A 115,343-nucleotide genomic window follows, 5' to 3' on the forward strand; every position below is an offset into this window, starting at 1 on the left:
TATTGTCCTTGAATGATAGATATGGCACGACGCCATCGCTGTGGGAACGCGATTGTGATCCCGGCGGCTTCGAATGGATTGATGTACACAATGCTGCACAGAGCATCATCGTCTTTATGCGCCGCGGCCATGCGGAGGATGAATTCTCGATAATCATTTGCAATTTCTCGTATCACCACTATCCCGAATACCATATAGGTGTTCCGGAACCGGGTCACTACCGGACTGCAATACATAGTGAGGCGGCAGCTTTCGGAGGCAGTGTTTCTACCGATGCTTCTACGAAAGTTCATCATAGCACCAAGACAGCTTGGCATGGAAGACCTTGCAGAATCACGCTTGATCTTCCGCCGCTATCGTTTCAAATGCTTGTTTTTGCAAATGGAGAACCTCGCCGCAACCAAGAGAAAACCATATTGCACTAAATGATGGAACATATCATTACACGAACTGCAGCAGGTCGTTGCAGTTAAGAAGGAGAGATTGTACATGGGCAGAAAACGGATGGTGGCTATGCTTCTAGCCGGCGGGGAAGGGAAGCGACTCGGTGTGCTGACGAAAGACGTGGCAAAGCCGGCGGTCCATTTTGGCGGGAAGTACCGAATTATCGATTTTACTCTCAGCAACTGTACTCATTCGGGGATTGACACAATCGGTGTACTGACGCAGTATCAGCCTCTCGTCCTCAATACTTACCTTGGGATCGGCAGTCCATGGGGACTGGACAGACGTGACGGTGGCATGGCTATTCTTCCGCCGTATGTGAAGCAGAAGGGCGGAATGTGGTACAAAGGCACAGCGAACGCGATCTATCAGAACATGGGCTTTATCGACCGATACGACCCGGATTACGTTCTTGTTATTTCAGGCGATCATATTTACACAATGGATTACGAGCTTATGCTCCAGGAGCATGAGGAACGCGGAGCAGACGTGACGATCGCGTGCATCGAGGTCAGCTTGAAGGAAGCGAGCCGCTTCGGCATTATGCATGTCGACGATGACGGAAGTATTACCAAGTTCGAAGAGAAACCGAAGGTGCCGACGAGCAACCTGGCTTCAATGGGCATCTATATTTTCTCATGGCCAGTACTGCAGCAGTACCTCATTAGAGATGAAGCGAACCGCGGTTCCAGCAATGACTTCGGCAAGGATATTATTCCTGCCATGCTGCAGGATGGCGTCAGGCTGAACTCTTATACGTTCAAGGGATATTGGAAGGATGTCGGCACCCTCGAGAGCCTCTGGGAAGCGAATATGGATCTATTATCCGAGAAGCCAGTGCTGAATTTAAATGATAAAGATTGGCGCATCTATTCTGTCAATCCGAATCGTCCTGCGCATTATACGGCAGCGACGGCAGAAATTCACGATTCACTCATTAACGAAGGCTGTTATGTGGAAGGTCTGGTGCACCGCTCGGTGTTGTTCTACGGCGTGCAGGCGGGAGCAGACTGTGAAGTGTATGAATCGGTCATCATGCCGAACGTGAAGATCGGGAAGGGAGCGCGAATCTATAAAGCTATCATCGGTGAGAATGCCATCATTGCAGATGGTGTCGTCATTGGTGATCCTAGCAAGGAGAGCGTTACGGTAATCGGTAGTGATGAATTTGTTGCGGCTAACCATTCGTTGCAGGAGGTAGAGAAGATATGAACTCCAACATACTAGGTGTCATCAATCTCATACATGAAGCGGACGAAATGGAGACATTGACTGCAAGCCGTTGCCTAGCTACTGTGCCGTTCGGAGCACGCTACCGATTAATTGATTTCATGCTATCGAGCATGGTGAACTCTGGCATTTCGAAAGTGGCTGTTTTCGCGCAGACGAAGTACCGTTCCTTAATCGACCATTTGGGCTCCGGCAAGCATTGGGATTTGCATCACCGCCAGAGTGGCCTGTTTATTCTACCTCCGGTGACGGACGATGTGAATGAAGTGCGCCGCGGCGACCTGTACCATTTCTATCAGCACCGCGATTATTTTACGCGCAGCTCACAAGAGTATGTGCTCATTACACGCAGCCATATGATTTGTAATATCGACTTCGAAGAGCTGCTAGTGTCTCATAAGGCAAGCGGCGCGAACATTACAGTCATCTGCAAGAGACAAAATGATCTGCTTGGCGGCAAGGCGCGCAAAGTGCAAATCGACGACAAGGGCCGAATCACCTCGATGCAGGACCATTATGGCCGTCTGAATACGGATCTCATCTCGATGGAGATGTACTTAATGAAGAAGGACCTGCTGCTAGAGATCGTGGATAGCTCGCTCGCACAAGGACAGGATCATCTCGTGCGAAATGCCATTATGTCACGTCTCGACCGGCTTCATATTCAAAGTTATATCTATGAAGGCTATCTCGGCGTCGTGAACACGTTGACCAGTTACTACCAGAACAGTATGCAGCTATTGCGTCCTGAAGTATGGAAGAGCTTGTTCTTCGAGCCGGGTCCGATCTATACAAAAGTCAAGGATGAGCCGCCTGCGCGTTACGCAGAAGGTGCGAAGACGAGCAACTCGCTCGTTGCGAACGGCTGCATCATTGAGGGGACGGTGATTAACAGTATTTTGTTTAGAGGCGTACATGTCCGCAAAGGCGCGGTCGTTCGCAACAGCATTATTATGCAGAACGGAATTGTCGGCGAGAACAGCATCGTTGATCACGTCATTCTTGATAAAGATGTAACCGTGGAGCGCAGCCGTGAACTGCGCGGCGCTGAGGTGTCACCTTTCCTTGCGACGAAGAGAAAGGTTATCTAGGTCTTACATGCTTTACCGTTCCGCTGCAATGCTAGAGAGATAGAAGCGTTAAAAGCGATAGAAGAAGAGGTGAATCCATACAATGAAAGTTTTATTTGCAGCATCTGAGGCGGTACCGCTCGTGAAAACGGGCGGTCTCGCCGATGTCGCTGGCGCGCTACCGAAGGCGTTAAACGCCAAAGGGGCTGACGTCCGCGTCATTCTGCCTAAGTATGATGCCATTCCTGCCGCGTTACTCGAGCAATTCGAGATAATCGCGACGTTCTCGGTGCGAATCGGATTGAGGGACCAGTACTGTGGATTAATGAAGGCAGAGCTGGACGGTGTCGTCTATTATTTGATCGACAATGAGCATTATTTTAAACGCGGTGTACTCTATGGTTATGGTGACGATGCAGAGCGCTTCATCTTCTTCTGCTATGCCGTCATGGAGTCGCTGTACCATCTTGATTTCCATCCCGAGATCATTCACTGTCATGACTGGCAGACAGGACTTATTCCATTCCTGCATAAGACAAGGTACCGGTTTGATCCGGCATGTACGGATATCGCAACCGTGTATACGATTCACAACTTGAAGTATCAAGGAGTCTTTGGGAAAGAGTTGTTCAAGGAGCTGATGAATGCCGGCGAAGAACTGTTCTTTTCTGAAGGGATTGAGTTCTACGGAGCTGGCAACTGTATGCTCGCCGGTCTTCGTTATGCGGACAAGCTCACCACCGTTAGCCCAACCTATGCGCAGGAGATTCAAACGGAGTATTATGGTGAACGGCTGGACGGGCTGCTGCGTCATCGCAGCGCCGATCTCGTCGGCATCGTCAACGGTATTGATACCGACTTGTTTGATCCGATGAATGACGAGGCTATTCCGTTCCCATACCGAGGCTCGCTTGCGCGCAAACGGAAGAACAAGGTGGCGCTGCAGCGTGAGCTCGGTCTGCGGGAATCAGAGGAGACGCCGCTCATCGGTGTCGTCTCGAGGCTCGTCGATCAAAAGGGTTTTGACCTGATCGCGTCTGTGTTCGAGGAGATCTTGCAGGAGGATGTGCAGATCGTCGTGCTTGGCTCCGGTGATTCGCAGTTCGAGGATCTGTTTCGCAGAGCAGGGGCTCAGCGTCCGGGACAAGTTGCTACCTGGTTCGGCTTTAACGACGGACTTGCCCGCCGCATCTATGCCGGCAGCGATATGTACTTGATGCCGTCGCAATTCGAACCATGCGGACTGAGCCAATTGCTTGCGCTTCGTTACCGCAGCGTTCCAATCGTGAGAGAAACCGGTGGATTAAAAGACACTGTACTTGCCTATGACGAATATACTGGGGAAGGCAACGGCTTCAGCTTCGCGAATTATAACGCGCACGATATGCTTTACACGATTAGAAGAGCAATTGGCTTCTATAAGGATGAAGCGGCATGGCAGCAAATTGTCACGAACAGCGCCAAGGAAGACTACAGCTGGACCCGCTCGGCGAAAGCCTACATGTCGCTTTACACCACGATTTCGCCACTTAGAAAGGAGCGCCAGCCATGGCCCGTCATCTCGTAATCGGCAACGGTAAAATTCTGATCAACCTAGATCGCAACTGTTATATTCGGGATATTTACTATCCATTCGTTGGACAGCTGAATCATGTCGGCGGACAATATTGCAGGCTCGGGATTTGGGTAGCTGGCCAATTCTCTTGGCTCGAAGACCCGGATTGGAAGATCGAGCTTGGCTACATCGAAGATTCGCTTGTCACGAATGTCATCGCACGCAATGAAAGGCTTGCGATTGAGCTGCATATGAATGACGGCATTCACCAGCGTGAGTGCATCTACATTAAGCGTGTCGTCGTCCGCAATTTAGCGGGTGATTCACGGGAAGTGCGGCTATTCTTTCATCAGGATTTGATGATTGACGGCTCAGAGGTCGGCGATACAGCTGCCTATTATCCGGATAATCATACGCTTTACCATTACAAACGGTCTTCTTACTTCATGTTTAACGGCTTCTCGGATGAGGGTGGAATGACGCAGTATACGACTGGCATCAAGCGGTTCCACTCCGCAGAAGGCACTTGGCGTGACGCCGAGGACGGCAACCTGATGGGCAACTCGATTGCCCAGGGCTCTGTCGACAGCACGATCAGCTTCCGGACGGTCGTACCACCACATGGAGAACAGACGATCTATTACTGGATGTCCATTGGCAGCGATCTTGAAGCGGTGAAGAAGTTGAACCAATATGTGCAGGACAGCCATCCGGAGAAGCTGCTCAGCCGGATCGTTATCTACTGGAATCATTGGTTGCAGCGCGCTGAACATAATCTCGGTGATCTGTCGCCGGAGGTTGCTCGTTTGTTCCGGCTCAGCCTGCTGCTCGTTCGGACGCAGACGGACGAACGCGGTGCCATTATCGCAGCGAACGACACGGATATCCTGCAATACAACCGCGACCATTACAGCTACATGTGGCCGCGTGACGGCGCTCTAATCGCTGATGCGATGTCAGCGGCGGGCTTCCAGAGTGTCATTGCGCCATTCTTCCAGTTCTGCGCGCAAGCTTTGTCGCCGGATGGCTACTTGTATCACAAGTACAATCCAGACGGCACGGTCGGCTCCAGCTGGCATCCTTACATTGTGCAAGGAAGCCGGAGGCTGCCGATCCAGGAGGACGAGACGGCACTTGTACTGTTCGCCTTATGGAAGGACTATACACGCCATCAAGTGATCGAGCTGCCGCAATCGCTTTACAACAATCTGATCCGCAAGAGTGCTGCATTCCTTAGCCAATATATGGATTACAGCTTGTCGCTTCCGAAGCCGAGCTATGATCTGTGGGAAGAGCGATACGGCATCTGGACGTACACCGTGGCGTCGGTCTATGGTGGCTTAATCGCGGCATCATTCTTCACGGAGCTGTTCGGCGACTATGAACGAAGCGATCATTTCCGTTCGACCGCTCATTCGATCAAGCAGGCGATGCTCACGCATCTGTGGGATGAGGAGTCTGGCCGGTTCGCGCGTGGTCTTATCCAGAAAGATAATCAATGGGTGAAGGATATGACCCTGGAGAGCAGTCTGTTCGGTATTTGGGAGTTCGGCGTTCTGCCGGTTGATGACGAGCGGGTCATTAAGACGATGAATGCGATCAAAGGCGGTCTGTCCGTTCGCACGCATGTCGGCGGCGCGGCGCGTTACACGAACGATTACTACTTCCAACAGTCAGGCGACATTGAGAATATACCGGGCAATCCGTGGATTATTTGTACACTCTGGGTTGCTAATTTCGAGATTGAATCGGCGAAGAATCTTGCCGATCTGGAGAAGCCGCGCGAGACATTGCAGTGGGTCGTTGATCATGCCCTCGGAAGCGGCGTTCTACCGGAGCAGCTGCATCCGCTAGACGGTAGTCCGATGTCGGTTGCGCCGCTTACATGGTCGCATGCGACTTATGTGCAGTCGGTGACGCGATATGCAGAGAAGTATAAGGAGCTCATTGCGGCTGCGTCAGTATCAGCTGCTGCAGAGCAGCAATATGAACAAGCATAATTGAAGAAGAACAGCAGCCAGGGCATTCATGCTCTAGCTGCTGTTCTTCTTTGTGCTTCTCAGATTTATGCTGATCGGGAACTTGAATTTCAAACATCACTTCGTTGCTGCTTGCGAAAGAGCGGCAGCGGACGGCTCGGAAATTATTTTCAGAAAATTAGGTGAATGGCTCTTGAACTTTCCGAAGGACCCGCCTATAATATGGAGCACAGCAGTATATCAGGCGATAACCAAAGACATGATTCCCTTCCGTCAGGCTGCACAGAGAGAGGAGCGATTGCTGCAAGCTCCTTCTGTCCTGAGATCGGAGTTACCCCTTTGCAGCTGTGCCGTTGAACCTTGGCGACTATGTGTCCCAGTTGTAAATGGTGCCGTCTTATCCACGTTACAGGATGCTAAGAAGGACCTCTCGCACAATGGAGCTTATGCTTCGCGAGGGTCGAATTAGGGTGGAACCACGAGCTGAACGCACTCGTCCCTTATGGACATGTGCGTTTTTTTGCGTTCAAAATAATGGAATCGAACGGAGGAAATCTCGTGGGTAACATCGTAAATGTAAAGCTGCCAAGTGGAATGGTAAGAAGCTACGAAGCAGGCGTATCGGCTGAGGATGTGGCGAAATCAATTAGCGCATCCTTGGCGAAGCAAGCCGTAGCGGGCAAAGTGAACGGGAGGCTGGTTGATCTCAGCAGTCTCGTGGAAGAAGATTGTGAGCTTGCGATTATCGAGCAAGGCAGCGTGGATGGGCAACACATCCTCCGTCACAGCACTGCGCATCTGATGGCGCAGGCGATTAAGCGCATCTATGGTGAAGCGTCGGTTCAGCTTGGCGTCGGTCCAGTCATAGAGGATGGCTTCTATTATGACGTTGCGATTGCACAGCCGCTCTCCCCTGCAGATTTGTTGGCAATTGAGAAAGAGATGGAGCGGATTGTACAGCAAAATGTACCGATTGTGCGCCGCATCGTCAGTCGGGAGGAAGCACTTGTGTTCTTCGGGAGCCGAGGTGAGCATCTGAAGCAGGAGCTCATCCGTGACTTGCCGGAATCGGAAGTCATCTCGATCTACGAGCAGGGAGAGTTCGCTGATCTGTGCAGAGGGCCGCATCTTCCGTCTACAGGGCGGATTAAGGCATTCAAGCTGCAGTCGGTAGCTGGCGCATACTGGCGGGGCAATCCCGACAATGCCGTGCTGCAGCGCATCTATGGTACAGCGTTCACTAAGAAGGCGCAGCTGGATGAGCATCTGCAGCTGCTTGAGGAGGCGAAGAAGCGGGATCATCGGAAGCTCGGCAAGGAGCTTGAGCTGTTCATGTTCTCGGAGGAAGCGCCGGGCATGCCGTTCTATCTGCCGAAAGGGATGAAGCTGCGTACAGAGCTTGAGCAGTTCTCCCGTGAGATGCAGAACAGACGCGGATATGACGAGGTTCGTACGCCACTCATGATGAATCAGCGGTTGTGGCAAGAGTCCGGCCACTGGGATCATTACAAGGACAATATGTATTTCACTGAAGTAGATGAGACAGATTATGCGCTCAAGCCGATGAACTGCCCCGGCCATATGTTGATCTATAAGAATAGCCTGCATTCGTATCGTGAGCTGCCACTACGAATTGCAGAGTTCGGACAGGTGCACCGACATGAGTATTCCGGAGCACTGAGTGGCATGATGCGAGTGCGGACATTTTGCCAGGATGATGCGCATTTGTTCGTACGGCCTGACCAGATCGAGGAGGAGATCGGCAAAATCATTGCGCTCATTGACGATATCTATTCGGTGTTCGGGTTCTCCTACCGAATTGAGCTGTCGACTCGTCCTGAAGATTCGATGGGCTCACAGGAGCTTTGGGATCAAGCCGAATCTTCGCTTCAGCAGGTGCTCGATCACCGAGGCATCTCTTACCGATTGAACGAAGGCGACGGAGCATTCTATGGACCAAAGATTGATTTCCACATCCTTGATGCGCTGAAGCGCAGCTGGCAATGTGCAACGATTCAGTTGGATTTCCAAATGCCGGAGAAGTTCGACTTGTCCTATATCGGCGAGGATGGCGCTAAACACCGTCCAGTCGTCATTCACCGCGCCGTCTATGGCTCGATTGACCGGTTCGTCGGTATTCTGACTGAGCATTACGCTGGGGCATTCCCGCTCTGGCTTTCACCGGTACAGATCAAAGTGATTCCTGTGTCCGAGAAAGATGTTGACCATGCGTTCTCCGTGAAGCAGCAACTGGAGGAGGCAGGGCTGCGCATCGAGATTGATCATCGGAACGAGAAGCTTGGCTATAAGATCCGCGAGGCACAGCTTGAGAAGGTGCCGTATATGCTCGTACTGGGTGAAGCGGAGCGCCAATCGAACGACGTTGCTGTTAGGCAGAGGGGAAAAGGCGACATCGGTACAATGTCGATCGCTATTTTCATCCAGCAGCTTAAAGACGAAGTTGCCTCGAAAAAGTAAAAACAAACACAAGCAAAAACCGGCCCTGCACCCATGGCAGGACCGGTTCTTGTTATGAGCAATAGGATGTTAGATAAAACCGCCACGAAGAACGATTACTAACAAAATATAGAGTACAAGAATAATGCCTGCACTAGTCCAAAGAAGGCCTGGTCCGCATCCCATTCCTGCGCCACCTACACCGCCGTATCCCACTGTACATACCTCCCGAGTGGTTATTTTGTGATGTTTCTGATCACATTTGTAATATATGCCTTTGCTAGTAATTCGATTGGACGTTTGTACCGGGTGCATTTGCATTTGTACATTCGCCCAGATGAGGTTGCTGTAGCGACGCGGGTCGATATGCCTGGCATGTCAAGCGCCTACTTATTTATTCAGAATCGTATATCGTCGGAACAGGTGTCGAGACAGAGAATTGCCGTACATGCTTGACTCTTGCCTCGCCTTTCATCTTCAGTCCGTTGCCGATAAGCAGCAGAGCCGCGCTGCTGACCGCAATAATCTCGATGCAGCCGACGCTAATCGTAGGCAAGCAATTGGTTGTCCGAATATAATCCGGCTCGGGATCCATCTCATTTATGAGGGGCTTCATCGTTGGAGTCTCGCGGTCGAAGATGTCGTAGGACTCGAAATAAACATTGCCGGATGTGAGATGATCCGAAGCTCGCTGAACGGCAAGCGCGCGCAGCGAAGCATTCACCTCAGCGCGGTCGCCAATCTGCACGACTGAGGCGGTACCCACTGTGTTCACGTAGATGCCGCCAACCTCGGACGTGCGGACCGGGAAATCCTCTTGCTGCGTCTCACGCGTCTCAGGATTCATGCTTCAACAGCTCCTCCAGTCCTTCCAGTGTTTCCTTCTTGAATACATCAGCTTCGCCTTCGGCACGTTCAAACCCTTCCGGTTCTTCAAGCGGCGCAAGCGGTCCAACGATGACGGATTCCGGCGGCGTATCAAACATGGAGACGAGCGATATTTGCTCCGTATCCCCGATTTGAAGCATGGAGGCACTCGCGACACCGGTTAATTGAATGCTCCCGACGGCGAGCACATGATTGACGACGTTTAGTTGCATTCGTGCTCAGGGCCCCTTTCTAACTGCCGTTGTTCTGCAGCTTACTCATATAGTTGCGCAGAGCCATCTCGATATCGCGCGTTGTCTTGGAGATGACGGTTTGCGGAATGCTTGGTTTGTCGATCTCACCAGTGCCTGGGCCGCTTTGTCCATCAGCTTGCGTTTGCGCGCCGTTATGCGACTTGGACACTTGCTCGATGTAGAACTGAATGCGCGTGCTCATTTGCTTGCGGATATCTTCAATGACAAGTCTGCGGTGATACGGATCAAGCGGGATGGCCATCTCTGTCTCGATCGCCTTGAGTCGTTCGGGGGCTGTATGATCGAGGAATAGATCGACCTGCCGCCGAACTTCCGGGAACGGGGCGGAAGGCATGACATCTTGCGGTCCGCCGACCATGCCGCCTTGAGCCGGGAAGTGATTGACTTTGCTGTTCTGAGCGCTATTGGCGGGAGTCAGCTTCGGCGTCTTGCCCAGCAAGCTCGGATCGTTTACGACGACTTCGCTCACGTTGCTGCTGCTCGGCAGAACGAGCTGGCCGACTTCCTTGACGAATTCTTCGCTTGGCGGCGTCATCCCAATATTGAGCGTGCCGTCCAGCTTCTCGACCTTCAATTGGTCAAAATGATACTGTATCGTATCGACATGATACATCGGTTTGTTCTCAGCCATCTCGATGCGGACATTCAGCATTTCAATCTGCTTATTCAGCTTATTAATGACGGCCTGCTGCTCATTCAGCTGGCAATGCAGCTTATGCATATTATGGCTGAGCAGATTCCACATCTGCCACGGCGTGAGCGGCTGTTGATCGCTTGGCTGCATGGGCAATAGGCACCTCCGAACGTTAACGTGGATTCGGCAACGGCACGAAATTCAGCGGGTTCTCCTCGACCTGTGGTGCTGCTTCGGCGAAGCCTCCTGAATTGTACAACTGCGACAGGGAAGAGATGGACCCCGCCGTCCCGACCTGCAGGACGGAGGAGTTCGCCACACTGTCAACCCTTAGCTGATGAATCGTAATGGTCTGATGAACGGTGATATTCATTAGACGTTCACTCCAGAAGCCACTTCATTGGTCGTATTGTCTTGGAAGTCAGGATCGTTCGTATTCGTTGCACTGACGGCGTTGTTGGAGTTGGTGAGACCGCCTGTTAAGAACGAACCTGCTCCAGCATACGTTTTGGATGAACTTGACGGAGAAATTTGGACGGAATCGCCAAACTGAACGACGGCACTTGAGCCGACGCTTATCACTTTAACGAAGCCAACGATTGCGGGCATTGCACAGTCACTCCTAACCTGATCTCTCAGCGCGGGATATGACATCTTATGCGGCAAACGCCCAGTTGTTCCATCACGGAACGGTTTGTGCCCATCTAAACCGAAAATGCATATGATGTAGGCGACAAGGTTTATGGTGCTGGGGGTGCGAGAGGAATGGCAGGGGATTGGGAGGAGCTGGAGCAATGGATGGAGACGCAGCAGCTGCCTAAGGGCTTCGATATATTCAAGCAATCGGATTGGATCGAGAATTATGTTCGCAAAATGATGAACAAAGCGCTGCCTGCTGCATCATCTGCGCTGAAGCCGACAAATGCGAATATATTGGAGACGAAACGACATGTGATTGTTACCTATCCGCTTGGTGAATCGGCTGATCTGGGGGCATTGAAGCTGCTCGTGAAGGAGGATCGCGTCAAGCTTAGCGGGATAGGTGGAAGTGAGAGCGAGGTAGTCCGGCTGCCGAAGCTCGTGTTACCGCGTTCGTGCATCGCTGAGTATGACGGCGCAGTACTGAAGATTAAGCTGAAGAAACGGCCGCCGAGCAAAAGATCGCATGTGGCTTCGATTCATGGGCTGTGACCCGAGGCTGCATATTATAGAAGAAAATTCACGAATTTGTCTGATCTTACCGCTCTCAGGCGCTAGCGATCCCCGTCGATATTGGCGTATAATGCGAGTATAGACTTGCATAGGGAGTGTTTCATTTGACACTGGTTGACGTTAGCCAAATTTCTGCGGCGCTGTTCGTTTTAGGTGCTGTGTTTATCTTACTTTTCTTCTCACTGCTTAGTCTCGGCATTCTCAAGATGTTCCAGCAGCGTTTCCGTGCAGGTGTATACAGCTTCATTGGTGCCGTAGTCAGCGGCGTTACATTCGGTATTATTCTTGCGAATTGGTCTTTCTGAAGCGATGAAGACTGTTAGCAATATTGCTTCCAAATAAGCTGTCCCGACGACTGTGATCAAGCAGTCCTGGGGCAGCTTTTTTCATTTAATAATTTGTTGTCCAATTGGGCTCGAAATGGCTAAAAATAGTCAATAATCCAAGTTGCCAGAACATAAGATGAAGTATAAGATAATCATATGAGAGAATATTCAGAACATTTCGTCAAATGAATCCAAACGAAGGGAGGGCTTGCCGATGAACAAAAGTTACGAAGTGGAGTACTGCAATTTGGAGCTGCGATTCGACCGCCGGCAAATCCAAAATCTTATTCGGGATTTGATCCAGGAGGGATATTCGCTTTATTGGAGCGAAACGGATGTCTATTTTCTCATATCGGTCCGGAGCGGCCGCAAGCTGGTGAAACTGCGGTTTCAGCGGGTTCGGGGTCGTTACAAAATTATCGGGGATTATCTGATTAAAGATGAGAAGCTGTCGGATTTGCTCGAGAAGTTAATCAATGATTCACGCGGTCATGCAGTCGTCAAGCGGTTTAAAGACAGGCAAATTGTTATTGAAAGCATTATGTTTGGCGAGATTATTCGTCTAGTGGAGGTGTCCGGCATGGAACATCGTATCATTTATCAGAAGAAACCTTTTGTTACGGTGGAGGAAGTGATTCAAGCATTTCAGTCGAAGAGGGCTGAGGAGCGGGCTTCAGTGCTGCGGTTTGAGCTTGATTATGAGCTATCCGTCCTCCACGAAGCAATAACGGATGGGCGCGAAGACGTTATGGCGCAGTCCAAGGAGCGACTACAATCCCTTAGAACTGAGATGATCCAGCTTGAGCTTTGATATAACCAGAATAAAGGCAATCGAATAAACCTCCGGAACGTTCGCGTTTCCGGGGGTTTATTTTGTGCTATTCGCAATCTTTCACACTGTCATCGACAATTTTTATGGGGCACATGGTTTTCATTCCCGGCTAAAAAGAGTAAAATGGGAATATTGTATGTGAAAACTTGCCTCTACAGGCAATGTAGTTGTTACTACTATTAAAGAGAAAAGGTGTGGAGTAACCATATGTCTAAACAGCAAATCGGGGTTATCGGCCTTGCGGTCATGGGCAAGAACCTAGCATTAAACATTGAAAGCAGAGGATTTACAGTCTCGGTATTTAACCGTTCCCGTGAGAAGACTGACGATCTGCTCAAAGAATCGGCTGGAAAAAACCTGGTAGGTACATACACAATCGAAGAGTTTGTAGCTTCCCTTGAAGTACCTCGCAAAATTCTGATCATGGTACAAGCTGGCGCTGGAACAGATGCAACAATTGACGCACTCGTTCCTCACCTGACAGAAGGTGACATTATCATCGACGGCGGTAACGCGTACTTCCCTGATACAGTTCGCCGCAGCAAAGCGCTTGAGGAGCAAGGCTTCCGCTTCATCGGCACCGGCGTATCTGGCGGCGAAGAAGGCGCGCTGAAAGGACCGTCCATCATGCCTGGCGGTCAAGAGTCTGCTTATAAATTGGTTGAGCCAATTCTAACTGCAATCTCCGCGAAAGTTGGCGGCGACGCTTGCTGCACATACATCGGTCCAGACGGTGCTGGTCACTACGTGAAGATGGTTCATAACGGCATCGAATACGGCGACATGCAGCTGATCTGCGAAGCGTACGATCTGTTAAACCGCGTTCTTGGCGTTAGCACAGAAGAGCTTCACTCGATCTTCACAGAGTGGAACAAAGGCGAGCTCGACAGCTACCTGATCGAGATTACAGCTGACATCTTCTCCAAATACGATCCAGAAACAAACAAGCCAATGGTTGACGTTATCCTCGATTCCGCTGGCCAGAAGGGTACGGGCAAATGGACAAGCCAAAGCTCGCTTGATCTTGGTGTACCTCTGTCCATCATTACAGAATCGGTATTCTCCCGTTTCTTGTCCGCACTGAAGGACGAGCGCGTAGCGGCAAGCAAGCTGCTGAAAGGACCGCAAACTGCACCTTACCAAGGCGACAAAGCGGCATTCATCGAAGCGGTTCGCAAAGCACTGTTCGCAAGTAAAATTTGCTCGTACGCACAAGGCTTCGCTCAAATGCGCGCAGCAAGCGACGAGTATGAATGGAACCTGCGTTACGGTGACATCGCGATGATCTTCCGCGGCGGCTGCATCATCCGTGCGGGCTTCCTGCAGAACATCAAGGACGCGTACGACCGCGATCCTGGCCTTACAAACCTGCTGCTCGACAGCTATTTCCAAGAAATCGTGGAATCTTACCAAGGTGCATGGCGCGAAGTAATCGCAACGGCAGTTACGCAAGGTATTCCGGTACCGGCATTTGCAAGCGCGCTGTCCTACTATGACAGCTACCGCACGGAGCGTCTACCTGCGAACCTGCTTCAAGCGCAGCGCGACTACTTCGGCGCTCACACGTTCAAACGTGTGGACAAAGAAGGTTCATTCCACTTCAATTGGATTCAATCTTAAGACCTGTAATGACATCTTGCAGACAGCGGCGCATTCGGTCGGCTTCAACGCCGCCCCAGCCGCTGCGCTGCTTCAGTAGAATCAATGACGCTTCGGCGAAGCTTTGAAATTTCTTTAATAGGAGTGGCTGGGGGAGACTGAGTAATTCAGGCGCTTCATCAGCCACTTTCTTTTTCATAAACTCAAGTGTCCATATAACATCTTCGGATGAGATCGGGTAATCCGGATTAAAGATGCGGTTTACACGGTACTGGACGGAGAACGGTTCGGGGATCGCTGCCATTGCACATGTCACTCCTCATCTATTTAGTATGCTTCTTAGTACTATCAACTCTACGGTTGATTGAACTTTTTTATACCGGATATTCTTGAATAATGGTATAATCGTGGGAAATGTTTTTGAATGCAGGTTTACGCTTTCAAATGGCAGGGGAAGGTGTTTCGAGTGATCATGGAAAGGCCGCGTCAACATGTAGCCCTCATCGGGTTTATGGGCACAGGCAAATCAACGGTCAGTAAGGAGCTTGCGGCACGTCTGATCTGCGATGTCATCGATATTGATGCGGAGATCGTCCGGCGCGAAGGCGCTTCGATTGCTGACATCTTCGAGACACGCGGCGAGGCTGAGTTCCGAGCAGCGGAAACAGCTGCACTCGCTGACGTCATAGACCGAGCTGAACCGCTCGTTATCGCAACTGGCGGAGGCGCAGTACTGGCAGAGCATAATCGGAAGCTCATGCTTGAAGGCAGTTTCGTGGTGTCGCTCAGTGCAGACCCTTCGCAAATTATTGCGCGTGTCAGCCAGGACCCGGACCGTCCACTGCTGCAAGGCGATGTTGCAGGCCGGGTGTATAAGCTGCTTGAGGATCGGAAGCATGCGTATGATTTTGCCCATTTGGCTATAGACACCACTCATCTTACAGTGCAAGAAGTAGTCGATCAAATCGAGCGAGGCTTGAAGCAGCGCTTCTAAATCTATACCTACATAAAGGAGACGACTTTAACGATGGATGTACGCGTAACCCCAACACCAAGACTGCAAGGCGAGCTGCAAGCACTTTCTTCAAAGAACTATACGACACGCTACCTGCTTGTCGCTGCACTGGCAGAAGGAACAAGCACGATCTACTACCCGGCTCACAGCGAAGACAGTGACGCGATGCGTCGTTGTATCCGCGATCTTGGTGCTGTTATCGAAGAAGACGAAGAGAAAATTACAATTACCGGCTTCGGTCGTAATCCGAAGGATGTTAAAGAGCTTGATGTTGGCAACGCCGGCGCTGTGCTTCGTTTCTTGATGGCAATTGCGGCACTTGCTCCAGACGTTACGTTCATTAACCGTTATCCAGACTCGCTAGGCAAACGTCCGCATGATGACCTGATCGTAGCACTTGGTCAAATCGGCGTAGACGTGGAGCATAACAGCGGTAAGCTGCCGATCACAATTCGCGGCGGACAAGCTAAAGGTGGTAAAATTCAAGTAAGCGGTAATGTCAGCTCGCAGTTCCTCAGTGCACTGCTGTTCTTGACACCGCTGCTTGAAGAGGACAGCGAGATTGAAGTGCTCCATGACCTTAAATCCAAAGTTGTCGTCGGCCAAACGCTGGAAGTATTGGCGCAAGCCGGCATCGTTATCGAAGCAACAGAAGATCTCATGCATTACAAGGTAAAAGGCGGCCAGAAGTACGAGGCGAAGAAGTACGTCGTACAAGGCGACTACCCAGGCTCTGCGGCAATTCTTGCTGCTGCTGCAGTAACGGAGTCCGATGTCATCCTGCACCGTCTGGAAGAGAACAGTAAGCAAGGCGAGCGTGCAATTGTCGATGTGCTGCGCATGATGGAAGTGCCGCTTACGCATAAAGACGGCATTGTGCACGTGAAGGGCAATGGTAAGCTGAAAGCTGTCGAGTTCGACGGCGACAAGGCGACAGATGCCGTTCTAGCTATGGTTGCGGCTGCTGTGTTCGCGGAAGGCACCTCCCGTTTCTACGATGTGGAGAACCTTCGCTACAAGGAGTGCGACCGGATCACCGACTATTTGAACGAGCTTCGTAAAGCCGGTGCGAACGTGGAAGAGCGACAAGCAGAAATTATCGTCCACGGCCGTCCGGAAGGTGTTGAAGGCGGCGTTGAGATCAACGCGCATTATGACCACCGTGTTATTATGGCGTTGACGGTTGTTGGCCTTCGTGCGAAGCAGCCGCTTCGTATCCGCGATGCGCATCATGTGGCGAAGTCATATCCGATCTTCTTCGATCACTTGAAGGCGCTCGGCGCGAACGTCGAATGGATTGAATAGGAAATAGGCTGTGTAAGCAGGCTAAGCGGGTAATCAATAGAAGAAGGGATGGTATTCACATGGCTTTTACTAATCCTTCACGCGATGAAATCAAACGCATTCTTGAAGAAACAACGACGATTGCTGTCGTCGGATTATCCGATAAGCCCGATCGCACCTCCTATATGGTGTCTGAGGCGATGAAGGCGAAGGGTTACCGAATCATTCCGGTTAATCCGAACGCTTCGGAGATTCTAGGAGAGACGAGTTACGCATCGCTCAAAGATATTCCGTTTCCGATTGATGCGGTCAACGTCTTCCGCCGCAGCGAGCATACGCCACCTGTTGCGGAAGAAGCTGCCGAGATCGGCGCAAAGACGCTATGGCTGCAGCTTGGCATTTACAATGACGAAGTCGCAGCAATAGCTGAACGCGCAGGCATGCAGCTCATTATGGATCGCTGCATTAAAGTAGAGGATTCCATACTGCTGCCGCACGGGAAAACCAATTCCTAGCAGGTGGTTGTCCATGTCAATAGGATTTAGACGGACCATAACGGTCCGTCTTTTCTTTTGACAAAGGCGGAGTGAACGCTTACGATCAAGAGTAGCAATCGCGTCACAACAAATTTTAAGGAGGCAGCTTATGAACATAATGGGTCATCTGCAGCAGCTTGGCCGATCATTGATGCTGCCGACGATTGTATTGCCAGGTGCCGCTATTTTCCTCAGCCTTAGCGCTCTGCCATGGGCTTCGATTGGATTGCCCGACATGCAAACTCACTTGCAAGTTGCAGGTCATGCATTATTTGCGTACTTGCCATATTTGTTTGCGTTTGGCGTCGCGATGGGCATGACGAGCAATGCATTAACCGCAGGCCTGGCTGCTATTGCAGGGATGTTTATTTATACGAGCGTTATTAATGCGAGCCATTATGAGCTAGAACCAACGGTACTGACCGGAGTGCTCATCGGGCTTGTCACCAGTATCTTTAATGAACGTTTTAAGTCTATAAAGTTTCCGGAGTATATTCAATTCTTCGGTGGACCGAGGTTTATCCCGCTTGCTGTAAGTGTATTCTCCACGCTGCTTGCAATTGTGATGGTCCAGATCGCACCTTACATACATAACGGACTAATGGAGCTTGGCGATGTCATCGAATCTGGCGGAGGTTTCGGCGTCTTCCTGTTCGGATTCGTCCTGCGAATCCTTGTCGTCTTCGGTCTGCATCACCTCGTCAGCCATATGTTCTGGTTCCAAGTTGGCGGCTATACGTCAGGGGACGGCTCGGTCGTGTTTGGTGATCTGCCTCGCTTCTTCGCAGGCGATCCGACAGCTGGCGGCTATATGGCAGGCTTGTACCCGACAATGATGTTTGCACTGCCAGCGATTGCTTTTGCCATTATTCATGAGGCACGTGAAGACTTGAAACCGAAGATCAAGAAGACGTTCATGATCGCTGCGCTATCTTCTTTTTTAACAGGTGTGACAGAACCGATCGAATTTGCGTTTCTATTTGTAGCGCCATATTTGTTTGTCATCCATGCGCTGCTATCTGGTGCGATGATGTGGTTCACGTACGAGCTTGGCATTCGGCACGGCTTCTCGTTCTCAGCAGGAGCCATTGACTTCTTGATTAATGAGCATCTCGCAACAAGAGGCTGGCTGCTCATTCCGATCGGTCTTATATTCGGATTGCTCTACTATGTCATGTTTAGGTGGGCGATTCACCGGTTTCAAATTCCGACGCCAGGCCGTGAGGAAGGCTCGCAACTCGATGAATGGGCAGGCGATATTCCATATCGGGCACCGCTTATTCTGCAAGCCATTGGCGGCAAAGAGAACATCGTTCAGATGGAAGCCTGCATCACTCGACTTCGCCTGAAGGTCGGAAGCGACAAGCTCATTGACATTAACGCGCTCCGCCATCTAGGCGCAGCAGGTGTTATCCGGCTAGGCGGCGGCAACGTGCAGATCGTCTTTGGCACCTATTCCGAACTGATACGGGAGGAAATGGACAAAGCGATACGAAGAGATATATCTAGAGTGCTGTTCAGCGCACCGATGCAGGGCAGAATGATGCCGCTCTCCGAAGTGCCTGACCCGATCTTCTCCGGCAAGCTTGTCGGTGACGGTGTCGCATTCATGCCTGACAAGGGAGAGCTAGTCTCACCGGTAACTGGAAAAGTCATACATATTTACCCGACCAAGCATGCAATCGGCATTCGGACTGTGGAGGGGCTTGAAGTGCTGCTGCACATTGGCATAGATACATCGCAGCTGAAAGGGCAAGGCTTCGAAGCAATCGTGGAAGAAGGCGATCAGGTGAAGCCGGGCCAGCTGCTCATCACGTTTGATATGCAGAAAGTACGCAAAGGAAGCAAGTCGCTTGCGACACCAATGGTTATTACCAATTCGGATCTTGTAAGCTCCTGGAGCTTCGCCCCGTTCAAAGGGGTTAAGAAGGGTCAAGCTTCCGTCATGTCAGTCGTTCTAAAAGAGAGAAGCGGTGGAGGGGAAACAGCGTGATTCAAGGAATTGGGGCATCACCAGGTATCGCAATCGGGAAGGCGTTCGTGCTTCCAAACTGGGAATGGGATTTACCGGAGCAAAAGATCGACGTAGGAGATTTGGCTCGCGAATTTGAGCGGTTGTATGAAGGCATTCGCACCTCCAAGGTCGAGATCGAGCAGATGAAGGATGAGCTGCGCGAGGTAGTCGGCCCAGAGGAAACTAGCATTTTTGACGCGCATATTGCAATTCTGGATGATCCGGTCTTTATGAATGAGATTCAGGGCATTATCCAGCGGCAATACAAAGCGGCAGAAGTTGCGGTGAAAGAAGCGATTGACCATTTCGTGACCATGTTCGACCTGCTCGATGATGAATATATGAAGGAACGTGCGCTCGATATCAAGGATGTCGGCAATCGACTGCTCAAGCATCTGCTTGGTGCGCCGGAGATTACGCTGCCTTCGGATACGCAGCCATTTATTCTTATTGCGAAGGAGCTGTCTCCTTCACAGCTCGCTCATTTGAACCCGAACCATGTCCTTGGCATCGCGACACTGGCAGGCAGCACGACTTCGCATTCGTCTATTATGGCGAGAGCGCTTGGCGTACCGCTCGTTGTCGGCATTGAATCGAAGCTGGAAGAGGCGATTCAGACAGGCGATATGCTCATTATTGACGGCGAGCTTGGCATCGTTATTTTGGAGCCGGAGCAACAGGCCGTGGAGCAGTATACAGAGAGGCAGCAGCTCCATCAGGAGAAGAAGCAGCAGCTGAAAGGTATCGTTGGCGTGCAGCCGGTGACCAAGGACGGTAAGGAGCTGGAGCTGAGCGCGAATATTAGTTCGCTCAAGGAGCTGGAGGTCGCTCTGGCGAGCGGCACGAGCGGTGTTGGCCTGTTCCGTACCGAGTTTCTCTACATGGACCGCAGCAGGCTTCCGCGGGAAGAGGAGCAGTTCGAGGTATACCGCGGCGCTGCTGAGAAGCTCGATAATAAACCGCTCATTATCCGTACGCTCGATATTGGTGGCGACAAGCAGTTGGATTACTTCGAGCTGCCGGAGGAGGAGAATCCGTTCCTCGGTTACCGGGCAATCCGAATCTGCCTCGATAAGCCATCCTTGTTCAAGACACAGCTTCGTGCGATTCTACGAGCGAGCTATTATGGCAATGTGAAAATCATGTACCCGCTGATCTCATCTGTAGAGGAGGTTCGAGCGGCGAACAACTTGCTCGAGCAATGTAAGCAGGAGCTACGAAATGAAGGGATCGGGTTCTCGGAGGAAATCGATGTCGGCATTATGATTGAGCTTCCGGCCGCCGTCGTCCTTGCGGATATGCTGGCAGAGGAGGTCGACTTCTTCAGCATCGGCACGAATGATCTCATTCAGTTCACGCTCGCCGTCGACCGGATGAATGAACAAATCTCCTATCTGTATGAGCCTTTTCATCCTGCCGTTCTGCGTATGCTGAAGATGACGATAGAAGCGGCGAAGCGCGCAGGCATTCATGTTGGCGTCTGCGGCGAAATGGCAGGCGATCTGAAGGCGCTGCCGATCTGGCTGGCGCTCGACGTCGATGAGCTTAGCATGTCAGCTCAAGCGATACTGCCAGTCAAGGAGAAGTTGCTGACGCTTACGCAGCAAGCGAGCCGCGAAGTATTTGACCGGATTCTTGCGTGCAGAACAAGCGAGCAAATTCATGATATTCTTTCACCGCTGGCGATGAAAGCCGAAGGTGAGAACAAACAGGCAGCTGAGCGTCAGCCAGCAGCCAAGCTGACCAAATAAAGAAAGGCGGCTTCCCCGATCATCGCGATCAGGGGAGCCGCCTTTTGTCATTTATTGGTTCTTCAAAGCATCGACGAATGCTTTCGCATACGGAGGCAGATCCGGCGGACGCCTTGAAGAGATGATATGTCCGTCCACGACAACCGGTGCATCAATCCAAGTCGCGCCTGCATTCTCCATATCGTCGCGAATGCCAGGCGTAGAAGTGACGTTGCGGCCTTGAAGGATTTTTGCCGAGATCAGCACCCAGCCAGCATGGCAGATTTGGCCGATCGGTTTACCTGCCGCGTCCATTTCCTTCACTAGCTGCAGCACCTGCGGATAACGGCGGAGCTTGTCCGGCGCCCAGCCGCCTGGAACGAGCAAACCGTCGATCTGACTGCCGTCAACCTCATCGAAGCTAAGATCCGCAGTTGCGGGAACGCCGTATTTGCCAATATGAGTCCGGTTCTTCTCCGGTCCTGCGAATAACACTTTAGCGCCTTCTTCACGTACGCGATAGACGGGATACCACAGCTCCAAATCCTCGAATTCGTCATCTAGCAAGCAGATAATCATTTTTCCTTGTAGGGACACGTTCTTTCCTCCTCTAGCATGTGTAAAAAGCTCCTACTTATTGTACCCTCAGGCGGTTCTTTGAAGCAAACCGCACTGGTTGTAACATCCGAATGATGCAAAAATTACAATCTGCCTTAAAGCAGGACTTTTTTTGCAATAGGTCGAATATCATATTCGTCGAGTAACGCCTTTCAAACGATAGCTTTTGCCTCCGAAGGTCGGATGGCAACTGCCGTTTTCACTTGAAATCCAAGAAAGTATAAGTTTTGAATATACTTTGCTTAGATTTCTCCGCGAACCGTAAGCTTTTGCCGGAAAGACGGCGACAGCCGGTTGCGCTTGGGTGTTCTACTTGTTTAGGAGAAGGAGTGGACGATCTTGCTAAAACGCTGTTCTTGCGGCGACGATATGCCAATGAAGCTGCGTACTGTTGTATATTCGAATAAAGTTGAAATTGATAATGTACCGATATTCTCTTGCCGTTCCTGCAACCGCAGTGAGGTGTTCCCGGAAGTGAAGCCAGACCTTACGGGCCTGATTGGCAAGCTAGGTGCCCACCCTGTAAAGCAGACGTTTCTGTTTAATGAGTGGAATGAATGGGCAAATTTGTTAGTAGAGGCTTACCATGATAAGAAAGTGTCTGATCCGGTCATTATGCGGCGAATGACGGAAGAGCGCATCGATATGCTGCTTGATTTGTTCCAGGTTGCGCAGGCTGCAGGGGATGCCGAGTGGACAGCAGATATACATAAGCGGCTAGCACAGCTTAGCCGGAGTCTGCTTCAATATGGAAGGCGATAGAGGAAGGGAGCGGGGCCCTAGCTTATGAAGCTGCCCTCACCAATCACAACGATCGAGCAGTGGGAAGCAACTTATGCGGCTGCTGCCACAGAACCGCTGCTCATTTTCAAGCACAGCACGACGTGTTCCATCAGCAGCGGTGCTTATGATGAACTGTCGAACTGGCTGGAGGATGCAACGACGGTATCCTTCCACATTATTATGGTGCTCGTACCAGAGAGCCGCCAAGTTTCGAATGCGATTTCAGAGAAACTCGGCGTGAAGCACGAGTCGCCTCAGCTTCTCTTTGTCCAGGATGGAAGTGTCTCCTGGCATGCTTCTCACTGGCGGATTACCTACTCAACATTAGATGAGCATCTCGGGACACATTGCGAAAAGTAATATTTTGTCGTATCATTACGGTAAAGTAGTGCGGTGCGAGAACAAATTTGAATTAATGGAGAGAAGGACCGTGACAGTAACCATTTATGATGTAGCAAGAGAAGCCGGCGTATCGATGGCGACTGTTTCCCGGGTTGTGAATAACAATCCGAACGTGAAGCCACAGACGCGTAAGAAAGTATTTGAAGCTATTGAACGTCTTGGCTATCGTCCAAACGCAGTAGCGCGCGGACTTGCAAGCAAGAAGACAACGACAGTTGGTGTCGTTATTCCTGATATTTCGAATGCGATCTTCGCCGAAGTTGCACGCGGCATCGAAGACATCGCGAATATGTATCATTACAATATCATTCTTTGTAACGCTGATAAGAAGAAAGATAAAGAGATTCGCGTTATCAACACGTTGCTTGAGAAGCAAGTGGACGGGCTGTTGTTCATGGGCGGCGCTGTAACGGAAGACCATCTGCAAGCATTTAAGACAGCGAATGTGCCGATCGTTCTCTGTGCGACAACTGATGAGCAAGGCGTAATTCCTTCGGTTGATATCGACCACGAGAGCGCTGCTTTTGATGCGGTACAAGCTCTTATTCGGGCTGGACACACACGCATTGCGATGATCTGCGGCACGCTTCAGGATCCGGCGAACGGATATGCGCGTTTCCAAGGGTACAAGCGTGCGCTTGAAGTTGCTGGCTTGCCATATGATGAGTCGCTCGTTCGTATCGGCAACTACCGCTATGAATCCGGCGTAGAGGCGATGAAATATTTCTTGGAGCTTGGCGAACGTCCAACAGCTGTATTCTCCGCAACGGATGAGATGGCAATTGGCGCGATTCACTGCATCCAGGATGCAGCACTTAAAGTGCCTGACAATATCTCCGTCATCAGCGTGGATAACAGCCGCATGGCGTCGATGGTGCGTCCGCAGCTGACTGCTGTTGCGCAGCCAATGTATGACATCGGTGCAGTATCGATGCGTCTATTGACGAAGCTAATGAAGAAGGAAGCGGTCGACAACGCGCGCGTTATTCTGCCGCATGAAATTGTGAACCGTCAGTCGGTAGGGAGCATATAAGCAATTATGACAACGAAGTATCACAAGATAGGCATTATCGGTGCCATGGTGGAAGAGATTGAACTGCTGCACAAGCATGTCGATAAGACAGGCTCATTCGTGAAAGCAGGTATTGAATATGTAGAAGGCACGCTGCACGGTCGTCAAGTTGTATTCTGCAAATCAGGCGTTGGTAAAGTCAATGCAGCTGTTTGCACGCAGCTTCTCATTGATGCTGGTGTGGAATGCGTATTGTTCACTGGTGTTGCAGGCGCGGTTGATCCGAGCTTGAACATTGGAGACATCGTTGTGTCGACGTCTTGCTTGCAGCATGATATGGACGTGACAGCGCTTGGCTTCGCTCGCGGTCAGATTCCGTTCCAGGACGTTTGGGAGTTTGAGGCGGCGCCGAATCTGGTCGAACTGGCAACGAGTGCGGCGGAGAAGCTGTTCCCAGGCCGCAGCGCAAAGGGTAAAGTGCTCTCCGGAGATCAATTCGTATCCTCGAGAGAAACGGTAAAAGTGCTGCATGATGAGTTAAGCGGTGCATGTACGGAGATGGAAGGCGCGGCACTTGCGCAAGTTTGTGTCATGAATCAAGTTCCGTTCGTCGTCATTCGTTCGATGTCGGATAAGGCAGACGGCTCTGCACATGTGAACTTTGCGGAATTCACGGTTCAAGCTTCAGTGAATTCACATTCTATTATTGATGAAATGATTCAACAGATGTAGGGAGCGGCTTACGAATAATAATCCGCTTGATTAATGATAAAGGCAGCTACGCATCTTGTTCCTAACCGGAACGGATGTGAGCTGCCTTTTGTTTTACTTCAAAGCCCCTGAATCGCGAGTTCTGCGACTTCACGATTACGCGCTTCAATTTCGCTTCTGCGGGGGATCGGCTGCCAGAGGCGTGAATCATCCAGCCAATGGGTCGGAAGCTCTTCAGGGCTGTTTGCAGACCAGCTATCGATCCAAGCTTGCGGTAGTGGCTCATTACCTGTCTGCTCGCGAAGCTGCGCGGCGATGGGATGGTCAGTCATCTCGAGCCATACGAGCGCCCAAGCGCGCGGAACGACTCGCCAGATGTCATAGCCGCCGCCGCCGACTGCGATCCAGCGTCCGTCAGTATAACGATGAGCAAGCTGATGGATGAGTGCAGGCATTGCTTGATAGATTCGCATACTGCAGTGAATATGCGATAACGGATCATAAGCATGAGCGTCACAGCCATGCTGGCTGACGATGACATCCGGCTTGAACACTTGAGTGACCTTCTCAATGGTTGTGGCGAAGCTCGCAAGCCAGGACTCATCCTCGGTGTAAGGCTCAACCGGGACATTAATGGTTGTCCCGTAGCCAGCGTCGATGCCGCGCTCGGCAACGAAGCCCGTGCCAGGGAATAAATATTTGCCTGTCTCGTGAATGGAATAGGTACAGACGTCAGGGTCGGCATAGAACGTCCACTGAACGCCATCGCCATGATGGACGTCGGTGTCGATATACAGGACGCGCGCGCCGTACTGCTTACGAATGTGAGCGATTGCTATGGCCGCATCATTATAGACGCAGAAGCCAGCCCCACGGTCTGGAAAAGCATGATGCAGCCCGCCAGCCATATGGTACGCGTGCTTGGCTTGTCCGCTCATCACGAGATCTGCCGCCATCACCGAACCGCCGACGATAGATGCTGTTGCTTCGTGCATACCGGGGAAGTATGGCGTATCATCTGTATTCAGCCCATATAATTCAGCTCGTTTGATGGCTTCCGCATCAGGCTTGTCAGCGCTTAACATGCGTACAGCGTCAATATAATCAGGGCGATGGACCAGCTTCAGCAGCTCGTCATCCGCTGCGGCAGGGTGTCTGTATTGGGAATCGTTTAGCGCATTCGCCGACTGGAGAAGGCTATGTGTGAGCGTTAATCGCATCGGATCGAACGGATGGTCCTTGTTAAATTTGTACCGACTTGCATCTTGATGATGGATATAAACGGCATTGTCCGTCATAATGCGTCTTTCGCATCCTTTCTACTGTCTGCTGCCTCAAAGGTGCTAGTACATAAAGCGCTGTCTGAAGCGGACACGGTCGAATTGTTCAATGGAGCTGAGAGGTACCTCACGTCCGATTCGCACCATCAGGCAGTTAGCCGGGTGGGCACAGATCTCAGGATCATCAGTCGCCACCCATTCCATGTTTACGGACTTCATCAGCCGCTCCATCATGGCGCGGTATTCCCATACGCTAAGGCCTGTTCCTTCCAGATCCCAGTGCCAATAATACTCTGTTGTATAAACAATGACATTTTCCAGCTGATCATAGGCAAAAGCGTTCTGAATCATTTTCTTGCCGAGGCCAAGCGAGCGGTAGTCGTCAGCAACTTCTACGGCGCCGAGCTCGACTAAATCCGTCATGCCGCCTTCAGACCACCGCTCCAGTTCGTCTGGATAGTGGAAGGTGACATAGCCGACGATGACTTCACCGTCTCTTGCCGCGATTATGCGACCTTCTGGGAGCTCTGCAATCTCGATGAGCGCTTTATGCTGCTCAGCTGGTCTGCGGAATGCATCGAGCTGTGGATGAAGGGTGAGACCGGTCACCGCCTCGGCAGGGAGCGGCCCTTCTATGACAATATCGCGTTCGATGTTTGGGACAATCTGCGCATGAATCCTTTTGCGATGTTCCAACAAGTGATGGCTCCTTTCCCGTTCTACACTACTTATAGCAAAAAAAACAAGACATGAAAAGAATGGTTCAAGCGCAGCAAGCGTGATATAATATGTAAGCGTATTCCTAGTAAGAGCGTCATTACGGGGGCTGCTCCCGCTAGAAACGGTTGTTGTATATTGGGTAGGAGGATGATGGAAATGTCAAACATGCATCAAGAACGGATTCCGGCAACGGCATCTGGCTCCAACATGACAAGCTATGAAGAAACCTATAATGCGTTTAGTTTTGATCAGCTTGAACAGCAGTTCTCCTGGCATGAAACGGGTAAGGTCAATATGGCTTATGAAGCGATCGACCGTCACATTGCAGAAGGCCGAGGCGATAAAGTCGCCCTCTACTATAGCGATAACAGCAGAGACGAGTCTTATACGTACCAGGAACTATCCAAACAATCGAACCGTTTCGCGAATGTGCTTCGCGGACTCGGAATCGAGAAGGGTGAGCGCGTCTTCATCTTTATGCCGCGTACGCCAGAGCTTTATTTCAGCTTAATCGGTTCACTCAAAGTCGGTGCCATCGTGGGACCGCTATTCGAAGCGTTCATGGAGACAGCGGTTAGAGACCGTTTGCTCGACAGCAGCGCTACGGCGATCATTACGACGCCTGCTCTTCTCTCGCGTATTCCGCGCAGCGAGCTGCCTAATCTAAAGCATGTCATCGTTTTCGGCGATAATGTGGAAGCGGGCGAAGGTATCGTTGATTTCAAAGCCGAGATGAATACAGCTTCGGATGAAGCGGAGATTGAATGGCTAGGACGCGAGGACGGTTTGCTGATCCACTACACATCCGGATCGACGGGTAAGCCGAAGGGCATTTTGCATGTGCAAAATGCGATGGTTCAGCACTATTTTACAGGGCGGGTCGTGCTCGATCTGCAGCCTGATGATATTTATTGGTGTACGGCCGATCCAGGCTGGGTAACAGGAACGTCATACGGTATCTTCGCACCTTGGCTTAACGGTGCGACGAATGTAATCCGCGGCGGTCGCTTCAGCCCGCAGGATTGGTACTCGACAATTGCACGCTATGGTGTAACGGTATGGTACAGCGCGCCAACCGCATTCCGCATGCTGATGGGGGCAGGCGACGATGTCGTGAAGCAATTCGATCTGTCGAGCCTTCGCCACGTGCTCAGCGTCGGCGAGCCACTCAATCCAGAGGTAGTACGTTGGGGTCTTAAAGTATACAACCAGCGCATTCACGATACATGGTGGATGACGGAGACTGGCGCTCAGCTGATCTGCAACTACCCGAGCATGGACATTAAACCAGGCTCGATGGGCAAGCCGATTCCAGGTGTGAACGCAGCTATTATAGACGATAGCGGCAACGAGCTTCCTCCATACCGGATGGGCAACCTTGCCATCCAAACACCATGGCCTTCCATGATGCGCAAGGTGTGGAACAATCCGGCGAAGTACGAGGAATACTTCCGCATTCCAGGCTGGTATATCTCTGGCGACTCCGCATACCGCGATGAGGAGGGCTACTTCTGGTTCCAAGGACGTATCGACGACGTTATTAATACGGCCGGCGAGCGTGTAGGTCCATTCGAGGTCGAGAGCAAGCTGGTCGAGCATCCAGCCGTTGCTGAGGCTGGCGTAATCGGCAAGCCTGACCCCATGCGCGGTGAAATCATTAAAGCGTTTGTCTCGCTTCGTGAGGGCTTCACGCCATCCGAGGAGTTGAAGGCGGATATTGCCAAGTTCGTGAAAGAAGGACTGTCCGCGCATGCTGCACCGCGTGAGATCGAGTTCAAGGATAAGCTGCCGAAGACACGCAGCGGCAAGATTATGCGCCGTGTATTGAAGGCTTGGGAATTGAACCTCCCGACAGGTGATCTGTCGACTATTGAGGACTAATCCAATTGAATTGTATGGTGTAAATAGAACAGGCTGTCCCACAAAGTTCACTACTGAGACAGCCCCCTTATTATCGAAGTTGGTTACTTTAAAGTAAATCGTGGTGCAGAGGTTTAACTCTGTACTACGATTTTTTTTTTGTTGCATTGCTGCTTGCTTAAGCAATTAAAGATAGAGGGGCTTCCCAAAGTTATCAATTGATGACTTTTGGGAAGCCCCTCTATTGTTAGATAACCAATCTATTGCACACTTGCCGTCGCAGAGGCAGCGGATTCGCCGACCTCATTGACTGCAGTGACGCGGAAGAATCCGCTAGTCATTGGCGATACATACTCAAACCTGGCTTCATTCGTTGAGCCGATCTTTTTGTATCTGCCTTTCTCGCTAGTACTGAAATACACATCATACTGTGTAACCTGCTCCGAGGTCGCATTATCGAGCCAAGTCAGCTTAATGCCGATATCGGTTCGTTCAATCTGAACCTTCATTGGCGCAGCTGGTGGCGTGAGTCCTGTCGTCTGACCGTTCGACGGGCCTTGGTTTCCGTTCGAGTTGCTGTTCGAACTACCGTCATTACCCGGCAAGATGATGCCTGTGTTGTCGCCAGTATCTAACGCGCCTGAATCGCCAGGTAGATCTGTGACGTTCTCCACTGGCGGCGTTGTGCCACCACCGTTTGAGACAACTAAGCTAGGTGCGGATTCCTTACCCGCAACGTCAACCGCTGTCACGTAGTAGCTAAATATACCAGAACCAACATAGTTAACGAATCTTGTTTCTTCGCCTGTAAGAACGGGCTTATTCGTATTGACGAATTGGCCGTCGTTCACCTTCCGGTACAATCGATATCCGACAACATCCTTCTGAGGGGACGCTGTGTATGTAATTCGGTATGCACTTGACCCTTCAACAGGTACAAGGCGTACATTGGAAGGCGGTGAAGGGGCCGCTCCATCGTCTACACGAGGGTCAACGATTGAAGGGGCATCCTGCGCAGCATCCGGCGGCAAGTATACGGACATTGGTCTACGGCTGTCTGCAGGTAGTTTCGCCTGTGCGGCCTCGATTTCTTGCATGAGTGCATCAAGCGGCTTCTCGCGTTTCACAAGCGTCAGCTCTTTGATCATGTCAGCAGGAGTCGTCGGTTGCGGAATATAATTGACGCCATTGAAGGAGATGATCGCCATCTTCACAAGCGCGTCGTCCGATTCCTTCGGAATGAACTTGCTGTTGAACCAGTCCGTTACAAGCTTGCCGCTTGCTCTTGTCAGCTCTGTCGGCAGCTTGCCGCTTACTCTGGACACGGTCGACTTCACGATACCGGCAGGCATAGTGAATTGCTTCGTCGGGAACAATTCAGGACGTTCGTCGGTCACTTCATTCATCATTTTAGACCAAATTTGTTTCGCGTGATTTCGGCCATCTTTGGACAATGCATTGATCTGCTTCTCGTAACCGACCCATACACCCAGTGTGATGTCAGGAGTATAGCCCATGAACCAGACGTCACCGTAGCTTTGTGTTGAACCTGTCTTACCGACAACCGGGATTTTTCCATATTTCTTGAACAACGTTGTAATCATATGACCGGAGCCGTTCTTCTCTGAAATAACCGTTCTGAGCATATCCGTCATCAGGAATGCCGTCTGTTCGGAGAAGACACGAAGCGGTTTCTTCTCATGCTCATAAACGACGTTGCCGTTCGCATCGGTAATCCGACCGATCATATAAGCGTCATTGAAAACGCCATTGTCTGCGATTGCGCCATATGCGTTAGTTAGCTCTTCAACGGATACCCCGACGCTAAGTCCGCCGATAACGCCTGTCTTCGCACCGTCATCTATTGGTTTAAGCGTCGTAATGCCGAGTTTCTTCGCAAACTTCCACGCTTCAGGGATTGTCACCATATTGTTGAAGATCTTGAGCGCCGGCAAGTTCAAAGAGCGGTTCAGCGCGTCGCGCGCAGTAATCAAGCCGTAGAATTTCTTCGTAACATTCATCGGGATGTGATAGCCCTTCTGGCCATCTTTAAGGACCATCGGCGTATCGTCTACGATGCTCGCTGGTTGGATAAGTCCCGAATCAATAGCAGGCAAGTAAGCCGCAATAGGCTTCATTGTCGAACCTGGCTGACGCGTCATCTGCGTCGCATGGTTCATCTGCTCGGTGTAGAAGTCGCGTCCCTCGAGCATGCCGAGAATTGCGCCAGTCTTATGATCCAGCATGACGGCTGCAGCTTGCTCCATCCCTTTGGTTTTACTGTCTGGATCAAAGTTAGACGGATCGGAGCCGACTTTGTGCATCGAATTGTAAATCCGCTTGTCAATCGTCGTATAGATATGATAACCGCCGCGGAGCAGCTGCTCACGGGCTTCTTCGATTAGCGGTGCGTTCTCTTTCTTGCGGACATCGCTAATTGTCAAATTCGGATCTTTCTGCATGAGCAGTATTTCGGCTGCCTGACGCTCGGATTCCAGCATGAGGTACGGGAATGTCGAATAAGCTTTCTCTGTCGGCTTCGCCAGTGATGCACGAACATCAAAGTTGAGCGCTTCATTATACTGTTCACTACTGATACGGCCCGTCTCAAGCATCCGCTTCAGCACGATATGCTGGCGATCTATCGCCAGTTTGAAGCCTGATTCATTGAACTTCCCTTTGCTCGTAAAAGCGGTATAAGCGGAAGGACGCTGCGGCAAGCCAGCTAGATAAGCGGACTGCGCAATGTTCAGCTGAGTCAAGTCGGTAATATTAAAAATCCCTTTGGCAGCAGCTTTAATCCCATACAGATTGTAACCACTGTTCCCGGTTCCGAATTGAACTTTGTTCAGATAAGCAGTCAATATCTCGTCCTTTGTCATGAATCGCTCAAGACGAAGAGAGAGGAAGATTTCCTTTACCTTACGGCTGTCGGTCTTGTCCAGCGTAAGGAACACTTGCCTCGCCAGCTGCTGAGTCAGCGTACTGCCGCCGGTCTGTGTATCTTCATTTAACACCTTCTGTTTAACCGCGCGAGCAATTCCGTTGAAATCGACGCCGATATGTTTATAGAAGTTGTTGTCTTCTGTAGCAAGCACAGCATTGATGACTTGCGGCGGAATATCGCTCCGCTTAATGAGTCGCCGATCCTCCTGCGTACGCAGCTGGCCGACAGGCGTTTGTCCATCATTGAAATAAACGAATCCCGTGATGGCATTCTCATCTATTTTATTCTCGATATCAGTGCGTGGACGTACAGGCTCGTCCTTGACGAAGGAAGCGACATAACCAGCGACGGTTGCTCCGGCAAACAACCCAATTAATAAACCGAAGATGAATAACCATTTCAAGGTGATGAGCGTCACGAGCCCAAAAGTCCGCCATTTGCTGTATCCTTTTGTCTTCTGCTCACGTTCTTGTTCCATATAATGATAAGCCTCCTCTGATTAACAGAGCTATTATAGCATAAATCGCCAGTCTGGTTGCAGCTTCGGGAGACGTATTTGTCTAAGAATTCACTAAGTTGGCAATCGAATGGCTGCGCGAAATGGGATTTCATTGACTTTTGTTAATTGCATATGGTATAAGAAGATCAGTTAAAAAAGTTCATATTCCAACGTGTTGACAGGCTTCAGTAGAGTTGCAGATGGAACGTTTCAGAGAGCCGGTGGTTGGTGCAAACCGGTACGCGCTGCAACTTGAATTACCGCCTCGAGCTGATCAGACGAACGACGTACAAGGTTGACTTGTGACGTGTCAGTAGTCTGTTTCCGGATAGAATCCGTTATGAAATGAAGTGAGAGCCGCCTTATTCGTGAAGGCTCGTACCTCTATTTGGGTACGATTGCCGGCGACTCTAATGAGGGTGGTACCGCGAGCAAATCCTTCTCGTCCCTTGAGGACAGAGGGATTTTTTGTATTTTCCGGACAAGAGAGAGGACAGTTGAAATGGTTAAATGGGAAGAGCTAACAGCTGCGCAGCAGCAAGAAGTTGAGCGTCAAATGGCAGTAATCCGCCGTGGTGTTGTGGAGATTGTACCGGAGGATGAGCTCAAAGCGAAGGTAGCAAATGCAGTTGCAACGGGCAAGCCGCTCAAGGTGAAGCTTGGTCTTGATCCATCTGCGCCAGACATTCACATCGGTCATACAGTCGTTCTGCATAAGCTGAAGCAGTTCCAACAGCTGGGACATTCGGTACAGCTCATTATCGGTGACTTCACAGGCCGAATTGGCGACCCGACAGGCAAATCCGAGACGCGCAAGCAGCTGACGGAAGAAGATGTGAAGCGCAATGCTGAGACGTACAAGAAGCAGATTTACAAGCTGCTTGATCCGGAGAAGACGACGGTTTACTACAACTCCGAATGGCTTGGACCGATGAATTTTGCAGAAGTCGTAACCCTTTCGGCTAAAGTAACTGTAGCACGTATGCTGGAGCGCGATGATTTCACGAAGCGTTATACGACAGGTCAACCGATCAGCATCCACGAGTTCTTCTACCCGCTGATGCAAGGCTTCGATTCCGTAGCGCTAGAGAGCGATGTTGAGCTTGGCGGTACAGACCAGAAGTTCAACCTGCTCATGGGCCGTACGTTGCAGAAGGAATATGGCAAGTCGACGCAAGCTGCGATTATGACACCGCTAATCGAAGGCTTGGACGGCGTCAATAAGATGAGCAAGAGCCTTGGCAACTACATCGGTATCGATGAAGAGCCGAATCAAATTTACGGCAAGTCGATGTCCATTCCAGATGAGTTGATGCTTAAATATTACGAGCTAGCTACAGATATGAGTAATGAAGAGCTAGCTGCACTTCGTACTGGACTTGAAGAAGGCACGAAGCATCCACGTGATGTGAAAATGGCGCTGGGTCGCACATTCGTACGGATGTACCATGGCGAAGAGGCGGCTGAGGCAGCGGAGCAGCATTTCATAACGGTGTTCCAGAAGCGCGCGCTTCCCGACGATATTCAAGATGCGGTGCTCTCTGCAGCGGATCTGGATAACGGCACGATCTTGATCACGAAGCTGCTGACGACGCTTGGCATGCAAGCTTCCCTCAGCGAGGCGAAACGGAGCGTTCAGCAAGGTGCTGTGCGTATCAACGAAGAGAAGATTGATGATCCGGCAGTTTCGGTTACGATTGCTGACGGCGATATCATTCAAGTTGGCAAACGTAAATTTGCCAAGTTAGTGCTTCAATAGTGAGGAGAGAAAGCTTACTGTGCAGAGATTCTGCGGCAGTAAGCTTTTTTTTCACCTCGTTTGGTGGAAACCAGAGTGAGCGAAACTTCTCATCATATGTAGCGTAATACATAACATGAAAAATTCTTCTAATTTTTGGATTTTGTGATAATTGAAGGGAGGGAGGGCGCTGGAAGGATTATTTATCGGCTGTTTGACTTTAGGCATCTTGTTCACCATCGTGAGCGTTATTATTGGCGACTGGCTGAGCGCTTCTCTTGACGGGATGCTCGATTTCTTATCGTTGGATGGATACCCCGTAGTGCAGCCGACCACAGTCGTTAGCGGCATTACCGTCTTCGGCGGTGCAGGGCTGCTGCTTGAGCATCACACTTCATTACCTGCTGCACTTGTGATCCTCACTGCTATCCTCATCGGAGCTGTCGGAGCTGTCGGTATGTTTTTCTTCTACGTACGTCCTATGGCTCGCAGCGAGAACTCGACCAGTTATTCGATAAAGGAATTGACTGGTAAGATCGGAGAAGTCAGCATTACCATTCCGGGGAAAGGCTTCGGCGAAGTGCTCATTAAAGTCGGGGCGGGACTTACAAATCACATTGCCTCGAGCGTGGATGGCGATCAGATTCCGAATGGTGAACGGGTCGTCGTCGTTGCCGTTGCCGTTGACGGACATACGCTCCAAGTTTCCAAGCTAGAGCTGTAATTACTGACAAGAGAGGGGATTTTCACTTGATTCCAGATTACTACGTTATTCCAGCCATTGTGGTTGGCGTTCTGATCGTGCTCGCTCTTGCCTTCTGGGCGAGATACCGTACGGTCGGACCAGACAAAGCTATGATCGTTACCGGCTCTTTTCTTGGCATAAAGAACGCGACTGTCGACGAGACAGGACGTAAAATCAAAGTCGTTAGGGGCGGTGGCGCCTTCATCCTGCCCGTGTTTCAGAAGTCTGACTTCCTGTCCTTATTGTCGCATAAGCTGGATGTCACGACGCCTGAGGTGTACACCGAGCAAGGCGTTCCTGTAATCTGTGACGGCGTAGCGATCATCAAGATCGGCGGCGCAGTCGAGGATGTCGCTACAGCTGCAGAGCAGTTCCTCGGAAAGCCGACGGAGGCGCTGAAAGGCGAGGCACAGGAAGTATTAGAAGGGCATTTGCGCGCAATTCTTGGCTCTATGACCGTTGAAGAAGTGTATCGGAACCGTGATAAGTTCGCTCAAGAGGTACAAGGCGTTGCAGCGCGTGACCTCAAGAAAATGGGACTGCAGATCGTCTCGTTCACAATCAAGGATTTGCGCGATAAGCACGGTTACCTCGATGCGCTCGGTAAGCCGCGAATTGCAGCTGTTAAGCGGGACGCTGACATTGCAGAGGCTGAGGCCGTTCGGGATTCGCGGATCCAGAAGGCCAGAGCAGAGGAAGAAGGCTTGAAGGCAGAGCTGCTCCGCGACACGAATATCGCGGAAGCGTCCAAAACGAAGGAGCTGAAGGTGGCGTCCTTTAAGAAGGAGCAGGATTCGGCGAAGGCGGAAGCGGACCAGGCGTATGCGATACAAGAAGCGCGTGCGAAGCAGCAAGTCGTTGAGCAGCAGATGCAGGTTGAGCTCGTCCGTAAAGAGCGTGAGATCGACCTTGAAGGCAAGGAAATTTTACGCCGCGAGAAGCAGTATGATGCGGAAGTGAAAAAGAAGGCGGATGCAGACCGCTATGCGGTAGAGCAGGCGGCGGAAGCCGACAAGTCGAAGCGGATGCGCGAGGCGGATGCGGCGCAGTACAAGATCGAGACAGAAGCGAAGGCGAATGCCGAGCAGAAGCGGCTGGATGGTCTCGCGATTGCAGATTCGGAACGGGCAAGAGGTACAGCAGAGGCGGATGTCATCCGGCTGCGCGGTCTTGCGGAAGCGGAAGCGAAGGAGAAGCTCGCAAGAGCATTTGAATTGTTCGGCGAAGCGGCTGTTCTCGATATCGTCGTGAAGATGCTGCCGGAGCTTGCCGGTAAAATTGCGGAGCCAATTAGCGCGATTGATAAGCTGACTGTCGTCGATACTGGTCACGGCGAAGGTGCTGCTCGCGTAAGCAACTATGTCACGACACTTATGGCGACTGCGCCAGAGATGCTGAAGAGCGTGTCGGGCATTGATTTGAACGCGTTCGTTAGAGGGCTGACTTCGAAGACTGCTGCGGGTACGGCGGCAGCGGCGGCTTTGTTGCCTGACAGTGTGTCTTCGGCACCTGTGACAGCAGCAGTGAATGTGATTAAGCCTGATCAAACAAGTTAATTGACGATTTGTTAGGCTAGCTCAGAAGCGATTCGAAGCACTCAGCTTCGGATCGCTTTTTTTGCAAGTGATCTCGACGAAATATTGCCAATGCAGTTATGCTTTCATAGGAGCAACCCTACTAAAATTTGCTAGCAGAAGAAGGAGATTAACCCGAAGATGAACAAACTTACGCAAGTACCATGGAAAAATGTTTCCTTCAGCGAAGGCTTCTGGGGGACATGGCAACAGACTAATTCTAGCTCCACCGTGAATGCCGTATACAATCGCTTCTACGAAACGGGTCGAATCCACGCGATGAGTCTCGAATGGCAGGAAGGTAAACCAGACAAACCGCATGAATTTTGGGATTCGGATGTGGCGAAGTGGATGGAAGGCGCTGCTTATATTTTGTACTATCATCCTAATGAAGAGCTGAGTCAGAAGCTTGAGAACATCATAGATCTCATTGAGAAAGGCCAGCATGAGTCTGGTTACTTCAACTCGTTCTTCTTAACGCTTGAACCAAACAACATCTTCACAGACCGTAGTGCGCATGAGCTCTACACAGCAGGTCACATGATAGAGGCAGCAGTCGCCCATTATTATTCCACAGGAAGTGAGCGCTTCCTTAATGTTATGACCCGTTTCGCCGATTGCATTGAAGATGCTTTTGTAATCAACGGAACAGCTAAGTACACCACTTGCGGTCATCAGGAGATTGAGCTTGCTCTCGTTCGGCTCTGGCAGGCAACTGAAGATGAACGTTATCTGGAGCTATCGAAGCACTTCGTTGATTCTCGCGGATTAGATCCGAAGGAGCGCGTGTTCTCGGTGCCAAACGGTACCCCACCAGCCGATCCAAAGGTGCGATGCTACGTTCACTATAATGACAGCTACGCGCAGGACGATGCGCCGGCTCGTCAGCTGCCAGCTGCGGCAGGTCATGCCGTAAGGGCGATGTACTACTATTCGTCCATGGCGGATCTCTCCAGAGAGTATGATGATAAGGAGCTGTACGACGCTTGCTTGCGTCTCTGGAACGATGCAACGCTTCGCAAAATGTACGTAACAGGCGGAGTAAGTGCGGATCGTTACGGCGAAGCGATCGGAGCGGCGTTTACACTTCCGAATGCCGGGTCTTACGCAGAAACCTGCGCTTCCATCGCAATGGCATTTTTCGCACAACGGATGTTCTCTATGGAGCCTGATGCGCGTTTTACCGATATCGTAGAGCTACAAATGTTTAATGGCGCATTGGTTGGATTGTCGTTGGACGGGACAGGCTTTTTCTACGATAACGCCTTGGAATCCTCGCCAGCATACAACGACTTCTCGCGTGGCATTAACGATAAGCGCCTGCTATTCCCGCATTATCGGCGCGAACGCGTATTTGAATGCTCCTGCTGCCCTCCGAACATTCTACGCTTCATCGGAGCGCTTGGAGAATATGTCTACGCGACAGAGAACGATACCGTTTATGTAAGTCAATATGCGCAAAGTAAGGCGGATGTACAGTTAGCTTCTGGTACATTGCAAATCTCACAGGAGACCAACTATCCTTGGACGGAGACGGTTACAGTTAAAGTGTACGCAGAGCAGGCGCCGAGTTCGGTTGTTGCCTTCCGTATACCGGGCTGGTGTACAACGCCAAGCGTTACGATTGATGGTACGGTCGTCTACGACAACGAAACGATCGCACAGGGCGTGGTCATGGCACGCGGATATGTATATGTTCCTGCAGCGCTGATTGCTGGGGGTACCGTTGTTCTGAACTTCCCGATGAAGATCACCGAGCTTGAAGCCAATCCGCTTGTCACAGAAGATTGTGGCAAAATTGCGATTATGCGCGGGCCGATTGTATATTGTGTGGAAGCTGAGGATAATGCCGGCGTCAATGTTTTTGATCTGACAGTGCTTCGCAATCCTCAGTATGAGCATCAGATGGGGGAAATAGGCGGTGTTCCGATGGTTCTGCTGAACGGCAAAGCGGCGGTGCGGTCGACAGAAGGCTGGACGAATACGCTATATCGCTCCGGCAGCTCCAAGTTTACGAATGTAAACTTCACGGCTATTCCGTATTTTGCATGGGCGAATCGTGAAGCTGGGGATATGTCAGTGTGGTTGAATAAGGAAACGACGATTTCATAATATCCACACAAAAAAAGCGATCCGGAGCAAATGCTCTGGATCGCTTGATTTATTAACGGCTGTAGAACTCGACGATTTGCTTCTCGTCGATCTCTTGTGGAAGCTCAGCGCGATCTGGAAGACGAAGGAACTTGCCTTCAACAGCTGCATCGTTGAATTCCAGGTAGTTTGGCAGGAAGTTGCGGCCAGCCAAAGCTTCTTTAACGGATTTCTGTTCACGGCTGCGCTCACGCAGACCGATTACATCGCCGAGTGCTACTGTGTAAGAAGCGATGTCGACTTTCTTGCCGTTTACTGTAACGTGACCGTGGGATACCAATTGACGAGCACCTGCACGGGAGTTTGCGAAACCAAGACGGTAAACCAGGTTGTCCAAACGGCTCTCAAGAAGGGCCATGAAGTTTTCACCGGCAATACCTTTCAGCTTCGAAGCTTTATCGAACAAGTTACGGAATTGTTTCTCGTTCATTCCGTACATGTGACGAAGCTTTTGCTTCTCTTGCAATTGGATACCGTAACCGCTCATTTTTTTACGTTGGCCAGGACCGTGTTGACCTGGAGGGAAAGCACGTTTCAATTCTTTACCTGTACCGCTAAGGGAGATGCCGAGGCGACGGCTAAGTTTAAATTTAGGACCTGTATATCTTGACATGTGTCGTAAAACTCCTTCTTCAAATGGGATGTTTGAAAATGGGTGTTTCGCCGAGTGCTGTCGATTGCCGCATTGTATGAACAATGAAGGCCTAATATGCATGTTCAGCCGCAGGCATATTAGCGACAGTCTCTTGAGGGTGACACAAAACCGTTCCCATGTATTCAACTATAAATATTATATAAATTCAGGGGGCAAAGTCAAGCGGTTTGCGTTATAAAAGTGTAGGACAATTTATAACATTCATCTTTAGGTTGTAAGTCCTACTGAACGAGCTCTGGTAATCGTGCATTTACTCTACTAATCGGGTATAGTAATAGAATGGTCATGACTGACAACAAAGAGGTGGCTGCTTATGGCAAGAAACAGTGACTCACAGTGGAAGATCGTATCGAAAAATGTGACACACAGCAAAGTGCAGCAGCCTAATCGAGAGCTCTTTCAAAGAGATGTACGTGAAAGGGACGAGTATAACATTAACGAATTGCTGAAGGAGTGCTTCCAACAATGGCTGGAAGAGACGCAGCAGACACGCTCGCCGCTCCTCCATTCTTATTTGGAATTATGCCAGGCTGACGGCCAACCGCTCATGCAAACAGGGCAAGCCAATCCAGTCGCATCGCATCCAGTCATAGAAGTGAAGATTACGATGCGATCAGACGATACTCAGCTGCTTGGCCTGCTACGTTTCAAGAAGCAGGAAATGAGCGATGAAGTGATCGCCCTCTTGCATGCTGCAGCGCTGCACATCAGACAAATCTTCTATCACCGGTATGATCTGGACCAAGCCGCGCAGCTGCTTATGCAGCACCAGAGGCGCATGCTTGACGAAAGCAGCCGCGACGTCTTGTTCCTCATTGCCAAGCGTCTCCATGATCAGAATGACGTCTCCAGCGTCCTTCAAGTGCTTCTGGAAGACTTCGCACAGCTATACCCGTACGCCGAATTTCAGCTGTATCTTTCCCAAGACCATGTAAATGTGGATCCACGGGTAAAGCCACTACTTCTGCGGCACGCGTTGGAAGACCTGAATGCGAAGGCGTTCCTGACAGGCTTGCCGAATCAAATGGAGGACGAGCAGGGCAAGATCAAGCTCGCTGTTCCCATGTGCGGCAAACAAGCTGTGTACGGCGTTCTAAGCATCGGTATGCAGGTTGAACGATGGGACGAGTCCGAGCTGGACGCATTGATCATGCTTGCAGATACGGCAGGCTCGGCATTCGAGAACGCAAAACTGTTCGAGCAATCTAATTTGCTAATTAGTGAGCTCCAGCTTATAAACGAATTAACGAAGCGGCTTAATCAATCGCTGCGGCTAAGCGAAGTGTTTGAGTTTGCCGTCAGTGAGCTGCTTTCTATATTTAAGGCGGATTACTGCAATATTTTGCAATTAAATAATGATGGAAAGTTTCAAGTTGTCGCGAGCAACTTGCCGCAAGAGGCGAATGAGTCGTATTCCACAAGATACGGATTTTGCGGAATGGTATACAGCACGAAAGAACCACTCATTATTGCCGATTATTGGTCCACGCGCATCGTCGATTCAAAGCTGATGGACGCGACCGGCTCAAGATCGCTTATCGCCGCGCCTTTAATGGCTGGATCAGACGTCGTTGGCGTTATTATGGTCTCACATCAGAATGCGAATTATTTCTCCTATGAGAACTACAAGCTGCTGCAAGTGCTGTCAACGCATATCGGGCTTGCAATCTCCAATGCGTCCTTGCATGCGGAGGTACGCCGAATGGTCATTACCGATAATCTGACCGGCTTGTATGCACGTCATTATTTGAACGAGAACATTCAAATTATGCAGCGCAAAGATCCCTACGGCTCACTCGTACTTGTAGATATTGATCATTTTAAGAAAGTGAATGACACTTACGGTCATTTGCATGGCGATAGCATCTTGGTGACGGTAAGCGAAGTGATCCGAGCATGTATCCGTGATAGCGATATTGCAGCAAGATGGGGTGGCGAGGAGCTTGCCGTATACTTGCCTAAGATACGTACAGCACAGGCTTATCGGATTGCGGAACGAATTCGCAGCATGGTGGAGCTTCATACGACCCCGGTTGTAACGGTTTCATGCGGCTTGTCGGAGTGGACGTTTGAGGATGAGAAAATTAGTGTAGAATCCCTTTTCAATAAAGCGGACGTGGCCTTATATGAAGCGAAAAAGAAGGGCCGCAACTGCATCGTCATTGGTTAACGGATATAGAGCAGAGAACGGGAGCGCCTCAGGTGCTTCCGTTTTTTTGTCGAAACGTAACCTTTTTCTGTCAGGATGGCGTTAGCCGTTTACACTTGCATAAAGCGAAGCTAGGCTACAGACGCTACAAGCAAAGTAATATGAGGAGGGATCTCAGATGAGAAAGATGCGAATAGTAACCTTTGGCTGTGTCCTGCTTATGCTGTCTGGATGTGGCAAAGCAGCTGACAATAAATCACCGCAGGAGCTGCTCTCCCTCTCGGTGTCTGGCTTATCTGGTGTTGATCGGTATGCTTTTACAGGAAAGACCGGCATTGGCTTTGGCAGTAGTGCGGCTGAGAGCAAAGCGACTTCGTTCGAAGGTACTGTCGAAAATCATAATCAGGTTCAGCTGAAAGCAAGTGAGAACGACACGTTGAGTTCAAATGTACGCCCACTCGAACTGCTCACTGAAGTGCAGAAGACTGCACAAACAACAGAACTCGTCGAATCAGAGTCTGGTACCCGGACTGCTGTGCTGCACATCAAGGCGAATGAGAAGCTTGTGAGCGAGAACTGGCGCAGTAAGCTGCGCAGTGAGTTCAGCGTGTTGGAGCAGAAGGTGCCTGCCGCCATTAGTGCCACGATGAAGAGTAAACAAGCGGTTGCTGCGAGCAAGAAGACAGAGCTTGAGAAGGCATGGCAAGAGGAGCTTACGAAGTCGAAGAGCCAGCTCGAGGTGATGCTGTCCACACTGCGCGTACAGTCGAATTACCGGCTGATCATCGACCGGAACAAGCTGCTGCCACTTCAACTGGAGGAGCAGACAGTACTCCGCTACAAGGCGGAAGGCGCGCAGCAACAGGAATCGCGGAAGACGCTGGTCAAGTTCATGCGCCAGGGCGGGGGCAATCTATAGCTTCGTGCATCCGAGTCAAAAAAATGGTAGGATAGAATTGAAATTCTTAAACTTTGGAGGTTTTATTAACCATGCGTGATCCCCGTATGCAGAAGCTTGCTCAGAACTTAGTTGGATACTCCATCAATGTACAGCCTGGAGAGAATGTCCTCATTGATATGATTGGCTCAGAGCGTGAACTTGCAAAATGTATCGTTGAAGAAGTGGCTAAAGCAGGCGGACGCCCCTTTGTAGAAACAAGCGACCGTTCGGTGCTTCGTTCGATGCTGATGAACGCGACAGAAGAACAAATCAAGCTGTGGGCATCATTCGATTTGGATCGTATGAAAGCGATGCAAGGCTATATCGCGATCCGTTCCGGTGAGAATATTAATTCCCTTGCTGACGTGCCAAGCGACAAAATGCGTCTTTATGAGAAGCATTACCGTCATCCAATTCACTCTGAGCAGCGCGTAAAACATACCAAATGGGTTGTGCTTCGTTACCCGAATGATTCCATGGCGCAGCTTGCAAACATGAGCACAGAAGCTTTTGAAGACTTCTACTTCGATGTATGTAATCTCGACTATGCGAAGATGGATAAAGCACAAGACCCACTGGCTGAGCTGATGGCGAAGACAGACAAAGTCCGCATCGTATCGCCAGGCACGGATTTGTCGTTCTCGATTAAAGGTATTGGCGCAAGTAAATGCTCCGGAGAACGCAACATCCCAGACGGCGAAGTGTTCAGTTGTCCGATCAAAGAATCCGTACAAGGCACAATTACATACAATGCGCCTTCGGTATATTCCGGTATTACGTTTGAGAACATCAAGTTCACGTTCAAGGACGGCAAAATCGTGGAAGCGACAAGCAACAATACCGAGAAGCTGAATGAAATTCTAGATACCGATGAAGGTGCTCGTTATATCGGTGAATTCAGCCTTGGCTTCAACCCGTACATTTTGCACCCAATGAAAGATATTTTGTTCGATGAGAAAATTTCCGGCAGCTTGCACTTCACGCCAGGCCAAGCTTATGAAGAGACAGATAACGGAAACCGTTCAGCGGTTCACTGGGATCTTGTCCTTATTCAAAGACCGGAATATGGCGGCGGAGAAGTGTACTTCGATGATCGTCTGATCCGTAAAGACGGCTTGTTCGTCATTCCAGAATTGGCTGGGCTCAACCCTGATAGTTTGATGTAAATAAGTCTTGTATGTGACTTTAAATCGGGTTATGATGAGGAAGTTAGCGATTCTAACTAAATTATGGAGGGATTCCCATGTCCAATAACGCGGCAATCGTAGATATTTCCCAAACGGCTAATAAATTCGTATCATCCATCGTACTTCAAGCCGAGAATAAATACATTGACGTTAAGAGTATTCTCGGTCTTTTCACAACATTGGTCGGCGGACTTTCCTACGAGCTTCACGTTCACGGCTCAGATGCAGAAGAAGCGAAAGCTGCTCTCTCTGAAGTGTTCGCGAAACATAATTTGAATGTTAAAGTTATTGAATAGTAAGCTGCTATAGTGAACCTGGAAGCGCCTTTGCTGAATAATCAGCGGGGCGCTTTTTTCGTTTGACCTTGTACATTACGTTCATTTCGACTAATATAAGATTATAAAATGTTTCGTAAGTAGCGCAGAAGGAGGAGTACGATGTCTTCATCCGATGTTCTTATTCACCTGCATCAAAAAGCGATCAATCTCCTTCACGAGGATGCCAATAAAATCGAGAAGTTAATCGAAGTGCAAATGGAAAATTTGGCAACGAGAAAATGTCCGCTATACGAAGAAGTGCTGGACACTCAAATATACGGTTTTTCCAAAGAAATCGATTTTGCAGTTCGAGCAGGACTTATTTCTGAAGTGGCAGGCAAAGAGATGATTAGCAAACTCGAGCGGAACTTGGCACAGCTCTATGAAGCACTAGGCAACTAACCGCTTAAATAGTGCGATGGTATCAGATAAGTATAAAGAATACATAAATTTTATACGTTCTGATATTATAACAAAGACGCTCCCTCATACGAGGGAGCGTCTTTGTTATATCGTTGGTTCGACTCGTCTACACGAGATAGAACGAGATGCCGAGGATAAGATAGACGATGAGGAGAAGCGCGCCTTCGTACCAGTTCGTCGTGCCGTCCTTCGAGATCGACTTGGCGATAAAGACGGATACGCCGATGGCCGCAAGCTCAATCGGGCTGAAGACGATGTCCATCGTCTTTCCGAACAGTGCACTGACAAGAATAAGGACTGGTGCAACGAATAGCGCGATCTGAAGGCTGCTTCCAACCGCGATTTCAACTGCAGCGCCGATCTTGTTCTTCATCGCTAGCATAACGGCTGCACTGTGCTCTGCGGCGTTACCGACAATGGCAATGAGGAATGCACCGACGAACACTTCTGAGAGCCCGAACTTGGCTGTGAACGAGTGCAATGTGCTAACTAGCCATTCAGAGACAAACGCGGTCATCAGGGTAGCCAAGACGAGATACATAATCGACTTGCCTTTGGACCAGGCAGGTTCTTCGCCATGATCTGGCGTCGTTTCTTCTTCGTCGGCCAAAATATCTTTGTGTGTCACCATCGAGAAGATGAGCCACAGTATGTAGGCGACAATCAGAATGCCAGCAATCGTTAAGCTAAGCATATTCGTCTTGTGCGTCGTGAAATGCTGTGTGGAGATAAAGATTGCCGGAATGCCAAGCGCGATAACGGCTAGAATCATCAAGGAAGAGTTATGGCTGGCAAGCTGTACATTGAAGCGTTGCTCTTTATATTTCAGGCCACCTAGCAGGACGCTGGCACCAAGAACAAGCAGCAGGTTACCGATGATGGAGCCGGTGATGCTCGCTTTAACCATATCGAATAAGCCTTCGCGTACAAGGAAGATGGCGATAATGAGCTCAGCTGCGTTACCGAACGTGGCGTTCAAGAATCCGCCGAGCCGTTGTCCCGCATAGTGTGCCACGCTCTCTGTCGCTTTTCCGAGAAAACCGGCGACGAACAGAATCGCAGCTGCGGAAATAATAAATTCAATAATCGTTCCGAAGTGGGCGTAATGGCTTATACCGCTGAGTACAAATAAAGATAGAAGCAATGTGAAAAACAATTTCTGGTTCAACGAAGCAGCACCTCTCTTAAGCATTTTGATGAAAATGGAAATCTGTTAACACTATAGCTGAAAATGGGTGTTGTGTAAACTTGTCGTCTCATCGTAACGATACCTTGATTCAAAAGTTGCGTTCTATTACAATGGAAACATAAGGTGAACAAGGAGTGAGTGGCATGACAGAAGAACTTCAAACAGGCATTATTCGTATTTCCGACGACGTAGTTGCCACGATCGCGGGATTGGCTGCACTTGAAACTCCAGGTATTGCTGCGATGTCCGGAGGGATCTCTGAAGGATTAGCAAAGCGTCTGAGCGGAAAAAACGCACAAAAAGGCGTATCTGTTGAGGTTGGCCAGTTGGAAGCGGCAATCGATCTGCGCATTATTGTGAAATATGGCATCCCGATTCAGGAAGTATGCCGCCAATTGCAGGAGAATGTCCGCGAGACGGTAACGAATATGACAGGCCTGCATGTAGTTGAGGTCAACATTAAGGTAGAAGGCGTTGCCTTCAAGGAAGATGAAGCACCAGAAGAAGCTGCGCGTCTGAAGTAATCAGCTCGGTCCAAATGTCAAAAGGCATGCTCATATGAGCATGCCTTTTGTTTATTTACGAGCAGAGTGCTGCGGTCGTAAGGTTTGGGTGTGTTTGGCAGTTGTTCGTGATTGCTGCGGCTTCTCCGGGCGATTGTACTCGCGCGAAATGCTGAGCAACACGCCCATGCCAAGCAAGGAAACGATCAGTGACGAACCGCCGTGGCTGATGAACGGGAGCGTGACCCCAGTAAGCGGAATCGCGCCAGTTACGCCGCCGATATTGACGAGTGCTTGTACCGCAAACAACCCGATAATGCCGACGCCGACTATGGTGCCATACGTGTCCGGGCACCTCAGTGCGACAAGTAAACCTCGCCACAGGAAGAACAGATAGAAGAGCAGGAACAGCAAGCTTCCAATAAATCCGAATTCTTCGGCTATGACGGAGAAGATAAAATCACTGTACGCATAAGGCAAGTAGTGCAGCTTCTGGACGCTGTGTCCGAAGCCTGCGCCGGTAATGCTGCCATGTCCAAGCGCCTGCAGGGAGCGAGAAAGCTGATAGGTGCTGTTCTGCTCGTCCGATGTCGGATCCATAAACGCGGTAAATCGGTTAATCCGGTATTCCCAGCCCGTTGGATCCTTCATGATGGAGATGCTGGCCCATGCACCAACAAGTGACGAAATAATAATGCCTGCGAGAAACAGCTGCTTCAGGTTGGCGCCGCCTGCAACGATAATAATAAGCGAACAAGCACCAATGACGATACATGCGCCAAGATCGGGCTGCATCATAATAAGCCCGCAGATGAAACCGATGATGATGAAGACGGGAACGAGGCCTTTCTTGAAATCCCGAAAGTTATCGCCTTTCTTGGAGATCAAAGAGCCTAAATAAAGGATAAGTCCAAGCTTTGCAAATTCAGTCGGTTGTATGCCAAGAGAACCGACGCCAAACCAGCTGCGTGCGCCGTTCAATTCTTTCCCTATGAAAGGAACAAGAATGAGCATAATCAGAACGGGGATAAAGTAGAGGATGAACCCTTTTTTAAAAACCGTATAGGGTATGTTCATGATGACGAACATGGAGACGATGCCCATAACGGCCCAAATTAACTGGCGCTTCGTGAAATACAAGGCATCAAAATTGGAGCTTTTGGAAATGACCGCTGTGTTCGAGCTGGCGCTGAATACCATTACAAGGCCGAAGCCGACGAGCAGCAGCGTAAGAACGAGTAATAAGAAATCCGGCCTGCCGCGCAGGCCGTTATTCTTCTGTTTCATTGGTTGTTGTGGACTCATCGCCCATTAAGCAAGCAATTTCTTCAATTCTTGCAGACGTTGATTAGCAGAGTTAAGAATCGCTTGAGGTACTGGCGACTCATAATCCAAGCCGTGCGGGAATGTAGCGCGTCCGATATAGACGGATTCCACTTGAAGCACAGCGTGCGATGATTCCAGCTTGCCCTCAATTGCGCGGACATTGAAGCGCAGGAAGTAATCTTCGCGGTTAGTGCGGTCTTCCAGCTTCAAATCATAAGTAGCGCGATAATATTCCCATTGCCAGCGGACGAAGCCAAGCTTCTCCGAGGACTCGTCAAGATGCGCAAGGTCACTAGTCATGCCATTCAGGCCTGTATTCTCAATAATCATGTGGGGTGCGTCCTCCTTCAAGCTTCAAAACAGGTTTTCTTCTTATCCATGATAGTATTTTTCACCTGCTAGTGCAAGCCTTCCTCGTGCGACAACCATGCGCCAAAAGTGACATTTTATCGAAAAATGTTCCCATTATTTAACCAAAACGTATCTTTCGGTATCTTCTATCAGTCTGCTACAATAGGGAGATAAAGTCATTAGGGCGCAAGGAGGTTTGTTAGCGTGGATAATACAGCAACAACAGAAGCACAGCTGCAAACTATATACCCTCAAATGGTGCAGTGGCGCCGTTATTTGCATCAGCATCCGGAGGTTTCATTTCATGAAGAGGAAACTTCGCGCTGGATCGCCGAGCGTCTGAAGGAAATGGGCATTGATGTGCAAGTAGGTGTTGGCGGAGGCTACGGGCTGATTGCGACGATTAAAGGTGGAAAGCCTGGTCCAGTCGTAGGGCTGCGTTGCGATATCGACGCCTTGCCGATTCAGGACGAGAAGAAAACAGACTATATCTCGACCGTTCCAGGTGTCATGCATGCATGCGGGCATGATGCGCATACATCGACGATGCTCGCGATTGCGAGCTACTATAACGCGAATAAAGAAGCAATTACCGGTGAGCGTAGGCTGATCTTCCAGCCAGCGGAGGAAGTGTCGCCAGGGGGTGCGAAGAGCATGATCGAAGCAGGCGCGCTTGATGGCGTCGATGCGATCTATGGCGTGCATCTATGGACGCCGATGCCTTATGGAACGGCGGCAACGAGGCCAGGACCGTTCATGGCTGCGCCGGATGAGATCTACATTGATATTACTGGAAAAGGCGGACATGGTGGACTGCCGCATGAGACTATTGATGCGATCTTGGTCGGCTCGGCAATGGTACAGGCTATTCAATCTGTCGTAAGCCGCAATGTCAATCCGCTTGATCCAGCAGTTGTATCCATCGGTTCATTTCAAGCGGGTTCGACTGCAAATGTCATCGCAGAGCGATGCAGGATGGTAGGGACGGTTAGAACGTTCACGGAAGAGGTTCGCGCCTTTATTAAGGAGAGGCTGTCGGTCATTGTGAGCCAAACGGCGGCGATGTACGGCGCTACTGCGACTTTTGAATATCGGGACGGGTATCCGCCGGTGGTGAATGATGCGAATGAAGCAGCACGTTTCTTCAAGGTCGCGCCTTCCGAATTCGGGGATGCTTGTGTATCGGAATCGCCGCTTATTATGGCAGGTGAAGATTTCACGTATTATCTTCGAGAGGTTCCCGGATGCTTCATGTTCGTCGGAGCAGGCGGTGAAGCATGCGGTGCGACATACCCACATCACCATCCGCGCTTCGATATTGATGAGCGAGCGATGCTGCGTGCTGCCAAGCTGATGATTGCAATGGCGGATGATTATGCGTCGGAAGCTACTTCTTGCGCTTGAGGCTATTGATGCATGAGGGAGTCACGTCAAGGCTAACCTAACGGATGAAGCAATGCTGCAAACGTCGTGCGGCTACTTCATTAAGAAGGGAGCAATAGTCAAGTGACGAGACTTGTGAAAGATCTGATGTCCACGAACTGTGTGACAGCCACACTGCTCGATAACGTGTATGAGCTTGCTGTTCTGATGAGGGACCATGATATTGGTTTTGTGCCGATCGTTGACGGACAGAAGCTGATCGGAATCGTGACGGACCGGGATTTGGTCGTCCGCGGCTATGCGGAGAAGCATTCAGGTTCGACAGCGGTTTCTGAAGTCATTACGACCGATATTCGAACGATTGATTCGAATACGACCGTCGATGATGCGGCTCGAATGATGGCCGATCACCAGATCAGGCGCCTCCCCGTTGTGCAGGATGGCAATCTTGTTGGCATCGTTTCGATTGGAGATTTGGCCGTGCGCGAAATATTCGTGAACGAAGCGGGCGATGCGCTAAGCAGCATTTCGCAGCAGCATGGCGGGGATATACAGCATCAAACGGTACACTAAGAGGAACGCGATTTAGCCTTTTCCGGCTGGATCGCGTATTTTTTTGCATAATTTTGTAGCTTTCATTGGATACTTGAATCATAGGCACATTAGGACAACTATGGATAAAATGCTTGCGATTCAGGGGGATGATGCGGGTGATGAAACGTGAAGACAAGCCCTTATGCGTACAGGCAGACTTTACTGTACTGCTGGATGACCGGCACGCAGATGCGGAGGTCGCCCGCGTGCAGCTGAGCCGCTTCGCTGATTTAACGAAGCGACCCGGACATATCCATACGTACCGTATTACACCAATGTCGATTTGGAACGCCGCTTCGGCGGGCATGATGCCGAAAGAAATGATTCGGGCGCTTGGCGAGAATAGCTGCTACGAGCTGCCGCTCCAGGTGACGAGCGGCATTCGAAAGCTTGCAGAGCGTTATGGCAAGCTGATGCTTCAGCTGACCGCAGAAGGCATGCTGATGCTGCTCGGTGAGGAAGAGCTGCTAAGTACGCTTCGGGCGAATAAGACGATCAGTGAGCTGTTGCGCGGAGCTGACCATCTTGGTGAAGGAAGCCTCATCGTCCGTCCTGAAGCAAGAGGGCTGCTGAAGCAGGAGCTGACCCGTCTCGGCTATCCGGTGCTAGATTTGGCGGGCTACCGGCATGGTGAAGCGCTTGATGTCTCTTTAACAGAGCGGACAGCGGCAGGAAGATCGTTCGAGCTGCGTGATTATCAGCTGCGGGCTGTTAATTTATTTTATCTAGAGGGACAGGCTGACGGCGGCAGCGGTGTGCTTGTCCTCCCTTGCGGAGCAGGCAAGACGGTTATTGGCATTGCGGCGCTTGCAAGGCTGCGCTGTGACACGCTTATACTGACATCGAATGTGACCTCCGTGCAGCAATGGAAGGCAGAGCTTCTCGATAAGACGACGCTGACGGAAGATAAAATCGGCACCTATGCGGCAGATTCGAAGGACGTTAAGCCGGTAACGATTGCGACCTATCAAATATTGACGAGCCGCAGGCAGAAGACCGACGAATACAGCCATATGCGACTTTTTCAGGAGCGGAACTGGGGACTAATTGTATATGATGAGGTGCATCTGCTGCCAGCGCCTGTTTTTCGGATGACGGCAGATTTGCAAGCGACAAGGCGACTGGGCCTTACGGCAACGCTAGTCCGTGAGGATGGGCGGGAAGAGGACGTCTTCTCGCTGATTGGACCGAAGCGCTTCGACTTGCCGTGGAAGACGCTGGAGCAGCGGAAGTACATCGCCTCGCTGACTTGTACGGAAATCCGGCTGCCGCTCGCGCATGAGGAGCTTGAAGGCTATGTCGCTGCAGAAGAAAAGACGAAGGTGCGTGTAGCAGGCGAGAATTCCGCCAAGATCGAGGTCGTACGCGAGCTGCTGCGTTATCATGTAGGCAAACCTGCACTTGTCATTGGTCAATATCTAACACAGCTGCACCGGCTCGCAGAGGAACTGCAGGCGCCGATCTTGACTGGCGAGCTGCCTCATGAGGAGCGGGCGAAGCTATACGAGCAGTTTAAGGCGGGTGAAATACCGGTGCTTGTCGTCTCGAAGGTTGCGAATTTCGCCGTTGATTTGCCAGACGCAGCCGTTGCGATACAAGTATCGGGCAGCTACGGTTCTAGACAGGAAGAGGCTCAGCGAATTGGGCGCATTCTGAGACCGAAATCTGGTGACAATCGAGCGTGGTTTTATACGGTTGTTTCTGATCATACGAAGGAAACGGAGTATGCGAGTAGACGCCAGCTTTTCTTACTTGAGCAAGGCTATCGGTATAACCTGCGCGAGTGGGATGAGATGAAGGATGAATTGTCTTATGAGGATGACGAAGTGAGCCGGGAGGCAGCACAGTGAAGCTTGATGAGATTGCAGGAAAGCTGACTGAAGAGCAGAAGCTTCAATTTGAAGCACATCCTTTGTGGAACGGAATGAACGAATTCATATGGCCGATATCGCTGATAACGAGTACATGCGCGAGAGAAGTATGGCTAAGGCTGAATGATCCGGATCATTATGTGCTTGAAGTGATCCTGCTCGGGTTCGGACACTCGCTGTTCAGCGAGGAGCAGCTCCTTCAGGCAGCGAAACCGCGGCTCGCAGGGTCCGAGCTGCGAATTGGACTGCTTCACCTGCAAGAAGCAGGCATCGTGTTCGCTGTACGTAGAGGTTGGGGCGAGAAACTGTACGGAGTCCCGAGTGATCTGTATACGGTCTGGTTTCATGCCATGCAAGATCGGAAAAGGTTGCCTGCAATGCCGGAGATAGATTCCTATGATATTGTTCCGATAGATGGGAGTGTCGGCTATGTACCGCCATTAAGCGTTCAGCTGCTTCATGCGATGGCTGCTCTACAGCATACGGGGATGAAGCGGACGACGCGAGGTGTGCTCGCGAAGCGCGCAATCGAAAGTGCTACGGCCCAGCTGCATTACGACAATGAGCGGCTGCTTGGCGTTGCAGAGCTGACGCAGGCGGACGCTGCGCAGCTGTATCCGCTGCCGCTAGCGATTATGCTTCAGCTCGCCGTGCAAGAGGGGTGGCTCATCGAACGAGCATCCGCCTATTATATAAACCAAGCGGGTTGGGAGAATTGGCTAGAGCAGCGAGCTCCTAAACGTGAAGAGAGGTTGCTTCTGCAGATCATTGAGCTGCTCAGCAGCCGGAACGCTGCTGCTGCAGTTGGCGCAGCCCAGTTGTTTACGCAATCGGAAGCATATATCTGGTACAGAGCCGCCGATGTGGAAGCGCGGCTGGACCGTGCAAGCAGCGCTGTCTTAACAAAGCCGCCACAATCAACAATTGCGGTATGGTGCCAGCTGCTTCGCACCTTAGGCTATATGGAAGTTGCGGAGGACGAGTTCGGGGCTGCTGTGTTTCGATGGTTGCTTCAACCGATCGAGCTTGGTGTACGCGACGATGTCAACGACAAAGCCAACGACAACGACAACGATTGCGATAACGAGGACGAGGACGACAACCACAACGACAAAGCCAACGACGAGGAAGTCATCAGGCGCTTCGAAGCGGCTGCAATTCAATTCACGCCAGACGGTGATATCTACGTACAAGAGGATTGCCCTTATTCAGTCAGATGGCAGCTCGAACTCATTGCGGAGCGGCGCAGGACGGATCGTGTTACCGTCTACCGGATGACGGAGCGCAGTTACAAGCGTACCGCTGAACAGGGGATAGGTACAGGTGAGGTGATTCATATGCTGGAAGCTGCTGCAGATGAGCCTTTACCGGAGACGATGAGGGCAGCGATTTCTATCGGGATGAGCGCTCATACTGCGGTGCTAGCACCTGTTCCAGAACCGGTATCCGTTACGTTGCATGGTTCAAATCCGAGCGAGTGCGAGCCATCTCTTCTAGTACTTGGAAGCCAATCCTATGAGATCATCATTGAACACAAGGCAGTCCGTTCATTGTTTGCAGGCATTGAATCCGTTCCAGCGATGTGGATGAAACAATTCCGCAGCTATCATCTGTCAACGCGAAGGGAACTGATGGAACAGGCGTTAAGCTGGCGAGCGGCGGTTAAACTAAGCTGTGAAGGCCAAATCAAGCCTTTTATTCCTGAACGAATCGTCGATGAAGATGATAAATGGGCGGTTATTGGCTATTTGCAGGAGGGAGGCAGCTGCCTGCCCATCAAGCTTCAACCGGACATGTGGCAGGAAATGATGCTCGTGCTGCCGGAAGGTACGTTCCATAACGCTCAATAATTAGGTTCTCCCGTTTCTTCTTATCTATCGTTATGATATGATGTTGGAAGTAGGCGCCAGCCTACAAGTTCATAAAGGGGCGGATATGTTTGAGAACGATATCATTATCAAACCCTGACAGCCTAGAAATGAACTTGCCCACCTATGAAGCATTCGATGCTTACGGAGGAAGTCAAGATTCAACGCTGGATATGGGTCAGCTGCTGTTAAACGCCTATGAAATTGGCGATATGATAAACCAGTCGGCTGAAGTAGCCGAATTCGCATATTGGAAACAAGTTGTCGACCAGAACGATCAGGTGCATGAGCTTGTGAAGCAGTTCAATAAAGCGAAGGAGCTGTTCGTGGAATGCGAGCGGTTCGGACGTTTCCATCCCGACTACAACTCGGCGAAGGATAAAGTTGTCGCAATCGAGCATCAGCTCGGGGAGATTGAATGTGTGAGCAAGTACAAGGCAGCTGAACAGGCTGTAGATGACATGCTGCATGATATTGCGAAAGAAATTGCGTTCTCGGTTTCCGAGACGATCAAAGTGCCGAGCAATGATCCGCTGCCTAAGGGCGGCGGCTGTGGAAGCGGCGGGTCGTGCAGCTGCGGGAGCGGCGGCTGCGGTTAGTTTTACAAGAGGGGAAACGGGGGGCTTACATGTTTTCGGAACGTGTCGGTTATATCGTGTGGGTCAGCGATCTGAAGGCAGCCCGCACATTAGAGAAATACGGCACCGTTCATTATATGTCGCGCAAGATGCATTACGTCGTCATGTATATGAACGCGGATCGTGCAGAAGAGGTAATTCGCAATATGGGCCGGCTTCCGTTTGTGAAGCGGATAGAGCGTTCATTCCGCAATGAAATCAAAACCGAATACACACAAGGTGTTCCAGATAAAACTCGGTTTTATAGTTTATAGTCCAGCATCAAAGTCTTGCCAGTATAGATGGCGAGGCTTTTTTTTATGGCATACAAACCCAGTTAGTCCCATAATTGGATCAGTGTTATTTTAATCTTGAAATATCAGACAGGCATGCTACAATAAAATGGAAAGTACATATAGATAATAAGTCCTACTTCCAAAGGAGGGGTGGATTGCGGTGAAAGACAAGATGACAGAACGATGGAGCACCTATGAAACATTTCACATCGCACTTGGTGACAAGAAAGTTGCGGATATCGTCATCACGAACCACGCTAAGAGCCGATGGGGTGATCGTGTCGAAAGCGAGAAGACCGGCTTCGAGGACATTGCTGATTTTATGTGGCAAACACTGAAGCAGGGGCGTGTAGAGCCTTATTATCGCAATGAACAGGACGTGTACTTAATTGATGACGATCTTGTATTCGTCGCCGAGTTTACGGTCGTTGAGAATGAAACTGATCTCGCTGGCGGTCCGCTCCACAAGATGATTGTCGTTACCTTCCTCGGTAGAATGTCTGAGACTATAGAACTACGTGATTTGAAATCGTATTATTCATGGTTAAGGCATTCCAGAAGAATGACATTAATTAAAAATAGCAGGAAGCGGAAATAATAACTTACATTAATTGGCTAAGTTAAAGCGTGGGCGTCACAGGCTCATGCTTTTTGCATTATAAAGGCGATGACAGCTTCCCGGATTGTTGTATAATGGTTCCAAAGAGAAAGGAAGGGATGCCCTTCATGGCGCTTAATTTTCATCAGCTCCATATCTTCTTTACAGTTGCGGAGCGGGGGAGCTTCTCGGCTGCTGCGCAAGCGCTTCACATGACTCAGCCTGCTGTGACGATGCAGATCCAGTCGTTGGAAGATTACTTTGGCACGAAGCTTCTGCAGCGTTCCACGAAGCGGATCGAGCTTACTGAAGCTGGACGAGCTCTGATGCCTTATGCAAGGCAAAGCATTGAACTCATTCGGGATACGGATGTGCAAATGTCCAAATTCACGAAGCAGCTCAAAGGCCGGTTGCAGCTCGGAGCCAGCTTAACAATTGGTGAATATATTTTGCCGCGGTTGCTCGGTCCGTTCGGAGCAGAGTATCCACATATCGCTATCAGCATGAAAGTAATGAACACGGCGCAAATCATGGAAGATATCCTCAATCATCAGCTGAACTTCGGCCTCGTTGAGGCGCCTGTCAATCATCCTGACATGCACATGGAAGCCGTTATGAGCGACGAGCTGAAGCTGATCGTCGGCAAATCTCACCCACTCGCAGGGTCGAAGGAAGTCGAGCTCGAAGATGTCATGACGTATCCATTCGTGCTGCGCGAGCAAGGCTCGGGTACCCGTCTCGTGATGGAAGACGTTCTGCGAGCGAAAAATATCGATCTGTCTACGATGAAGATTGTAATGGAGCTGGGCAGCACAGGTGCAGTCAAATCGGCTGTTGAAGCGGGGCTTGGAATCTCTTTTGTTTCGAGCTCATCGGTCAAGCATGAAATTGCGCTTGGCTTGATTCAGACCATTCCGATTAGGGATGTACAGTTCAAGCGGCAATTTTATTCCATCTTCTTAAAGTCAGCGCTGCTGCCAATCTCGGCGGTGACGTTCCTAACCTTTTTGAGAGAGAGGGATTTATACCAATGGCTGTAACGGGGAATGGACAGGCTGATTTGCATTCGCATACAACAGCGTCAGATGGTACGATGCGGCCAGCAGAGGTCGTAGCGCTCGCGAAGGAGCGAGGGCTTGGCGCTATTGCGATAACCGATCATGATACGGTAGACGGAATCAAGGAAGCACTGGAGGCGGGAGAGCGGTTAGCGATAACCGTCGTACCCGGTGTTGAAATTAGCACAGTTGCAGAAGGCCGCGATATTCATATGCTCGGCTACTATATCGACTGGCAGAACGATGAATGGCGAGCGAAGCTGGGGACGCTGGTTGCGGTGCGCGATCGCCGCAACGATATGATCGTCGAGAAGCTGTGTGAGCTTGGCTGCTTGATTACGATGGACGAGGTTATTGCGGAGGCGCGTGCTAAGGGCAAGGACAGCGGCTCGATCGGTCGGCCGCACATCGCAGCAGTGCTGGTGAACAAAGGCTACGTCAGCTCGATGCAAGAAGCGTTCGACCGCTATCTCGGCAGTGATGGCGCAGCGTACAGGAACCCGCCGAGGCTGCATCCCTTTGACGCGATTGCTTGGATTAAGGAAGCGGGCGGCACTTGTATTATCGCCCATCCGGGCTTGTATGGTAACGACGAGCTTGTTGAGCAGATTATCGCAGCAGGGGCAGATGGCATTGAGGTGTATCACTCTGACCATTCCGAGGCGGATGAGGTCCGTTATCTGGAGCTTGCGCAGCGTCACGGCTTAATTGTGACAGGCGGCTCGGATTATCATGGCGAGCGTCATGGACATGTATTTCACGGTGAGCTTGGATCGAAATCAGTTGGTATCGAAGTGTTGGAGCAACTGAATCGTAGATAAAAAAGACACGAGTTATGCGGCAGAAAGCGATCTGCAGCATGAGCTCGTGTCTTTTTTGTTTATTGCTTGATTACAGAAGGGAGTCCCTTAATGCGCGGCTCGTCTGGCGTAATGAACAGGGTCTTCTGATTGTCATAAATCACATAGCCAGGTTTGGCGCCGCTAGGCTTCTTCACATAGCGGATCAGCGTGTAATCGACGGGTACGGAACTGGACGACTTCGCTTGGCTAAAGTGAGCGGCAAGCATCGCAGCTTCCTCAAGCGTCTCATCGCCGAAGCTTGTCCCCCGGATAACGACGTGTGAGCCTGGAATGTCCTTTGTATGCAGCCAAGTATCATTCGGCGCAGAAGATTTGTTCGTTAGAAAATCATTCTGCGTATTGTTCTTCCCAACGAAGATCGGCACACCTTCGGAAGACGTGTAGCATAGCAGCGCCGGCTGCTTCGGCTTACGCTTCTTGGCGCCGCGCTTCTCGCGGGATCGCAAATAGCCTTGCTCGACGAGCTCATCGCGGATCTCGTCGATGTCAGATAACGAAGCGCTCTCGAGCTGCTGAAGCAGCGACTCCAGATAAGCCATCTCTTCCGATGTGCGTTCCATTTGTTCCGCTACAACGGTTAAACTGTTGCGATACTTCGTATATCTTTTGAAATACCGCTGTGCGTTCTGTGATGGCGTTAGAAGCGGATCGAGCGCAATCTTAATGATCGGCTGCTCTTCGTCGTAGTAATCGATGGTCTCGACAAAATCGTCTCCGCGTTGGATAGTATGCAGACTCATCGTGAGCAGCTCGCCGAGACTGCGGAACTTATCCGCATCCTTCGCTTCCTGCAGCGTTTCCGCAAGCTTACCTTGCTTCTTCACGTTCTTGTTCCGCTCATTTTGCAGAAACTTAATGAGATCGTTTGCACGCTGCTTGACGGTATCTCGCTGCGCTTTATCTCCGTAGAAGGCTTCTAAGCACAGGCTTACTGTCTCAAAAGTGACTACAGCGCCTTCCAGGTGTGTCAGCTCCGTTACGGAGAACGAAGGTTTGGAGCTAGACGATGCTGCGATCATCTGCGCCTCATACCGATTCGAGCGGAACTGTTCCATCATGTCACGGAAAGCTGGCCATACTCGCGCTGCATTCACATTGATGTGATCAGCGCCGTTCAGAAGCGGACTTGATTCATCGGCAGATGTGCTGCGGTGTATGATCTCCTTCGCCAGAAGTGGGCTGAGACCGCTGAATGCGCCGACAAGCAGTTGATTTAGCGTAATCGAAGTCGGGTCCGCCGCCTTCGGCACCGATCCGAAATGAATGCTGTCCTCATCTGGAATCGGCGGGTTGATGAGCGCGTCCGCGGTTTGCCTCAGCGCTACGGAGAAGGTCGCTTCATCGGCGATAGCCAGAGGATCGTCCTTGCCTTGTTCCGGCGGTGCGACATACGTCGTGCCCGGCATGATAACCCGGTAGCTGCTGATCATCGGCGTCACGTGATGAATGCCGTCATGAATCATCTCCGTCGCAGCGTCGACGAGAATGATGTTGCTGTGCTTGCCCATCAGCTCGATAATAATCCGTTTAAAGGACATGTCGCCTAGCTCATCGCGCTGCCTCACATCCAGATGAATAATGCGCTCATTGCCGACTTGGCGCACCGCTTCAATAACAGCGCCCTCGCAATGCTTGCGAAGCAGCATGCAGAACATCGGCGCTTCCATCGGGTTAATGAACGATTGCTCTGTGAAGTGGATGCGCGGATAAGTCGGGTTCGCCGATATGAGCAGCTTCCCTTGCACACCTCCGCCGCGAATTTGCAGCACAAGATCATGCGGACCTGGCTGATGTATTTTATAAATTCGTGCGCCTATACAAGCTTGCAGCTCGTGCGTTATGGCACGGGTAACGATTCCATCCAAAGCCATACTGATCTTCCCCTTTATATCTGATTCACTCTCTATCATGCCATAACTTGTACAAAAACTTAAGTGCTTGCTGGGATATTTTGCAGTTTGTCCGAATACAAATAGCCCATAGAGGCTGTCCGTCAGGCGGCAGGCTAACGGGAGGGAGACGGGGCATGGAACAAGGAAAGTGGCATCAAATGGAAACTGGCGAGCTGGCGCATTCGCTTGGAGCGAAACTAGATACCGGTCTTACAGCAAGCGCGGCTGCGGAGCGGCTCGTACAGACAGGACGCAATGAGCTGACAGAGGGGAAGAAGGCTTCTCCGATTATGCTGTTTCTTGGCCAGTTCAAAGATTTTATGGTTCTTGTGCTTATGGGGGCAACTCTAATTTCCGGGTTGCTTGGCGAGTATCTCGATGCAATTACGATCATTGCCATTATCGTCATTAACGCTGTGCTTGGTTTTGTACAAGAATTCCGTGCAGAGAAATCGCTTCGAGCGCTGAAAGCTTTATCAGCGCCTTTAGCGAAGGCGATTCGCGGTGGGGTGACGGTCATTGTGCCAGCAAACGAGCTCGTTCCTGGCGATATCGTTGAGCTTGAGAGCGGAGACCGTATTCCGGCGGACATCCGGTTTATCGAAGCGAATAGCTGCTATGCGGAAGAATCAGCGCTAACTGGTGAATCGGTTCCGGTTGGGAAGCATTGCAACCCGATTAGGGAAGACGAGCTGCCGCTTGGCGATATGCGAAACATCGGCTTCATGGGCACGATGATTACACGCGGTACGGCCAAAGGGATCGTTATTCGTACGGGCATGTCAACGGAGATGGGCAAAATCGCCAATCTCATTCAGCAGACCGAATCGATGGAAACACCGCTTCAGCACCGACTCGAGCAGCTTGGCAAAATCCTCATTATTGTGGCGCTGGCGCTCACTGTTATGGTTGTGCTCGCAGGTATTTTGCACGGTCAACCGCCATATGAAATGTTCCTCGCAGGCGTAAGCCTCGCGGTAGCTGCCATACCCGAAGGACTTCCGGCAATCGTTACAATTGCTCTTGCCCTTGGTGTACAGCGCATGATTAAACGGCGCGCAATCGTCCGCAAGCTGCCTTCCGTGGAGACACTAGGCTGCGCCTCGGTCATCTGTTCAGACAAGACGGGCACACTGACGCAAAATAAGATGACCGTTACAAAGCTATGGATCGGCGGGCACAACATGGACGTCACTGGCGAAGGCTACGAGCCTGCTGGCGGCTGCTTCGAGAACGGCAAAGCCATCGATGTGAAGCATGATCAGTCGCTGCGCAGATTGCTGCAAGTAGCAGCGCTTTGTAATAATTCGGTTGTCTCTAAAGTAGACGACGAGAGCGAAGCGGCGAAACGGAAGAAAGGCAAGTCCATTTTCATCCAGGACGAATGGGTATTGAAGGGCGACCCGACAGAGGGTGCACTTACAGTGCTTGCATCCAAGCTCGGTGTGTCAGCGAAGTCGATGGAGGGCATTTATCAGCGGGTGAAAGAATATCCGTTTGATTCCGAGCGTAAGCGTATGTCAGTGCTCGTGACTCATCAAGGCGGACGGTTGATCTGTACGAAAGGCGCACCAGATATGCTGATGGAGCAGTGCTCCTACGTTCTGTGGGATGGCAAAGTCGTACCGTTCACGGCAAGCCTGAAGCAGAAAGTGACGAATTCGGCAGAGACGATGGCGCAAAATGCGCTGCGTGTGCTCGGCTTCGCATACCGCGAGCTGCGTCCGCATGATGCAATTGAAGAGGAGTCGGATGTCGAGAATCAGCTCATCTTCGTCGGCCTCTCGGGCATGATTGATCCGCCTCGCCGCGAAGTGCGCGAAGCGATTGCGAACTGCCGCCGTGCAGGTATCAAGACCATTATGATTACAGGCGACCACCAGTTGACGGCGGAGGCTATCGCTGGGCAGCTCGGTATCATGCCGCGTGGCGGCTTGTCCATAAGCGGACAGCAGTTAAGCGGGATGAGCGAGGAGCAGCTGGATCGGTTAATCGACAATATTTACGTTTACGCTCGCGTATCTCCAGAGCATAAGCTTCGTATCGTAAAAGCACTGCAGCGCAAGGGACATGTTGTGGCGATGACTGGCGATGGCGTGAATGACGCACCGGCGATCAAAGCAGCGGATATCGGGATCTCGATGGGCATTACCGGCACCGATGTCTCGAAGGAAGCTTCGGCGCTTATCCTCAGTGACGATAACTTCTCCAGTATCGTCGCTGCAATTGAAGAGGGCCGCGGCATATACGAGAATATCCGCAAATTCATCCGGTATTTGCTCGCTTCCAATGTCGGCGAAATTCTGACGATGTTCCTTGCGATGATGGCAGGTTTGCCGCTTCCACTCGTACCGATCCAGATCCTGTGGGTCAATCTTGTAACAGACGGATTGCCTGCAATGGCGCTCGGCGTTGACCAATCCGAGAAGGATTTGATGCAGCAGAAGCCGCGCTCGGCGAAAGAAAATATTTTTGCAAGACGGCTTGGCTGGAAAATCATTAGCCGAGGCATTCTGATCGGCGTCTGTACGCTCGGCGCATTCTGGATTACGCTGCAGATCGCACCGAAGAGTCCGGGGAATCTCGTGCATGCGCAGACGGTTGCTTTTGCCACACTCGTTATGGCTCAGCTCATTCACGTCTTCGACTGTCGCAGCTCGCGCTCGATCTTCCATCGTAACATCCTACAAAATAAATACTTGCTCTTCGCGGTGCTCTCATCGGTGCTGCTCATGCTCGGCGTGCTCTATATCGACGCGCTGCAGCCAATCTTCAAGACGGTGCCGCTTGGCCTCCGCGACTGGTGTCTTGTCCTCGTAGCCGCAGGCATTCCGACGTTCTTAATGGGCATCGGCAGCGTGCTCGGCACGACAGAGAAAAAGAAAAAGTCCAAGTGGCCGCTTTCAGGGCCGAAATCAGTTACAAGATAATAGATAGGTACAAGATAAAGGGAGAGCCGGCGCTGGTCGCTGGCTTTTTTGTTTTTTGAGTTTGCTGGTACAAAGAAAAAACGTAAACTCCCCACCGACCCCACGGAACCCAACAACCGATTGCACCAACCGCACCAGTCCTCTTAACCTTCACCTAAGGTTATAGTTTATACTTAATGTATAGGAAGGGTGGAGCGGATATGAAAATCAATGAATTAGCACAGAAGCTGCATATAACGCCGAGAGCGATCCGATTATATGAGTCAAAAGGATTGCTTAGCCCAACACGCGGTGAAGAGAATGGTTACCGCTACTATTCGGATCATGATGCTTGGCGGCTTCAAACCATTGCGTCGCTGCGCGAAATGGGACTGAGCCTTGAGCAAATCAAAGCATTGATGGAGAAGTTGGATCAAGGCGACTCTGCATCAGTTCATCACTATCTGGAGCTGCAGCGAATGGCGCTCTATGAGAAATGGACCAGGTGGAAGCACGTAATCGGAACGCTTGACGAGCTTATCGAACGACTGGAAACGAAGCAGACGCTAGTGCTCGATGATTTGTTCCAGCTGTCTGGCGATTTGCAGCACATCCATGAAAGTGTGTCGACATGGAAGGATACATGGGAATTCGACCGAATCGCGCCGAGCTTCGATGGATCGCCAGCATTACTGTCTAGCGGATCTTCATTATCTCAGAGTGAATATGAGACAGTGCTTGATTTTATCGTGCAATGGGTAGCGCCGAAGCAAGGTGAGGAAGGGCTGGATATTGGGACAGGTACGGGTAATTTGGCAGGTAGGCTGCTGCATGGTCGAGCGTCTATGTCGGCGATTGACCAGTCGAAGGAGATGCTCGCGCGGTGTCGAGAGAAGTACCCCTCCATTGCGACGAAGCTTGGTAATGCACTGGCACTGCCTTTTCTGGACAAGCAGTTCTCGTTCCTCGTATCGGCGTTCGCGCTTCACCACTTGGATGCGAAGCAGCAGGAGCTGGCGCTTGCGGAGATGAATCGTGTGCTAAGGCCAAACGGTCGGATCTGCATTGCTGGACTTATGTACGACGGGCTTGGTGGCGGAGCGTTTGAGAAGGAAGGGTCAAGCGGCAAGCATCCAATCGATCGGGCGAAGCTGCTTCGTTGGTTCTATGAGCATGAATACATAACGGTTCAGCATGCGGTGAATGAATGGATTCACGTCGTTTATGCAGTGCGTAAATATTAGGTGAAATCGGGAGTTGACCTTGACCTTACGTTAGATTTTATGGTGATGAGGGAAGAACCTAATTGACGAGATTGGAGTGTGTAAGCAATGCCGAATCATGATCGAATTTATCAAAGTGAAGCGGAAAGGTACGATCGGCTGATTTCACGCGAGGATGTTTCGAATAACCTGCTCAAGACAATGCGAAAAGTAAGCCCAGAGTTGTCTGACCTTCATGTTGCTGATCTCGGCGCGGGTACAGGGAGACTGACAACGATGCTCGCGCCTCTGGTGCGCTCGATCGTTGCTATTGACTCTTCGGAGTCGATGTTGGAGGTGGCGACAGCGAAGCTTCGCGGGATGGGGGCGGAGAATTGGCTGACGAAAGTCGGTTATCACGACGAAATGCCATTGGCTGATAACTCGATTGACTTACTTACGGCAGGGTGGACCATCTGCTACTCAACAAGCTCGAACAATTCGGATTGGCGTGAGCAGTTAGAACGAATTATGGATGAGATTTCCCGTGTTCTTCGTCCGGAGGGCACAGTTATCATCTTCGAAAATTTCGGTACAGGGACAGAGCAGCCAAGTCCTCCGGATTTCTTAACAAGTTATTACAATGCTTTGGAGCAAGACTTCGGATTTGAGCACGTAGCGATTCGAACGGATTATCAATTTGAGTCGACAGAAGAAGCGGTGGAGCTTATTCGTTTCTTCTTTGGCGAAGCATTTAGCAGCGGGATAGAAGCGAGCGGGCGAACGAGTTTCCCGGAGTGGACGGGGGTTTGGTGGAAGAGGCTTTAGGTTGTTGAATTGGTTACCAAGAATGGCGCAGCCATAAGGAGCGACGCAGTCGCAAGGAGGGGCGCAGCCGCTCCAAATTGATCCTCAGGTTACCAGGAGTGGCGCAGCCATAAGGAACGACGCAGTCGCAAGGAGTGGCGCAGCCTCTCCGAGGCAATCTCGTCATTGGTTTACCAACTAACCTATCCGCCAGAAAACTGGCGGCCATCAGATTACCAGGGAGGGAGCGCAGCTCCCCCCTCAGGTAATCATCAACATCCCTTCCGCGCCAAAAGTAAAGTGTGTCCCGCCAGGGACGAAAACGATCCCCAGCACAGCACACCCACACCCGCACCTCTATAACTTCGATCGTTCCCATGGTCCCGCGAAGGCGGGACACCAGGTAGCTCGCGAGCGCCAAACGTCAAAGTGGGTCCCGTCAGGGACGTAAACGAGGACTAGCACGTACGATCTCAACCGCGCTTCTCTCAAGCTCCATCGTTATACCATTCGGGTGTCCAGAGGGTGAAACCCTTGGGGTCCCCCTTCGGGAAGGGGGATTTAGGGGGAAGCATAAAGTGCAAGGAAGTGTTCCAAAAATGCAAAGATTAAAGTACACTAAATAAATTATAATGTTTGCAACAATAGTTTTCAGGGGAGTGCGAGTAAATGAACTTTACAAAAATGCATGGACTAGGAAACGACTTTATCGTCGTAGCAGGGGAAACACAATTACCAGATAACGTAGCTCAGCTCGCAGAACAGCTCTGCAACCGCTTCTTCGGTATCGGCGCAGACGGTCTTGTTTATATTTTGCCTTCAGAAAAAGCAGACTTTCGGATGCGCATTATCAACTCGGACGGCTCGGAAGCGGAGCAATGCGGCAACGCAATCCGCTGCGTAGCGAAGTACGTCTACGATAATGGCCTCACAGATAAAGAATCACTCACAATTGAGACGCTCGGCGCTGGCGTGCAAGAAGTGCAGCTGACGGTCGATAATGGCAAAGTTGTGCTCGTTCGCGTTAACATGGGGCAGCCAATTCTCGAAGGTCTCAAAGTGCCGACGACTATTGATGCAAACCCAGTCATTAACCAATCCATTGAAGTAGATGGTCGCGAATTCAAGTTTACAGCTGTCTCGATGGGCAACCCGCACTGCGTCATCTACGTCGACGACGCGGTTAATTTCGACCTAGCAGTATGGGGGCCGAAGCTCGAAGTACACCCGCTCTTCCCGCGCAAAATCAACGTGGAATTCGTTACGGTACGTTCGAAAGACTTCACAGATATGCGTGTATGGGAGCGCGGCGCAGGCCCAACGCTGGCATGCGGAACTGGCGCTTGCGCGACAGTTGTAGCATCCGTGCTGAACGGCTATACGGATCGTACAGCAACGGTATCGCTTAAAGGCGGCGACTTGCTGATCGAATGGAATGAAGAAAGCAACTTTGTATATATGAGTGGCCCAGCAGCAGAAGTGTTCCGCGGTACAGTTTAAGCTAGCAGCTAGCTCAGAGAAAAAGGGAGTTTTGAATATGAAACCGGATTTTCGAGAGGCGCTCACGAAGCGCATCTTGACCGGGGACGGCGCGATGGGAACCTACCTGTATGGGATGGGGTTCCCTGTCGGCGTTTCATACGAAGAATTTAATTTAATTCGTCCCCACGTCATCGAAGATGTGCACCGCCGTTATTATGAAGCAGGGGCACGCGTAATTGAAACCAATACATTCTCAGCTAACCTTGCGAGTCTGTCGAACTATGGCTTGGACAGCGAAGTCGAAGCGATCAACCGGGCTGGCGTTCGTATTGCTCGGGCAGCGGTCGGTCGCGACGCTTATGTTGTCGGTGCGGTAGGTTCGATACGGGCAGGCAAGCGTAAAAATATCGCCGAAGCGCAGCTTGAGCAGCTGTTCCGTCAGCAAATGGACGCCTTGTTACAGGAAGGTGCCGACGGACTGCTGCTTGAGACGTTTTATGATCTGGAAGAGGCACTGCTTGCACTTCGTATCGCACGCTCGTTATCGGATGTGCCAGTCATCACTCAATTTGCCGTTGAGAAGGATGCGGTTACGCAAGACGGTGTACCGCTCGCTGCGGCATTCGAACAGCTGAAGCAAGCTGGAGCAGATGTGGTCGGTTTTAACTGCAGAAGCGGCCCGAATGGCATCCTCCGCGCGATAGACGCTATCGTAGGCGACATTCCATTGCCTTTGTCGGTATTCCCGAATGCAGGGATTCCGGATTATGTTGACGGTAAATATACGTTTACAGCATCACCGGAGTATTTTGCCGAGTCAGCACGGAAGTTCGCAGATCGCGGAGCACGCATCATTGGCGGTTGCTGCGGTACGACGCCAGAGCATATTGCGGCCATCTCTGCTGCGCTAAACGGATATGTACCACAGCAGTCATCAGGAACACGCGATATAGAACCAGTCTCACAAGCAGAATCCATTCAAGTTAAAGAAGCATTCGTACCGCCTGCACAATCAGAACCGAACATCGTCGACATGGTTAAGGAGCGACATACCGTTATAGTCGAATTGGATCCGCCGCGTGATTTGGATATTCAGAAGTTTATGGCAGGAGCCAAAGCGCTGAATGAAGTGAAGGCAGATGCCGTCACGATGGCGGACAACTCCTTGGCGGTCACGCGTATGAGCAATATTGCGCTTGCCGCACTCGTTCAACAGCAAGCCGGCATCCGGCCGCTTGTCCATATTGCATGCCGCGACCGTAATCTAATCGGCACGCAGTCGCATATGATGGGTCTAGATGCGCTCGGGATAGACCATGTTCTTGCTGTAACAGGCGATCCTGCAAGATTCGGCGATTTGCCCGATTCCAGCTCGGTCTATGATCTCACCTCTTTCGAGATGATTCGTATGATCAAGCAGTTGAATGAAGGTATTGCCTTCTCCGGCAAACCGCTCAAGCAGAAAGCGAAATTCGTTACAGGGGCTGCATTTAACCCGAACGTCAAATATTTGGACAAGGCGATTCAGCGTCTGGAGCGCAAAATCGAATCCGGCGCAGATTACATCATGACGCAGCCTGTCTACGATAAAGAATTGATCATCCGTGTAGCGGAAGCGACGAAGCATCTGTCCGTACCGGTATTCATCGGCATTATGCCGCTCGCAAGCGGTAGGAACGCCGAATATCTCCATAATGAAGTGCCAGGCATTCAGTTGTCGGACGAAGTGCGGAAGCGGATGGCTGGACTTGAAGGCGAAGCAGGCCGCGCAGAAGGCGTAACAATCGCGGAAGAGCTGTTGGATACGGCACTGGAACATTTCAAAGGAATCTATCTGATAACTCCTTTCATGTTCTATGAAATGACGGTCCAGCTGACGGATTATGTTTGGCGAAAAACGAGCAAAATAACGAGGTAAGCTCGTAATTTCTCTTGTTTACGCTTTAACACTTGTTCGTCTGTCCAAAATGAATTAGAATAGATCTTGGATGCACTTGCCATGCCGCCCCGAATGCGTTAAAATAGGGGACCTGACCAAGTGACTTATTTGACGGGTTTAATCGGCTGGCGTTACGTATGCTCCGGACTTTTTTCGTCAAGAATAGTGCAATATTCTGTGGATTTCTCTGACATTTACAGAGGAATTCGACTCCATCATTCTTGCGCTTATCTATACATCGTGTTCTTATTGCATACTCATGCACGAGAGATACCGGAGGGGAACTTAAATGGCCATTAAGCTCATTAACATCGGTTTCGGAAACATCGTTTCCGCCAATCGGATCATATCGATTGTAAGTCCTGAATCGGCGCCGATTAAACGTATTATTCAAGAGGCACGCGACCGTCATATGTTGATTGACGCTACATATGGACGCCGCACACGCGCTGTTATTATTACGGACAGCGATCACGTTATTCTATCGGCTGTGCAGCCAGAGACTGTTGCGCACAGACTATCGACCAAGGATGACGATCACGACGAATAGTGACGGGGAGTTATATGAAAAGAGGATTATTAATTGTACTTTCGGGCCCTTCAGGTGTAGGCAAGGGTACGGTTTGCGCAGAGCTGCGGCATAAGCAGAGTGATCTTATTTATTCGGTATCTGCGACAACAAGGTCGCCTCGCCAGGGAGAGACCGACGGAATCAATTATTTTTTTAAGAGTAAAGAACAATTTCAAGATATGATCGCGAAGGATGCGCTGCTCGAATTTGCGGAGTATGTCGGCAATTATTACGGCACACCGCGTGATTTCGTAGAACGCACGCTTGCTTCGGGTAAAGATATTATTCTTGAGATTGAAGTGCAAGGCGCACTTAAGGTTAAAGAGAAATTCCCTCAAGGTGTGTTTATCTTCTTGGTGCCGCCGTCACTTGATGAGCTGAAACAGCGCATTACCGGTCGCGGTACGGAGAATGCCGATATTATTGATCATCGCATGAACGTTGCGGTGGAAGAGATGAGCCTTATTCATTACTACGATTATGCTGTCGTTAACGATCAGATTGATGCGGCATGTCATCGGATTCAATCCATTATTGAAGCCGAGCATTGCCGGAAAGAACGGTTTATCGAACAGCTTGAAGAAGTGAAAGAGGCTTCTGAGAAAGCGTGAGGGGTGAAGGAAATTGCTATATCCATCCATTGATGAAATGATGAAGAAGGTAGACAGTAAGTACTCCCTTGTTGTTGCAGCATCCCGTCGTGCAAGAATGCTAAGAGACGGAAGCAAGACAGAGATCCGCTCGCCGAGATCGCACAAGTTCGTCGGTGTTGCGCTTGAAGAAATTTATCAAGATATCCTTGTTGTTGAAAGCACGTTGAACAAGAAGGACTAGCTTAGGAAAGTCATGATGGTGAATCAATAACAACCCTCGAGGTTGTTATTTTTTTAGCCGTATTGACGTATGCAAAGGCGAGAGGAGTGGTCTGCCATGCTGCAAGGCAAAACGATTGTGCTTGGCATTTCCGGCGGAATCGCGGCTTATAAGGCGGCGACGATCTGCAGCAGGTTAGTCCAGGCAGGTGCGCAAGTACGGGTCATCATGACGGAATCGGCGACGAAGTTTATTACACCGCTGACGCTGCAAACTTTGTCGCGGCACCAGGTCTACTTAGAGACATTCGATGAATTCGACCCTTCGGTGGTCGCTCATATTAACGTTGCAGATAGCGCCGATTTGGTCGTAATTGCTCCGGCGACCGCTAATATTTTGGCGAAAATGGCAAACGGATTAGCAGATGATATGCTGAGTACGACTTTGCTTGCAACGACAGCGCCGATCATGGTCGCTCCTGCGATGAATGTACATATGTATGCGCATCCTGCGGTTGCACGCAATATGGATATTTTAGCGGAAAGAGGCGTTCGTTTCGTTGAACCGGGAACGGGTTTGCTCGCTTGCGGTTACGTTGGGAAAGGGCGTCTAGCTGAGCCAGAAGATATCGTATTTGCGGTGCAGCAATGGTTCGCGCAAAGCCGGGAGCTTGAAGGCAAGAAAGTGCTTGTGACCGCTGGCGGAACGATGGAGCGGCTTGATCCGGTTCGGTATCTGACGAATGATTCTTCGGGGAAAATGGGGTTCGCGTTAGCGGAAGCCGCTGTGAATCGAGGCGCAGACGTCACTCTAATTGCGGCGCGTACAACAGCAGAACCAGTGGCTGGCGTGACCACCGTTCACGTGGAGTCAGCCGAAGAGATGCTGGAGGCAGTGCTTGAGCGGTATGACTCGGCAGATCTCGTCATCAAAGCGGCGGCTGTGGCCGATTACCGCCCTGTGGCGAAAGCGAGCACCAAGATCAAGAAGGGCAATGAGAAGCTCGTGCTTGAGCTTGAGCGGACTACTGACATCTTGAAGACACTTGGCGATCGTAAAAAACATCAGTTTCTGGTCGGCTTCGCAGCAGAAACGGAGCAGCTAGCCCGTTATGCAATGGACAAGCTGAAGCGCAAGAACTGCGACCTCATCGTTGGGAACGATGTGTCGCAAGAAGGCGCTGGATTTAACGTTGATACGAATATTGTGCACATTTTCGGCGACGAAGGACTTGTCGAATCATTGCCGATGCTTAGTAAACGTGAAGTGGCGAATAGGCTGCTGACGCGGATTACGCAGCGGATGAAAGCCGCCCAGGGGGCCGCGGAATGATCGCGAAAGTCATTGTTGATGTGCCGAGCCGGGCGACGGATCGGCCTTTTGACTATACAATCCCGCAGCAGCTGCAAGGCTGGGTGGAGGTCGGCAGCCGAGTTGGCGTTCCGTTCGGCGGACGCGTGCTGCAGGGGTTCGTCATCGGCATCGCGGACCATGCAGATATAGATGTAGTGAAGCTGAAGCCAATCACCGAGCTGCTGGACCATATTCCACCGCTGTCGCCGGATCTCGTCGAGCTGGCAATTTGGATCAGCGATAAATATTGCTGTACGCTTACAGCTGCACTGCAAGTGATGATCCCTGCTGCTCTGAAAGGGAAAGCGGATTCGGTCGTTACGCTCGTGGATGAGGAGCTTGAGAACAGCTTGCTTGGAGAAGAAGCCTGGCTGCAATACATACGCCAAAATAGTGGATCGCTGCGAATGGCTGCGCTCCAAGAGCGGTTTCCAGAAGACTCCGCTGCCATTAAAGCTGCGGTAAAGCAGGGACTTCTAACGGAGCAGGTGACGATCAGGGACCGGCTCTCTGTCCGGAAAGTGCTTACCGTCTTCCCCCCGGACAATGAAGCGTTGGCGCTAGAGGCGTTGCATAATTATCCGGCAAGAGCAGCGAAGCAGCAGGAAGTGCTTCGTTATATGCTGGAACAACGCGAGCCAATTGCAATGACGACGCTCGTTGAAGCGTTATCGACGACTTCTGGCACCGTTCGTGCAGTTGCGGATAAAGGCTTGCTAGAGATCAGGGAGATGGAACAGAGCCGCGATCCATACGCGGGTCGTCATTTCAAACGTACAGAGCCGCTCCCGTTGACAGAAAGTCAGCAAGCGGTGTATGAAGAGATTGCTGACTCGCTCGATGCAGAGCAGTCTCGTGTTTTCCTTCTTCACGGAGTGACCGGCAGCGGCAAAACAGAAGTATATCTGCAGACGATCGAACACAGCTTGCAGCATGAGCGGCAGGCGATCGTGCTTGTGCCGGAGATCTCGTTGACGCCTCAAATGGTGGAGCGGTTCAAAGGTCGCTTCGGCGATTTGGTCGCCGTCATGCACAGCCGTTTATCGAACGGTGAGCGGTATGACGAATGGCGCAAAATCCGCGAGGGTCGCGCGCAGGTTGTAGTTGGCGCAAGATCCGCGATTTTCGCACCTTTTGACCGTATTGGCCTCATTATTATAGATGAAGAGCATGAGTCTTCTTATAAACAAGAGGAGACGCCAAAGTACCATGCGCGCGATGTTGCGGTGAGAAGAGCAAGGCAGCATGGCGCAGCCGTTGTACTCGGCTCGGCAACGCCATCGTTGGAGAGCTTCGCGGCGGCTTCGCGTATCGTTTCTGCAAGTAGCGAGGCAACAGGTGTGGCCGCTGCCAAAGCAACAGGAGGCGCAGCCTTATTACCGATGCCGACTCGAGTTGGCGGGCGCCCGATGCCGAAGGTGCATCTCATTGACATGCGTGATGAGCTGAAGGACGGCAATCGCTCGATGTTCAGCCGGCAGCTGCACGAAGCGCTGCTTGATCGGCTTGAGCGAGGTGAGCAGTCCGTGCTGCTATTGAACCGCAGAGGCTATTCGACGTTCGTCATGTGCCGCTCCTGCGGCTATACCGCGCAATGTCCGCACTGTGATATATCGCTGACGTATCATCAGAAGTCGCGCGTCCTGCGCTGTCATTATTGCGGTCATGCCGAGCAAGCGCCAGAGAAATGCCCGTCCTGTGAGAGTGAGCATATCCGCTTCTTCGGCACAGGCACGCAGCGGGTGGAAGAGGAGCTCGCGAAGCTGTTCCCTGGCATCCGCGTCATTCGGATGGATGTCGATACGACGACCGAGAAGGGCTCCCACGAGAAGTGGCTCACCATGTTCGGCGAGCGTAAAGCTGATGTGCTGCTTGGCACGCAGATGGTAGCCAAAGGGCTCGATTTCCCATTCGTTACGTTAGTCGGAGTTATTGCGGCGGATACTTCGCTGCATCTGCCGGACTTCCGTGCTGCTGAGAAGACCTTTCAACTGTTGACCCAAGTGGCGGGGCGCGCGGGAAGGCACGAGTTGCCTGGCGAAGTTGTCGTGCAAACCTACAACCCTGAGCACTACGCGATCGTTTCAGCACAGCATCACGACTACGCGGCTTTTGTGCAGGAAGAGCTGAAGCATAGGCGCTTCATGGGCTACCCGCCATTTTGCCGGCTTATTGTGGTGACGCTCTCTGATGAGCAGCTGCCGCTTCTCATTACGACAGGCGAGAAGTTGGCATCAGCGCTGCGCCAGCTTGCATATGAATCAGGCATCAAAGGTTCCATTGATAGTGATGGCACGCGATTTATTGATATTCTGGGGCCAGTCGCTTCGCCGATTCCGCGCATGAAGGATCGATATCGTTTTCAATGTATGGTAAAATATCGGGGAAATGTGAACGCAAACGAGCTGCTGAAGCAGGCGATCAGCATGCTCCCGGGGTCGCAAGGGCAGCCTCCGGTTCAGATTAGCGTGGACGTTGATCCGCAAATGATTTTATAACATGACTGTTTATTAGGGGGACTATAATATGGCGATCAGACTGATTGTTCAAGATCCAGATCCGGTTCTGCGCGAGCAGGCGATTAAAGTGACGAAATTTAATTCCAATTTGCATAAATTGCTGAACGATATGGCGGAAACGATGTACGATGCGGATGGTGTCGGCCTTGCTGCTCCGCAAGTAGGAATCTCAAAGCGCGTCATCGTAGTGGATGTAGGTGACGAAATCGGCCTAATCGAGATGGTTAATCCGGAAATTATCGAAGCTTCGGGCGAGCAGCTCGGTCCAGAGGGCTGCCTCAGTATCGCGAAGCTGAACGGCGATGTGAAACGCGCTCAGACCATTAAGCTCAAAGCTCAGGACCGCGACGGCAACCCGTTCGAATTCGAAGCGGCGGACTTCATGGCACGTGCGTTCCAGCACGAGGTTGACCACTTGAACGGTATTTTGTTCACAGACATTGCCATATCGATCTATGATGCTTCGGCTCGCCAGCGTCAAGACGGAGAGTGATCAGATGCGCATCGTATTTATGGGAACACCTGAGTTCGCGGTTCCATCACTTGCAGCGATCTTGGAAGAAGGACATACGGTTGAATTAGTCGTCACACAACCAGATCGGCCCAAAGGCCGCAAAAAAACGTTGACGCCGCCTCCGGTTAAGGATGCGGCGCTTCTGCGCGGTTTACCTGTTGCGCAGCCTGAGCGTCTTCGCAAATCAGATACAGTCGACCAAATCGCTGCGATTAAGCCGGATTTGATTGTGACAGCTGCTTACGGTCAAATTCTGCCGAAAGCGGTACTAGAGATTCCACGCTTAGGCTGCATCAATGTCCATGGTTCGCTGCTGCCGAAGTATCGCGGAGGTGCTCCGATTCAGCGTTCGATCATCAATGGTGAGACAGTAACCGGCGTTACGATTATGTATATGGCGGAAGGTCTTGATACAGGCGATATGATCAGCGTTGTTGAAGTGCCGATTTCAGATGAGGATACGTCGGGCACTTTGTTTGAGAAGCTGACGATTGCAGGCGCGCAGCTGCTGCGTGAGACACTACCGAGCATTGAAGTGGGGACCGTTCAAGCCGTTCCGCAAAATAATGACGAAGCTACATATTCCCCGAACCTGACACGGGAAGATGAGCGAATTGATTGGAACCGTTCGGCGCGGGAGATCTATAACCAAGTTCGCGGGCTGTCGCCGATGGCTGGCGGTTTTACGATCTGGAACGGCGAGCCGTTCAAAGTATGGGGCTGCAAGCCGGTAAGCCAGAGCAGTGCTGGTCTTGAGCCAGGTACGGTGCTCGAAACGACAGATGCAGGCATTGTCGTGCAGACCGGTGAAGACACGCTTCTTCTGACGGTTATCCAACCCGCAGGGAAGAAAGCGATGAACGCCGTGGAATGGCTGAAAGGTGCGCGTCTTGAGACGGGCACAGTTTTCGGCGGAGGTGAAGCGTGAGCGGGCGGGACAAGCAAGGAAGCGGCGGTCCTGTAAGTGTGAAGTCAGGTGGTGGCGGGGGCGCTGGTGCTGGAAGTGGAGCTTCACGAGGTAATCGCAACAAGAAGCCACAGCAAAAGCAGCAGCAACAGCAGCCTCAGCGCAAGAAGACTGCACGCGAAGTCGCGCTTGATACGCTGGTGAAAGTCGCAGAAGCCGGCGCATACAGTAACTTACAGCTCAATCGTGCGCTGCAAGATGCACAGCTGTCGCGTCAGGACGCGGGGCTTGCAACAGAGCTGGTGTATGGCACGATCCAACACCAACGACTGCTCGACGAGCGGCTAAGCGAGCTCGTGACGAAAGGCTTTAACAAGCTGACTCCTTGGGTCCTCGTGCTGCTGCGGATGAGCGCGTATCAGCTCTTGATGCTTGACCGGATTCCTCCGCATGCTGCAGTCAATGAGGCGGTTGTCATTGCGAAGCGTCGCGGTCATAGCGGAATCTCAGGTATGATTAACGGCGTACTTCGCAACATCGAGCGTAGCTTAGCGGAGCTCAAGAAGCCGCTTGATATCGCTGATCCTGTGAAGCGGATCGGCATCACCTACTCGTATCCAGATTGGCTAGTGAAACGCTGGATTGGCAGTTATGGCGAAGCGGTAACAGAGCAGATCTGCGCGGCGGGCAATGAGCCGCCACACAATAGCGTGCGCGTGAACCCGCTGCGTCTGTCTCGTGACAAGGCGTCCGCGATGCTATCTGAAGCCAGTGGCGGCGAAGCGTTAGTAGAGCCTTCGAGACTGTCCGAGCATGCGCTTATTGTAAGCGGCGCGGGCAACCTGGCGGGAACCGATGGCTACCGCAATGGGCTCTGGTCACTGCAAGATGAGAGTTCGATGCTCGTCGCTGAAGTGTGCGCACCAAAGCCGGGCATGAAGGTGCTCGATTGTTGCGCTGCTCCTGGCGGGAAGACGACACATCTGGCAGAGCTGATGGAAGACCGCGGAGAGGTCATCGCCAATGACGTGCACCCGCATAAGAAGCAGCTTATCGAAGAGCAAGCGGCGCGGCTCGGTTTGACCTCGGTGCAGGCGGTGACAGGCGATGCGACTGAGCTTGCGTCTCGATTCGAGCAGAGCAGCTTCGATGTGGTGCTGCTTGATGCGCCATGCTCTGGCTTTGGCGTCATCCGGCGCAAGCCGGAGATCAAATGGACGAAGAGCGCCGAGGATGTTCGTTCGATTGCTGCACTGCAGGAGCAGCTTATAGATGAGGCGGCGAAGCTCGTACGTCCGGGCGGCACGCTCGTGTACAGTACATGTACAATCGAGCGTGAAGAGAATGAACACCAGGTGGCGAAGTTTCTAGAGCGCCATGCAGAATACAAGCTCGATACAGAATGGCCGGCGCAAGTGCTTCGTCCATTGCAAGAGGGGAATGCCTTAGCTGAGCCGTTCAGCGGCATGGTACAGCTGCTTCCTCAGCAGTTCGGCAGCGACGGATTTTTTATCGCGCGTTTGACTCGTCAGTTGTAGCAAGCAAATAACGCCCGTGACAGCACAAAGTGGTCTGTTATGGGCGTTTGTGGTAATATAATCGAAAGGCGCGAACCTCGCAGCTTCATGCTTGGCAGCGTCAATATTTTCTAAAGAAACAGGTGCAACCCGATGAAACCAATCATCTATGACTATACGCTAGAGCAAATTCAAGACTGGATGAAAGAGAACGGCGAGTCCGCATTCCGCGGTACGCAGCTGTTCGAGTGGCTCTATGTGAAGCGCGTGAAGAACTTTGAAGAGATGAGTAATCTCTCGAAGGGGCTTCGTGAGAAGCTCGTTGAGTATTTCCAATTCGTCACGTTAACTGAAATTACCCGCTTTGAATCGAAAGACGGAACGATCAAATTTCTATTCGGTTTGCACGACAACCATGCGATCGAGACCGTTATTATGCGGCACAGCTATGGCAACAGCGTCTGTGTCACGACGCAGGTCGGCTGCCGGATCGGCTGCACATTCTGCGCATCAACCCTCGGCGGCTTGAAACGTAACCTGACTGCAGGTGAGATTGTCGCTCAGGTTGTCGTCGCACAGCAGCTGCTTGATGCAACGAATGAGCGTGTTTCGAGCATCGTCATTATGGGCTCAGGTGAGCCGTTCGAGAATTATGATGCTACGATGACATTCCTTCGTCTCATGATTCACGACAAAGGGCTTAACATCGGCCAACGTCACATTACGGTATCGACAAGCGGTATCGTGCCGAGCATGTACAAATTCGCTGACGAGAACACACAGATTAACCTCGCGATCTCGATTCATGCGCCGAACGACAAGCTTCGCTCTAAGCTGATGCCGGTTAACCGCCGTTTCTCATTCGAAGAAGTTATGGAAGCTTGCCGGAACTACATCGCGAAGACGGGACGACGCATCACGTTCGAATACGCTTTGATCGGCGGCGTGAACGATCAGAGTGAGCACGCCGAAGAGCTTGCGCAAGTGCTCAAGGGTATGCTTTGCCACGTTAACCTTATTCCGGTCAACCATGTACCGGAGCGGGATTATGTGCGTACGCCGCGTGAACAGATTTTTGAGTTCCACCGTATTTTGGAGAAGAACAAAATTAATGCAACAATCCGCAGAGAACAAGGCCATGACATCGCAGCGGCCTGCGGACAGCTTCGTGCTAAACATATGGAGTCTACGGCGGGGTGATGAGTTGTGATAATCGCTTTTCGAAGTGATGTTGGGCGAATTCGAACCATTAACGAGGACACAGCGTGGTCGGAACATTTGGTTGATTCCGGCCTCGCCTTGGCGATTGTTGCCGACGGCATGGGCGGGCATAAGGCTGGCGAGGTTGCCAGCGGGCTCGCTGTCGATACATTCCGCGAAGCGCTGGAAGGCATTTCTGCCTCGCTTACGCTGGAAGAGCGTAAAACATTAATGAGCCAAGCGATTTTGCAAGCGAATGAAGCTGTTTTTGAAGCAGCTTCGAGCAACGAGCAGTACCATAATATGGGTACAACGGTCGTTGCAGCACTTATTCAAGATGATAATGCAGTTATAGGTCATATCGGCGACAGCCGGGTTTATAAATGGCGGGACCAAGTGCTTACACAATTGACAGATGATCATACCCTTGTCAATGAGCTTGTGAAGTCCGGTCAAATTACGCTTGAAGAAGCGGCAACACATCCGCGCCGTAACGTCATTACACGAGCTCTCGGAACAGATGAGCAAGTGGAAGTGGACATTATTTGCACGGGCTGGCGTGAGGACGATGTGTTGATGCTGTGCAGCGATGGGCTCACGACGATGGTCAGTCCTTCCGAAATCATAGGTACCTTGGAGCAGAATGAATTAAGCTTGGATCAGAAGGCGGATAAACTCTTACAGCTTGCACTGCAAGCCGGCGGAGACGATAATATCACGGTCATTCTGCTGCATCATGCCGAAGACACAAAGCAAGAGGAGTGATCGACATGATAGGACATGAACTCGGCGGACGTTACGAAATTATTACCCGTATTGGCGGGGGCGGTATGGCGCTCGTTTACAAGGCCCAAGATATTCTACTGAACCGCAACGTTGCTGTGAAAATATTGCGACAGCAATTTGTGCATGACGAAGAATTTATTCGCCGTTTCAGACGTGAGGCGCAATCGGCTGCCGCACTGTCTCACCCCAATGTCGTCAGTATTTACGACGTTGGACAGGAAGACGATACGCATTATATCGTCATGGAATATGTTGAAGGCAACAATTTGAATGAAATGATTAAAGAACGGGCGCCGCTTCAGGCAGATGAGGCTGTTCGGATTGCGATTCAAATTTGCGATGCTCTTGATCATGCGCATCATAACCAAATTATTCATCGCGATATTAAGCCGCACAACATTCTCATAGGCAAGAACGGCCGCGTGAAAGTAACGGACTTCGGTATCGCGCGTGCAGTGACGTCTTCAACGATTACGCAGACTGGTTCGGTAGTTGGATCGGTGCACTATTTCTCGCCTGAGCATGCAAAGGGAGTCGTTACCGGCGAGAAGTCCGATCTATACTCACTTGGTATCGTTCTTTACCAGATGGTTACGGGCAAGCTGCCGTTCCTTGGTGAAAGCCCGATCAGCGTCGCGCTGAAGCATTTGCAGGAATCCTTTGCGGAGCCGCGCGCGCTTAACCCGTACATACCGCAAAGTGTGGAGAACATTATCCTTCGGGCGATGCGTAAAAATCCGAATGAGCGTTACTCTTCGGCCACCGAAATGTTGAGCGATCTCGAAACAGCGCTTCAGCCAGAGAGGTTGACTGAACCGAAGATTACGTTCGGCAATCCGGATTTCGACGAGACTCGCGTCATGCCTGCAATCCGGGGCAGTATTGCAGATAAGTTGGCTGCATCGGCTGTAGCTTCGAAGACGGAGCCAGTGGAGATCGCTCAGATTTCAGCGAAATCGGATGAAGACAGCGATAAGGATGACCGCTGGAACTCCGATGGGCTTGGTGAACCGCGTAAGAAAAGATGGGTCAAGCCTGTCGTTACCGTACTCGTTACATTCCTCGTTATTGCTCTGGTTTATTGGGGAGCAATGAAAGTGCTCAGTTGGTTTGATATTAAGGAAGTCGACGTGCCATATGTCGTCAACATGACGGAGACAGAGGCGCGGACAACACTTGAACAAGCTGGGCTGAAGGTTGAGGAGCCATCGATCTACACGGATAAAGAAGACGTGGCCAAAGATATTGTGTACGAGCAATCGAAGCCGAACCAGCGTGTGAAGGTTGGCTCGTTTATCAAGCTCTACGTCAGTAAGGGGCCGAAGCTAGAAACGGTCAGCGATTATAAAGGCAAGAGCTACGAGGATTCTTATAATGCCCTCGTTAGCCTTGGTGTAGCTGAAGAAAATATTGAGAAACAGGAAGTATTCAGTGATGAGACGCCGGGGATCATTCTGGAACAAACGCCTGCTTCTGGTGAGCAGTACGATCCGAAGACTGCGAAATTCAGCTTCACGGTAAGCCAAGGCAAAGAGACGTTCCCGATGCCGAAGCTGCTTGACTTGACCGAGAAACAAGCGATTGCCCTCTTGAAATCGAAGGATCTCAAGATTAATGAAGCTGATATCGTTCGGGAGCCAAGCTATAAACCGGAAGGAACGGTTATTGCACAGTATCCGTTTGATCCACAGGCGCCAGTATCTGCTGGGGAAGCGATCACGCTGACTGTCAGCTCCGGCTTGCCGCAAGAAGCACTTGAATATACGTTCAATATCGTCATTTCGCCAGCAGTTGCGGGCAAAACGAGCGAGATTCGCATTACGTATACCGATGCGCGCGGCGAGAATATTGAATGGGGCAAACGCAAAATAAAAGATACTCAGACGTTCCCGGTTAAGGTTGTTCTGAGCCCGAATACTGAAGCAAGTGTAACGATCTATCGAGATAAGCAGTTTACCGATACGTTCTCCAAGACTTATGAGGATGTGAAGTCGGGAGCTGATGGGGCGCCGGAGACGGTTCCAGGTACTGAAATGCCGCCGGCCGATCAGCCGGCACAAACCGAGGAGAGTCCAACTGATGGCAATACGACCACCACAAACGAGCAGCCAGCGAAACCAGAAGACGAACAGCCGGCTGACCAAACAGCAGAGCAATAAAGAAGAGCAAACAGGGCGAATTGTCAAAGCATTAAGTGGCTATTATTACGTTCGGCCAATTGATGCAGCTTCGGATGAGCCGACGATTCAGTGCAGAGCACGCGGCATATTCAAGAAGAGGGGCGAATCGCCCCTCGTTGGCGATATCGTGGAGTTCGAAGAAACGGAGAACGGCGAAGGCGCTGTGAATTCGATCTCGACTCGTTCTTCAGAGCTTATTCGCCCGCCTGTTGCGAATATTGATCTGGCTGTTCTCGTTTTCTCGGTGACAGAACCGACGCTTAATCTGCTGCTGCTCGATAAGTTTCTCGTTCATATTGAGCATGCCGGCATTGACGCGGTGCTTTGCCTCAGTAAGCAGGATTTGACGGAAGATGGCGAAGAAACGGTAGAAGCGCGTCAGGCATTAAGCGACGTGCTGCGTGTTTACGAGCCGATCGGCTACGAAGTGCTTGTGACAAGCTCCAAGCAAGGCGAAGGGACGACGGCCTTATCTGAACGGCTGAAAGGGCATCTATCGGTGTTCGCGGGCCAATCCGGTGTTGGTAAGTCGTCGCTCCTCAACGCTCTTGTTCCGGGTCTGACACTAGAAACGAATGAAATTAGCAACCGGCTCGGCCGGGGTAAACATACTACACGCCATGTAGAACTAATTGATATTGGCGGCGGCTATGTTGCAGATACACCTGGCTTTAGCCAGCTAGATTTTGCCGAGCTTGGCATTGAAGAGCTGGGCAGCTGCTTCAGAGAAATGAAGGAGCTTTCCTCCTCATGCAAATTCCGCGGATGCACTCATCTGCACGAGCCGGAGTGTGCCGTGCTAGCTGCGCTGGAGAGAGGCGAGATCGCTCCAAGCCGCTTCAGCAACTATGAAATCTTCATGGCTGAAATGAAAGATAAAAAGCGGAGGTACTGAAATGTCTATCATTGCACCATCCATTCTGTCTGCGAATTTCGCGACACTTGCAGAAGAGATTAAAGACGTTGAACGTGCCGGCGCCGATTGGATTCATATTGATGTCATGGACGGTCATTTTGTACCGACATTAACATTTGGTCCGCTCGTCATCGGAGCGGTTCGGTCAGCAACGAAGCTGACGTTCGATGTTCATCTTATGATTGAACGTCCTGAACTGCATATTGCTTCTTATGTCGCAGCAGGGGCGGATCGGATTACGGTTCATGCGGAAGCTTGTGTCCATCTGCACCGTGTCATCCATCAGATCAAGGAAGCAGGTCTTCCAGCTGGCGTTGCACTTAATCCGGCAACACCGTTAAACGTGCTGGAACATGTTCTGGACGATCTGGATATGATCCTCATCATGACCGTGAATCCGGGCTTCGGCGGGCAGCAGTTCATCCCACAGTCGGTTCAGAAGCTTCGTCAGCTGTGTACGCTGTTGGAAGCGCGTGGATTAAGCGATATGCTTATCCAGGTGGATGGCGGCATTAATGCGACTACAGCACCGCTCGTGACCGAAGCAGGCGCGAATGTGCTTGTAGCTGGCAATGCGGTCTTTTCTGAACGTGACCGTGCAGCTGCTATCGCGGCATTGCGCTAGAGGAGGGACAACATGGGCGATAATATGAAGAAAGGGCTATGGATGGCCCTTTACAGCGCAGGCTGTGGACTCATGCTCTCCATCTTTCCTTTTATGAAGAGCGGCATTAATATGATTTTTTCAGTGCTTGCAATCGTCATAGCCATATTCTTCTTCAAAAGGTCAGCATCACTGCGCTCGCGTATCGTATTCGTGGTCTTTGCGCTCTTCTTCTTTATCTTCTTTACTCTTGCTATTGCTGTAATACTCTACACAAAGAATCAGTCGCTGCCGTCAGCAGCTTGACCTTGGAACTACTGTCCCGTTATGGAATAGGACAGTTATATTTCGCATAGGATGGTTACATGAACGAACGTTCTTGTAACCTTTTTTATTTGGAAGGTGAGAGAGCTGTTACGGATGGAGTGAACAGAAGTTTTGCTTTGCTAGCAAAACTTCTAGGAGGGGTGGAGCATGAAATTTTATACCATCAAGCTGCCGAAGTTTTTGGGTGGCTTTGTGAAGGCGATTTTGAATACGTTTCAGAAGAACTGAGTCAGGCACCATCTCATGGTACGGAGTAAGTGGTACGGATCTAGTGGAACGGATTTGATGGTACGGATCGAATCGAAGTGGTAAGACAAGCAAAAAAGCACCTGATTGAATCAGGTGCTTTTTGTCCATGGCTGTATGCCGTTATACACGAGTAACTTGTCCGGATTTCAGAGCACGAGTGCTGACATAAACGCGTTTTGGCTTACCGTTAACGAGAATTCTAACTTTCTGTACGTTAACGCCCCAAGAGCGGCGGGTTTTGTTGTTAGCGTGCGAGACATTGTTACCTACTCCTGGACCTTTGCCCGTAATGAAACATTTGCGAGACATGGAATACACCTCCCTTGAAGATTCACTGCAAACAAACAGACTCCAATATAATATCACATGTCTATACATTCATCAAGCATTAGCTGAAGACGAATAAAACCTAAGAAAACGCCTATGATGTAGAATATGGTCGAAAAACAGGTGCTGGACTTCAAAAACGTCGTTATTTATAGTACAATGCTATTTAGTCCATAATAATAACGGTGAAGGAGTGGTATCCATGCCTCTGCAGATCAATTCGGAAATCGGAAATGTTTTCATTACGGACCATGTCATCTCCGTCCTGGCCGGTTCGGCGGCTATGGATTGTTATGGACTGGTAGGTATGGCTTCAAGAAAGCAGCTGAAAGACGGTATCGCCGAGCTGCTTGGTCGAGATAACTTGTCGCGCGGTGTGGAAGTCCACCGAGAGAACGATTACTTACACATTGATTTGTACATCATCGTGAGCTACGGCACAAAAATATCCGAGGTCGCACATAACATTCAATCAAAAGTGAAATATGTGATGAATGAGGTTCTCGGCGTCAAAGTAGACGTCGTCAATATTTTTGTCCAAGGCGTACGGGTATCTCGGTAGGAAGGGGTAATTTCGTTTGACTAAACGCTTTATTAACGGCTCGGACTTTATGGGAATGGTACTGAGCGGAGCGGAAAACTTACAGAACAATGTAGAGCGCATTAACGCGCTAAATGTGTTCCCGGTTCCTGATGGCGATACCGGAACGAATATGAATTTAACGATGACCTCTGGCAAACGAGAGCTGCAAAGCAAGCCTTCTCCAGTAGTAGGCAAAGTTGCGGAAGCGCTTTCTAAGGGGTTGTTAATGGGTGCTCGGGGCAACTCGGGTGTTATTTTGTCGCAGCTGTTCCGAGGCTTCTCGAAGAGCGTGGGCCAGTTGGAGCAGATTGATACGAATCAGTTTGCCGCTGCCTTGCAGAACGGTGTAGATATGGCGTACAAGGCGGTTGTGAAGCCGGTTGAAGGTACGATTCTTACTGTAGCCAAAGATGCTGCGAAGCATGCAGTCTTCTACGCGAAGCGTACGAGTGACATGACAGAGCTGATGACAGAAGTGCTGGAGAAAGCGAATGAATCGCTTGCCCGCACGCCTGATTTGCTGCCTGTACTGAAGCAAGTAGGCGTCGTTGACTCCGGCGGTCAAGGTCTGGTGTGCATCTATGAAGGCTTCCTTCGTGCCATGAATGAGGAGCAAGGAATTAGCGCCGATCATTCGATTGGAACGGAAGCGGCTTTCCCTGAGCTGTTCAAAGCTGCGAATCCGCTAGCGCCTGCAGCAGCTGCACCGGCGCCCAAGCGTCCGGCTCATGCGAATGCTAGTGCGCAAGCGCGCCTTGAGACCGAGGGTATCGAATTCCTGTACGATATGGAGTTCTTCATCAATCGCAAGCTGGGAGATCGCAGTAAACTTCGATTCGATGAAGCGTTGTTCAAAGGCATGCTCAGCAGAGACGGCGATTCCATTCTCGTTATTGCCGATGATGATATCATAAAAGTTCATGTTCATTCCCGAAAGCCGGGAGATGTACTTAACTATGCACTTCCTTACGGTGAGCTGACGGACATTCACATCTTGAACATGCGTGAGCAGCATCGTGATCTGCTGCATGAGGAGATGGCTGAACTCAGCAATAAGGCAGCTTCCAGCGACACGCTTCCTGAGACAGCGATTGTGGAGGAAGCAGCGCTTGGGTTAGCAGTATCCGAAGTGCTGACAGGCACTCAAGCAACTTCTCTCTCCGCAGAGCAAGCGCATGAGTGGGCTCCGTTTGGCATCATCGCAGTGGCGATGGGCGAAGGCATCGGATCGATTTTCCTCGATAACAACGTTGATGTTGTGCTGTCTGGTGGACAATCCATGAACCCGTCGACAGAAGACTTCGTCAATGCGATTGAATCGCTCGCTGCGGAACATATCTTCTTGCTGCCGAACAATGGCAACATCATTCTAGCTGCTCAGCAGGCTGCTGAATTGTCTGATCGCAACGTGACGGTAATCGGGACGAAGACGATTCCCCAAGGCCTTGCTGCTGTACTGGCGTTCAAGGAAGAAAGTACAGCCGAAGAGAATACGGAAGCGATGAATACGGCATTCAAGCATGTTCGGTCTGGACAGGTGACAAATGCAGTTCGCAACACGGAGATTGACGACATAACGATCCAAGAGGGCGATTACATCGGCATCATGGAGAAGTCGATCGTAGCCTCTTCTGCAAGCTTGCAAGAGACATGCCAAGCGCTGCTGACTCGTATGCTTGAGGATGGTGGCGAGCTCGTCACGATTCTGACGGGCGAGCAGGCAAACGCAGCGGAGACAGCGGATTTCATCGCATGGGCGAAGGAAACGTTTGACGATGCTGAGTTTGAAGTGCATGCTGGCGGTCAACCGCTTTATCCATATCTTATTGCAGTGGAATAGGGGGCATGTAGGATGAGCGCAGTCAAAGTCAAAATCATTACGGACAGCACGGCCGATGTGCCGAAGCGTGTTCGAGAGCAGCTTGGTATCGAGATGGTGCCTTTGAAAGTATTGTTTGGAGAAGAGTCTTTTCTCGATACGGTGACGATTTCAAACAATGAATTTTATGAGCGTCTGGCAAAGTCAGAGATGCTCCCGAAGACGTCGCAGCCTTCTCCGACGGAATTTATGGAAATGTACGAGCGGCAGCTTGCCCAGAAACCGGATCAATCCATTATCTCGATTCATCTATCTTCAGCACTTAGCGGCACTTATCAATCCGCGGTTCTGGGCTCGACGCTGCTTGAAACGGTTAATGACATCACTGTGATCGATTCCAAATCGGCATCGTATGGCTGTGGTATGCTTGTCGTGACGGCTGCCGAGATGGCTGCTGCCGGCGAGTCGAAAGAGCGCATTCTCGCGAAGATTGATGAAATGATCAAGAATCGCAAAATATACTTCTTGCTCGATACGCTCGATTACTTGCAGAAGGGCGGACGTATTGGGAAAGCAGCTGCATTGTTCGGCTCGATTCTGAACATTAAGCCGATTCTGACGATCGATCAGGATGGCGAAGTGTCGGCGGTCGATAAAGTGCGCGGCACGAAGAAAGCGATGCAGCGCATCGTGGATCTATTCAAGCAGGAATACGGCGATGATGCCGTTGAGATGACAGTTGGTTGGACGCATAAGAGCGAGCTAGCGAAGGAGCTTGCGGCTCTTGCGCAGACACAGCTCAAAGTCGTTACGATTAGACAGACGGAGATCGGCTCCGTTATCGGAACGCATGCTGGCCCTGGCGCCGCTGCGTTATTCATTACGCGAGTGTGAGGTTTGGGAGATGAAGCTGGATGAACTTACTGTCCGGCAAATAAAAGGCGTGAGTGCTCAGAAGGAACAAGAGCTTCACGCCTTTGGCGTTCATACGATCGCTGATTTGCTGGATTACTTTCCGTTTCGGTATGAAGATTACCGCATTCGGAACATTGGGGAAACGAAAGACGGCGAGAAAGCAACGTTCGAAGGCAAGATCATGGGAAATCCGCTGCTTCAGCGCTACGGGAAGGCGAAGACGAGGCTCACTTGCAAAATCGCTATCGAGAACGTGCTCATTACGGCAGTTTGGTTCAATCGGCATTTTCTTCAGGAGCAGCTCATTCCGGGGCGTGATATCATCATCACCGGCAAATGGGAGCAGCATCGGCTGCAGATGACGGTGTCAGACTCGGAGTTTCCTGACAAAGGGAAAGCCAAGTCTGGGACGCTTCAATCGGTCTATTCGGTTGGAGGGAGCATTACACAGCCATGGATGCGCAAAATGATTAATCAGGCGCTCTTGCAATACGGCGCGATGATTGAAGAGATGCTGCCGGTTGAGCTCATGGACAAGCATGGGCTCATGCCTCGCGTCGATGCGGTTATGCATATCCACAACCCTGAGGATATCGCAATGGGGCAAGCGGCAAGGCGCAGGCTTGTGTTCGAAGAGCTGTTCTTGTTCCAGCTTAAGCTGCAGGCGTACCGCACGATTAATCGTAAACGGCAAGATGGTGTCGCGCATGTTGTTGATGGAGAGTCGATTCGCGTCTTCGTGCGTACGCTGCCTTTTGAACTGACGGATTCGCAGAAGAAGGTGGTCAATGAGATTCTCATTGATATGCGTAACCCGTCTTGCATGAATCGGTTGTTGCAAGGCGACGTCGGCTCGGGTAAGACGGTAGTGGCAGCGATTGCGCTGTTTGCCGCGGTGAAAGCAGGCCATCAAGGCGCGCTCATGGTTCCGACGGAGATACTAGCGGAGCAGCATTACCGCTCGTTACAGAAGCTCCTGGGCGGCGTAGGACTGCAGGTAGGCTTGCTAACGGGCAGCCTGACGGAGAAGCGACGGCGTGATGTGCTAGCTGGGCTGCAAATGGGGCTCATTGATGTCATTGTCGGTACACAGGCCATTATTCAAGAAGGCGTTAATTTCCGCAGCCTTGGCCTCGTCGTTACCGATGAGCAGCACCGATTCGGCGTTAATCAGCGAAGCGTGCTGCGCCGCAAAGGAATGAACCCGGATGTGCTTACGATGACAGCGACGCCAATTCCGAGAACGCTTGCGATTACGGCATTCGGCGATCTAGATGTGTCGACCCTGCGCGAGCGCCCGCAAGGACGCAAGCCCATTCAAACGAATTGGGTCAAGCACAATATGTTAGACCGTGTACTTGGCTTTATTCGGCGGGAAGTAGAGGCGGGGCGTCAATGCTACTTTATCTGTCCGCTCATCGAAGAGTCGGACAAGCTTGATGTCCAGAACGCGATTGACCTGCACATTCAAATTCAGCAGGCGTTCCCTGATCTGCGTATCGGCTTATTGCATGGCCGGCTTACAACGGCGGAGAAAGACGAGGTCATGCGCGCATTCAGCGAGAATGAAGTGCATGTGCTCGTGGCAACGACTGTTGTAGAGGTCGGCGTAGACGTGCCAAATGCAACGCTTATGGTCATTATGGATGCGGAGCGATTCGGACTCTCGCAGCTTCACCAGCTGCGAGGACGAGTTGGTCGCGGCTCTCATCAATCGTATTGCGTGCTCATTGCGGATCCGAAGTCTGAGAATGGCCGCGAACGGATGAAGATTATGACCGAGACCGACGATGGCTTCGAAGTATCCAGGAGGGATCTGGAGCTGCGCGGACCTGGCGATTTCTTCGGTACGAAGCAGAGCGGTGTGCCAGACTTTAAGCTGGCCGATATGGCAGCCGATTTCGGGGTGCTTGAGGATGCGCGGGATGATGCAGCAGAGCTGACCGCAAGGTCGGATTTCTGGAGCGCGGCGGCTTACGCGAGACTACGAGAGGTGCTTAGGCGAGAGCAACTTTTTCAGGGAGAGCTGTTGGACTAGTTTCTTAAAAGCGCTAGGGCGGCATATAGTACATCGTATGGCTTTTAGAAGCCGGACGGAGGTGCTATATCGAAGATGAGTTACACAAAATACGGCATACGGCCGGATCTGGTCGAGCGTGTGAAAGTAAAGATGAAGAATCCTGTCATCAAGGATCGCGTGAAGATGCTGATCGATGGTGTGACCAAATACGATTTGCAAGACCGGCTCAAGGTACGCAAGCTCGTACGAGCAGCAGCCGGAGTATTGCAGGAGCCGCTCACGGAGCTTCAAGAGGAGCAGCTCATCTCGTTCGTGCTCGGTCAGAAGATCGACCCGAAAAATACGCTGCACTTAATTAAATTATGGGCGATGTTCCGCTAATCTTCGGATTGGCGGTTTTTTTTATTGTTCGGGGTTAGTTATTAGCACGTTAACGGTTCGATGCAAGACGGGTCGTCATAGCTGACGCTGCCAACGGTCTTCGCGACGGGGTAGGCATCCATCAGCTCCGATGGGAAAGGGCTCAATAGCTTATCAAGCTCCGCACGGGTCTGAATGCGCCGATTCAGCCAGAGGGGCTCGTCCTCTTCTTGAAGGATGACTGGCATCCGATCGTGTATCGGTTCCATCAGCTTGTTCGGTGTTGTCGTCAGGATGGTGCACGTACTCAGCTTGACGCCTTCCGATGAAATCCACGTATCATACAGTCCTGCCATGCTGAATAGTTTGCGGTCACTTCGCACAATCCGCATCGGCTGCTTCCCAGCGAGAACATCCTGCCGCCAGTCATAGAATCCGTCTGCTGGAATGATGCATCGTTTACGACGGATCAACTCACGGAACGCTGGCTTCTCCCAAGCCGTTTCCGCACGTGCGTTGAGCATCTTCGAGCCTACCTTCGGACTGTCTGCCCAAGAAGGGACAAGCCCCCATTTGAGCTCGCCAAGACGGTTCTGTTCCCCGTCATTAATAATCGCCATGATCATCTGGCCTGGAGCTACATTGTATTTAGGCTTGTGAAAAGGCACATTTGTCTGGGAAATGAAATAACGTAGCATAAGCTCTTCCATCGTTATCGTTATCGTATACCGTCCGCACATTCGTCTGCACCTCTTCCCTCGTTACGGTAGATTCTCTTGTTCAATTATACTACGTGCGGCTAATTGAAGGTAGCGAAGCAGATACTACTGATTAAGCAGATGAAAAGAAGGAGGGAGAGAGAAATGAACCGCCTGCTCAAGCTGTTCAAGCTGTTCGCGCAGCTGCCGGCAAAGCTGTTAGGATATGTCGCGATGAAGCAGCGAGCCCGTATGAGGTCCAAGCAGCAATTGCTTCAAGCGGAGGCACCGAAATTGCGTCATGAGCTTCTCCGCGAGCTGAGGCACGCATGGGAATCGCAGTCCAATGCGCAAGGTAAGCGCGTGCATGAATATACGAAGGACGAAAGAGCACTCATCCATCGAATCCTTCACGAAACGGAGCAGGCCAACCGGAACAACGTAACGCGTACGGAAGCGTACCGGGCTGTTTATTTTCGCTGCCAGGAGCTTCATTGGGCGCTGCTCGCACATGTGGTTTCCCGCAATGGCGGCTGGAATATGACGGATTTGCAAGGGGATCTGCTGCCGAGGCTGCTCGATGACGGTCACCGGAAGGATACATTTCTTCTACTAGAGCGCGTGAACTCGCTTATTTTTCAAGACGCCTACCCGCAGCTGCTGCTCTATGAAGCGTCGTGCAAGGCAGGGAGGGAGCTATTCGATCTGCTGCCTGCGTTTCAAGTATCAGCTTTCATGAAGCCGGTATGGTCGCAATTCTGGCGGCGCAAAAACTCGGCGCTTCTTACGACAGCGCTTATCGTTAATGAACAGCATGTGATAGAGGAACCGATCATTCAAAGTCCATACTTCAAACAGCATGTACTTGGTCAGCCTTCCTTTCTGTTTCAATCCCCTTTGCAGACGAACGCGGTGTTCATGCCTTATTGTACGCCTGGTGGCTTAGATAAGAAGCTGGCAGGTCTTATTCTGGAAGATTTCAGCAGCTTGCCGGAGCGCATCGAATTCGGTAAAAGATTGTATGCCATACTATTTGGCGTACCCGAGGTGTCGACTGGGGTTCATGCGTTCGTTCGCGCCGTGCCGCACACTGGATCGCGAGCGGATTATGCGCCGCAGATGTTCACGAAGGAGCTGAATACGGCTGCTTCGTCTGCGTCTTATATAGAGAAGCTGGATGGCTGTGCGCTGCGTGAGGGCGCTTCGAAGCTGACTAGCCTGGAGCTTGCTGCAGCGTGGGAGGATGTCCCGCTCGCAACTGCGGATCGGGAAGATTGGTTCAATCTGGTGAAGGATCATGTGAATTCGTATTTCGACGCCGAGCTGCAATTGCCGGCAGTCTTCGAGATGACAGAGGAGCACTGCTATGCGTTGAACAAAATCGAGCTTGCAGTACTTGCTGCTGAGCGGCTGCGGATGGCATTCCAAGAGGGATTTCAAGAGAGAATAAAAGGCGATAAAACCAGCTGACGAATGAACGTGCAGCCAATTTTATCGCCTTTTGTGTTGCTAATTTGCTACGCCTTGCGTTGCAGCAGCTCCCAGCGGTAAACATATTCGAACAGGAACTCGAACGCTTCCAGATGACGCTTCGCTTCGAATGCGTTCGCGCCCCAGGCGTAGATGCCATGCTTGCGCAGCATAATGCCAGGGATTCGAGGATCAAGCCGTTCCGTAACTTCCGGCACGATGCTGGGGATATGCGTGAAATTCGAAACGATCGGAATGTCGATATGCGCTTCCTCGTCCCAAATGTTGAATGCTTTGATCAGCTCAACACCGTCCACGGGAATTGATTTGCGCTCCCAGAACAGCTCTGACACGATGCTATTGAACACGGAATGAATGTGGAAGATTGCACCGGCGCCTGTTTGCCGATAAATCTCACAGTGAATGAGCGTCTCCGCAGATGGCTTGAGCCGAGTTGTCTCGCAAGGCTTGCCCGATTGGTCAACGAACAGGAAGTCCTCCGGTGTCGAGAGCGATTTGTCCTTACCGCTCGCCGTAATGGCGAAGTGGAATTCGTCTTGCGTGTAATCGCCGACACGAATGGAAAGATTGCCGCTTGTGCCAGGGAACCAGCCGCGGGAAGCGAAGAGGCTCTTCACTTCGGTAAGCTCTGCAAGCGCGCGCTGTTTATCTTCTGTAGCAATTCGTTCAAATGACATCGTTAAGTTGTCGCCTCCTGCAGTTTCAGTACCTGTATAACATCATGGAATGTCTCGAACGGATGGAATGGAAGTCCGAGCTCCTTGCATTTCAGGATGAGATGAGAGCGTGCGAATACCGTATCAACGAGCTTCGCGCCTTCAAAGTCCGTCACGCTGTCGCCGATAATGATTCGTTCATAGCGATCACTAGGGAAACGGCGGATGATCGTGGATTTGCACATGCCGCAATCGGTCTTGCATTCGCCTTCGCAAGGGTGCGGCCAAGTGATCTCAATCTGTTCGCCAGAGAAATCGCTGCCGTTGCAATAAATATGCTCCTCCGGAATGCCGAATGGTGCAAGAAGTGGATAGACGAAGAAGTCGATCCCGCCGCTCGTGACGAAGAACTCGATATCGGTATCTTTGCAGAATTGCAGCAGCTCTGCGAAACCGGCACGAATCTTCGCATTCGAGATGGCATAGTCCACAACTTCACGCTTCATCGAAGTAGGAAGCAGGCGGAACATCTCGCCAACACCTTCTCGGATTGTCTTGCGCTGTGCGACGATATCATTCACAATCGCCTCCCAGCCGGGAGGGTTGAAATGGCGGATAATCGCGACAATGTTATCGTTCTCGGTAATCGTACCGTCGAAATCACAAAAAATAACACGTTTCATTACTCTTTATACCCCCACAATTCAATCGCGGCCTTGAGCGCTTCATTGCCAGACTGTGCTGCCGCGTCAGGCAGTGAAACGCCTGCGCTTGCCGCTTCAATGGCTTGACGGAACGCATGACCGCCAGCTGCTGTACCCATTGGATGTCCGTGGATGCCGCCGCCTGCGTTTACGACAACCTCTGTGCCGAAGTCGCGCAGGATGAGCGGGACGAGTCCCGGGTGAATGCCTGCCGAAGGTACCGGGAAGCTGCTGCGTACAGGCAATGCTGCATCGATGAGCGCGGCTTGAACAGCAAGATTCTCTTCTCTTGGCATGACGACCGAGCCGTATGGTGAAGGGAAGAGGGCGAGATCCGCGCCAGCAAGGCGCATCAGCTTGCCAAGCAAGAGTGGAGCTGCAATGCCATAATGCGGCGATGGATAGAGAGCGCCAGCCATCGCTGGATGAGCGGCAATAGGTACCGAAATGTCCGGATCGCTGCTTAGCTCATGCAGCACGTCGTAGCCGTAAGCTAAGACGTTGAAGAGCAAGGCATTGGCGCCTGCTGCAATTGCTCGCTTCGCCTGCGAAGCCAGCTTCGATGTCGGTCCAGTTAGATTCACCGCATAGAGCAGCTTCTGTCCGGTTTCGGCTTCCGCTTGCCGCGCTGCTTCCATACAAGCTTCCACACGTTTCTCAAGCGGTGTCAGCGGGTTTTCGAATAGAATCTCGTCATCCTTGATCAGATCGACGCCGCCGAGCGCTTGCTTGTAGAACTGGTCGCGCAGGTTGTGCAGGTCATGACCGATAACGGATTTGAAGATACTCATGAGCAATGGTCGCTCATAAACACCGAGCAAATCGCGAATGCCGGAGATGCCGAACTTCGGTCCTGGGAAGGCCGATACGAAGTCGGAAGAGAAATCAAGATCAAGCAGCTTGATCTTGCCGTCCATGGACAGCTTGCCGAATACCGTTACGAGCAGGGCAGGGAGGTCGCGGCTGAAGTTGACGTCAGGGTAAGCGATGCGGATATCCGCATAACGCTCGCCAGGCCTAACGTCAGCCGGTTCATGAGCTTCAACGGAAACGACGCGGCCGAGATGCTTCTCCATCTCAGCTTTGCGTGCTTCCGGAAGCTCCGTCCAACTACCGACTGTAAGTCCTACGGCAATACCAAGCGCTTTCTTCTGAAAATCTGCTTTATCGTCATGAAGACGATAGGTTGCTATACATACTGCACCATTACTCATGATGTCGCTTTCCTTTCGATTTCTGCGCCCATTTCTGCAGCGCGTTCCGCAGCGCAGGCAATTGCGCTGATTACGCTGCCGGAGAAATTGTTCGCATCCAATTTTTCAATTGCCGCATGAGTCGTTCCGTTCGGAGACGTAACTTTGCGGCGTAGTTCTGCCGGATTCTCACCTGTAGCTTTTACCATATGGGCAGCTCCTAGTACGGTTTGAATCGTTAGCTCGCGAGCTGCTTCCTCCGTTAAGCCAAGCTCAGTTCCGGCAGCAATCATTGCTTCCATCAAATAATAGACATACGCAGGGCCGCTGCCCGAAAGTCCAGTGACTACATCAAGCTTTGGCTCCTCAACGACGGCAGTTAAGCCGACAGATTGGAACATCAGCTCCGCGAGAGTACGCTGTGAGGCCGTAACTGACGAGGAGAAGCTGACGCCTGTTGCGCCAAGTCCGATCGTACTTGAAGTGTTCGGCATTGTACGGACGACCGGCATCGGTTTGCCGACCAGCGTTTCGAGCGTCTTTATCGTCATCCCTGCAATTATCGAGACGATTAATTGTCCAGGATGAAGCAGCTCGCGGATATTTGATATCGCTTCTGCTGCGTCCTTCGGCTTCATCGCGAGGAAGACGATATCGGCTTCCCGCAGCATGCTGGATTTCTCCTCATCATGCGCAGCCGTATGCACGCCATATCGGGAGGAGAGCTCATTAAGCCGGTCAATGTTCGAGCGATTCATCATGCTAACCTGCTGAGGCTCCGTTAAACCGCGGTCCAGCAAGCCTCTTACCATGGCTTCGGCCATTGAGCCTGCGCCATAGAAACACATTTTGAGCGAACTGATTTCCTGCACTGCCTCTGCATTCGAAAGTGTTGTCATTGCCTTATGCTCCTCCTGTCCTTATCCGCGAACTTGTCCGTTGCCGTAAACTCTAAACTTCGTCGAAGTGAGCGCAGGCAGACCCATCGGTCCGCGTGCATGCAGCTTCTGTGTGCTTATGCCGATTTCGGCGCCATAGCCGAATTCGAATCCGTCTGTGAATCTTGTGGAAGCATTATGGTAAACGGCTGCAGCATCAACCTGTTGCAGGAACGCTGCTGCATGCTCTTCATTCTCCGTCACAATACACTCTGAATGCATCGTGCCATACTTGCGGATATGCCCAATCGCTTCGTCCACACTTGCAACGATTCGAATATTCATGATGTAGTCATTATATTCTGTTGCATAATCGGCTTCCGTTACCGATTTCGCTTCTGGGATAAGCGTCAACGTACGGTCACAGCCGCGAAGCTCTACGTTTACCGAATGGAATCGGTTAGCCAGTTCGCTTAGATGGCGATTAGCCCATGCTTCGTGAACGAGCAGCGTCTCCATGGAGTTGCAGACAGAAGGGCGCTGCACCTTGGCATTAAAGGCGATGTCTGCTGCCATTGCTGGCTGCGCGCTTTCATCCAAATAAGTATGACAAATGCCTGCCCCGGTTTCAATGACAGGGACGGTCGCATTTTCAACAACATTGCGAATTAATGAAGCTCCTCCGCGAGGAATGACAACATCGAGCAGACCGTTCAGCTTCAGCATCTCATCGACCGAAGAGCGAGATGGGTCTTCGATGAGCTGTAATGCATCAGGCGGCAGGGCAGTGGTTGCGAGTGCTTCGCGCAGTACCTCGACGATGCGGCGATTCGAATCAAGTGCTGCGGAGCCGCCGCGAAGAACGACTGCATTGCCTGTCTTGAGGCATAGTCCAGCGGCGTCAACGGTCACGTTCGGACGCGCTTCGTAGATCATACCGATGACGCCAAGCGGCACCGATATTTTCTCGACGCGAAGGCCGTTCGGTCGCTCGAACGATTCGAGTGTCTTGCCAACGGGATCGGGAAGTTCAGCTACCTGGCGCAAGCCATCAGCAATATCCGCGATGCGACTCTGCGTTAAAGTGAGGCGATCGAGTAAAGACTCGCTTGTGCCGTTCGCACGGCCGCGATCAATATCTTTAAGATTGGCTGCAAGGATGGAATCCTGCTGCACGATGAGATGGTCAGCCATCACTTGCAAAGCTTTGTTCTTCTCATTCGTTGTCAATCGGTTCATGACTGTCGCAGCTTGTTTCGCTAACGCTGCTTTTTCCCTCACTTCGCTCATAACGCTCTCCCTCTCCATATCCGTTATCTGTTATCTGTTATCTGTTATTTAAGCTCTAAGTGTGACCCATTCATCACGGTGTATGACTTCAATCCTTGATACCTCGACACGTCTGCGCACTTCTTCAGTACTTAGGCCAGCGACTGCTTGAACTTGCCATGCAGCATAGTTGACGACGCCACGTCCGAGCGATTGCTGATGTGCGTTGAACACTTCTACGACATCGCCAGGGTGGAAGTCGCCGTCAATAGCTTGAATACCTGCCGGAAGTAAGCTCTTCCCGCCGAGCAAAAGCGCCTTCTCAGCGCCTTCATCGACAATTATGCGGCCTTGCGGCATCGAGTGGAAGCCGAGCCATTGCTTCTTGGTCGTCAAGTTATGTTCATTGGTGTCAAAATAAGTGCCTTTGCCGTCATCCTTCACTGCGAGCATCAGATCACCAGGTTCCATAACGCGACCGATAAAGACCGGAACGCCGCCGCGCATCGCGATTCGCGCCGCTTCGATCTTGGAGCGCATGCCGCCAGTTCCAACGGATGAGCCTGCGCCGCCCGCGATGCGAAGAATGTCATCCGTAATGTGATCGACGCGGTCGATCTTCACGGCATTCGGGTTTTTGCGCGGATCTTCTGTATACAAGCCGTCCATGTCGGTGAGAATAATAAGCCTCTTCGCTTTCACGAGATTGCCGACAAGCGCGGACAAGGTGTCATTTTCGCTGAATTTCAGTTCGTCCGTTGCGACGGTGTCATTCTCGTTGACAATCGGAATCATACGCCGATGGAGGAGCTCTTCAATGGTCATGAGCGCATTGTTGATCCGTTTACGGTTGGAGAAATCTGCGCGCGTCAGCAGAATCTGAGCAACACCGATGCCTCCGTCAGTCCCATAGGAAGCGAAAGCTTCTTGGTACGCTTGCATGAGCAGAGCTTGACCGACAGCTGCCGCAGCTTGCTTCTCATGAACGAGCTTGGGCCGCGAAGCATAGCCGATCTTCTTGAAGCCTGCGGCAATAGCGCCGGAAGTGACTAGCAGCACTCGAAAGCCGGCTTCATGCAGGGAAGCGAGCTCATTGGCGAAGAAGGCAATACGTTCCTTGTTAATGCCGCCTTCCTCGGAGGTTAAGGAGCTGCTGCCGATTTTGACTACGATGGTTTCTGTCATGTCACGATTCACCTCAAGCCCTTTCTTATGTAAATAAAATAAAAAAACTTCCATCCCTTGTAGTTATACAAAGGACGAAAGTTTATGACTTCCGCGGTACCACCTTTATTAACGGCGATGTAGCTCCAATCGGTTGGAGGCATGCCGTTCCGCTTAAAGACCTGTTAACAGCAGGCCGCTGTCCGACTCATCGCCGGCCGTTCCGGGGTAGGTTTCTGCAGCAAATGCTGTAAATTCTCTCAGCTAATGAATTTACTCTCTGATCGCACCTGCGGGCTTGCATACTGAGCCCCATCAATACGTTCTCGTTATTTAATTAACGCTAAGCATACCATGCTGAGGCTTGGGCTGTAAAGACATACAAAAACCCGTAAGCGTAAGCTCTACGGGCAGGAGTTGCCTCTTAAAAAAGATTCAATTTGCCTATACGGTGAATCGCTTCCTGTAGCCGTTCTTCCGGTGCAAGCAAGCCAAGACGTACGTACGATTCGCCATGCGTTCCGAAGCCGATACCTGGTGCGAGTACGACATCCGCATGCTCAAGCACGTAATCGGAGAACGATGCAGATGTATGGCCTTTTGGCACAGGCAGCCAGCAGAAGAAGGAACCGCTTGGCTTCGCGACTTGCCAGCCGATCTCATTCATCGCTTCGAAGAGGGCATTACGGCGGCTCTCATAGGCAGAGGTCAGATCAGTGACGCATTGCTGCGGGCCAGTTAACGCTTCTGCTGCTGCGGCTTGAATGCCGCCGAACAGACTGCAGTAATAATGATCTTGAATAAGATTGATGAGCGAAATGATTTCCGGATTGCCAAGTGCAAAGCCGACACGCCATCCAGCCATATTATAGGTTTTGGACAATGTGTAGAACTCGACGCCGACTTCCTTCGCGCCTGGTGTCTGCAAGAAACTGACTGGCTGCTTGCCGTCGAATCCAATAGCTCCGTAAGCGAAATCGCTTGCCACGACAATGCCATGCTTCGCAGCAAATTCAACCGTACGCGAGTAAAATGCGGGGTCAGCCGTTGCGCCGGTCGGATTGTTCGGATAGTTAATGAACATGAGCTTTGCTTTGTCCGCAATGTCTGTTTTCACGCGGTCATAATCCGGCAAGAAAGCATTGTCTGCTGTGAGCGGCATATATTCCATGCGGCCGCCTGCAAGCGCGACTCCGGACCAGTAATCTGGGTAGCCGGGATCGGGAACGAGGCAGATGTCTCCAGGATTGAGCAGACATTGCGAAATTTCAATTAATCCGGTTTTGCCGCCGAACAATATGGCAACTTCCTTCTCCGGGTCAAGCTCAACTCCATAATCCTCTTTGTACCGCTGCGCAACCGCTTGCTTCAGAAACGGATAGCCGCTAAACGGAGGGTAGCGATGATACAGCGGATTCGGCGCTGCTTCTTGAAGTGCAGCGACAATGTGCTCCGGGGTAGGTCGGTCTGGATTGCCTTGTCCCAAGTTGATGACATCGCGACCTTTTGCCGTTTGGGCATTCGCTTTACGAACAAGTCCTGCAAAAAATTGTGTAGGCAAACCGGTCATCCGGTTTGCCGGGCTGATTTGAAATGTTTCTGTTACATCCATAGTCATCACTCCACCGTTAATCTAAGCCTAAATGTAGCATAGGTGATGAGCGACATCAATGCGTGACATTAATCGTACGTTAAGTGCATTCCCGGCTCCGCCTCAAAATTGCGATGGTCACTCCCGTGGTGCTTCGCACCAAAGTCGTTCCCATTCGCAATTTCGAGAACTACGCCTCGCGCACAGGAACGGCAAATTAAACTCACGCTTGATTCGCTCGTTGGTGGGGAAAAGAAAAATGAAAAAAGAACAAACTACAAATTGATTGTCTTCAGGAATGGCTTAATATTGCCTTTGAAATTTAGCAAATATGGCTTGCGGTTCTCATCGAAGACGAGAAGGAGTTGAGGTTTCTTCGGGCAATAGAACAGGAACACATCTTGAGTCATCACTTGGGTGCCGCCGGCATTGACTGCTGTTGGTTCATCTAGCGGGATACGGAATACGTAGCCGCACTTATCATCGGCGGTGAGTTTAGGTGACAGACCTGTTACGCCCTTCAGCCATGACTTGGCGTAGCCTTGATACTCAGCACTGTTCGGCACGGACTTGACGACTTTGCCTTGCACGACGTCGAATGCTTGGACAGGTCGTTGTCCTGCGCCGCCGTCATCATGCTTTGCTGCGCCTACTGCATTCGGAATCATTAAACATAAGAATAACGCGATAACGGTAATGAAGTGCTTGCGGTACATGTTCATCTTGTTCATCAGAATGGTCTCCTTTATGTCGGTCATGGTGGTTTCTCAGTTACGATACCCATCTTGACAGCGAAGCATGAGACGTTATGATAAGGTAAAACTGAGCAGATAAGGTCGGTTCAGCTAGTGCTTGAGGAGGCAAAACTTATGACAGATACGAAGCTGCGCATCGCGCTTGTTCAGATGCATGTTGATGCAGGAAATCCAGATGCCAATTATGATCGGCTGAAGGTAAAGTTGGAAGAGGCGGTTCAAGGTTCCGAGAAGCCGGACTTGATTATGCTGCCGGAGATGTGGAATACCGGTTATGCGCTGGAGCAAATCGACCAGCTTGCAGATCCGAACGGAGAACGTACGAAAGAGATGCTGTCTGCTTTCGCGCACGAGCATCACGTTCAAATTATTGGCGGTTCTATCGCGGAGAAGCGGGATAACGGCGTATACAATACGATCTACGCATTTAATGAGCAAGGGGAAGTAATCGCTGATTATTCGAAGATCCACCTGTTCCGTCTCATGGACGAGGAGAAGCATCTGCTCGCAGGAGAGAAGCTTGGTCAACTTCAAGTGGCTGGTGCGGAAGCTGGCATGATGATCTGCTACGATATCCGGTTCCCAGAGCTTGCGCGTAAGCTAGCGCTTGGCGGAGCAAAGGCGATGTTCGTGCCGGCTCAGTGGCCGAATCCGAGATTGCATCACTGGCGTACGCTGCTGCTTGCAAGAGCGATTGAGAATCAAATGTTCGTCATCGCTTGCAACCGCTGCGGTACGAGCGGCACGAGCACGTTCTTCGGCCACTCGCTTATCATTGATCCATGGGGCGAAATTATCGCGGAAGCGGGCGAGGAAGAGACCATTTTGCATGCTGAGATCGATCTCTCCATGGTGGACTCGGTTCGGGCCAAGATCCCCGTATTTGAAGATCGCCGTCCATCGCTGTATTAACAGTTAACGGCTAACAGGTAACTCTAGCCGCCAAAATGCTGCTCCGTCGTCTGCTTCATCGTTTCAATGAACGCTTCGGCCGCTCTCGACAGATAGCGGCCTTTGCGGCTCGCAATGACGAGCGTCCGAATTGGTGAAGGAGGGGCGAGCGGTAAGTATACCGGGGTGAGCGCATTTACACTTGACCTTGTAATCATCTTCGGAATGAAGGTGATGCCCATCCCGGCGGCTACGAGCGACTGAATGGTCTCAATGTTCGTGCTCTCGAAGACGATCCGCGGCTCGAAGCCAGCTTTCTCGCATATTTCCAATGCATTTTGCCGGAAGCCTTGTCCTTTCTTCAGAACAATGAACGGTTCGTTCCGCAAGCTCTCGATCCGAATCGGCTCAGACTTCTTCGCCAAGTGATGCTCCGGCGGTACGGCAAGTACAATTTCTTCTTCTATAATAGGGACCCATTCAAGCGATGGCTCGAATAGCGGAAGCGCGAGCAGGCTGAGATCCGTTTGGCCGCTTGCTGTAAGCTGCTCAAGCTTGGAAGGAGTATCCTCGACGAGGACAATCTCAATCTCAGGATACTGCTCGGCGAAGATCGGCAGCACGATTGGAAGTACATGTGAGCCAGTTATCGAGAGGCTTCCGACAACCAGCTTGCCTTTGCGCATATGGGCGAGGTCATCAAGCTCTTGCTTCAGCTGCTCGATATTATCGAGGATGCCTTGCGCTTTCTTAACGAAGACAGAACCTGCATGCGTGAGTTCAACCGAGTTCGTTGTTCGGCGAAACAGAAGGACGCCAATTTCCTTCTCTAGCTTCGATAGCTGCTGGCTGAGTGATGGTTGCGCGATGTGAAGCTTCTCGGCGGCACGGGAAAAGTTCTTCTCTTTGGCAATTTGTATGACATATTGGAGCTGGCGGAATTCCATATTTTCTCACTCCACAACTTGTAAGAATGGTTAGGTATGCTCATAGGTTAAACCTATTGCTGTTATAGATATTATATCTTAGATCAATGAAGAATGAAATGTTATGATTGCTTCAACGAACACAATGAATTGATTGTCGAACGAAACAAACGAACTTATGAGGTGAATTCATATGACAAAAAGAACGATGTTTGAGAAAATTTGGGATAATCATGTCATTCATTCAGAGGCTAGCAAGCCAAGCGTCATTTATATCGACCTGCACCTTGTGCACGAAGTAACTTCTCCGCAAGCGTTTGAAGGTCTTCGCTTGACAGGCCGTCAAGTTCGCCGTCCGGAGCTGACTTTCGCAACAATGGATCACAACGTTCCGACGAAGGACCGTTACAACATTACAGATCCAATCTCCAAGCAACAGATTGATACGCTGACGCAGAACTGCAAAGACTTCGGCGTAACATTGTACGATCTGGACAGCCTCGACCAAGGCGTTGTTCACGTTATGGGTCCTGAGCTCGGCCTTACGCATCCTGGCAAAACAATCGTATGCGGCGACAGCCACACTTCGACACACGGCGCATTCGGTGCACTTGCATTCGGTATCGGTACTTCCGAGGTTGAGCACGTAATGGCTACTCAATGCTTGCAGCAATCCAAAGCGAAGACGATGGAAGTTCGTTTCATCGGTAGTCGTAAGCCAGGCGTAACGGCGAAGGATATGATTCTTGGCGTTATCGCAAAATACGGCACAGACTTCGGTACTGGCTATGTTATGGAGTACACAGGCGAAGCCATCCGCACTTTGTCGATGGAAGAGCGTATGACTGTATGTAACATGTCCATCGAAGCCGGCGCTCGTGCTGGTCTTATCGCTCCAGACGAAACAACGTTCGAATACCTGCGCGGCCGCGAATATGCACCGCAAGGCGAAGCGTACGATCGCGCAGTTGCAGTTTGGCAAGATCTTCAAACAGATGAAGGCGCTGCATTCGACACGATTCTCGAATTCGATGTTGACTCCTTGATTCCGCAAGTAACTTGGGGCACAAGCCCGGGCATGGGTACTGATATCACTGCAAAAGTACCTGTACCGGCTGAGCTTCCAACTGAGAATGAACGCAAAGCTGCTGAGAAAGCACTTGAATACATGGGACTTACACCAGGCACACCGATGAACGAAATCGACATCGACTATGTCTTTATCGGTTCTTGCACAAACGGTCGTATTGAAGACCTTCGCGCTGCTGCTGAAGTTGCGCGCGGTTACCAAGTTAGCGATCGTGTAACGGCAATCGTCGTTCCAGGTTCGGGTCGTGTTAAGATTCAAGCTGAGAAAGAAGGTCTAGATAAGATCTTCACAGAAGCAGGCTTCGAATGGCGTGACGCTGGCTGCTCCATGTGCCTTGCGATGAACCCTGACGTGCTTGAGCCAGGTCAACGCTGCGCATCGACATCCAACCGTAACTTCGAAGGCCGTCAAGGTCGCGGCGGACGTACGCATCTCGTATCTCCGGCAATGGCTGCAGCTGCTGCAATTATGGGTAAATTCACAGACGTTCGCGATTGGCAGATCAAATCCGAAGTTCTGAACTAGTATATATTTGAGATTCGAGAGGAGTTCATCAACATGGAAGCTTTCAAACAACTAACGGGTCTTGTTGCCCCGGTAGACCGTGTAAATGTAGATACAGACGCTATCATCCCGAAACAATTTCTTAAGCGCATCGAGCGCAGCGGATTCGGCCAATTCCTTTTCTTCGAATGGCGCTGGGACGAGAAAGGCAATGTCATTGACAGCTTCAGCCTGAATCAACCACGTTATCAAGGTTCCGAAGTGCTGATCTCCCGCGCAAACTTCGGTTGCGGTTCATCGCGTGAGCACGCACCATGGGCGATTTTGGACTACGGCTTCAAAGTTGTCATCGCGCCATCGTTCGCTGATATTTTCTATAACAACTGCTTCAAGAACGGTATCTTGCCGATTCGCCTGAGCGAAGAGCAAGTTGAAGATTTGTTCCAGCGCACGACTAAGACTGAAGGCTACAAGCTGAACGTCGACTTGGAGAACAATACAATTACTGATGATGCGGGTCTTAACATCTCATTCGATCTTGATGAGCACCGCCGTCAATTCCTGCTTCAAGGTCTAGACGATATCGGTCTTACGCTTCAGCACGAGGACAAAATCTCTGCATACGAAGCTAACCGCGTTGCATTCTAAATCCATTGACTTCAATGCGTTTATATGAATAACGAGAGAAACTCCGGTACCGGTGTACCGGGGTTTCTTTTTTGTGTCTTTTTCATGCTACAAATTTCCTCAAAACGCAACTTTTTCTGTCAAATTGCGTCTAATAAGCGAATAATAAGTCATCGAGGTGAAAGATGAAGAAGTTTGTAACCGCTGTACTATTGTTGTCGTTCCTCATCTCTATGTTTCCGGCTCTTGTAGGAGCAGCAGAAGCAGCGCCAAAGCTCTATCTGAATGGCAAGCAGCTGCAAAGCGGGGCAGAACCGCAAATTGTCGGAGATACCACTTTTGTGCCTATTCGCACGGTAACTGAAGGACTCGGATTTGATGTATCCTGGACATCGCCCGTAGTCACGATCTCGAACGGTAATACGAGTATGCTTCTAACGATTGGCGATAAGACAGCAATCGTGAATGGTCAAGAAGCGTCGCTCGAGAAGCCTGCAATCATTGACACGGGTTCGACGTTAGTGCCGCTTCGATTCGTAGGTGAACAGTTTGGGTTACAAGTTTATTGGGACAAGCAGTCACGTTCCGTGCACTTGTACGCCGAATCCACTACACCGGATGCTCCTGTTGATCCAGGAACCGGCAGTGGAAGCGATAATGGCACTGAAACAGGCGAATCTGGCACTCCAGGCAGTGATCCATCAACCAATGAGCCAAATTCCACAACTCTCTTGAAAGCAATCGAGTATAATGGTCTTGGCAGTATTTCTCTCCCGTATGACGGCAGCTTCGGCGATGTACGGACTGAAGTGCTGCACAGCCCTGAGCGGATCGTTATTGATTTGCCGAATATGAACTTCGCACCTGGCTTTACGCCTGGTTTCACGAGCATCGCTGCGAAGCTCGGAGAAATTCTCATCGATTCGCATCCTACTCTGAAGAAGATTCGCTTCTCTTATTATTCGGACAAGCCGTCGACCGTTCGTGTTGTGTTGGACTTGTCAGCTCCAACCAATTACGACGTCGTGAAGGAAGAGCAAGGCATCCGCATTGATGTGCTGGAGCAGACGGGACCACCACCTGTTGACACGCCGCCTGTGACCGATCCGACTTTGCCGGTAACACCTCCGGTAGTCAAGCCAGAAACACCGCCGGTCACTGGGCCGACCATCTATAAAGTCGTGCTGGATGCCGGACACGGTGGCAAGGACCCAGGTGCTTCTAGCGTTAACGGGCATAAGGAGAAAGAGTATAATCTAGCGATTACTTTGAAAGTAAAAGCGCTCCTTGACAAAGAAACAAGAATTAAGCCGTATCTGACGAGATCGAATGATACATTTATTGAACTTGATGATCGTGCTTCTTTCGCAAACAATCTTAAAGCGAACTTATTTATTTCTTTCCATGCGAATAAAGCAGAATCTGCATCCGTTACCGGTTCAGAGACGTATTACTATCATGCGAATAGCAAAGCTTTCGCGGACATCATTCACAAGCATCTGATAGCTGGTACCACTCTAAAGAACCGCAGCGTTAGAACGGCTGCATTCCGTGTCGTGAAAGCAACGACGATGCCTGCCGTCTTACTTGAAGCGGGATATCTGTCGAATAGTAATGATAGCTCGGTATTGTTTAGCGACCAGAAGCAGAACAAGATTGCTGCAGAAATCGTCAAAGGAATTAAAGAATATTTGAAGCTTAGCTAGGAGGATGCAAGTGAAACGTCATGTCACGACTTCTTTATTTTCAGTTCTCATTGCTGCAACGATGATTGTCCCTCTTAGCGCCTGCGGAAGCCGAGCCTTGCAGGACGAGCAACAGCAGACAACGCAAGCGGGTTCCGTGAAACAGCAGAACACGAACCAGCCGAGCTCTAGCGATACGAATTCAGAACAGGCTGCCGCGAATGAAGAGAAGGATCCACCGAAGCCGGAGGTAAAGAAGGAGCAAATTTCGCTCTACTATACCGATGACGAAATGCTAGACTTGCATGAGCAGAAAGCCGAGATTGAATACACCGACAGTAAACAGAAGCTGGAAGCGGCTTTCGCTGCCTTGAAGAAAGACGATGCAAAAGGCGAGCCTTCGCTTTGGAAACATGCCGAGCTTCGGAGTGTGAAGCAGGAAGGCGCTGCTATTACACTAGATCTACATCTGCCTGATGAAGCGAGGCTCGGAGCTCCTGGTGAAATGCTCGCGTTAGAAGCGATTGAGAAGACGTACTTCCAATTCCAAGATATCACTTCCATTGACCTGCTAGTCGACGGTGATTCTGTGGACAGTCTCATGGGTCATATGGATTTGGATCATCCAATTACTAAACAATAGAAGGAGCTTACAGACATGCCGCAACAGAAGAAATGGGTCAAAGCAGTATCGTCGATTATGGTGTTCTCACTGCTCACAGGTTTCTCAGCAGTAGGCAGCACGCTTGCACATGCAGAAGCTTCTTCAGTCGTTACTAAATTTAGCGATGTACCTTCCGGCCACTGGGCTGAGAAGCATATCGCGAAGCTCGCCATGCAAGGAATCATTAAAGGAACGAATGGAGCGTTCAAGCCAGCTGATAATGTGTCGCAGCAGGAAGCAGTAGCGCTTGCGATCCGCTTCATTGGTAAAGAGCAAGAGGTAAAGACAGATGAAGCTATCGTCTTCCCGGAAAATTTTGAAGTCAGCACTTATTTCAAACCTTATATTATTCTCGCATTCCAGCTGGGCTTACTCGACCAAACCGAAGAATTCAAGCAAGCGGAAGCGGAATCTACTTCACAGTGGGGCCTCAAGAAAGCGTCACGTGAATGGATTACGAAGCTGATTGTAAAAGCAATTGAGAAGCAGAAGACAGCGGACGAGCTAGCTTCATCGCCGGTTTCATTCAAAGATGCGAGTAAAATTGACGATGGCTATGCGGGATATATCAATGCAGCCGTTTCACTGGGACTCATTAAAGGAATGACAGCAGATACGTTTGATCCACAGGGCTTCATTACACGCGCATCTATCGCAACGATCTTTAGCAGAGCGGAAGTACAATTCCCTGTGAGCTACATCGGTCAATACACAGCGATTCTGACTAGCGCTAACGCAAGCGCTCTCCATCTGTTCGCAAACGACAAGGACTCGACGCTTGATTTGACGCCAGATACCTATGTCTATCGCTTCGATTCCGAGAAGCTGGCGACAGTAAGTCAATTAACTCCGAATACGAAGCTGCTCGTCATCGCTGACGGCACTAAGCCGCTGTACGTAGAACAGCTGGATGATAAGGCACAAGTGGCAACAGTGTCAGGTACAGTAGACCGCCTACTGCCGAACGATAACAAGATTTGGATTTGGTCTAACGATGAGCCGATTCCGATTACATACAACAGTGCAACGAAAGTGACAGACGGTTCGGGCAATGCCGTTGCGGTATCCAGCTTAACCGCCGACAGTCAGGTTGAAGTTACGCAAGATACGTACCGGGCGAAGCCAATTGCAATTGCAATTAAAGTGAAATCAGCACCAGTTAATAAAACAGGACAAGGCACGATTGGTGCTATTTCGTCGTCGCAGCTTACGATTCAAGACAATGACTCTGATACGACTTCGATGTATCAAGCAGCTCCGCAAGTCGATGTTATCTGGCAAGGTCAAATTTTGGATGGCGGTCTATCGGCTCTGCGTGTTGGCGATGTCGTCACGTATGAAGTGAAAAATTCGCTTATTACGAAAGTGACCATTCTTAAAACATCTGCAAAGCTCGTTCGCGGTGAGTTCTATACGGTGAGCAGCGATGGCAAAATCATTTCTTACATCAGCACAAACGGTTCTGGCAAGCCGGAAGCGAAGTTCGTTTCCGCAAGCGTTGATGTGACAATTGACGGGCTATCAGACACTACAATTTCGGATCTCGTAAAAGGCGATGTGCTCGACATTACGCTCAATGATCAGGACGAGGTCGTTGCGATAAAAGTTGTAAACCGTAAAGTGGAAGTGCTTGGCGGTGCAACCGTAGTTAGTTATGATGCGGATTTGAAAGCTTTATTGTTAAAATCTTCTACAGGGGCACTCGTTTCTGTGTATCTGTCAGACGAAACAAGGTTCGAAACGAACGGCACGCCGCTTACATTAAGTGCAGCCAGCACGCTATTTGTTAAGAATAAGAAGCTAACCATTGGATACACAAATGATAAAGCGATATTTATCCAGTTCGTATACAAATACAGCGGTACAGCTACAAGCATTAATACCAGCTTGAAGCAAGTCACGCTTGCCCAGTCGAACGGTCTTACCGTGACGTTGCCAATGGATACGGTAAGCTCCGTAGAAATTAACGGCAAAGTAGCGGCAACCTTGTCGGATGTCACGGCAGGCGATACGGTTACTGCTGTCTTGAATGCGAACCAGGACAAAATCATTTTGCTGCAAGTGCATACAACGAAGCAAGCTCAGGTGACTGCTGTTGATACAGCCGGCAAAAAACTCATCTTGAAATCAAGCGACGGTATTGTATATAACATCGGAACAACAGCGCTCGATATGACCAATGAGGCTGGAGATAAGCTGACGCTGGCAAGCTTCAAGGCCGGACAGACTGTGAACTTGAATTACGTCGGTGCTACCATTGCGTCAGTGAAAATTGTGAATGTGACGACTGGCCGAGTTACAGCAGTTACGACCGATCGTGTATCGGTGGTGGACTACAGCGGCAATGCTGTAGATGTTCAGCTTGGCACAGGCTTCTCCGTTCTGAAGAACGGTTCGACAAGCAGCAGCACATCTGTACTCGCTGTCGGTGACCGCGTTGAAGTGAAGAAGAATGTGAAGGGTAATGTAGTCGTCACTGCTTACAGCGGAATAAGCAAAACATTCTGGAAGTATAACGCGACTAACGGAGAATTATCTGTTAAACGAGCGACATTGGATGATGCCAACACGTATACGGTGACGGCTGCAACGAAGGTGATGCAGGCTGGTTCTGTCATCCCAATCTCCCAGTTGGTGGACGGCGATTCGATTATGCTCTATGTTTATCAGAACACAATCATTGAGATTGAGAAGCTATAATATCGTTCAACCAAGTCCTGGCTCAAAGGCCAGGACTTCTTTTTTTCAATTCTGTGAAAACAGGTACAAAATAGAACTTCTTTGGCTTGTTGACGCGTGTTAGCGGTTGATTAATGCGACATTATTCGCTACACTTTAGGGCAATGGTCTAAATAGGAGTGAGTAATCGGTTGAAGGCGAAAGAGAAGATGGATCATTTTTTGCATGTCATTGGCGAGATGTTTCCGGATGCCCATTGTGAACTCAATCACCGCAATCCGTTCGAGCTTACGATCGCTGTCCTATTGTCCGCCCAGTGTACGGATGAAACAGTCAACAAAGTAACGGTAGATCTGTTTCAGAAATATCAGACGCCGGCGGATTATTTGTCCGTGCCGCTCGAAGAGCTACAGAATGACATAAAGCGAATAGGTCTATTCCGCAATAAAGCGCTGTTCATCCAGAAATTGTGCCAGATTTTAATTGATGAGCATGATGGCGAAGTGCCAGAGAAGCATGAGCAGCTGACTAAGCTGCCTGGTGTCGGGCGCAAAACAGCAAATGTCGTTGTTTCCAATGCGTTTGGCGTACCAGCGATTGCAGTAGATACACATGTCGAGCGTGTTTCTAAGCGACTTGGATTCGCTAAGAGCGATGATAGCGTGCTTGAAGTCGAGAAGAAATTGATGAAGCTTATTCCGCGCGAGCTTTGGACGGAGACGCATCATCGGCTTATTTTCTTCGGTCGGTATCACTGCAAAGCTCAGAATCCGCAATGCGAGGTCTGTCCGGTGGCAGAACATTGCAAAGAAGGCAAAGGACGTATGAAACTTGCCTTAAACCGAAAAGCTAAGTAGAGTTTGCGGATCACCACAACTAACTAATTAAATGAGAAGGATGATTGAACAATGAAATGCATCTCCGTATACACGAAAGATTTTGCTCTATTCTCTGACATTTACGAGCAAATTATGGAGTCACCTCCAGCTGAGAATGAAGAAATTATTGTGGAAGGCGTTACAGTAAGCGGCGCAGGCGACGTGCCTGATCAATATATTGAACGTATGAGATTGAAACCGGAATGTGTCGTCATGAAGGAGAAAGAGCGTAACATTACGATTCTCCAGCACGGTGAAGTGTTTGAAATTTGCGTGCCAGCCGTTCAATTGGTATAAGAGTAGAAGTGTAATTGATTAGTAGGGCAAAGCGAAAGGGTCACAGGGAATGAAGCTAAGTTCGAGCGGTGATGGAAAATGCCGCCCTAGAGCAAAGGTTTGTTCTTCTTGTGGTCCTTTTGTTCACATCAAAGAATTTATATGTTTTACTTGTATGAAATTCTATAATGTCACCGAGAAACGTAAGCTTTTGCCGTAATGACGGTCGACAGCCGTTTACACTTGCATTATGCTGTATAATGACATGATCAATGGGATGAAGATAGGGAGAGAGAGAGAAATGAGCCAAACGATTGAGAAAGCCGCTCATTCGCTAGATAGTTCGCTTGCTGAGATAGCGCCGATTATGGCAGAGCAAGGGGATAAAGCGGATGCGGCAAGACTGCTGGAGCTGCGAGAAAAGCTGGGGAACGGTCAGTTGACTGTCGCTTTCTGCGGGCATTTCTCAGCAGGGAAATCAACACTCGTCAATCGGCTGTGCGGCACTCAGTTGCTGCCATCGAGTCCGATTCCAACGAGCGCGAACGTCGTCAGCATCGTAAATGGTGATGCGAAAGCGACGATCAAGAAGCTGGTCGCGGGCGAAGAACAGACGATTGAAGTTCCGGTTGATCAAGTGAATGCGTATTGCAAGGACGGGGAAACGGTGCTATCCGTCAGCTTGTCCTATCCGATCCCGCGTCTTGGCACACATACGGTGCTGCTAGACACGCCGGGAATTGACTCAACTGACGACGCGCACCGGATGGCGACCGAATCGGCGCTCCATTTGGCAGACGTCGTTTTTTATGTGATGGATTATAACCATGTCCAATCGGAAATTAATTTCACGTTCGCGAAGCAATTGAAAGAGTGGGGAAAGCCGCTCTATTTGATCGTAAATCAAATTGACAAACATCGGGAGCGAGAGCTTTCATTTGAAGCATACAAGCAAAGTGTTGACGAAGCGTTCAGCAACTGGCACTTGGAGCCGAGTGGCATTATTTATCTGTCTCTGCGCGAGCCGAATCATCCACATTCGGAGTTGACAGCGCTTGAAGGCTTGTTTGAGTCGCTTGCTGCGATTCGCGGGCCGCTTGCGGTTGGCAGTGTTGACGCATCAGCTCGCTATGTCGTTCGAATGCATGGCAAGTATATGGAAGAAGCAACGGAGGCGGAGCGTGAGCGCCTCGTAGCTGAAGCAGGCGGTGAAGGCGAAGCAGATCGCCTTCGCGATGAAATCGCGGGGCTTGAAGAAGAACTGCGCGTATTTGCTGCGGAGAGCGAAGGGCTGAAGACGAAGCTGCGGCTTGAAATCCAGAGCATTCTAGATAATGCGAACATAACACCTGCTCCGACAAGGGACTTGGCGCACACTTTCCTTGAAAGTCGTAAGCCAGGCTTTAAAGCAGGGCTGCTATTCGCAGGCGCGAAGACAGCGGCGGAGCAGGAGCGTCGTTTGAATGCGTTCTTCGAGGATATCGACGATCGCGTTCGCGCCGGGATTGAGTGGCATGTCCTTGATGTGCTGCGCAAAGCCGCAGATGCGATCGGCTGGCGTGATGAGTCGCTTGAGCAAGAGCTAAAGAGCCAGTTCAGCGGCTTACTTATGCCAGAGCTCCTTGTGAAGCTTGTGAATACCGGAGCCGTGTTCGGCAATGAATATACGATGACATACAGCCGCGATTTAGCCGCGGAAGTGAAAGGGCTCTTCCGCAAGCGCGCGCTCGAATGGATCGATGCGCTTGCTAAACGTGCTGCAGCGGCTGGCGAAGCTGCCGCTGCGCCGCTTCGCGCGCGGCTTGCTGAGCTTGCGCAGCAAGCCGGCGCGCTCGCGCAGCTGGCCGCGCTCGAACATCGCGCGGCTGCGCATCTCGCGCGGCTGGCGGCGCTGCTGCCTCCGGCGCCGCCGCGCCCTGAGCTGCCGAAGCCGCAGACAGCGGCTCTCGGCAGCGGGGCGCTTCGCGCCCCTGGCGCAGTGCCAGCGGCGGACGGCGAAGCCGCCGCTGGCACTGGCGCAGCCGCGCTCGCCCGCGAAGCGGCAGCCGCGTCTGCGGCGGCGGACCTCGCCGCAGACGCAGACGCCGCGGCGCCGCACGCGCTCGCGCCGCAGCGCCAAGCCGCGGAGCGGCTAACGCGCGCCGCCGAATTGCTGGCGGCGCAGCCATCGCTTGCCACGACAGTCGCCGGCATGCGCGACAAAGCTGAGCGGCTGCGCAGCAGCCGCTTCACGATCGCGCTGTTCGGCGCGTTCAGCGCGGGCAAATCGTCGCTCGCGAATGCGCTGCTTGGAGATGCCGTACTACCAGTGTCGCCGAACCCGACGACGGCGGCGGTTAACCGGATCGTAGCACCTACGGAGGCACATCCGCATGGCACGGCAACCGTGCTTATGAAATCTCGCCAAGCGATGCTCGATGACCTGCGCTATTCGCTAGAGTTGCTTGGCGAAGATGCACAATCACTTAGCGATGCTGCTCTGCTGCAAGCGATTGTGAAGCTGACGCCGGATGCCGTGCATGCTGGCGGTAGACCACATTACAGCTTCCTGAAGGCGGCTGCCAAGGGCTGGGCTGCGCATGAAGCACTGCTCGGTCAGCAGTTAGCTGTCAGCGGAGAAGAGTACCGCAGCTATGTAGCGGATGAGTCTCGTTCCTGCTACGTCAGCGAGATTGAGCTTCATCATCGCAATCCGCTCACCGCGCAAGGCATTGTCCTTGTTGATACGCCAGGGGCGGATTCGGTCAATGCCCGGCATACGGGCGTTGCGTTCAACTACATTAAGAATGCAGATGCGATTCTGTTCGTGACTTACTATAACCACGCGTTCTCGCAAGCGGACCGCCAGTTCCTTATGCAACTGGGCCGTGTGAAGGACCAATTCGAACTTGATAAAATGTTCTTTATCGTCAATGCGGCTGACCTCGCTGCAAGCGAGCAGGAACGCGACGATGTGCTTACGCACGTAGAGCGCAACCTGCAGCAGCATGGCATTCGCTTCCCGCGGATGTTCCCGGTATCCAGCCTGGATGCGCTGGATGGCAAGCAGAGCGGCAATGCGGCGCTCGTTGCCTCATCCGGCATTAGCGCTTTCGAAGATTCATTCCTCAGCTTCACGCAGAATGATCTCGGCGCCCTTGCGGTAGGCTCAGCCGAGCAAGAGCTTGAGCGCGCTCGCCGTACAATTGCGAACTGGCTTGAAGCTGCTTCTGGCGATGCTCTCTCTCGTGAGCAGGCACGTGCTGCGCTGCAAGCAAGCGCAGACGAAGCCCGCGCATTGGCAGCGGCAATTGCCGAATCGCCGAACAATCAGCAGCTGCAGCAGGAGCTGAAGGAACTTCTCTTCTACGTACTACAACGTGTGCAGCTTCGTTTCGGTGACCATTACAACTTCGCCTTCAACCCTTCTGTCCTGCAAGACGATGGCCGGGATTTGAAGAAAGCAATGCTCACTTGCTGGCTTGAGCTGCAGCGTTTGCTGCAAATTGAGCTTGCGCAGGAACTTGAAGCGACATCGCTTCGTCTCGATAATGCGCTGAATAAGCTTGCAGCTAAGAAAGCTGCGGATACGGCGGAAGAATCGGCACAGCTGCTTCCTGGCTTCTCGCCTTCCGGCTTTAAGCCGCTTGAGATTGCGACGCCAGAGGAGCGCATGGCTTGGCAAGCAAGGAACATCGACATGAAGCTGCTCTGGAGTAAGTTCAAGTCACCGCGCCATTTCTTCGAAGGTGAAGGCAAGGCAGCGCTTCGTTCCTTGCTAGAGAACGAGCTTGCGGCGCCTCTGCAAAGCTGGATTAGTGAAGCAGAAGCCGACTGGAGCGAGCGATATGCGCAGCTGTGGCAGCAGGCAATGAATAGCTGCGAGTCAGCGCTGCAGCAGGACATTAGCTCCTTCAGTGAAGGCAAGCTGAGCTCGATGTCGGACAATGCGAACCTGGAAGCGCTGCGCAGCGTCTATGCTGAATTGCTAGCCATATAACGCTATTTATCTTTGCAGCATCTAAGCTGAATTGCTAACAATAAAACGCTTTTTAATTCTTTATAGCGTCTAAGCAGAACTGCTAGCAATATAACGTTTTTTACTGTTCTTCACAGTTCTTAATTGCTCTTCACAGTTCTTTACTGTTCTTTACTGTTCTTTACAGTTCTAAATTACTTTTAACTATTTTTATCTGTTCATTACTGTATAAATAAACAAAAAGAAGCTTATACACGAAAGTGCATCATTCGTGTATAAGCTTCTTTATTTTTATATGATGAAATCATGCAAAAACGCGGGCAAATGTGCAAAAACGGAGCATTACGGACCTTTGTAGGGTGATTTCAGACGATTTAGGAGAATACCCCCTTACTTTTGATCGAGATGGAAGAGAAAGCGAAAATTGTCAACTATATGCCCCTGCACTCTGTTTGCCGTACCGGACTCATGCTGTTAATATTCACTCATATTCATAAAAAAAGGCAAAAACGCTGTAGGGAGTGGGTTACCCATTGGACGTCTTTAGGCAACTAAAAGAGTTTTATTGGGTCGAACGGAAGAACCTGTTTGCTTCAATCTTCTGTTTGATCTGTGCCACCGCGCTGGGGCTTGTGTATCCGAATTTGCTCAGAATTCTGATCGACGACGTCATCAAGCCAAGAGATTTTAAGCTCGTGCCAGCACTTTCTCTAACCGTAGTAGGGGTCGTAACACTTAAAGGCTGTCTACAATTCTTGAGCGGTCTCTTCGGCGGACGGCTCGGAAACAGGGTCGCGTTCCGACTGCGCAACGCATGTTACACGAAGTTGCAATCGCTATCTTTCCAGTACTATGACACGGCGAAGACCGGTGACTTGATGTCTCGTCTTACAGCTGATCTGGAAGCAGTCCGTAACTTCATCGCCTTCGGCTTTGCGCAAATTTTCAACATGGTACTTATGGTTGTCTTCGGAGCATCAATGATGTTCTCGATTCATTGGCAGCTAACGCTCATTACGCTTATTACGATGCCAGTTCTCGTACTCGTCGCGTTGAAGTTCGAGAAGCTTATTCATCCGGCATTCCGCGAAATGCGCCAAGCGATGAGCCATCTGACGACGGCTGTTCAGGAGAACATTACTGGCGTTCGTACCGTAAAGTCTTTCGCCCGTGAATCGTTCGAGATGGATAAGTTTTCGACTCGCAGCGACTCGTACAAACAGAATCAGATCGCTGCTTCGGGACTTTGGGGCAAGTATTTTCCGGTTATGGAGCTCCTCTCCTCGCTGTGTGCGGTCATCCTGCTCGTAGCAGGCGGTACGCTCGTTATCCGGGAATCCATTACGCTTGGGCAAATGGTCGCGTTTTTCAGTATGTTGTGGTACATCATCGGACCGATGTGGTCGATGGGCTTCCTCATCAACAACTTTACGCAATCCAAAGCATCCGGCGAACGTCTAATTGAGCTATTGAACGAGTATGTACATGTGAAAGATGTAGAATCGTCAATCGTCCTGGATGACAAGAACGTTAATGGACATGTCGAATTTCGTGACGTCACATTTAACTTCGCGGACAAAGCGGCTGCAATTACGAACGTCAACCTGGATGCGAAGCCGGGCATGGTTATCGGTCTGCTTGGGGCTACAGGTTCAGGCAAATCGACCATTATTCAGCTGCTCATGCGTGCTTATAATGTGAAGACTGGCTCGATTACGCTCGATGGTACGGATATCCGCGACATCTCGATTGAAAGCTTACGTTCGCAGATCGCCACTGTCTTCCAAGAGACATTCCTGTTCTCTTGCTCCATCCGGGACAACATCGCTTACGCAATGAAGAATGTAAGCATGGACGACATCATCAAAGCGGCGAAGCTTGCGAAAGCGCATGACTTTATTATGGAATTGCCTGAAGGCTACGACACGATTGTCGGCGAACGGGGAATGGGACTCTCAGGCGGTCAGAAGCAGCGGATCGCGATTGCGCGTGCTCTGATCAAAAACCCGCGCATCCTCATTCTCGATGATGCGACGAGCGCTGTTGATATGGAGACGGAGCATGAAATTCAAGCCGGCTTCAGTGAGCTTATGGCGGGACGCACAACGTTCATTATTGCGCACCGGATCTCATCGCTGCGTCACGCTAACGAAATTATCGTCCTTGATAAAGGAAATGTTGTGCAGCGAGGTCAGCATGAGCAGCTGATCGCGCAAGAAGGACCGTATCTGGATACGTACAACATTCAATATGCAGACCGTCCTAGCACTGCTAATCCGAATTTGCAAGTAGAAAGAAGGGTCGCACAGTGAGTGAGCAGCAGCAGCAGAAAGGGCAGCCGCGCGCGAGCCATGAACGGTTTATCTATAAGGATGACGAGGCGATTGAGAAACCGTTTAACTGGGCTCAGGTAGCAAGGCTGTTCACCTATATGAAGCCATACCGCAAGCAATTGCTGCCGGTCATCATCATTACGATGGTGCTCGGCACGCTAACGCGGCTCGCAATTCCAGCCATTATTATTATGGCGATCGACCAAGCGATTCAGCCGAAGAACGGAGATACGAGTCTTTCGAAGCTGTATTTGTATGCTGGTTTGATGTTTGCTCTGTATATTATTCAATGGGCAGCTAACACGTACCGGATTAAGTATACGAATATAATTGGGCAGCAGGTCATTTATGATCTGCGGGCAGATTTGTTCAAACATATTCAGAAGTTATCGTTCCGTTTCTTCGATAAACGTCCGGCAGGCTCTGTTCTCGTTCGTGTAACAAACGATGTTAACGCGCTGCAGGATCTGTTTACGAACGGTGTCGTCAACTTGCTGATGGATTGTGTTCAGCTTGTCGGTATCGTCATCATCCTGCTTCTCTGGAACTGGAAGCTTGGTCTTGCGATTATGATTACCGTTCCGCTTATGTTCGTCATCTCGACGAAACTTCGCAAACGGATCCGCTTTGCATGGCAGGACGTGCGGATGAAGCAATCGAGGATTAACGCCCATCTGAACGAGAGTATTCAAGGGATGCGCGTAACCCAAGCCTATACGCAGGAGAAAGCGAATTTCAGCTTCTTCACGAGCGTTAATGGTACGAATATTAAAGCGTGGAATAAAGCTTCGGCGATGAACCAAATGTTCGGTCCAATTATAGAAGTTACGTCAGCAGTCGGTACGCTTATTCTGTTCTGGTACGGCGCACATCTCATCGAAGCCGACGAGATTACAGTCGGTGTGCTGGTCGGTTTCGCGAACTATGTGGGCAACTTCTGGGACCCAATCAACCGTCTGGGTCAAATGTACGCTCAGCTGCTCATTGCAATGGCATCCTCCGAGCGGATCTTTGAATTTATTGATGAGGAGCCGACGGTGGGCGAGCTTGAAGACGCGGCAGAGCTTCCGCGGATTCGCGGGGACGTGTCCTTCGATTCGATCATCTTCGAGTATGAGAAGGGGCGGCCGGCGCTTCGCGGCATCAGTCTTGATGTGCAGGCAGGCCAGACAATCGCACTTGTCGGCCACACCGGCTCCGGCAAGAGTACGATTATGAACCTGCTCTGCCGGTTCTACGATCCGGTTCAAGGTGCTGTGCGCATCGACGGTATCGACATTCGTAACGTAAGCATCGAGAGCTTGCGCTCACAGGTCGGCGTCGTGCTGCAGGATACGTTTATTTTCTCAGGTACGATTCGTGAAAATATTCGATTCGGGCGGCTTGGTGCAACAGATGATGAAATTGTGAAAGCAGCAACGGCAGTCGATGCACA

General features: G+C 50.9%; 103 protein-coding genes and 1 other annotated feature (2 of these 104 running past the window's edge). Of the genes, 76 read left to right on the forward strand and 27 right to left on the reverse strand.

Annotated features, from left to right (window positions below):
- From glgB to thrS, 6 genes are all read left to right on the forward strand, one after another.
- A protein-coding gene (gene glgB, locus BMY11_RS03270; RefSeq protein ID WP_090573019.1) for a 1,4-alpha-glucan branching protein GlgB crosses the window boundary here: on the forward strand, positions 1–425 show its 3' end. The gene continues 1,522 nt to the left of window position 1, outside the view; the window shows 425 of its 1,947 coding nt (coding positions 1,523–1,947); the start codon falls outside the window, past its left edge; the stop codon is at positions 423–425.
- Between the two features lie 64 nt (positions 426–489).
- Positions 490–1,656: a glucose-1-phosphate adenylyltransferase gene (locus tag BMY11_RS03275; RefSeq protein WP_090573020.1), complete on the forward strand. Its 1,167-nt coding sequence runs from the start codon at positions 490–492 to the stop codon at positions 1,654–1,656.
- Positions 1,653–2,765 (forward strand): glucose-1-phosphate adenylyltransferase subunit GlgD, encoded by a 1,113-nt coding sequence (gene glgD / locus BMY11_RS03280; protein WP_177182475.1) that lies wholly within the window; start codon positions 1,653–1,655, stop codon positions 2,763–2,765. Before BMY11_RS03275 ends, glgD begins: the two co-directional genes overlap by 4 nt.
- An 82-nt stretch (positions 2,766–2,847) precedes the next feature.
- Entirely contained in the window at positions 2,848–4,311 is a 1,464-nt protein-coding gene (gene glgA, locus BMY11_RS03285; protein WP_090573021.1) for a glycogen synthase GlgA, read from the forward strand.
- On the forward strand, positions 4,293–6,299 hold the full coding sequence (locus BMY11_RS03290) for a glycoside hydrolase family 15 protein (protein WP_090573022.1): 2,007 nt from the start codon (positions 4,293–4,295) through the stop codon (positions 6,297–6,299). The genes glgA and BMY11_RS03290 overlap by 19 nt, the downstream gene beginning before the upstream one ends.
- A 537-nt stretch (positions 6,300–6,836) precedes the next feature.
- Positions 6,837–8,756 carry a threonine--tRNA ligase gene (gene thrS, locus BMY11_RS03300; RefSeq protein ID WP_256217286.1) on the forward strand — a complete coding sequence of 640 codons (1,920 nt, stop codon included), beginning with the start codon at positions 6,837–6,839 and terminating at the stop codon, positions 8,754–8,756.
- 69 nt (positions 8,757–8,825) lie between these two features.
- Here thrS and BMY11_RS29065 read toward each other — a convergent pair whose 3' ends face one another.
- From BMY11_RS29065 to BMY11_RS03325, 6 genes are all read right to left on the reverse strand, one after another.
- On the reverse strand, positions 8,826–8,921 hold the full coding sequence (locus tag BMY11_RS29065) for a YjcZ family sporulation protein (RefSeq protein WP_218150164.1): 96 nt from the start codon (positions 8,919–8,921) through the stop codon (positions 8,826–8,828).
- A gap of 208 nt (positions 8,922–9,129) precedes the next feature.
- A complete protein-coding gene (locus BMY11_RS03305) occupies positions 9,130–9,582 on the reverse strand; it encodes a spore germination protein GerPE (protein WP_090573025.1) in 453 nt (150 codons plus the stop codon).
- Positions 9,572–9,835, reverse strand: a complete 264-nt coding sequence (locus BMY11_RS29645; protein WP_090573026.1) for a hypothetical protein — start codon at positions 9,833–9,835, stop codon at positions 9,572–9,574. The genes BMY11_RS03305 and BMY11_RS29645 overlap by 11 nt, the downstream gene beginning before the upstream one ends.
- 19 nt (positions 9,836–9,854) lie before the next feature.
- The gene (gene gerPC, locus BMY11_RS03315) at positions 9,855–10,661 is read right to left on the reverse strand and encodes a spore germination protein GerPC (protein ID WP_090573027.1); all 807 of its coding nucleotides are present in this window, start codon (positions 10,659–10,661) and stop codon (positions 9,855–9,857) included.
- A gap of 22 nt (positions 10,662–10,683) precedes the next feature.
- Positions 10,684–10,884, reverse strand: a complete 201-nt coding sequence (locus tag BMY11_RS03320; protein WP_090573028.1) for a spore germination protein GerPB — start codon at positions 10,882–10,884, stop codon at positions 10,684–10,686.
- A complete protein-coding gene (locus BMY11_RS03325; RefSeq protein WP_090573029.1) occupies positions 10,884–11,120 on the reverse strand; it encodes a spore germination protein in 237 nt (78 codons plus the stop codon). The genes BMY11_RS03320 and BMY11_RS03325 overlap by 1 nt, the downstream gene beginning before the upstream one ends.
- A 156-nt stretch (positions 11,121–11,276) precedes the next feature.
- Between BMY11_RS03325 and BMY11_RS03330 the strand changes: the two genes are divergently transcribed.
- The 4 genes from BMY11_RS03330 to gndA all read left to right on the forward strand — a co-directional run bounded on the left by BMY11_RS03330 (position 11,277) and on the right by gndA (position 14,501).
- On the forward strand, positions 11,277–11,702 hold the full coding sequence (locus BMY11_RS03330) for a hypothetical protein (RefSeq protein WP_090573030.1): 426 nt from the start codon (positions 11,277–11,279) through the stop codon (positions 11,700–11,702).
- Positions 11,703–11,827: 125 nt separating this feature from the next.
- Positions 11,828–12,028: a hypothetical protein gene (locus BMY11_RS03335; protein ID WP_090573031.1), complete on the forward strand. Its 201-nt coding sequence runs from the start codon at positions 11,828–11,830 to the stop codon at positions 12,026–12,028.
- Between the two features lie 235 nt (positions 12,029–12,263).
- Positions 12,264–12,860 (forward strand): hypothetical protein, encoded by a 597-nt coding sequence (locus BMY11_RS03340; RefSeq protein WP_090573032.1) that lies wholly within the window; start codon positions 12,264–12,266, stop codon positions 12,858–12,860.
- 228 nt (positions 12,861–13,088) lie between these two features.
- A complete protein-coding gene (gndA, locus tag BMY11_RS03345; protein WP_090573033.1) occupies positions 13,089–14,501 on the forward strand; it encodes an NADP-dependent phosphogluconate dehydrogenase in 1,413 nt (470 codons plus the stop codon).
- Here gndA and BMY11_RS03350 read toward each other — a convergent pair.
- Complete coding sequence (locus BMY11_RS03350; protein WP_090573034.1) at positions 14,482–14,784, reverse strand: hypothetical protein; 303 nt, start codon at positions 14,782–14,784, stop codon at positions 14,482–14,484. The genes gndA and BMY11_RS03350 overlap by 20 nt on opposite strands.
- 168 nt (positions 14,785–14,952) lie before the next feature.
- Here BMY11_RS03350 and BMY11_RS03355 point away from each other — a divergent pair, with 168 nt between their 5' ends.
- The 5 genes from BMY11_RS03355 to ptsP all read left to right on the forward strand — a co-directional run bounded on the left by BMY11_RS03355 (position 14,953) and on the right by ptsP (position 21,080).
- Entirely contained in the window at positions 14,953–15,474 is a 522-nt protein-coding gene (locus tag BMY11_RS03355; protein WP_090573512.1) for a shikimate kinase, read from the forward strand.
- A gap of 33 nt (positions 15,475–15,507) precedes the next feature.
- Positions 15,508–16,800 carry a 3-phosphoshikimate 1-carboxyvinyltransferase gene (gene aroA / locus BMY11_RS03360; RefSeq protein ID WP_090573035.1) on the forward strand — a complete coding sequence of 431 codons (1,293 nt, stop codon included), beginning with the start codon at positions 15,508–15,510 and terminating at the stop codon, positions 16,798–16,800.
- A 59-nt stretch (positions 16,801–16,859) separates the two neighbouring features.
- Positions 16,860–17,294 (forward strand): CoA-binding protein, encoded by a 435-nt coding sequence (locus BMY11_RS03365; protein WP_090573036.1) that lies wholly within the window; start codon positions 16,860–16,862, stop codon positions 17,292–17,294.
- A 130-nt stretch (positions 17,295–17,424) separates the two neighbouring features.
- Positions 17,425–19,308: a glucose PTS transporter subunit IIA gene (locus BMY11_RS03370; protein WP_090573037.1), complete on the forward strand. Its 1,884-nt coding sequence runs from the start codon at positions 17,425–17,427 to the stop codon at positions 19,306–19,308.
- Positions 19,305–21,080 carry a phosphoenolpyruvate--protein phosphotransferase gene (ptsP, locus tag BMY11_RS03375; RefSeq protein ID WP_090573038.1) on the forward strand — a complete coding sequence of 592 codons (1,776 nt, stop codon included), beginning with the start codon at positions 19,305–19,307 and terminating at the stop codon, positions 21,078–21,080. The genes BMY11_RS03370 and ptsP overlap by 4 nt, the downstream gene beginning before the upstream one ends.
- A gap of 51 nt (positions 21,081–21,131) precedes the next feature.
- Here the strand turns inward: ptsP and BMY11_RS03380 are convergent, their stop codons facing one another.
- Positions 21,132–21,656, reverse strand: coding sequence for a type 1 glutamine amidotransferase domain-containing protein (locus tag BMY11_RS03380; protein ID WP_090573039.1), 525 nt, complete (start codon positions 21,654–21,656; stop codon positions 21,132–21,134).
- 360 nt (positions 21,657–22,016) lie between these two features.
- Between BMY11_RS03380 and BMY11_RS03385 the strand changes: the two genes are divergently transcribed.
- From BMY11_RS03385 to BMY11_RS03400, 4 genes are all read left to right on the forward strand, one after another.
- Positions 22,017–22,439 (forward strand): hypothetical protein, encoded by a 423-nt coding sequence (locus tag BMY11_RS03385; RefSeq protein ID WP_090573040.1) that lies wholly within the window; start codon positions 22,017–22,019, stop codon positions 22,437–22,439.
- 24 nt (positions 22,440–22,463) lie between these two features.
- Entirely contained in the window at positions 22,464–22,820 is a 357-nt protein-coding gene (ytxJ, locus tag BMY11_RS03390) for a bacillithiol system redox-active protein YtxJ (protein ID WP_090573041.1), read from the forward strand.
- 70 nt (positions 22,821–22,890) lie between these two features.
- Complete coding sequence (ccpA, locus tag BMY11_RS03395; protein WP_090573042.1) at positions 22,891–23,895, forward strand: catabolite control protein A; 1,005 nt, start codon at positions 22,891–22,893, stop codon at positions 23,893–23,895.
- Between the two features lie 6 nt (positions 23,896–23,901).
- Positions 23,902–24,606: a 5'-methylthioadenosine/adenosylhomocysteine nucleosidase gene (locus BMY11_RS03400; protein ID WP_090573043.1), complete on the forward strand. Its 705-nt coding sequence runs from the start codon at positions 23,902–23,904 to the stop codon at positions 24,604–24,606.
- A gap of 98 nt (positions 24,607–24,704) precedes the next feature.
- Here the strand turns inward: BMY11_RS03400 and BMY11_RS03405 are convergent, their stop codons facing one another.
- Complete coding sequence (locus tag BMY11_RS03405; RefSeq protein ID WP_090573044.1) at positions 24,705–25,883, reverse strand: acetoin utilization protein AcuC; 1,179 nt, start codon at positions 25,881–25,883, stop codon at positions 24,705–24,707.
- 45 nt (positions 25,884–25,928) lie between these two features.
- On the reverse strand, positions 25,929–26,561 hold the full coding sequence (locus BMY11_RS03410) for a GNAT family N-acetyltransferase (RefSeq protein WP_090573045.1): 633 nt from the start codon (positions 26,559–26,561) through the stop codon (positions 25,929–25,931).
- A gap of 180 nt (positions 26,562–26,741) precedes the next feature.
- Between BMY11_RS03410 and acsA the strand changes: the two genes are divergently transcribed.
- On the forward strand, positions 26,742–28,466 hold the full coding sequence (acsA, locus tag BMY11_RS03415) for an acetate--CoA ligase (protein ID WP_090573046.1): 1,725 nt from the start codon (positions 26,742–26,744) through the stop codon (positions 28,464–28,466).
- Between the two features lie 239 nt (positions 28,467–28,705).
- Here acsA and BMY11_RS03420 read toward each other — a convergent pair whose 3' ends face one another.
- Positions 28,706–31,870 carry a transglycosylase domain-containing protein gene (locus BMY11_RS03420; RefSeq protein ID WP_090573047.1) on the reverse strand — a complete coding sequence of 1,055 codons (3,165 nt, stop codon included), beginning with the start codon at positions 31,868–31,870 and terminating at the stop codon, positions 28,706–28,708.
- 187 nt (positions 31,871–32,057) lie between these two features.
- Positions 32,058–32,344: a binding site (T-box leader), on the forward strand.
- A gap of 49 nt (positions 32,345–32,393) precedes the next feature.
- On the opposite strand from BMY11_RS03420, the gene tyrS reads away from it, so the two are divergent.
- From tyrS to BMY11_RS03440, 4 genes are all read left to right on the forward strand, one after another.
- Positions 32,394–33,650 carry a tyrosine--tRNA ligase gene (gene tyrS / locus BMY11_RS03425; protein WP_090573048.1) on the forward strand — a complete coding sequence of 419 codons (1,257 nt, stop codon included), beginning with the start codon at positions 32,394–32,396 and terminating at the stop codon, positions 33,648–33,650.
- Between the two features lie 151 nt (positions 33,651–33,801).
- Entirely contained in the window at positions 33,802–34,353 is a 552-nt protein-coding gene (locus BMY11_RS03430) for an NfeD family membrane protein (RefSeq protein ID WP_256217287.1), read from the forward strand.
- A gap of 29 nt (positions 34,354–34,382) precedes the next feature.
- Positions 34,383–35,930 (forward strand): flotillin family protein, encoded by a 1,548-nt coding sequence (locus BMY11_RS03435; RefSeq protein ID WP_090573514.1) that lies wholly within the window; start codon positions 34,383–34,385, stop codon positions 35,928–35,930.
- Between the two features lie 159 nt (positions 35,931–36,089).
- Entirely contained in the window at positions 36,090–38,060 is a 1,971-nt protein-coding gene (locus BMY11_RS03440) for a glycoside hydrolase family 127 protein (protein WP_090573049.1), read from the forward strand.
- Positions 38,061–38,112: 52 nt separating this feature from the next.
- Here BMY11_RS03440 and rpsD read toward each other — a convergent pair whose 3' ends face one another.
- Positions 38,113–38,712 (reverse strand): 30S ribosomal protein S4, encoded by a 600-nt coding sequence (gene rpsD, locus BMY11_RS03445; RefSeq protein WP_090573050.1) that lies wholly within the window; start codon positions 38,710–38,712, stop codon positions 38,113–38,115.
- Positions 38,713–39,067: 355 nt separating this feature from the next.
- Between rpsD and BMY11_RS03450 the strand changes: the two genes are divergently transcribed.
- From BMY11_RS03450 to BMY11_RS03470, 5 genes are all read left to right on the forward strand, one after another.
- Positions 39,068–40,924, forward strand: a complete 1,857-nt coding sequence (locus BMY11_RS03450) for a sensor domain-containing diguanylate cyclase (protein WP_090573051.1) — start codon at positions 39,068–39,070, stop codon at positions 40,922–40,924.
- 157 nt (positions 40,925–41,081) lie between these two features.
- Positions 41,082–41,822 (forward strand): hypothetical protein, encoded by a 741-nt coding sequence (locus tag BMY11_RS03455; protein ID WP_090573052.1) that lies wholly within the window; start codon positions 41,082–41,084, stop codon positions 41,820–41,822.
- 71 nt (positions 41,823–41,893) lie between these two features.
- A complete protein-coding gene (locus BMY11_RS03460) occupies positions 41,894–43,009 on the forward strand; it encodes an aminopeptidase (RefSeq protein ID WP_090573053.1) in 1,116 nt (371 codons plus the stop codon).
- Between the two features lie 77 nt (positions 43,010–43,086).
- Positions 43,087–43,326, forward strand: a complete 240-nt coding sequence (locus BMY11_RS03465) for an HPr family phosphocarrier protein (protein WP_090573054.1) — start codon at positions 43,087–43,089, stop codon at positions 43,324–43,326.
- 141 nt (positions 43,327–43,467) lie between these two features.
- Positions 43,468–43,749, forward strand: coding sequence for an Fpa/YlaN family protein (locus BMY11_RS03470; protein WP_090573055.1), 282 nt, complete (start codon positions 43,468–43,470; stop codon positions 43,747–43,749).
- A 127-nt stretch (positions 43,750–43,876) separates the two neighbouring features.
- Here the strand turns inward: BMY11_RS03470 and cax are convergent, their stop codons facing one another.
- On the reverse strand, positions 43,877–44,938 hold the full coding sequence (gene cax, locus BMY11_RS03475; RefSeq protein WP_090573056.1) for a calcium/proton exchanger: 1,062 nt from the start codon (positions 44,936–44,938) through the stop codon (positions 43,877–43,879).
- A gap of 164 nt (positions 44,939–45,102) precedes the next feature.
- On the opposite strand from cax, the gene BMY11_RS03480 reads away from it, so the two are divergent.
- Positions 45,103–45,483, forward strand: coding sequence for an Asp23/Gls24 family envelope stress response protein (locus BMY11_RS03480; protein WP_090573057.1), 381 nt, complete (start codon positions 45,103–45,105; stop codon positions 45,481–45,483).
- A gap of 51 nt (positions 45,484–45,534) precedes the next feature.
- On the opposite strand, the gene ftsW is transcribed toward BMY11_RS03480, so the two are convergent.
- Complete coding sequence (gene ftsW / locus BMY11_RS03485; protein ID WP_090573058.1) at positions 45,535–46,749, reverse strand: putative lipid II flippase FtsW; 1,215 nt, start codon at positions 46,747–46,749, stop codon at positions 45,535–45,537.
- A 24-nt stretch (positions 46,750–46,773) separates the two neighbouring features.
- Positions 46,774–47,118, reverse strand: a complete 345-nt coding sequence (locus tag BMY11_RS03490) for a YugN family protein (RefSeq protein WP_090573059.1) — start codon at positions 47,116–47,118, stop codon at positions 46,774–46,776.
- A 225-nt stretch (positions 47,119–47,343) separates the two neighbouring features.
- On the opposite strand from BMY11_RS03490, the gene BMY11_RS03495 reads away from it, so the two are divergent.
- The 9 genes from BMY11_RS03495 to BMY11_RS03535 all read left to right on the forward strand — a co-directional run bounded on the left by BMY11_RS03495 (position 47,344) and on the right by BMY11_RS03535 (position 56,245).
- Positions 47,344–48,543 (forward strand): amidohydrolase, encoded by a 1,200-nt coding sequence (locus tag BMY11_RS03495; protein WP_371262751.1) that lies wholly within the window; start codon positions 47,344–47,346, stop codon positions 48,541–48,543.
- Positions 48,544–48,645: 102 nt separating this feature from the next.
- A complete protein-coding gene (locus BMY11_RS03500; protein ID WP_256217288.1) occupies positions 48,646–49,095 on the forward strand; it encodes a CBS domain-containing protein in 450 nt (149 codons plus the stop codon).
- 131 nt (positions 49,096–49,226) lie between these two features.
- A complete protein-coding gene (locus BMY11_RS03505; protein ID WP_256217321.1) occupies positions 49,227–50,966 on the forward strand; it encodes a DNA repair helicase XPB in 1,740 nt (579 codons plus the stop codon).
- Positions 50,963–52,837, forward strand: a complete 1,875-nt coding sequence (locus BMY11_RS03510; RefSeq protein WP_090573061.1) for a helicase-associated domain-containing protein — start codon at positions 50,963–50,965, stop codon at positions 52,835–52,837. Before BMY11_RS03505 ends, BMY11_RS03510 begins: the two co-directional genes overlap by 4 nt.
- 128 nt (positions 52,838–52,965) lie before the next feature.
- Positions 52,966–53,454 carry a YlbF/YmcA family competence regulator gene (locus BMY11_RS03515; protein WP_090573062.1) on the forward strand — a complete coding sequence of 163 codons (489 nt, stop codon included), beginning with the start codon at positions 52,966–52,968 and terminating at the stop codon, positions 53,452–53,454.
- Positions 53,455–53,483: 29 nt separating this feature from the next.
- Positions 53,484–53,747, forward strand: coding sequence for a YlbG family protein (locus BMY11_RS03520; protein ID WP_090573063.1), 264 nt, complete (start codon positions 53,484–53,486; stop codon positions 53,745–53,747).
- A gap of 181 nt (positions 53,748–53,928) precedes the next feature.
- Positions 53,929–54,366, forward strand: a complete 438-nt coding sequence (locus BMY11_RS03525; RefSeq protein ID WP_090573064.1) for a hypothetical protein — start codon at positions 53,929–53,931, stop codon at positions 54,364–54,366.
- Between the two features lie 128 nt (positions 54,367–54,494).
- Entirely contained in the window at positions 54,495–55,406 is a 912-nt protein-coding gene (locus tag BMY11_RS03530) for a selenium metabolism-associated LysR family transcriptional regulator (RefSeq protein ID WP_090573065.1), read from the forward strand.
- Positions 55,397–56,245, forward strand: coding sequence for a PHP domain-containing protein (locus BMY11_RS03535; RefSeq protein ID WP_090573066.1), 849 nt, complete (start codon positions 55,397–55,399; stop codon positions 56,243–56,245). Before BMY11_RS03530 ends, BMY11_RS03535 begins: the two co-directional genes overlap by 10 nt.
- A gap of 59 nt (positions 56,246–56,304) precedes the next feature.
- On the opposite strand, the gene BMY11_RS03540 is transcribed toward BMY11_RS03535, so the two are convergent.
- On the reverse strand, positions 56,305–58,158 hold the full coding sequence (locus BMY11_RS03540; RefSeq protein WP_090573067.1) for an Rqc2 family fibronectin-binding protein: 1,854 nt from the start codon (positions 58,156–58,158) through the stop codon (positions 56,305–56,307).
- 155 nt (positions 58,159–58,313) lie between these two features.
- Here BMY11_RS03540 and BMY11_RS03545 point away from each other — a divergent pair, with 155 nt between their 5' ends.
- From BMY11_RS03545 to spoVM, 20 genes are all read left to right on the forward strand, one after another.
- Entirely contained in the window at positions 58,314–61,109 is a 2,796-nt protein-coding gene (locus BMY11_RS03545) for a calcium-translocating P-type ATPase, SERCA-type (RefSeq protein WP_090573068.1), read from the forward strand.
- A gap of 200 nt (positions 61,110–61,309) precedes the next feature.
- Positions 61,310–62,332 (forward strand): MerR family transcriptional regulator, encoded by a 1,023-nt coding sequence (locus BMY11_RS03550; RefSeq protein ID WP_177182476.1) that lies wholly within the window; start codon positions 61,310–61,312, stop codon positions 62,330–62,332.
- An 87-nt stretch (positions 62,333–62,419) separates the two neighbouring features.
- Positions 62,420–63,118: a class I SAM-dependent methyltransferase gene (locus BMY11_RS03555; RefSeq protein WP_090573070.1), complete on the forward strand. Its 699-nt coding sequence runs from the start codon at positions 62,420–62,422 to the stop codon at positions 63,116–63,118.
- A gap of 648 nt (positions 63,119–63,766) precedes the next feature.
- Positions 63,767–64,597, forward strand: a complete 831-nt coding sequence (gene dapF / locus BMY11_RS03560) for a diaminopimelate epimerase (protein ID WP_090573071.1) — start codon at positions 63,767–63,769, stop codon at positions 64,595–64,597.
- A gap of 37 nt (positions 64,598–64,634) precedes the next feature.
- A complete protein-coding gene (locus tag BMY11_RS03565) occupies positions 64,635–66,497 on the forward strand; it encodes a bifunctional homocysteine S-methyltransferase/methylenetetrahydrofolate reductase (protein WP_090573072.1) in 1,863 nt (620 codons plus the stop codon).
- Between the two features lie 310 nt (positions 66,498–66,807).
- Positions 66,808–67,068, forward strand: a complete 261-nt coding sequence (gene remA / locus BMY11_RS03570) for an extracellular matrix/biofilm regulator RemA (protein ID WP_020615370.1) — start codon at positions 66,808–66,810, stop codon at positions 67,066–67,068.
- 14 nt (positions 67,069–67,082) lie between these two features.
- Positions 67,083–67,700 carry a guanylate kinase gene (gene gmk, locus BMY11_RS03575; RefSeq protein ID WP_090573073.1) on the forward strand — a complete coding sequence of 206 codons (618 nt, stop codon included), beginning with the start codon at positions 67,083–67,085 and terminating at the stop codon, positions 67,698–67,700.
- 13 nt (positions 67,701–67,713) lie between these two features.
- Positions 67,714–67,923 carry a DNA-directed RNA polymerase subunit omega gene (gene rpoZ, locus BMY11_RS03580; protein ID WP_090573074.1) on the forward strand — a complete coding sequence of 70 codons (210 nt, stop codon included), beginning with the start codon at positions 67,714–67,716 and terminating at the stop codon, positions 67,921–67,923.
- 96 nt (positions 67,924–68,019) lie between these two features.
- A complete protein-coding gene (gene coaBC, locus BMY11_RS03585; RefSeq protein ID WP_090573075.1) occupies positions 68,020–69,234 on the forward strand; it encodes a bifunctional phosphopantothenoylcysteine decarboxylase/phosphopantothenate--cysteine ligase CoaBC in 1,215 nt (404 codons plus the stop codon).
- A complete protein-coding gene (gene priA, locus BMY11_RS03590) occupies positions 69,231–71,753 on the forward strand; it encodes a primosomal protein N' (RefSeq protein WP_090573076.1) in 2,523 nt (840 codons plus the stop codon). Before coaBC ends, priA begins: the two co-directional genes overlap by 4 nt.
- A 28-nt stretch (positions 71,754–71,781) precedes the next feature.
- Positions 71,782–72,267 (forward strand): peptide deformylase, encoded by a 486-nt coding sequence (gene def / locus BMY11_RS03595; RefSeq protein WP_090573077.1) that lies wholly within the window; start codon positions 71,782–71,784, stop codon positions 72,265–72,267.
- Between the two features lie 4 nt (positions 72,268–72,271).
- Complete coding sequence (fmt, locus tag BMY11_RS03600) at positions 72,272–73,216, forward strand: methionyl-tRNA formyltransferase (RefSeq protein WP_090573078.1); 945 nt, start codon at positions 72,272–72,274, stop codon at positions 73,214–73,216.
- Positions 73,213–74,733, forward strand: coding sequence for a 16S rRNA (cytosine(967)-C(5))-methyltransferase RsmB (rsmB, locus tag BMY11_RS03605; protein WP_256217289.1), 1,521 nt, complete (start codon positions 73,213–73,215; stop codon positions 74,731–74,733). Before fmt ends, rsmB begins: the two co-directional genes overlap by 4 nt.
- Before the next feature lie 132 nt (positions 74,734–74,865).
- The gene (gene rlmN, locus BMY11_RS03610; protein WP_090573079.1) at positions 74,866–75,912 is read left to right on the forward strand and encodes a dual-specificity RNA methyltransferase RlmN; all 1,047 of its coding nucleotides are present in this window, start codon (positions 74,866–74,868) and stop codon (positions 75,910–75,912) included.
- Between the two features lie 6 nt (positions 75,913–75,918).
- Positions 75,919–76,677: a Stp1/IreP family PP2C-type Ser/Thr phosphatase gene (locus tag BMY11_RS03615; RefSeq protein ID WP_090573080.1), complete on the forward strand. Its 759-nt coding sequence runs from the start codon at positions 75,919–75,921 to the stop codon at positions 76,675–76,677.
- A 5-nt stretch (positions 76,678–76,682) separates the two neighbouring features.
- Positions 76,683–78,857, forward strand: a complete 2,175-nt coding sequence (gene pknB, locus BMY11_RS03620) for a Stk1 family PASTA domain-containing Ser/Thr kinase (RefSeq protein WP_090573081.1) — start codon at positions 76,683–76,685, stop codon at positions 78,855–78,857.
- Positions 78,778–79,773, forward strand: coding sequence for a ribosome small subunit-dependent GTPase A (gene rsgA, locus BMY11_RS03625; protein ID WP_090573082.1), 996 nt, complete (start codon positions 78,778–78,780; stop codon positions 79,771–79,773). The genes pknB and rsgA overlap by 80 nt, the downstream gene beginning before the upstream one ends.
- 1 nt (position 79,774) lies before the next feature.
- Complete coding sequence (gene rpe / locus BMY11_RS03630; protein WP_090573083.1) at positions 79,775–80,419, forward strand: ribulose-phosphate 3-epimerase; 645 nt, start codon at positions 79,775–79,777, stop codon at positions 80,417–80,419.
- 12 nt (positions 80,420–80,431) lie between these two features.
- Positions 80,432–80,704: a hypothetical protein gene (locus tag BMY11_RS03635; RefSeq protein WP_090573084.1), complete on the forward strand. Its 273-nt coding sequence runs from the start codon at positions 80,432–80,434 to the stop codon at positions 80,702–80,704.
- A 168-nt stretch (positions 80,705–80,872) separates the two neighbouring features.
- On the forward strand, positions 80,873–80,953 hold the full coding sequence (gene spoVM, locus BMY11_RS03640) for a stage V sporulation protein SpoVM (RefSeq protein WP_010345573.1): 81 nt from the start codon (positions 80,873–80,875) through the stop codon (positions 80,951–80,953).
- A 141-nt stretch (positions 80,954–81,094) separates the two neighbouring features.
- On the opposite strand, the gene rpmB is transcribed toward spoVM, so the two are convergent.
- Positions 81,095–81,283 (reverse strand): 50S ribosomal protein L28, encoded by a 189-nt coding sequence (gene rpmB / locus BMY11_RS03645; protein ID WP_090573085.1) that lies wholly within the window; start codon positions 81,281–81,283, stop codon positions 81,095–81,097.
- Positions 81,284–81,503: 220 nt separating this feature from the next.
- Here rpmB and BMY11_RS03650 point away from each other — a divergent pair, with 220 nt between their 5' ends.
- The 5 genes from BMY11_RS03650 to BMY11_RS03670 all read left to right on the forward strand — a co-directional run bounded on the left by BMY11_RS03650 (position 81,504) and on the right by BMY11_RS03670 (position 87,019).
- The gene (locus BMY11_RS03650) at positions 81,504–81,863 is read left to right on the forward strand and encodes an Asp23/Gls24 family envelope stress response protein (protein WP_090573086.1); all 360 of its coding nucleotides are present in this window, start codon (positions 81,504–81,506) and stop codon (positions 81,861–81,863) included.
- A 16-nt stretch (positions 81,864–81,879) separates the two neighbouring features.
- Entirely contained in the window at positions 81,880–83,724 is a 1,845-nt protein-coding gene (locus BMY11_RS03655) for a DAK2 domain-containing protein (protein ID WP_090573087.1), read from the forward strand.
- 12 nt (positions 83,725–83,736) lie between these two features.
- Positions 83,737–84,597 (forward strand): DegV family protein, encoded by an 861-nt coding sequence (locus BMY11_RS03660; RefSeq protein WP_090573088.1) that lies wholly within the window; start codon positions 83,737–83,739, stop codon positions 84,595–84,597.
- A gap of 10 nt (positions 84,598–84,607) precedes the next feature.
- Positions 84,608–86,656, forward strand: a complete 2,049-nt coding sequence (gene recG / locus BMY11_RS03665; RefSeq protein WP_090573089.1) for an ATP-dependent DNA helicase RecG — start codon at positions 84,608–84,610, stop codon at positions 86,654–86,656.
- A 75-nt stretch (positions 86,657–86,731) separates the two neighbouring features.
- Positions 86,732–87,019 (forward strand): stage VI sporulation protein F, encoded by a 288-nt coding sequence (locus tag BMY11_RS03670; protein WP_090573090.1) that lies wholly within the window; start codon positions 86,732–86,734, stop codon positions 87,017–87,019.
- A gap of 41 nt (positions 87,020–87,060) precedes the next feature.
- Here BMY11_RS03670 and BMY11_RS03675 read toward each other — a convergent pair whose 3' ends face one another.
- Positions 87,061–87,738, reverse strand: a complete 678-nt coding sequence (locus BMY11_RS03675) for an SOS response-associated peptidase (protein ID WP_090573091.1) — start codon at positions 87,736–87,738, stop codon at positions 87,061–87,063.
- Positions 87,739–87,861: 123 nt separating this feature from the next.
- Between BMY11_RS03675 and BMY11_RS03680 the strand changes: the two genes are divergently transcribed.
- The gene (locus BMY11_RS03680; RefSeq protein WP_256217290.1) at positions 87,862–89,166 is read left to right on the forward strand and encodes a DUF2515 family protein; all 1,305 of its coding nucleotides are present in this window, start codon (positions 87,862–87,864) and stop codon (positions 89,164–89,166) included.
- Between the two features lie 47 nt (positions 89,167–89,213).
- On the opposite strand, the gene mtnB is transcribed toward BMY11_RS03680, so the two are convergent.
- The 8 genes from mtnB to BMY11_RS03720 form a co-directional block, all read right to left on the reverse strand.
- Positions 89,214–89,864 (reverse strand): methylthioribulose 1-phosphate dehydratase, encoded by a 651-nt coding sequence (mtnB, locus tag BMY11_RS03685; RefSeq protein WP_090573093.1) that lies wholly within the window; start codon positions 89,862–89,864, stop codon positions 89,214–89,216.
- Positions 89,865–89,866: 2 nt separating this feature from the next.
- A complete protein-coding gene (locus BMY11_RS03690) occupies positions 89,867–90,526 on the reverse strand; it encodes a 2-hydroxy-3-keto-5-methylthiopentenyl-1-phosphate phosphatase (protein ID WP_090573094.1) in 660 nt (219 codons plus the stop codon).
- Positions 90,526–91,761, reverse strand: a complete 1,236-nt coding sequence (locus BMY11_RS03695) for a 2,3-diketo-5-methylthiopentyl-1-phosphate enolase (protein WP_090573095.1) — start codon at positions 91,759–91,761, stop codon at positions 90,526–90,528. Before BMY11_RS03695 ends, BMY11_RS03690 begins: the two co-directional genes overlap by 1 nt.
- Positions 91,758–92,639 carry a pyrroline-5-carboxylate reductase gene (gene proC / locus BMY11_RS03700; protein ID WP_090573096.1) on the reverse strand — a complete coding sequence of 294 codons (882 nt, stop codon included), beginning with the start codon at positions 92,637–92,639 and terminating at the stop codon, positions 91,758–91,760. Before proC ends, BMY11_RS03695 begins: the two co-directional genes overlap by 4 nt.
- A 21-nt stretch (positions 92,640–92,660) precedes the next feature.
- The gene (locus BMY11_RS03705) at positions 92,661–93,908 is read right to left on the reverse strand and encodes a glutamate-5-semialdehyde dehydrogenase (protein WP_090573097.1); all 1,248 of its coding nucleotides are present in this window, start codon (positions 93,906–93,908) and stop codon (positions 92,661–92,663) included.
- A 48-nt stretch (positions 93,909–93,956) separates the two neighbouring features.
- Positions 93,957–95,072: a glutamate 5-kinase gene (gene proB / locus BMY11_RS03710; protein WP_090573098.1), complete on the reverse strand. Its 1,116-nt coding sequence runs from the start codon at positions 95,070–95,072 to the stop codon at positions 93,957–93,959.
- 403 nt (positions 95,073–95,475) lie between these two features.
- Positions 95,476–96,663, reverse strand: coding sequence for a pyridoxal phosphate-dependent aminotransferase (locus tag BMY11_RS03715; RefSeq protein WP_256217291.1), 1,188 nt, complete (start codon positions 96,661–96,663; stop codon positions 95,476–95,478).
- Between the two features lie 254 nt (positions 96,664–96,917).
- Positions 96,918–97,373, reverse strand: coding sequence for a hypothetical protein (locus tag BMY11_RS03720; protein WP_256217292.1), 456 nt, complete (start codon positions 97,371–97,373; stop codon positions 96,918–96,920).
- A gap of 138 nt (positions 97,374–97,511) precedes the next feature.
- Between BMY11_RS03720 and BMY11_RS03725 the strand changes: the two genes are divergently transcribed.
- Entirely contained in the window at positions 97,512–98,309 is a 798-nt protein-coding gene (locus tag BMY11_RS03725) for a carbon-nitrogen family hydrolase (protein WP_090573100.1), read from the forward strand.
- Between the two features lie 23 nt (positions 98,310–98,332).
- Here BMY11_RS03725 and BMY11_RS03730 read toward each other — a convergent pair whose 3' ends face one another.
- The gene (locus BMY11_RS03730; protein ID WP_090573101.1) at positions 98,333–99,235 is read right to left on the reverse strand and encodes a LysR family transcriptional regulator; all 903 of its coding nucleotides are present in this window, start codon (positions 99,233–99,235) and stop codon (positions 98,333–98,335) included.
- A gap of 172 nt (positions 99,236–99,407) precedes the next feature.
- Between BMY11_RS03730 and leuC the strand changes: the two genes are divergently transcribed.
- From leuC to BMY11_RS03780, 10 genes are all read left to right on the forward strand, one after another.
- Positions 99,408–100,829, forward strand: a complete 1,422-nt coding sequence (gene leuC / locus BMY11_RS03735) for a 3-isopropylmalate dehydratase large subunit (protein ID WP_090573102.1) — start codon at positions 99,408–99,410, stop codon at positions 100,827–100,829.
- Between the two features lie 33 nt (positions 100,830–100,862).
- The gene (gene leuD, locus BMY11_RS03740) at positions 100,863–101,456 is read left to right on the forward strand and encodes a 3-isopropylmalate dehydratase small subunit (RefSeq protein ID WP_090573103.1); all 594 of its coding nucleotides are present in this window, start codon (positions 100,863–100,865) and stop codon (positions 101,454–101,456) included.
- Between the two features lie 164 nt (positions 101,457–101,620).
- Positions 101,621–103,141, forward strand: a complete 1,521-nt coding sequence (locus BMY11_RS03745) for an N-acetylmuramoyl-L-alanine amidase (protein ID WP_090573104.1) — start codon at positions 101,621–101,623, stop codon at positions 103,139–103,141.
- A 10-nt stretch (positions 103,142–103,151) separates the two neighbouring features.
- Entirely contained in the window at positions 103,152–103,763 is a 612-nt protein-coding gene (locus BMY11_RS03750; RefSeq protein WP_177182477.1) for a GerMN domain-containing protein, read from the forward strand.
- A 15-nt stretch (positions 103,764–103,778) separates the two neighbouring features.
- Complete coding sequence (locus BMY11_RS03755; RefSeq protein WP_090573106.1) at positions 103,779–106,484, forward strand: S-layer homology domain-containing protein; 2,706 nt, start codon at positions 103,779–103,781, stop codon at positions 106,482–106,484.
- Positions 106,485–106,672: 188 nt separating this feature from the next.
- Entirely contained in the window at positions 106,673–107,320 is a 648-nt protein-coding gene (gene nth, locus BMY11_RS03760; RefSeq protein WP_090573519.1) for an endonuclease III, read from the forward strand.
- A 51-nt stretch (positions 107,321–107,371) separates the two neighbouring features.
- A complete protein-coding gene (locus tag BMY11_RS03765; protein WP_090573107.1) occupies positions 107,372–107,638 on the forward strand; it encodes an NAD/NADP transhydrogenase alpha subunit in 267 nt (88 codons plus the stop codon).
- Between the two features lie 280 nt (positions 107,639–107,918).
- Positions 107,919–111,596, forward strand: a complete 3,678-nt coding sequence (locus tag BMY11_RS03770; protein ID WP_090573108.1) for a dynamin family protein — start codon at positions 107,919–107,921, stop codon at positions 111,594–111,596.
- Between the two features lie 512 nt (positions 111,597–112,108).
- Positions 112,109–113,887 (forward strand): ABC transporter ATP-binding protein, encoded by a 1,779-nt coding sequence (locus tag BMY11_RS03775; protein ID WP_090573109.1) that lies wholly within the window; start codon positions 112,109–112,111, stop codon positions 113,885–113,887.
- Positions 113,884–115,343, forward strand: the 5' portion of a protein-coding gene (locus BMY11_RS03780; protein WP_090573110.1) for an ABC transporter ATP-binding protein. The gene runs 379 nt beyond the window's last position; 1,460 of the gene's 1,839 nt are visible here — the first part of the coding sequence; the start codon lies at positions 113,884–113,886; its stop codon lies beyond the right edge, outside the window. Before BMY11_RS03775 ends, BMY11_RS03780 begins: the two co-directional genes overlap by 4 nt.

This window comes from Paenibacillus sp. OV219, from assembly GCF_900110075.1.
Taxonomy (GTDB): Bacteria; Bacillota; Bacilli; order Paenibacillales; family Paenibacillaceae; genus Paenibacillus_Z.

Bases quoted from the DNA above. Each gene is read 5' to 3' on its own strand.
- BMY11_RS03275 (WP_090573020.1), top strand. From the start codon at position 490: ATGGGCAGAAAACGGATGGTGGCTATGCTTCTAGCCGGCGGGGAAGGG.
- glgD (WP_177182475.1), top strand. From the start codon at position 1,653: ATGAACTCCAACATACTAGGTGTCATCAATCTCATACATGAAGCGGAC.
- glgA (WP_090573021.1), top strand. From the start codon at position 2,848: ATGAAAGTTTTATTTGCAGCATCTGAGGCGGTACCGCTCGTGAAAACG.
- BMY11_RS03290 (WP_090573022.1), top strand. From the start codon at position 4,293: ATGGCCCGTCATCTCGTAATCGGCAACGGTAAAATTCTGATCAACCTA.
- BMY11_RS29065 (WP_218150164.1), bottom strand. From the start codon at position 8,921: ATGGGATGCGGACCAGGCCTTCTTTGGACTAGTGCAGGCATTATTCTT.
- BMY11_RS03305 (WP_090573025.1), bottom strand. From the start codon at position 9,582: ATGAATCCTGAGACGCGTGAGACGCAGCAAGAGGATTTCCCGGTCCGC.
- BMY11_RS29645 (WP_090573026.1), bottom strand. From the start codon at position 9,835: ATGCAACTAAACGTCGTCAATCATGTGCTCGCCGTCGGGAGCATTCAA.
- gerPC (WP_090573027.1), bottom strand. From the start codon at position 10,661: ATGCAGCCAAGCGATCAACAGCCGCTCACGCCGTGGCAGATGTGGAAT.
- BMY11_RS03320 (WP_090573028.1), bottom strand. From the start codon at position 10,884: ATGAATATCACCGTTCATCAGACCATTACGATTCATCAGCTAAGGGTT.
- BMY11_RS03325 (WP_090573029.1), bottom strand. From the start codon at position 11,120: ATGCCCGCAATCGTTGGCTTCGTTAAAGTGATAAGCGTCGGCTCAAGT.
- BMY11_RS03330 (WP_090573030.1), top strand. From the start codon at position 11,277: ATGGCAGGGGATTGGGAGGAGCTGGAGCAATGGATGGAGACGCAGCAG.
- BMY11_RS03340 (WP_090573032.1), top strand. From the start codon at position 12,264: ATGAACAAAAGTTACGAAGTGGAGTACTGCAATTTGGAGCTGCGATTC.
- gndA (WP_090573033.1), top strand. From the start codon at position 13,089: ATGTCTAAACAGCAAATCGGGGTTATCGGCCTTGCGGTCATGGGCAAG.
- BMY11_RS03350 (WP_090573034.1), bottom strand. From the start codon at position 14,784: ATGGCAGCGATCCCCGAACCGTTCTCCGTCCAGTACCGTGTAAACCGC.
- BMY11_RS03355 (WP_090573512.1), top strand. From the start codon at position 14,953: ATGGAAAGGCCGCGTCAACATGTAGCCCTCATCGGGTTTATGGGCACA.
- aroA (WP_090573035.1), top strand. From the start codon at position 15,508: ATGGATGTACGCGTAACCCCAACACCAAGACTGCAAGGCGAGCTGCAA.
- BMY11_RS03365 (WP_090573036.1), top strand. From the start codon at position 16,860: ATGGCTTTTACTAATCCTTCACGCGATGAAATCAAACGCATTCTTGAA.
- BMY11_RS03370 (WP_090573037.1), top strand. From the start codon at position 17,425: ATGAACATAATGGGTCATCTGCAGCAGCTTGGCCGATCATTGATGCTG.
- ytxJ (WP_090573041.1), top strand. From the start codon at position 22,464: ATGAAGCTGCCCTCACCAATCACAACGATCGAGCAGTGGGAAGCAACT.
- BMY11_RS03400 (WP_090573043.1), top strand. From the start codon at position 23,902: ATGACAACGAAGTATCACAAGATAGGCATTATCGGTGCCATGGTGGAA.
- BMY11_RS03405 (WP_090573044.1), bottom strand. From the start codon at position 25,883: ATGACGGACAATGCCGTTTATATCCATCATCAAGATGCAAGTCGGTAC.
- acsA (WP_090573046.1), top strand. From the start codon at position 26,742: ATGTCAAACATGCATCAAGAACGGATTCCGGCAACGGCATCTGGCTCC.
- BMY11_RS03420 (WP_090573047.1), bottom strand. From the start codon at position 31,870: ATGGAACAAGAACGTGAGCAGAAGACAAAAGGATACAGCAAATGGCGG.
- tyrS (WP_090573048.1), top strand. From the start codon at position 32,394: ATGGTTAAATGGGAAGAGCTAACAGCTGCGCAGCAGCAAGAAGTTGAG.
- BMY11_RS03440 (WP_090573049.1), top strand. From the start codon at position 36,090: ATGAACAAACTTACGCAAGTACCATGGAAAAATGTTTCCTTCAGCGAA.
- rpsD (WP_090573050.1), bottom strand. From the start codon at position 38,712: ATGTCAAGATATACAGGTCCTAAATTTAAACTTAGCCGTCGCCTCGGC.
- BMY11_RS03450 (WP_090573051.1), top strand. From the start codon at position 39,068: ATGGCAAGAAACAGTGACTCACAGTGGAAGATCGTATCGAAAAATGTG.
- BMY11_RS03455 (WP_090573052.1), top strand. From the start codon at position 41,082: ATGAGAAAGATGCGAATAGTAACCTTTGGCTGTGTCCTGCTTATGCTG.
- BMY11_RS03460 (WP_090573053.1), top strand. From the start codon at position 41,894: ATGCGTGATCCCCGTATGCAGAAGCTTGCTCAGAACTTAGTTGGATAC.
- BMY11_RS03465 (WP_090573054.1), top strand. From the start codon at position 43,087: ATGTCCAATAACGCGGCAATCGTAGATATTTCCCAAACGGCTAATAAA.
- BMY11_RS03470 (WP_090573055.1), top strand. From the start codon at position 43,468: ATGTCTTCATCCGATGTTCTTATTCACCTGCATCAAAAAGCGATCAAT.
- BMY11_RS03480 (WP_090573057.1), top strand. From the start codon at position 45,103: ATGACAGAAGAACTTCAAACAGGCATTATTCGTATTTCCGACGACGTA.
- ftsW (WP_090573058.1), bottom strand. From the start codon at position 46,749: ATGAAACAGAAGAATAACGGCCTGCGCGGCAGGCCGGATTTCTTATTA.
- BMY11_RS03490 (WP_090573059.1), bottom strand. From the start codon at position 47,118: ATGATTATTGAGAATACAGGCCTGAATGGCATGACTAGTGACCTTGCG.
- BMY11_RS03505 (WP_256217321.1), top strand. From the start codon at position 49,227: ATGCGGGTGATGAAACGTGAAGACAAGCCCTTATGCGTACAGGCAGAC.
- BMY11_RS03515 (WP_090573062.1), top strand. From the start codon at position 52,966: ATGAACTTGCCCACCTATGAAGCATTCGATGCTTACGGAGGAAGTCAA.
- BMY11_RS03520 (WP_090573063.1), top strand. From the start codon at position 53,484: ATGTTTTCGGAACGTGTCGGTTATATCGTGTGGGTCAGCGATCTGAAG.
- BMY11_RS03530 (WP_090573065.1), top strand. From the start codon at position 54,495: ATGGCGCTTAATTTTCATCAGCTCCATATCTTCTTTACAGTTGCGGAG.
- BMY11_RS03535 (WP_090573066.1), top strand. From the start codon at position 55,397: ATGGCTGTAACGGGGAATGGACAGGCTGATTTGCATTCGCATACAACA.
- BMY11_RS03540 (WP_090573067.1), bottom strand. From the start codon at position 58,158: ATGGCTTTGGATGGAATCGTTACCCGTGCCATAACGCACGAGCTGCAA.
- BMY11_RS03545 (WP_090573068.1), top strand. From the start codon at position 58,314: ATGGAACAAGGAAAGTGGCATCAAATGGAAACTGGCGAGCTGGCGCAT.
- BMY11_RS03550 (WP_177182476.1), top strand. From the start codon at position 61,310: ATGAAAATCAATGAATTAGCACAGAAGCTGCATATAACGCCGAGAGCG.
- BMY11_RS03555 (WP_090573070.1), top strand. From the start codon at position 62,420: ATGCCGAATCATGATCGAATTTATCAAAGTGAAGCGGAAAGGTACGAT.
- dapF (WP_090573071.1), top strand. From the start codon at position 63,767: ATGAACTTTACAAAAATGCATGGACTAGGAAACGACTTTATCGTCGTA.
- BMY11_RS03565 (WP_090573072.1), top strand. From the start codon at position 64,635: ATGAAACCGGATTTTCGAGAGGCGCTCACGAAGCGCATCTTGACCGGG.
- remA (WP_020615370.1), top strand. From the start codon at position 66,808: ATGGCCATTAAGCTCATTAACATCGGTTTCGGAAACATCGTTTCCGCC.
- gmk (WP_090573073.1), top strand. From the start codon at position 67,083: ATGAAAAGAGGATTATTAATTGTACTTTCGGGCCCTTCAGGTGTAGGC.
- coaBC (WP_090573075.1), top strand. From the start codon at position 68,020: ATGCTGCAAGGCAAAACGATTGTGCTTGGCATTTCCGGCGGAATCGCG.
- priA (WP_090573076.1), top strand. From the start codon at position 69,231: ATGATCGCGAAAGTCATTGTTGATGTGCCGAGCCGGGCGACGGATCGG.
- def (WP_090573077.1), top strand. From the start codon at position 71,782: ATGGCGATCAGACTGATTGTTCAAGATCCAGATCCGGTTCTGCGCGAG.
- fmt (WP_090573078.1), top strand. From the start codon at position 72,272: ATGCGCATCGTATTTATGGGAACACCTGAGTTCGCGGTTCCATCACTT.
- rlmN (WP_090573079.1), top strand. From the start codon at position 74,866: ATGAAACCAATCATCTATGACTATACGCTAGAGCAAATTCAAGACTGG.
- pknB (WP_090573081.1), top strand. From the start codon at position 76,683: ATGATAGGACATGAACTCGGCGGACGTTACGAAATTATTACCCGTATT.
- rsgA (WP_090573082.1), top strand. From the start codon at position 78,778: ATGGCAATACGACCACCACAAACGAGCAGCCAGCGAAACCAGAAGACG.
- rpe (WP_090573083.1), top strand. From the start codon at position 79,775: ATGTCTATCATTGCACCATCCATTCTGTCTGCGAATTTCGCGACACTT.
- BMY11_RS03635 (WP_090573084.1), top strand. From the start codon at position 80,432: ATGGGCGATAATATGAAGAAAGGGCTATGGATGGCCCTTTACAGCGCA.
- spoVM (WP_010345573.1), top strand. From the start codon at position 80,873: ATGAAATTTTATACCATCAAGCTGCCGAAGTTTTTGGGTGGCTTTGTG.
- rpmB (WP_090573085.1), bottom strand. From the start codon at position 81,283: ATGTCTCGCAAATGTTTCATTACGGGCAAAGGTCCAGGAGTAGGTAAC.
- BMY11_RS03650 (WP_090573086.1), top strand. From the start codon at position 81,504: ATGCCTCTGCAGATCAATTCGGAAATCGGAAATGTTTTCATTACGGAC.
- BMY11_RS03660 (WP_090573088.1), top strand. From the start codon at position 83,737: ATGAGCGCAGTCAAAGTCAAAATCATTACGGACAGCACGGCCGATGTG.
- recG (WP_090573089.1), top strand. From the start codon at position 84,608: ATGAAGCTGGATGAACTTACTGTCCGGCAAATAAAAGGCGTGAGTGCT.
- BMY11_RS03670 (WP_090573090.1), top strand. From the start codon at position 86,732: ATGAGTTACACAAAATACGGCATACGGCCGGATCTGGTCGAGCGTGTG.
- BMY11_RS03675 (WP_090573091.1), bottom strand. From the start codon at position 87,738: ATGTGCGGACGGTATACGATAACGATAACGATGGAAGAGCTTATGCTA.
- BMY11_RS03680 (WP_256217290.1), top strand. From the start codon at position 87,862: ATGAACCGCCTGCTCAAGCTGTTCAAGCTGTTCGCGCAGCTGCCGGCA.
- mtnB (WP_090573093.1), bottom strand. From the start codon at position 89,864: ATGTCATTTGAACGAATTGCTACAGAAGATAAACAGCGCGCGCTTGCA.
- BMY11_RS03690 (WP_090573094.1), bottom strand. From the start codon at position 90,526: ATGAAACGTGTTATTTTTTGTGATTTCGACGGTACGATTACCGAGAAC.
- BMY11_RS03695 (WP_090573095.1), bottom strand. From the start codon at position 91,761: ATGAGTAATGGTGCAGTATGTATAGCAACCTATCGTCTTCATGACGAT.
- proC (WP_090573096.1), bottom strand. From the start codon at position 92,639: ATGACAACACTTTCGAATGCAGAGGCAGTGCAGGAAATCAGTTCGCTC.
- BMY11_RS03705 (WP_090573097.1), bottom strand. From the start codon at position 93,908: ATGAGCGAAGTGAGGGAAAAAGCAGCGTTAGCGAAACAAGCTGCGACA.
- proB (WP_090573098.1), bottom strand. From the start codon at position 95,072: ATGACAGAAACCATCGTAGTCAAAATCGGCAGCAGCTCCTTAACCTCC.
- BMY11_RS03715 (WP_256217291.1), bottom strand. From the start codon at position 96,663: ATGGATGTAACAGAAACATTTCAAATCAGCCCGGCAAACCGGATGACC.
- BMY11_RS03720 (WP_256217292.1), bottom strand. From the start codon at position 97,373: ATGAACAAGATGAACATGTACCGCAAGCACTTCATTACCGTTATCGCG.
- BMY11_RS03725 (WP_090573100.1), top strand. From the start codon at position 97,512: ATGACAGATACGAAGCTGCGCATCGCGCTTGTTCAGATGCATGTTGAT.
- BMY11_RS03730 (WP_090573101.1), bottom strand. From the start codon at position 99,235: ATGGAATTCCGCCAGCTCCAATATGTCATACAAATTGCCAAAGAGAAG.
- leuC (WP_090573102.1), top strand. From the start codon at position 99,408: ATGACAAAAAGAACGATGTTTGAGAAAATTTGGGATAATCATGTCATT.
- leuD (WP_090573103.1), top strand. From the start codon at position 100,863: ATGGAAGCTTTCAAACAACTAACGGGTCTTGTTGCCCCGGTAGACCGT.
- BMY11_RS03745 (WP_090573104.1), top strand. From the start codon at position 101,621: ATGAAGAAGTTTGTAACCGCTGTACTATTGTTGTCGTTCCTCATCTCT.
- BMY11_RS03755 (WP_090573106.1), top strand. From the start codon at position 103,779: ATGCCGCAACAGAAGAAATGGGTCAAAGCAGTATCGTCGATTATGGTG.
- nth (WP_090573519.1), top strand. From the start codon at position 106,673: ATGGATCATTTTTTGCATGTCATTGGCGAGATGTTTCCGGATGCCCAT.
- BMY11_RS03765 (WP_090573107.1), top strand. From the start codon at position 107,372: ATGAAATGCATCTCCGTATACACGAAAGATTTTGCTCTATTCTCTGAC.
- BMY11_RS03770 (WP_090573108.1), top strand. From the start codon at position 107,919: ATGAGCCAAACGATTGAGAAAGCCGCTCATTCGCTAGATAGTTCGCTT.